98 protein-coding genes and 1 pseudogene (1 of these 99 cut by a window edge) are annotated in these 114,632 nt (G+C 53.7%); 54 read left to right on the top strand and 45 right to left on the bottom strand.

Annotated features, from left to right (window positions below):
- Positions 1–54: 54 nt before the first annotated feature.
- Both QJQ48_RS04535 and QJQ48_RS04530 read left to right on the top strand, forming a co-directional pair.
- Positions 55–531, top strand: coding sequence for a YbjN domain-containing protein (locus tag QJQ48_RS04535; protein ID WP_428843023.1), 477 nt, complete (start codon positions 55–57; stop codon positions 529–531).
- A 56-nt stretch (positions 532–587) separates the two neighbouring features.
- Complete coding sequence (locus tag QJQ48_RS04530) at positions 588–3,377, top strand: DEAD/DEAH box helicase (protein WP_346290115.1); 2,790 nt, start codon at positions 588–590, stop codon at positions 3,375–3,377.
- 238 nt (positions 3,378–3,615) lie between these two features.
- Here QJQ48_RS04530 and QJQ48_RS04525 read toward each other — a convergent pair.
- The 4 genes and pseudogenes from QJQ48_RS04525 to QJQ48_RS04510 all read right to left on the bottom strand — a co-directional run.
- Positions 3,616–4,455 (bottom strand): annotated as a pseudogene (locus tag QJQ48_RS04525) (protein kinase domain-containing protein); the annotation flags it as partial.
- 19 nt (positions 4,456–4,474) lie between these two features.
- Positions 4,475–8,767, bottom strand: coding sequence for a tetratricopeptide repeat protein (locus tag QJQ48_RS04520; RefSeq protein WP_346290006.1), 4,293 nt, complete (start codon positions 8,765–8,767; stop codon positions 4,475–4,477).
- Between the two features lie 71 nt (positions 8,768–8,838).
- Entirely contained in the window at positions 8,839–9,570 is a 732-nt protein-coding gene (locus QJQ48_RS04515; RefSeq protein ID WP_346290005.1) for an alpha/beta fold hydrolase, read from the bottom strand.
- Between the two features lie 301 nt (positions 9,571–9,871).
- A complete protein-coding gene (locus tag QJQ48_RS04510; protein ID WP_346290004.1) occupies positions 9,872–10,147 on the bottom strand; it encodes a GIY-YIG nuclease family protein in 276 nt (91 codons plus the stop codon).
- Between the two features lie 92 nt (positions 10,148–10,239).
- Between QJQ48_RS04510 and QJQ48_RS04505 the strand changes: the two genes are divergently transcribed.
- The 3 genes from QJQ48_RS04505 (at position 10,240) to QJQ48_RS04495 (ending at position 13,306) form a co-directional block, all read left to right on the top strand.
- The gene (locus QJQ48_RS04505; protein ID WP_346290003.1) at positions 10,240–11,079 is read left to right on the top strand and encodes a metal ABC transporter permease; all 840 of its coding nucleotides are present in this window, start codon (positions 10,240–10,242) and stop codon (positions 11,077–11,079) included.
- 88 nt (positions 11,080–11,167) lie between these two features.
- On the top strand, positions 11,168–11,785 hold the full coding sequence (gene lepB / locus QJQ48_RS04500) for a signal peptidase I (protein WP_346290002.1): 618 nt from the start codon (positions 11,168–11,170) through the stop codon (positions 11,783–11,785).
- Between the two features lie 6 nt (positions 11,786–11,791).
- Positions 11,792–13,306, top strand: coding sequence for a phytoene desaturase family protein (locus QJQ48_RS04495; protein ID WP_346290001.1), 1,515 nt, complete (start codon positions 11,792–11,794; stop codon positions 13,304–13,306).
- Positions 13,307–13,314: 8 nt separating this feature from the next.
- Here the strand turns inward: QJQ48_RS04495 and QJQ48_RS04490 are convergent, their stop codons facing one another.
- A complete protein-coding gene (locus QJQ48_RS04490; RefSeq protein WP_346290000.1) occupies positions 13,315–13,869 on the bottom strand; it encodes a peptidylprolyl isomerase in 555 nt (184 codons plus the stop codon).
- A 256-nt stretch (positions 13,870–14,125) separates the two neighbouring features.
- Between QJQ48_RS04490 and QJQ48_RS04485 the strand changes: the two genes are divergently transcribed.
- The 6 genes from QJQ48_RS04485 to QJQ48_RS04460 all read left to right on the top strand — a co-directional run bounded on the left by QJQ48_RS04485 (position 14,126) and on the right by QJQ48_RS04460 (position 19,400).
- A complete protein-coding gene (locus tag QJQ48_RS04485) occupies positions 14,126–15,094 on the top strand; it encodes an AEC family transporter (protein ID WP_346289999.1) in 969 nt (322 codons plus the stop codon).
- Between the two features lie 126 nt (positions 15,095–15,220).
- The gene (locus QJQ48_RS04480; protein ID WP_346289998.1) at positions 15,221–15,826 is read left to right on the top strand and encodes a DUF3038 domain-containing protein; all 606 of its coding nucleotides are present in this window, start codon (positions 15,221–15,223) and stop codon (positions 15,824–15,826) included.
- Positions 15,823–17,265, top strand: a complete 1,443-nt coding sequence (locus tag QJQ48_RS04475) for a DUF4335 domain-containing protein (RefSeq protein WP_346289997.1) — start codon at positions 15,823–15,825, stop codon at positions 17,263–17,265. Before QJQ48_RS04480 ends, QJQ48_RS04475 begins: the two co-directional genes overlap by 4 nt.
- 36 nt (positions 17,266–17,301) lie before the next feature.
- Positions 17,302–18,246, top strand: coding sequence for an OmpA family protein (locus QJQ48_RS04470; protein WP_346289996.1), 945 nt, complete (start codon positions 17,302–17,304; stop codon positions 18,244–18,246).
- 112 nt (positions 18,247–18,358) lie between these two features.
- Positions 18,359–18,601 carry a DUF6737 family protein gene (locus QJQ48_RS04465; RefSeq protein WP_346289995.1) on the top strand — a complete coding sequence of 81 codons (243 nt, stop codon included), beginning with the start codon at positions 18,359–18,361 and terminating at the stop codon, positions 18,599–18,601.
- A complete protein-coding gene (locus QJQ48_RS04460; protein WP_346289994.1) occupies positions 18,585–19,400 on the top strand; it encodes an LPS biosynthesis glycosyltransferase in 816 nt (271 codons plus the stop codon). Before QJQ48_RS04465 ends, QJQ48_RS04460 begins: the two co-directional genes overlap by 17 nt.
- Here QJQ48_RS04460 and QJQ48_RS04455 read toward each other — a convergent pair.
- Positions 19,397–20,932, bottom strand: coding sequence for a hydroxysqualene dehydroxylase (locus tag QJQ48_RS04455; RefSeq protein ID WP_346290114.1), 1,536 nt, complete (start codon positions 20,930–20,932; stop codon positions 19,397–19,399). The two genes, QJQ48_RS04460 and QJQ48_RS04455, sit on opposite strands and share 4 nt — an antisense overlap.
- Before the next feature lie 70 nt (positions 20,933–21,002).
- On the opposite strand from QJQ48_RS04455, the gene QJQ48_RS04450 reads away from it, so the two are divergent.
- The 6 genes from QJQ48_RS04450 (at position 21,003) to QJQ48_RS04425 (ending at position 26,320) form a co-directional block, all read left to right on the top strand.
- Positions 21,003–21,467 carry an aspartyl protease family protein gene (locus tag QJQ48_RS04450; RefSeq protein ID WP_346289993.1) on the top strand — a complete coding sequence of 155 codons (465 nt, stop codon included), beginning with the start codon at positions 21,003–21,005 and terminating at the stop codon, positions 21,465–21,467.
- Between the two features lie 179 nt (positions 21,468–21,646).
- Complete coding sequence (locus tag QJQ48_RS04445; RefSeq protein WP_346289992.1) at positions 21,647–23,014, top strand: serine/threonine protein kinase; 1,368 nt, start codon at positions 21,647–21,649, stop codon at positions 23,012–23,014.
- A 110-nt stretch (positions 23,015–23,124) separates the two neighbouring features.
- Positions 23,125–23,643: a DUF411 domain-containing protein gene (locus tag QJQ48_RS04440; protein ID WP_346289991.1), complete on the top strand. Its 519-nt coding sequence runs from the start codon at positions 23,125–23,127 to the stop codon at positions 23,641–23,643.
- Positions 23,644–23,659: 16 nt separating this feature from the next.
- Positions 23,660–23,887: a hypothetical protein gene (locus QJQ48_RS04435; RefSeq protein WP_428843022.1), complete on the top strand. Its 228-nt coding sequence runs from the start codon at positions 23,660–23,662 to the stop codon at positions 23,885–23,887.
- A gap of 325 nt (positions 23,888–24,212) precedes the next feature.
- Positions 24,213–25,883 (top strand): pentapeptide repeat-containing protein, encoded by a 1,671-nt coding sequence (locus QJQ48_RS04430; protein WP_346289990.1) that lies wholly within the window; start codon positions 24,213–24,215, stop codon positions 25,881–25,883.
- Positions 25,880–26,320, top strand: a complete 441-nt coding sequence (locus QJQ48_RS04425) for a hypothetical protein (RefSeq protein WP_346289989.1) — start codon at positions 25,880–25,882, stop codon at positions 26,318–26,320. The genes QJQ48_RS04430 and QJQ48_RS04425 overlap by 4 nt, the downstream gene beginning before the upstream one ends.
- A 78-nt stretch (positions 26,321–26,398) precedes the next feature.
- On the opposite strand, the gene hydA is transcribed toward QJQ48_RS04425, so the two are convergent.
- Entirely contained in the window at positions 26,399–27,811 is a 1,413-nt protein-coding gene (gene hydA / locus QJQ48_RS04420; protein WP_346289988.1) for a dihydropyrimidinase, read from the bottom strand.
- 183 nt (positions 27,812–27,994) lie between these two features.
- Between hydA and biuH the strand changes: the two genes are divergently transcribed.
- From biuH to QJQ48_RS04395, 5 genes are all read left to right on the top strand, one after another.
- The gene (gene biuH / locus QJQ48_RS04415) at positions 27,995–28,681 is read left to right on the top strand and encodes a biuret amidohydrolase (protein WP_346289987.1); all 687 of its coding nucleotides are present in this window, start codon (positions 27,995–27,997) and stop codon (positions 28,679–28,681) included.
- A gap of 109 nt (positions 28,682–28,790) precedes the next feature.
- On the top strand, positions 28,791–30,338 hold the full coding sequence (locus QJQ48_RS04410; protein WP_346289986.1) for an ABC transporter ATP-binding protein: 1,548 nt from the start codon (positions 28,791–28,793) through the stop codon (positions 30,336–30,338).
- Between the two features lie 109 nt (positions 30,339–30,447).
- The gene (locus tag QJQ48_RS04405) at positions 30,448–31,146 is read left to right on the top strand and encodes a cysteine hydrolase family protein (protein ID WP_428843021.1); all 699 of its coding nucleotides are present in this window, start codon (positions 30,448–30,450) and stop codon (positions 31,144–31,146) included.
- Positions 31,147–31,295: 149 nt separating this feature from the next.
- Positions 31,296–31,433, top strand: a complete 138-nt coding sequence (locus QJQ48_RS04400; RefSeq protein WP_346290120.1) for a hypothetical protein — start codon at positions 31,296–31,298, stop codon at positions 31,431–31,433.
- A 78-nt stretch (positions 31,434–31,511) separates the two neighbouring features.
- Complete coding sequence (locus QJQ48_RS04395; protein WP_346289985.1) at positions 31,512–31,700, top strand: hypothetical protein; 189 nt, start codon at positions 31,512–31,514, stop codon at positions 31,698–31,700.
- 65 nt (positions 31,701–31,765) lie between these two features.
- Here the strand turns inward: QJQ48_RS04395 and QJQ48_RS04390 are convergent, their stop codons facing one another.
- From QJQ48_RS04390 to QJQ48_RS04375, 4 genes are all read right to left on the bottom strand, one after another.
- Positions 31,766–33,001 carry an LL-diaminopimelate aminotransferase gene (locus QJQ48_RS04390; protein WP_346289984.1) on the bottom strand — a complete coding sequence of 412 codons (1,236 nt, stop codon included), beginning with the start codon at positions 32,999–33,001 and terminating at the stop codon, positions 31,766–31,768.
- A gap of 108 nt (positions 33,002–33,109) precedes the next feature.
- Positions 33,110–34,537, bottom strand: a complete 1,428-nt coding sequence (locus tag QJQ48_RS04385) for a dihydrolipoyl dehydrogenase family protein (protein ID WP_346289983.1) — start codon at positions 34,535–34,537, stop codon at positions 33,110–33,112.
- Positions 34,538–34,654: 117 nt separating this feature from the next.
- The gene (locus tag QJQ48_RS04380; RefSeq protein WP_346289982.1) at positions 34,655–35,398 is read right to left on the bottom strand and encodes a 2-phosphosulfolactate phosphatase family protein; all 744 of its coding nucleotides are present in this window, start codon (positions 35,396–35,398) and stop codon (positions 34,655–34,657) included.
- Positions 35,399–35,622: 224 nt separating this feature from the next.
- Positions 35,623–36,153 carry a DUF2085 domain-containing protein gene (locus tag QJQ48_RS04375; protein WP_346289981.1) on the bottom strand — a complete coding sequence of 177 codons (531 nt, stop codon included), beginning with the start codon at positions 36,151–36,153 and terminating at the stop codon, positions 35,623–35,625.
- A 201-nt stretch (positions 36,154–36,354) separates the two neighbouring features.
- Here QJQ48_RS04375 and QJQ48_RS04370 point away from each other — a divergent pair, with 201 nt between their 5' ends.
- From QJQ48_RS04370 to cysC, 3 genes are all read left to right on the top strand, one after another.
- Positions 36,355–37,248: a YihY/virulence factor BrkB family protein gene (locus QJQ48_RS04370; RefSeq protein ID WP_346289980.1), complete on the top strand. Its 894-nt coding sequence runs from the start codon at positions 36,355–36,357 to the stop codon at positions 37,246–37,248.
- A gap of 174 nt (positions 37,249–37,422) precedes the next feature.
- A complete protein-coding gene (locus tag QJQ48_RS04365; protein ID WP_346289979.1) occupies positions 37,423–39,210 on the top strand; it encodes an SLC13 family permease in 1,788 nt (595 codons plus the stop codon).
- Positions 39,211–39,334: 124 nt separating this feature from the next.
- Complete coding sequence (cysC, locus tag QJQ48_RS04360) at positions 39,335–39,889, top strand: adenylyl-sulfate kinase (RefSeq protein ID WP_346289978.1); 555 nt, start codon at positions 39,335–39,337, stop codon at positions 39,887–39,889.
- 80 nt (positions 39,890–39,969) lie between these two features.
- Here the strand turns inward: cysC and QJQ48_RS04355 are convergent, their stop codons facing one another.
- The 3 genes from QJQ48_RS04355 to QJQ48_RS04345 form a co-directional block, all read right to left on the bottom strand.
- On the bottom strand, positions 39,970–40,701 hold the full coding sequence (locus tag QJQ48_RS04355; RefSeq protein WP_346289977.1) for a PIN domain-containing protein: 732 nt from the start codon (positions 40,699–40,701) through the stop codon (positions 39,970–39,972).
- Positions 40,702–40,708: 7 nt separating this feature from the next.
- Complete coding sequence (locus tag QJQ48_RS04350; protein WP_346289976.1) at positions 40,709–42,196, bottom strand: site-2 protease family protein; 1,488 nt, start codon at positions 42,194–42,196, stop codon at positions 40,709–40,711.
- A 95-nt stretch (positions 42,197–42,291) separates the two neighbouring features.
- Entirely contained in the window at positions 42,292–43,185 is an 894-nt protein-coding gene (locus QJQ48_RS04345; RefSeq protein WP_346289975.1) for an SDR family oxidoreductase, read from the bottom strand.
- Between the two features lie 92 nt (positions 43,186–43,277).
- Between QJQ48_RS04345 and QJQ48_RS04340 the strand changes: the two genes are divergently transcribed.
- Complete coding sequence (locus QJQ48_RS04340; RefSeq protein ID WP_346289974.1) at positions 43,278–44,624, top strand: pentapeptide repeat-containing protein; 1,347 nt, start codon at positions 43,278–43,280, stop codon at positions 44,622–44,624.
- Positions 44,625–44,650: 26 nt separating this feature from the next.
- Here the strand turns inward: QJQ48_RS04340 and QJQ48_RS04335 are convergent, their stop codons facing one another.
- Both QJQ48_RS04335 and QJQ48_RS04330 read right to left on the bottom strand, forming a co-directional pair.
- Positions 44,651–45,268: a 7-carboxy-7-deazaguanine synthase QueE gene (locus QJQ48_RS04335; RefSeq protein ID WP_346289973.1), complete on the bottom strand. Its 618-nt coding sequence runs from the start codon at positions 45,266–45,268 to the stop codon at positions 44,651–44,653.
- Positions 45,255–45,644 carry a 6-pyruvoyl trahydropterin synthase family protein gene (locus QJQ48_RS04330; RefSeq protein ID WP_346289972.1) on the bottom strand — a complete coding sequence of 130 codons (390 nt, stop codon included), beginning with the start codon at positions 45,642–45,644 and terminating at the stop codon, positions 45,255–45,257. The genes QJQ48_RS04335 and QJQ48_RS04330 overlap by 14 nt, the downstream gene beginning before the upstream one ends.
- 191 nt (positions 45,645–45,835) lie before the next feature.
- On the opposite strand from QJQ48_RS04330, the gene QJQ48_RS04325 reads away from it, so the two are divergent.
- The gene (locus tag QJQ48_RS04325; RefSeq protein ID WP_346289971.1) at positions 45,836–46,537 is read left to right on the top strand and encodes a class I SAM-dependent methyltransferase; all 702 of its coding nucleotides are present in this window, start codon (positions 45,836–45,838) and stop codon (positions 46,535–46,537) included.
- Here QJQ48_RS04325 and QJQ48_RS04320 read toward each other — a convergent pair.
- Together QJQ48_RS04320 and QJQ48_RS04315 are read right to left on the bottom strand one after the other, a co-directional pair.
- Entirely contained in the window at positions 46,534–47,427 is an 894-nt protein-coding gene (locus QJQ48_RS04320) for an ATP adenylyltransferase family protein (RefSeq protein ID WP_346289970.1), read from the bottom strand. The genes QJQ48_RS04325 and QJQ48_RS04320 overlap by 4 nt on opposite strands.
- An 87-nt stretch (positions 47,428–47,514) precedes the next feature.
- Positions 47,515–49,401: a polysaccharide deacetylase family protein gene (locus QJQ48_RS04315; RefSeq protein ID WP_346289969.1), complete on the bottom strand. Its 1,887-nt coding sequence runs from the start codon at positions 49,399–49,401 to the stop codon at positions 47,515–47,517.
- Between the two features lie 200 nt (positions 49,402–49,601).
- Between QJQ48_RS04315 and QJQ48_RS04310 the strand changes: the two genes are divergently transcribed.
- Positions 49,602–50,486, top strand: a complete 885-nt coding sequence (locus tag QJQ48_RS04310; RefSeq protein WP_346289968.1) for a polysaccharide deacetylase family protein — start codon at positions 49,602–49,604, stop codon at positions 50,484–50,486.
- Positions 50,487–50,631: 145 nt separating this feature from the next.
- Positions 50,632–51,462 (top strand): hypothetical protein, encoded by an 831-nt coding sequence (locus tag QJQ48_RS04305; RefSeq protein WP_346289967.1) that lies wholly within the window; start codon positions 50,632–50,634, stop codon positions 51,460–51,462.
- A 15-nt stretch (positions 51,463–51,477) separates the two neighbouring features.
- Here QJQ48_RS04305 and QJQ48_RS04300 read toward each other — a convergent pair whose 3' ends face one another.
- The 4 genes from QJQ48_RS04300 to QJQ48_RS04285 form a co-directional block, all read right to left on the bottom strand.
- Positions 51,478–52,257 (bottom strand): amino acid ABC transporter ATP-binding protein, encoded by a 780-nt coding sequence (locus tag QJQ48_RS04300; protein ID WP_346289966.1) that lies wholly within the window; start codon positions 52,255–52,257, stop codon positions 51,478–51,480.
- Positions 52,258–52,464: 207 nt separating this feature from the next.
- On the bottom strand, positions 52,465–53,745 hold the full coding sequence (locus tag QJQ48_RS04295) for an amino acid ABC transporter permease (protein WP_346289965.1): 1,281 nt from the start codon (positions 53,743–53,745) through the stop codon (positions 52,465–52,467).
- Positions 53,746–53,748: 3 nt separating this feature from the next.
- On the bottom strand, positions 53,749–54,918 hold the full coding sequence (locus QJQ48_RS04290) for an amino acid ABC transporter permease (RefSeq protein WP_346289964.1): 1,170 nt from the start codon (positions 54,916–54,918) through the stop codon (positions 53,749–53,751).
- 337 nt (positions 54,919–55,255) lie between these two features.
- A complete protein-coding gene (locus QJQ48_RS04285) occupies positions 55,256–56,332 on the bottom strand; it encodes an amino acid ABC transporter substrate-binding protein (RefSeq protein ID WP_346289963.1) in 1,077 nt (358 codons plus the stop codon).
- A 257-nt stretch (positions 56,333–56,589) separates the two neighbouring features.
- Between QJQ48_RS04285 and rlmD the strand changes: the two genes are divergently transcribed.
- The 3 genes from rlmD (at position 56,590) to QJQ48_RS04270 (ending at position 60,816) form a co-directional block, all read left to right on the top strand.
- On the top strand, positions 56,590–57,957 hold the full coding sequence (rlmD, locus tag QJQ48_RS04280; protein WP_346289962.1) for a 23S rRNA (uracil(1939)-C(5))-methyltransferase RlmD: 1,368 nt from the start codon (positions 56,590–56,592) through the stop codon (positions 57,955–57,957).
- Positions 57,958–58,011: 54 nt separating this feature from the next.
- Positions 58,012–59,043: a UDP-3-O-(3-hydroxymyristoyl)glucosamine N-acyltransferase gene (gene lpxD / locus QJQ48_RS04275; protein WP_346289961.1), complete on the top strand. Its 1,032-nt coding sequence runs from the start codon at positions 58,012–58,014 to the stop codon at positions 59,041–59,043.
- A 159-nt stretch (positions 59,044–59,202) separates the two neighbouring features.
- Positions 59,203–60,816: a glycoside hydrolase family 57 protein gene (locus tag QJQ48_RS04270; RefSeq protein WP_346289960.1), complete on the top strand. Its 1,614-nt coding sequence runs from the start codon at positions 59,203–59,205 to the stop codon at positions 60,814–60,816.
- 89 nt (positions 60,817–60,905) lie between these two features.
- On the opposite strand, the gene QJQ48_RS04265 is transcribed toward QJQ48_RS04270, so the two are convergent.
- Positions 60,906–61,544: a DUF1176 domain-containing protein gene (locus QJQ48_RS04265; protein ID WP_346289959.1), complete on the bottom strand. Its 639-nt coding sequence runs from the start codon at positions 61,542–61,544 to the stop codon at positions 60,906–60,908.
- Between the two features lie 123 nt (positions 61,545–61,667).
- On the opposite strand from QJQ48_RS04265, the gene QJQ48_RS04260 reads away from it, so the two are divergent.
- The 4 genes from QJQ48_RS04260 (at position 61,668) to QJQ48_RS04245 (ending at position 66,902) form a co-directional block, all read left to right on the top strand.
- On the top strand, positions 61,668–62,603 hold the full coding sequence (locus QJQ48_RS04260; protein ID WP_346289958.1) for a class I SAM-dependent methyltransferase: 936 nt from the start codon (positions 61,668–61,670) through the stop codon (positions 62,601–62,603).
- 3 nt (positions 62,604–62,606) lie between these two features.
- Positions 62,607–63,227, top strand: a complete 621-nt coding sequence (locus QJQ48_RS04255) for a TenA family protein (protein ID WP_346289957.1) — start codon at positions 62,607–62,609, stop codon at positions 63,225–63,227.
- Entirely contained in the window at positions 63,227–65,008 is a 1,782-nt protein-coding gene (locus tag QJQ48_RS04250) for a hypothetical protein (RefSeq protein WP_346289956.1), read from the top strand. Before QJQ48_RS04255 ends, QJQ48_RS04250 begins: the two co-directional genes overlap by 1 nt.
- Positions 65,009–65,180: 172 nt before the next feature.
- Positions 65,181–66,902, top strand: coding sequence for a peptide ABC transporter substrate-binding protein (locus QJQ48_RS04245; RefSeq protein WP_428843020.1), 1,722 nt, complete (start codon positions 65,181–65,183; stop codon positions 66,900–66,902).
- 93 nt (positions 66,903–66,995) lie between these two features.
- Here the strand turns inward: QJQ48_RS04245 and QJQ48_RS04240 are convergent, their stop codons facing one another.
- Positions 66,996–68,633, bottom strand: a complete 1,638-nt coding sequence (locus tag QJQ48_RS04240) for a 2-isopropylmalate synthase (protein WP_346289955.1) — start codon at positions 68,631–68,633, stop codon at positions 66,996–66,998.
- 107 nt (positions 68,634–68,740) lie between these two features.
- The gene (locus tag QJQ48_RS04235; protein WP_346289954.1) at positions 68,741–69,265 is read right to left on the bottom strand and encodes a LabA-like NYN domain-containing protein; all 525 of its coding nucleotides are present in this window, start codon (positions 69,263–69,265) and stop codon (positions 68,741–68,743) included.
- Positions 69,266–69,717: 452 nt separating this feature from the next.
- On the opposite strand from QJQ48_RS04235, the gene QJQ48_RS04230 reads away from it, so the two are divergent.
- Positions 69,718–72,141: a CHASE2 domain-containing protein gene (locus QJQ48_RS04230; protein WP_346289953.1), complete on the top strand. Its 2,424-nt coding sequence runs from the start codon at positions 69,718–69,720 to the stop codon at positions 72,139–72,141.
- Between the two features lie 196 nt (positions 72,142–72,337).
- Here QJQ48_RS04230 and QJQ48_RS04225 read toward each other — a convergent pair whose 3' ends face one another.
- Positions 72,338–73,960 (bottom strand): FecR domain-containing protein, encoded by a 1,623-nt coding sequence (locus QJQ48_RS04225; protein WP_346289952.1) that lies wholly within the window; start codon positions 73,958–73,960, stop codon positions 72,338–72,340.
- Between the two features lie 486 nt (positions 73,961–74,446).
- Here QJQ48_RS04225 and QJQ48_RS04220 point away from each other — a divergent pair, with 486 nt between their 5' ends.
- Positions 74,447–75,709 carry a porin family protein gene (locus QJQ48_RS04220; protein WP_346289951.1) on the top strand — a complete coding sequence of 421 codons (1,263 nt, stop codon included), beginning with the start codon at positions 74,447–74,449 and terminating at the stop codon, positions 75,707–75,709.
- Between the two features lie 147 nt (positions 75,710–75,856).
- Here QJQ48_RS04220 and hemL read toward each other — a convergent pair whose 3' ends face one another.
- A complete protein-coding gene (gene hemL, locus QJQ48_RS04215; protein WP_346289950.1) occupies positions 75,857–77,158 on the bottom strand; it encodes a glutamate-1-semialdehyde 2,1-aminomutase in 1,302 nt (433 codons plus the stop codon).
- A gap of 448 nt (positions 77,159–77,606) precedes the next feature.
- Here hemL and QJQ48_RS04210 point away from each other — a divergent pair, with 448 nt between their 5' ends.
- On the top strand, positions 77,607–78,671 hold the full coding sequence (locus tag QJQ48_RS04210) for a pentapeptide repeat-containing protein (RefSeq protein WP_346289949.1): 1,065 nt from the start codon (positions 77,607–77,609) through the stop codon (positions 78,669–78,671).
- A gap of 29 nt (positions 78,672–78,700) precedes the next feature.
- On the opposite strand, the gene QJQ48_RS04205 is transcribed toward QJQ48_RS04210, so the two are convergent.
- Positions 78,701–78,931: a hypothetical protein gene (locus QJQ48_RS04205; RefSeq protein ID WP_346289948.1), complete on the bottom strand. Its 231-nt coding sequence runs from the start codon at positions 78,929–78,931 to the stop codon at positions 78,701–78,703.
- Positions 78,932–79,083: 152 nt separating this feature from the next.
- Between QJQ48_RS04205 and QJQ48_RS04200 the strand changes: the two genes are divergently transcribed.
- Entirely contained in the window at positions 79,084–80,067 is a 984-nt protein-coding gene (locus QJQ48_RS04200) for a site-specific integrase (protein ID WP_346289947.1), read from the top strand.
- An 811-nt stretch (positions 80,068–80,878) separates the two neighbouring features.
- Here QJQ48_RS04200 and QJQ48_RS04195 read toward each other — a convergent pair.
- Positions 80,879–82,756 (bottom strand): hypothetical protein, encoded by a 1,878-nt coding sequence (locus QJQ48_RS04195; protein ID WP_346289946.1) that lies wholly within the window; start codon positions 82,754–82,756, stop codon positions 80,879–80,881.
- A 1-nt stretch (position 82,757) separates the two neighbouring features.
- A complete protein-coding gene (locus QJQ48_RS04190) occupies positions 82,758–83,072 on the bottom strand; it encodes a hypothetical protein (RefSeq protein ID WP_346289945.1) in 315 nt (104 codons plus the stop codon).
- Positions 83,073–83,330: 258 nt separating this feature from the next.
- On the opposite strand from QJQ48_RS04190, the gene QJQ48_RS04185 reads away from it, so the two are divergent.
- The 5 genes from QJQ48_RS04185 (at position 83,331) to QJQ48_RS04165 (ending at position 87,420) form a co-directional block, all read left to right on the top strand.
- Positions 83,331–83,933 carry a hypothetical protein gene (locus QJQ48_RS04185; RefSeq protein ID WP_346289944.1) on the top strand — a complete coding sequence of 201 codons (603 nt, stop codon included), beginning with the start codon at positions 83,331–83,333 and terminating at the stop codon, positions 83,931–83,933.
- 152 nt (positions 83,934–84,085) lie between these two features.
- Positions 84,086–84,265 (top strand): hypothetical protein, encoded by a 180-nt coding sequence (locus QJQ48_RS04180; protein ID WP_346289943.1) that lies wholly within the window; start codon positions 84,086–84,088, stop codon positions 84,263–84,265.
- Positions 84,262–84,759 (top strand): hypothetical protein, encoded by a 498-nt coding sequence (locus tag QJQ48_RS04175; protein WP_346289942.1) that lies wholly within the window; start codon positions 84,262–84,264, stop codon positions 84,757–84,759. Before QJQ48_RS04180 ends, QJQ48_RS04175 begins: the two co-directional genes overlap by 4 nt.
- A complete protein-coding gene (locus tag QJQ48_RS04170; RefSeq protein WP_346289941.1) occupies positions 84,759–85,850 on the top strand; it encodes a hypothetical protein in 1,092 nt (363 codons plus the stop codon). Before QJQ48_RS04175 ends, QJQ48_RS04170 begins: the two co-directional genes overlap by 1 nt.
- Positions 85,851–86,898: 1,048 nt before the next feature.
- Positions 86,899–87,420 (top strand): hypothetical protein, encoded by a 522-nt coding sequence (locus tag QJQ48_RS04165; protein ID WP_346289940.1) that lies wholly within the window; start codon positions 86,899–86,901, stop codon positions 87,418–87,420.
- 538 nt (positions 87,421–87,958) lie between these two features.
- On the opposite strand, the gene QJQ48_RS04160 is transcribed toward QJQ48_RS04165, so the two are convergent.
- Entirely contained in the window at positions 87,959–88,243 is a 285-nt protein-coding gene (locus QJQ48_RS04160; protein ID WP_346289939.1) for a hypothetical protein, read from the bottom strand.
- 311 nt (positions 88,244–88,554) lie between these two features.
- On the opposite strand from QJQ48_RS04160, the gene QJQ48_RS04155 reads away from it, so the two are divergent.
- The 3 genes from QJQ48_RS04155 (at position 88,555) to QJQ48_RS04145 (ending at position 91,742) form a co-directional block, all read left to right on the top strand.
- Complete coding sequence (locus tag QJQ48_RS04155; RefSeq protein ID WP_346289938.1) at positions 88,555–88,866, top strand: RNA-binding regulator; 312 nt, start codon at positions 88,555–88,557, stop codon at positions 88,864–88,866.
- An 81-nt stretch (positions 88,867–88,947) separates the two neighbouring features.
- Positions 88,948–90,873 carry an ABC-F family ATP-binding cassette domain-containing protein gene (locus QJQ48_RS04150; protein WP_346289937.1) on the top strand — a complete coding sequence of 642 codons (1,926 nt, stop codon included), beginning with the start codon at positions 88,948–88,950 and terminating at the stop codon, positions 90,871–90,873.
- Between the two features lie 308 nt (positions 90,874–91,181).
- Entirely contained in the window at positions 91,182–91,742 is a 561-nt protein-coding gene (locus QJQ48_RS04145; RefSeq protein ID WP_346289936.1) for a hypothetical protein, read from the top strand.
- A gap of 432 nt (positions 91,743–92,174) precedes the next feature.
- Here QJQ48_RS04145 and QJQ48_RS04140 read toward each other — a convergent pair whose 3' ends face one another.
- The gene (locus QJQ48_RS04140) at positions 92,175–93,620 is read right to left on the bottom strand and encodes a RecQ family ATP-dependent DNA helicase (RefSeq protein WP_346289935.1); all 1,446 of its coding nucleotides are present in this window, start codon (positions 93,618–93,620) and stop codon (positions 92,175–92,177) included.
- A 204-nt stretch (positions 93,621–93,824) separates the two neighbouring features.
- Here QJQ48_RS04140 and QJQ48_RS04135 point away from each other — a divergent pair, with 204 nt between their 5' ends.
- Positions 93,825–94,949: a Vgb family protein gene (locus QJQ48_RS04135; RefSeq protein ID WP_346289934.1), complete on the top strand. Its 1,125-nt coding sequence runs from the start codon at positions 93,825–93,827 to the stop codon at positions 94,947–94,949.
- Between the two features lie 185 nt (positions 94,950–95,134).
- Here QJQ48_RS04135 and QJQ48_RS04130 read toward each other — a convergent pair whose 3' ends face one another.
- The 12 genes from QJQ48_RS04130 to QJQ48_RS04075 all read right to left on the bottom strand — a co-directional run bounded on the left by QJQ48_RS04130 (position 95,135) and on the right by QJQ48_RS04075 (position 109,081).
- Entirely contained in the window at positions 95,135–96,352 is a 1,218-nt protein-coding gene (locus tag QJQ48_RS04130) for a hypothetical protein (RefSeq protein WP_346289933.1), read from the bottom strand.
- A 53-nt stretch (positions 96,353–96,405) separates the two neighbouring features.
- A complete protein-coding gene (locus QJQ48_RS04125) occupies positions 96,406–97,323 on the bottom strand; it encodes a glycosyltransferase (protein WP_346289932.1) in 918 nt (305 codons plus the stop codon).
- Positions 97,324–97,329: 6 nt separating this feature from the next.
- The gene (locus tag QJQ48_RS04120; protein ID WP_346289931.1) at positions 97,330–97,716 is read right to left on the bottom strand and encodes a hypothetical protein; all 387 of its coding nucleotides are present in this window, start codon (positions 97,714–97,716) and stop codon (positions 97,330–97,332) included.
- 88 nt (positions 97,717–97,804) lie between these two features.
- Positions 97,805–99,412, bottom strand: coding sequence for a glycosyltransferase family 39 protein (locus QJQ48_RS04115; protein WP_346289930.1), 1,608 nt, complete (start codon positions 99,410–99,412; stop codon positions 97,805–97,807).
- Positions 99,413–99,476: 64 nt separating this feature from the next.
- Positions 99,477–100,355 (bottom strand): glycosyltransferase family 2 protein, encoded by an 879-nt coding sequence (locus tag QJQ48_RS04110; RefSeq protein ID WP_346289929.1) that lies wholly within the window; start codon positions 100,353–100,355, stop codon positions 99,477–99,479.
- Between the two features lie 103 nt (positions 100,356–100,458).
- Complete coding sequence (locus tag QJQ48_RS04105) at positions 100,459–101,925, bottom strand: lipopolysaccharide biosynthesis protein (RefSeq protein ID WP_346289928.1); 1,467 nt, start codon at positions 101,923–101,925, stop codon at positions 100,459–100,461.
- Between the two features lie 3 nt (positions 101,926–101,928).
- Positions 101,929–102,975 carry a glycosyltransferase family 2 protein gene (locus tag QJQ48_RS04100; RefSeq protein WP_346289927.1) on the bottom strand — a complete coding sequence of 349 codons (1,047 nt, stop codon included), beginning with the start codon at positions 102,973–102,975 and terminating at the stop codon, positions 101,929–101,931.
- Positions 102,976–102,992: 17 nt separating this feature from the next.
- Complete coding sequence (locus QJQ48_RS04095; RefSeq protein WP_346289926.1) at positions 102,993–104,261, bottom strand: glycosyltransferase; 1,269 nt, start codon at positions 104,259–104,261, stop codon at positions 102,993–102,995.
- Positions 104,262–104,329: 68 nt separating this feature from the next.
- Positions 104,330–105,316 carry a glycosyltransferase family 2 protein gene (locus QJQ48_RS04090; RefSeq protein ID WP_346289925.1) on the bottom strand — a complete coding sequence of 329 codons (987 nt, stop codon included), beginning with the start codon at positions 105,314–105,316 and terminating at the stop codon, positions 104,330–104,332.
- Positions 105,317–105,333: 17 nt separating this feature from the next.
- Positions 105,334–106,800, bottom strand: a complete 1,467-nt coding sequence (locus QJQ48_RS04085; protein ID WP_346289924.1) for an NAD(P)/FAD-dependent oxidoreductase — start codon at positions 106,798–106,800, stop codon at positions 105,334–105,336.
- A 23-nt stretch (positions 106,801–106,823) separates the two neighbouring features.
- A complete protein-coding gene (locus tag QJQ48_RS04080; RefSeq protein ID WP_346289923.1) occupies positions 106,824–107,864 on the bottom strand; it encodes a glycosyltransferase family 2 protein in 1,041 nt (346 codons plus the stop codon).
- 536 nt (positions 107,865–108,400) lie between these two features.
- Positions 108,401–109,081, bottom strand: coding sequence for a diacylglycerol/polyprenol kinase family protein (locus QJQ48_RS04075; RefSeq protein ID WP_346289922.1), 681 nt, complete (start codon positions 109,079–109,081; stop codon positions 108,401–108,403).
- 243 nt (positions 109,082–109,324) lie between these two features.
- On the opposite strand from QJQ48_RS04075, the gene pyrH reads away from it, so the two are divergent.
- On the top strand, positions 109,325–110,053 hold the full coding sequence (gene pyrH / locus QJQ48_RS04070; protein WP_346289921.1) for a UMP kinase: 729 nt from the start codon (positions 109,325–109,327) through the stop codon (positions 110,051–110,053).
- On the top strand, positions 110,040–110,588 hold the full coding sequence (gene frr / locus QJQ48_RS04065) for a ribosome recycling factor (RefSeq protein ID WP_346289920.1): 549 nt from the start codon (positions 110,040–110,042) through the stop codon (positions 110,586–110,588). The genes pyrH and frr overlap by 14 nt, the downstream gene beginning before the upstream one ends.
- Here frr and QJQ48_RS04060 read toward each other — a convergent pair.
- Positions 110,575–110,751 carry a family 2 glycosyl transferase gene (locus tag QJQ48_RS04060; protein WP_346289919.1) on the bottom strand — a complete coding sequence of 59 codons (177 nt, stop codon included), beginning with the start codon at positions 110,749–110,751 and terminating at the stop codon, positions 110,575–110,577. The two genes, frr and QJQ48_RS04060, sit on opposite strands and share 14 nt — an antisense overlap.
- A 583-nt stretch (positions 110,752–111,334) precedes the next feature.
- Between QJQ48_RS04060 and QJQ48_RS04055 the strand changes: the two genes are divergently transcribed.
- The 3 genes from QJQ48_RS04055 to QJQ48_RS04045 form a co-directional block, all read left to right on the top strand.
- Entirely contained in the window at positions 111,335–112,468 is a 1,134-nt protein-coding gene (locus QJQ48_RS04055) for a geranylgeranyl reductase family protein (protein ID WP_346289918.1), read from the top strand.
- Between the two features lie 135 nt (positions 112,469–112,603).
- On the top strand, positions 112,604–113,314 hold the full coding sequence (locus tag QJQ48_RS04050) for a polysaccharide deacetylase family protein (protein ID WP_346289917.1): 711 nt from the start codon (positions 112,604–112,606) through the stop codon (positions 113,312–113,314).
- 130 nt (positions 113,315–113,444) lie between these two features.
- Positions 113,445–114,632: the 5' portion of a hypothetical protein gene (locus tag QJQ48_RS04045; RefSeq protein WP_346289916.1), read on the top strand. The gene runs 858 nt beyond the window's last position; only the first 1,188 of its 2,046 coding nucleotides appear in the window; its start codon is at positions 113,445–113,447; its stop codon lies off the right edge, out of view.

Here is a 114,632-nt window from a genome sequence, read left to right as displayed (position 1 = left end):
CCGGTGCTGTGTTAGAAACGAATGAGATTAAGAGCCGCTAACGAAAGAACAACTATGGCCATGAATTCGCTCGATTTTGAAGCTTCCCCTCTGGAAAATGAGGAAGACGACGCGATCGCCCCAAATTATATAGAAACAATTGAGACGGTCATCTCCAGCCTGGAGCAAGACCAGAGCGCCATGGTCAGCCATACCGATGAGGGGCACCTGTGGAAATTTTGCTATGGCACCGTCGAAGTCTACGTGCAGCTATCTGGAACGGCTGACGATGACGTGCTGACTGTCTGGTCTCCCGTTTTAAAGCTGCCGGTTGAGCAAGAAGCCAAGCTGATGCGCCGCCTGCTGGAAATGAACTGCGGTGAGACTTTTGAATCCTGCTTCGGTATTTTGGGCAGCGACGTTGTGGTTTTAGCCAGCCGGATTTTGGAAGATATTTCGGCAGCCGAAATTTCCCGCATCATGACCATTGTGGCTACGATTGCTGACGATAACGATGAGGCGCTCAAACAGGAGTTTGGTAAGGTCGCCTGAGCTAGCTGAGCGCTATTCTAGGAGAGCGTCATCGCTGCCGTAGGCCCCCTTTTTTGGTGATTAATCAGCCGCCCGACTATGCCCAGCTAATCCAGGCTGCTCGCCTGCAGGATTCTCCCCCCAGCTGGCTGGTTAAGAATGCTCGCCTCTATTTGCCTGCTTATGGCTGGGGGACGGTTACCGCCATTTTGGGGCAGCGGCTGTTAATCAAGGTTCCACAGCAGTCAGAGCCGCTAGAGGTAGCTGACTGGGTCGCCGCGATCGCTACTGGACTGATCCGCCCGCCGACTGACCGCGATCGCTCGCCTGCTGTTGACGCAGCGGCTATCGAGGCCATTCCTCAGGCTGCCTTCCGGGCGATCGCCCAGACCTGCCAGGACTCACTCACCGCGATCGAAGTCACGCCTGCTGTTCCCGGCGATCGTTCGCCGCTACCCCCTGATTTACCTGCCGAGCTGCATCAGGCTTTGGCGCAAACAGGCGTGACTGAGCTGTACAGCCATCAAATAGAGGCGCTGCAGTCCCTCAGAGCGGGCAAAGACCTGTGCTTAGCCACCCCAACCGCTTCGGGAAAAACCCTGTGCTACACGCCCGCTATTTTGGCCTCCTGTCTTGAAGAACAGGCGCTCTCGGCTTTGTTTCTCTTTCCCCTCAAAGCACTGGCGCTTGATCAAGTCGGCAAGCTGCAGCGGCTGATCGCAGCCCTGCCCCCATCCCGCCGCCCCAAGCTAGGGGTGATGACAGGCGACACGCCCCGGACGGAGCGGCAGCAACTCTTTTTACCCCAGCCGCCTCAGATTTTAGCTGTCAGCCCCGATTTGCTGCACTACCAGCTCTACAAAGGCAAGCTGACGGCAGAGGGAGAATCCTGGCGAGAGTATTTGCGCCGGTTGAAATGGGTAGTGGTGGATGAAGCCCACACCTACATTGGTGCTTTTGGCGCTCATTTCGCCAATCTGATGCGGCGGCTGCGACTGGCTGTAGACAGCGCCGGGGGCCACAGCGAACAGCTCCAGTTTATTTTTGCCTCTGCAACCATCGGTAACCCAGCAGAAATCGCACTCCGCTTCTCCGGGCGCGAAGCAGTCCCTGAACGGCTACAGGTCATTCAGCAGAGCGGGGCCGGTACGGCTGGCCGCACCCTAATCTGCCTAGAGCCTAGCAGCGGGGCTAGCGCTGATAGCAGCCGAATTATTTTAAGCTGGCTGCAGCAGGGGCTGAGCGGTCTGGTTTTCTGCAACTCTAGAGCCGCAGTTAAAAATCTTAAATCGCTCATTCAAAAAGAATTTAGTCGGCAAGGTCTAGAAGCGTTGGTGCCACAGGTAGCAGCTTTTTATGGCTCTTTGGGAGCGAGTCAGCGACAGCGAATTATTGCCCAGTTGCGCAGCGGTGCGGTACGGGTGATTTTGACGACTTCGGCGCTAGAAGCGGGCATTGATCTACCGGAGCTTGATTGCTGCTTGATTAGAGGCTATCCGGGCAGTCTGATGTCGTTTTATCAGCGGATTGGCCGAGTAGGCCGTCAGCAACCGGGGTTAGTTATGTTTCTGCCGGTGGCTCAGAACGTACTGGACAGCTTTTACGGAGAGAACACCACAGAGCTACTGCAGGGGCAGGTTGAAAGTGCCGCTTTCAACCCCAACTATCCGACTATTTTGAGCCAACATCTCTGCTGCGGGGCCGTAGAAAGTAACTTACTGGCGGCTGAGATTGAAGATCGCTTTGGTGCAGTTGGCGGCGTGCTAGCGGGGAGTTTGCTGCAGCAAAAGCGGCTACGAGCCTATAGTTCAGGCTATCTGGGCGGGATAGGCTATCCCCACCGCAGCGTTAGTCTGCGGGGGACGCTGGGGGATGAAATTGCTCTGGTCAATCTGGCGTCTGGGCAGGAGTTTGAGTGGCTCAATCGTGACCTGGCCTACCGAGAAGTGCATCCGGGTGCTCTCTACCTGGCGCAAACTGAAGAGGGAGAACTGGCGACCTTTCTCTGTCAGGCGCTTGATTTAGAAACAAAGCAGGCCAAGCTTAAGCCTATACCGGCTGATTCAGGGCAGTTTACCCGCTCAGATACGGCCTTAAACGTGAAGCTGCTGGAGGCGATCGCCGCGCCGAAGCTGATTCAAACGGCCCTACCAGAGGCCCGGCTGCGCTTAACGCTGGCTTGGGGAGAAATCAGTTCGTTGGTGACGGGCTATACCCTGTTTGAACGCAAGCAAAGCCTGCTCTGCCTCAATAGTCGCTGCCGCCGCTACCGCCAGTCCCTGTCCGGCAGCACTTGCCCTAGCTGCCATCGTCCTCTGAGGCTGGGAGAAATGACTCAGCCGAAAGAGACGATTACCTTCGAGCAGCCCTATCAAACCCAGTATCAGGCGCCCATCGTCAGGGCTGAAATTAACGCACCGCTGGCCCAGGCTCTCACTAAACAGGTCAGGACTATTCAGGCCCAAATCAGGGCTGAAACGGATGGGACAGGCCCTGAACTAACCGATCCACTTTGGGAAAGAGTACCGGAATTTATTGCACTGCACAGCTTGGGCCATCAAATTATCTTTGCTATTCCGCTGGTGGTCTTGAGCTCTCAGCAGGATGTCAACTGGGTGGTGGCTCACGAAGGTAAACGGCAGGTAGGCTATTTTTTTGATACGACTGAGGGCGGCAATGGCGCTGCAGAGGCCATTTTTGAGCAATTTCCTTACTTTGCAGAACGGGCTGCTAGGCTGGCTCAGGCTTGCCGCTGTCAGTCTGGCTGTCCCCGCTGCCTACATCAGCACGGCTGCCCGCAAAATAATGCGGGTTTGCACAAAACGGCGGGGCTGAATCTAGCGGAGATGATTCTGAACGGCGGCTGAGCCGCAGGCAATTTTCAGTGGGGATAGCCGCAGTGGATCTGCTGACTAATGCTGAGCTAGAACGGCGGCTAGAGGACTGGCTTTGGTGCGATCGCCACCAGTACCAGCCGACAGCAAGCTGCACAACCAACAGGCTGAGATTGGCGATCGCTAAGGCTTTGCCAACCTGCTGCAGCGGAAAAGTCGGCTTTGATTCTGGGGGGGGCGACTGGAGCCGCTGCAAAATGGCCTGGGTATTGAGCGGGCGCTGGCCGGGAAAGGGGGCCATGAGCTGATCAATCAGTTCAGCTAGCCAGGGCGCTATCTGGACTTGCTGCTGCCAGAGCAGCTTGCCGTTGAGGCTGCTTTCCTTGAACGCCAGCGGCGACTGACCCGTGAGACAAAATACCAGCGATCGCCCCAAAGCATAAAAATCTGACTGGGGTACCGCCTTACCGTTGATTTGCTCCAGCGGCGTATAGCCAGGAGAGACAATGCTGGTGACTTCCCGCTGTCCGCCTATCTTGGCTAGATAGGTGTCTGTAATTTGGCGGATTGTACCAAAGTCAATTAGCGCTAGCTGACCGTTGACTCGTCGCATGACGTTGGTCGGTTTGAGATCGCGGTGAAACAGTCCCTTTTGATGCAGCAGCCCCAGAATGTCCAAAAGCTGATGTAGCCAGCTCAGCACCTGTGCCTGGCTGACCGGCCCATTTTGATTGACCCACTGCTCTATCGTTGTGCCCTCGATCTTTTCCATGACCAAGCCGTGGAGGGCAAAATTGGGCTTCAGCGGCAGGCTGAAGTAGCCATCTGGCTCAACCTGAGGAATGCCCTTGTGGGAGAGCTGCTGTAGGGCCATAAACTCTCGCTGAAACAGCGGCTGCAGGCGAGGATTTTTCAGCAGCTTCAGCACTTTATGGCTGCCGCGATCGTCAACAATGAAAACCTCAGTCGGGTTCCAGCTATCGAGTTCTCGTAGTGGCTGCAGCAGACGATAGCGCTCCTGAATCAGCAGCGGCGTCTGACAAGCCTGGCAGTGACTGGCCTGATCGGCATTATGACGCTGAGAGCATTGAGGGTTGATGCAGTAGCTCATTTCTGCATTTTAAGCGGTTCTACTGGGCTGTGCCGACCAGAACAAATCCTGACCAGTCTCGCGGATCGGGAAACTGGTCAATCATCGCCAGCATGGCCTGCCGCAGCGCCTGGGCCTTGTCGTCAGTCTGCTGTAGCTGCTGGTAAAACTCAGTCATCAGCAATGCCGTGGGGGCATCGGGTACGGCCCAAAGCGACACCAAGACGCTAGGCGTTCCGGCTGAGAGAAAGGAGCGCGACAGCCCCACTACGCCGTCGCCGGTGATGGTGCCGCGTCCGGTATCACAGGCACTCAGCACGACCAAATCAGCGCTGAGGTTTAGCTCCAGGATTTCGCCTGCCGTCAGCAGGCCATCGCTCTCGGTCGTCGGGGCTAAGGCCAGAGCACCGGGCAAATCTCGAACGCCTGAGTCACTGGGCAGGCCGTACTCTAGCAGCCCGTGGGTGGCAAGATGAATAATGCGGGCAGTCTGCATTCGCGTCGTGACGGTAGTTTCTGTCGCCTGCGGCCCGATGAGGGCGGTGGTGTCATACAGGGCGGCGATCGCCTCGGCTTCCTGCTCTGCGCCCGGCAGCGGCGGCAGCGCGGTGGTCACCTGCGGTAAGGCAGTAAGGCTGGGCATGGTGGGATTCCCCACGACTAGGACCTCTCCGGCCAGACTGCGCGATCGCCCGCCAGGTCTAGGAGCTAGGGCTAGGACCTGAACTGCCGGGGCCGTTAAAACGGTATGCTGCTGAATCAGGTAATTGTCGTCAGCATCCTGCAGGGCCGCAAAAGGCACGAGAAACAGCTCACCCTGGGGCACAAAGATGACGCGATCGCTGGGATTCCTCGGCAATAGATCGGCAATAGGTTCAATTAAAATCTGATGCAGCTGCCGCAGTGATTCCGGAGGAGCCTCAGGACCAGCCGCCGCATAGTTCACCCCAATGCTGCGGATACCCCGCACGCCGGCCCGACTGTCAGCCACCAAGGTTGCAAGCGCTCTGTCTGGCAGCTCCACCTGACGAAAGATCATCTCACCCGCTGGCTGTACCACCCAAATGTAGAGATGGGGGACTTCGTTGGGCGACACGAGCGAATATTCCACCAGAGTTGCCTGCTGCTGCGCTGCCACCTGCCGGATTTCTGCCAGGGAAGGAGCTGCGATCGCGGCGGTCTGCGGCTGCCGGGTGGCCAATAGCTCTACAAAAGCCCTAGCTCGCCCCCGCTCAGCCACCACCAAAGCCGCCTCCGGCTGCTGCTGGGCCACTAATGCCACCTGCCAGTGGCGGTAGGTCGCCGCCTGCATCTCAAACAGCGAAACCTTCTCCGCATCGGCCAGGCCGGGACGCAGCGACTCCCAGATATCGACCGCAGCGCTCAGTGGCACCACCGCGGCATCAGGATTGTTCAGAGCTAGCTGCAGCCGTCCCAGGTTGCTCAAGGAAACGCCTTGGCCGACACGATCGCCAATTTCGCGCTGAATCGCCAGGGCCTGTTCGAGCTGGGGTAGGCCCTGCTGCGGCTGATCCAGCGCCTCGTAGAGCAGGCCAATATTGTTTAACGTGCTGGCAACCGCGGCGCGATCGCCCACTGCCTGGTGCAGGGCCAGCGCTTGCTGATAGTAGTCTAGGGCCAGGTCGTACTGACTCTGGTTGTCATGGATTAAGCCAATATTGCCTAGAGTAACGGCCTCGCCTGCGCGATCGCCAATGTCGCTCTGGATCGCTAGTGCCTGCTGCAGGGCGGTTTGAGCCAAGTCGTATTGGGCCTGCTGAATGCGGGAAGCGCCAATATTGTTCAGCGTAATGGCGGCTTCCGCCCGGCTGCCAATCTCCGTCAGCGTGGCTAAAGCGTCTTCATACAGGGCGATCGCGCGCTGGGGCTGGCCTAAATTGTCATAGAGCTGGCCCATATTGTTGAGGGTAACGGCGACGCCTAGGCGATCGCCCACTTCCTGCCGCAGCGCCAGTGCCTGTTCATACTGAGCGATCGCCTGTGGGTAGTTGCCCTGAGCCAGGTAGACGGCTCCCACGTTGCTGAGGGTATTGGCCTCTCCGGCAGGCTCGCCAATACGGCTGTAGCGCTCTAGGGCCTGCTGATAATAGCTGAGTGCTCTGTCGTACTGGCTCTGGTCGTCGTAGAGATTGCCCAGATTATTTAGGGCGCTGGCTTCCAGGCTGAGGTTGCCAAGTGGCTGAATCAGCGCCAGTCCCTGCTGCAGATAGTCTAGGGCGGTAGCAAAGTCGCCTCTAGCCCCGTAAATAGTTCCGATATTGTTGAGGGTTGTCGCCTCGCCGCTGCGATCGCTGAGTTCCCGGCGAATGGTGAGCGCTTGTTGATAATAGTCTAGGGCTTGGTCATACTGGCCCAGGTCGCCATAGACCAGTCCCAGATTGCTCAAGGTAGTGCCCTCCAGCAGCCGGGAGCCGGTTGCTTGGGCAACCGCCTGCGCCTGCTCAAACATGGCCAGGGCTGGCTCATAGCGTCCCTGGGCCGTATAGGTGCTGCCGAGGTTGTTGAGGACAGTGCCTTCCCCTGCCCGATCGCCTAGCTGTCGTCGCAGCGCCAAAGACCGCTGGTAGTAGTCTTCCGCCACGGTAAACTGGTCCCGACTTTCTGCCACGTTGCCCAAGTTGTTGAGCAGGGTGGCCTCAGCCGGTAGATTGCCTGCCTCTTGCGCCAGAGCTAACGCCTGCTGAAACTGGGCGATCGCCGCGTCGTACTGGGTCTGCGCCGCCAAAACCTGTCCTAGATTGCCAAGAGCCACCTGCTCGCTGGTGCGATGGCCTAGGTCCTGCGCAATTTCCAGAGACTGCTGATAGTATTGCCGCGCCGCTGCATAGCGCCCCTGCAGACCGGCTAGATTGCCTAAGTTGTTCAGCGTTGTGGCTTCCGAGTCGCGATCGCCAATTTCGACCGCGATCGCCAGCGCTTGTTCAAAGGCCGCTGCTGCCTGAGCGTACTGCCCCAGGCCAATATGAGCGCTGCCCAAGTTGTTCCAGGCAATCCCCTGTTCTAACGGTGCCTCTACCTGCTGCAACCGCTCTAGGGCCTGCTGGTAGTAGTCGAGGGCCTGCGCATACTGCCCCTGACCGTTATAAATACCGCCTAAGTTGCTCAGGAGAATGCCTTCAGCTTGGCGATCGCCGGTTTGCTCAACTCGCGCTAGGGCCTGCTGGTAGTAGTCTAGCGCCTGTGCGTAGTTGCCCTGATTGGCATAGGCTTCACCGATGTTGTTAAACAGCGTCCCTGCTAAACTGAGCCGAAAAGTGGACGAGTCGCTGGGAGCAGACTTCAGCAGGGCGATCGCCTGCTGATACTGCTCAATGGCTTGAGGATACTGGCCCTGCTTGGCGTAGATCTGTCCAATATTGCTGGTGGCGATTATCTGAGTATCGAGATCCTGCTGGCTTTGGGCGATGGCCACAACCTGCTGATAGAGCGCGGCAGCCTGCTCATACTGGCCCTGATCGTCATAGGCGGTGCCCAGATTGTTGAGAATGATCGCTTCGGAGAGGCGATCGCCCGTTTCACGGCTAAGGGCCAGTGCCTGCTCCAAGTAGGGGATACTCCTGTCATACTGTCTGAGGGCATTATGGGTGCTGCCTAAAGCAATCAGCGCATTGGTTTGGCCGGGGAGATTGTTGGCCTGCTCTTGCCAAGCTAGAGCCTGCTCAAAGTGACTCAGGGCAGCAGTTAAATCACCCTGGGCGTAGAGCGCATAGCCCTGCTGAAATAATTCAGCAGCAGAGGTCGGCGGCGGCTCAGCCTGAGCGGCTATAGTAAACGAGTCTAGGAAAGCCTCAGCCGCGATCGGCAGGGTCGATGACGGCTCCGCGCTGACGGCAACTAGATAAAGGCGCTGATTAGCCCAAATCAGGCGCAGTTGAGCAATGCTGCCGCTGGCCTCCTGTAGAGTCAGACCTTTAGCCGGAAAGCCCTGAGCTTCAAGACTCTGCTCCTCTAGCAGTTGCCCAGCCCCCAGTAAGCTGTCGCGCACTGAGTCAAATATTTGCTGCACCTGCGACTCGCTAGCCTGGGTATGGGAGAGGGCCAAATCCTGATAGCCCACCAGGTAGCTCACGGCCCCGGCTTCTAATTCAACGGTGAAAAGCTGTAAGCCCTCTTCCTGGCTGAGGCTAGGCTCTGTCGGGAAAGCAACGCTGAATCCACCTGCGGCTGAGCTAAAGGAAAAATTCTCGTCCGGGAGCTGCTGCGCTAGCTCTGTCGGGACAGAAACTGGCGGCAGTGTCAGCGGGCTAGCGATCGCGGCTGCTCCCACAAGCCCCACCCAAAACACAGACAAAATGCTGACGCGAGCCACCATACATTCACCTCCACCGCTATCATCGCGCGATCGCAGGTGAATAAGATCTAGCCGTACATAACGACATAAACTCAGGCGGCGTCCCGATAAGCCGCCTCTAGCGCCAAGCTTTGCCAGTAGCCAAAAATCTGCTCAGCTACCCGTTGGGGATAGTCATAGTGAAAGAAATGTTTGCCTTCCGGGCAGCACCACAGGCGATCGCCCGGTTTGAGCCACTGCTGCCATTGGGCCTGCTGATGAGCGTCCACGATCACGTCATTAGCCCCTTGGCAAACTAGCAGAGGTGGTTCAATACCACCCGGCGCGATCGCCGTTTGAGAGGCGAGGGAATGGGGCGCAAAACCCCTGTCTAGCTCCTGGGCCAGCGCTTTCACCAGCGCCGTTGCCACCGTATGGCTCTGCGGCCCAAACATCAGCCGCGCCATCTGTCCCAAGATAATGGCGCGGCTACAGGGCAAGAACTGGCGCAGGGCATAGTAGTGAGCGTGCCAGCTGACAGCGGGATTAGCCCCCACTGAAAGCAAAGTCAGGGACTGAACTCGCTGGGGATAGCGGCGGGCGTAGATAAGGCCGATAGCACCGCTGACGCCATGACCGATCAGGTGCATGGGGCGTGCGCGCTGCTTGAGGTAATCATGCAGCAGGGTCACCGCTGTTTCTAGGCAGCAGGGTTCATCTTCAGATTGAACATATTCCCAGCAGCGCACCTCAGCCTGATGTATGAGCTGCCCTAGCAGCCGCTGATCAAATCGCTTGAGACTAGCGCCAACTGTTAGCCATAGGACATTAGAAATCTGAGTCATAAGTCTTGATAGAACACAGTATCAATATCAATTGAAGAAAGCCAGGAATAAACCCCTCTTGACGACATAAAGCGGCTTATTCCCAGCACCCGCTGAAGCGCAACTTGTCTCAGGCTGATAACTTAGAAAACTCCCTCTTGAGTTCAGTTCAACAGCCTGAGAAGCTGCTGGACTTATTGAGAAACGCAATCAATAAGCCTGCAAAAATAGTATATAGCCTCTTGCCACTATTGAGAAGAATATTCAATAAAGGAGGATGATAGAGAAATCGCAGCCTTAGCCGAGAGGCGAGAGATTTCTTTTAATCGGACAAGGCTCCTGCGGAATCCTCAAGATCCCGCAGGAGCTGCTTGCGGCCTAGCAGGTCTTTCTCCTGAAGCAGATCAGCCGCTGTATGAAACGTGAAGCGGCGATCGCCCTGCTGTTTTACCCATTCAGCCTGCAGGGCTTTATTCGTATAGGCCCCTTGGCTGAGCTGGGTTAGTGCTTGCTGCCAGCGATCACCGAGCTGATGGGTTTCCCCTACATACAGTCGAAATGGGCCAATATTGGCAACCGCGTAGATTCCTGATTTCATGCCCTGAAGGTCGGTATAATCGCCCAGACTTGCTACTCTCAGAGTACCCGCCGTTTACCCAATTCTGAGAACCTAGCGTTCTATCGCCTGCTATGGACTGGTTACTGGCTCCCCTCGGCTACGACTTCATGCGCTATGCCCTGGCCGCTGGCCTCTTGATTGGCATTTTGTGCCCTGTTGTGGGCACTTACTTAATCGTGCAGCGGATGGCGCTGCTGGGTGATGTGGTGGCCCACGCCCTGCTGCCGGGGTTGGCGATCGCCCACTTTCTGCAGCTGCCGCTGCTGTTGGGGGCGTTTGTATTTGGCCTGTTGGGCACGTTTATGACCGGCTGGATTCGCTCTCAGTCGCGCCTGCAGGTAGATACGGCGATGGCAATTATTTTTTCCAGCTTTTTTGCCTTGGGCATTACCCTGCTAGCAGTTTTACAGAGCCAGCTGGCGCTAGAGGAACTGCTGTTTGGCGATATTCTCAGCACAACGCTGGCGGATGTCGTCCAGATTGGCCTAATCATGCTGCTGGTGCTGGGGGCGATTCGGCTGTTTTACAAAGAGCTGCTATTTTTCACCTTTGACCGGGTGGGGGCGGAAGCGGTGGGTTTGCCTGTTGGCGTGATTAACTGGGGACTGATGGCAGCCATCACCCTGACGATTATTGCGGGGATGAAAACGGTGGGGGTAATTTTGGTGATTGCGCTGATGGTGACGCCAGCAGCGACGGCCTACCTTTTGGTTAAAGAGCTGCACTGGATGATGCTAGGCGGGGCAGGGCTGGGTATGCTGGGCAGCCTGACAGGAATTTATATCAGCTACTATGCCAACTTGCCCTCCGGCCCGGCGATCGCCCTCACGGCTTTTAGCCTGTTCCTGCTGGCGCTCTTGTTTAGTCCGAGCCAGGGAATTTTAACGCGATCGCGTTCTGGACAAAACTGAGGGGACGGCAGGGCTGGCAAACAGGCGGTATGATCAAAAAGATCCCCATATCAGAGCAGGTTTCTAGACAATCCTGCTGGCTGCAAGCATGACCGTTGACAAAGAACCCGCTGCCTCAGAAGAGGTCAATTCCGCTCCAGACACTTCTAAAGCCTCCCCGCAAAAGCCTTTTTGGACGACCCTGTGGCAGCAGCAGCGAGAGAATATCAAAGTCTTAGCGATCGCTCTGGGTATTGCGCTGATTCTGCGCCTGTTTATTGCTGAACCGCGCTATATTCCCTCCAACTCGATGGAGCCGACGCTGCATATTGGCGATCGCCTGCTGGTGGAAAAGGTGCTGTATCACTTCCAGCCGCCCCAAACAGGGGATATTGTCGTGTTTCATCCCCCATCTCAGCTCCAGAAACTGGGCTACGATGGCCGTCAGGCGTTTATTAAGCGGGTGATTGGTCAGCCAGGCCAAACGGTGGCGGTGCATCGGGGTAAGGTGGTGGTGGACGGCGTCCCCCGTTCTGAGGCTTATATTGCCGAAGCGCCGCGCTACGAAATGATTCCGGTGATGGTGCCGCCGGGGCACCTGTTTGTCATGGGCGACAACCGCAATGACAGCAACGACTCCCACGTCTGGGGCTTTTTGCCGGTGGAAAACGTGATTGGTCGCGCTCGGTTTCGCTTTTGGCCGCCTGCAGGCATCGGTCAGGTTTAGGGCACGATGACCTACGAAGCGGACGTCATCGTCATTGGCAGCGGCATTGGCGGCCTGGTCGCGGCGGGTTTGCTGGCTCGCTATGGCCGTCAGGTGATTGTCTGCGAAAGCCATACCATTGCGGGAGGAGCGGCTCACGGCTTTAGTCGCCAGGGGTTCCATTTCGACTCTGGCCCATCTTTTTACTGTGGCTTGGGGGATCCGAGCTCTCTCAATCCCGTGCAGCAGGTGCTGACCGCCCTGGGCGAGTCGCTGCCCACTGTAGCCTACGACCCCCTGGGTTACTATCACTTTCCCCAGCAGACCCTACCCATCTACGGCAATTTGGAGCGCTATCTAGCGGCGATCGCTCAGATTACCCCCCAGGGGGCCAAAGAGCTAAAGGCTCTCTCTGGGCGCTTTCTATCTTTATATGCCGGACTGCGGCATATTCCAGTGCTAGCGCTGCGGGCTGACTGGCGACTCGCCCAAGTATTGCTGAGCCAGTACCCCTGGGCTAGCCTGAGCTTGCTGCCCCAGCTAAGGGCGATTCAAAGCTCTGTGGGGGACTTGATGGCGGGCATAGTCCGCGATCCGTTTGGGCAGCGGCTGATGGATTTGGAATGCTTTTTGCTGTCGGGTTTGAAAGCGGCAGGAACCGTCGCGCCAGAAGTGGCCTTTATGTTTGGCGAGCGCGATCGCACGCCGATAGACTATCCTCTGGGCGGCAGCGGTGCGATGGTAGCGGCGCTGGTACGGGGGCTGAAGCGCTGGGGCGGTCAGGTGCGGCTAGGCGCTCATGTAGAAAAAATTGAGGTGGAGCAAAACCAGGTGCAGGGCGTGAAGCTGCGCAGCGGCGAGCTGCTGAGGGCACCGACGGTGATTTCCAACGCTACGATCTGGGATACCTATCAGCATCTGCTTGATCCGGCTGACTTGCCCGCCGCCTATCGCCAGTCGGCCCTTGCCACTCCGGCGGTCGATAGCTTTATGCATTTACACTTGGGCATTCGCGCTGCTGACCTAGACGGGCTGACCGTTCATCACGTAGTTGTCCATGATGATGAACAGGATATCACCGTCCCCGGCAACACCTGCATGATTTCTATTCCCTCGGTGCTCGATCCCCAGCTTGCCCCTGACGGCCATCACGTAGTTCATGCCTATACCCTAGAACCTTGGCAGCCCTGGCAGCGCGATGCAGCATACGCCAGCCGCAAGCGCGAACGGGCTGAATCCCTCTACCGGGCAGTGGCAAAGGTGATTCCGGATGTGCGCGATCGCGTTGAAGTCGAGCTAATCGGCACCCCTCTGACCCATCAGCGCTTTTTACGCCGCTATCAGGGGACCTATGGCCCCGCGATCGCCGCTGGCAAGGGCCTGTTCCCTAGCTGCCACACCCCGATCAAAGGGCTTTACCGCGTGGGGGACAGTACGCTGCCAGGGATTGGCGTACCCGCCGTTGCCGCTTCCGGCATTCTCTGCGCCAATACCCTGGTTTCACCCCAGCAAACCGCAGCTCTGCTGCAAGAGGCTTTCTAGCCGCGCGGCTACGCCGCCGCCTTATCGACTGCGAATGGCTCTTCTACGGGCAGGCTACCGCAGTCAGCAATCAGCACTTCTGAGGTCGGCATATCGCGGTTATTGGTGTCTACGCTTTCGATTTTACGCACCACGTCCATGCCCTCTAGCACCTTGCCAAAAATGACGTGCTTGCCATCTAGCCAGGGCGTCTGCACTAGGGTAATAAAAAACTGAGAGCCGTTAGTGTCGCGGCCCGCGTTGGCCATTGACAGCCACCCGGCCCCGTAGTGCTTCAGCTTGAAGTTTTCGTCTGCAAACCGGGGGCCATAGATGGATTTGCCGCCGGTGCCATTGCCATTGGTAAAGTCTCCCCCCTGACACATAAAGTCTTTAATCACCCGGTGGAAATGACTGCCTTTGTAGCCAAAGCCTTTTTCATGGGTGCAGAGCTGCAAAAAGTTCTCTGCCGTCTTGGGCACAGTCTCGCCAAACAGACCGATGACGATGCGACCTGCCGGTTCGCCGCCGATGGTGATATCAAAATAGGTCTTTTGGGTCACTAAGGTATCTTCGCCAGCCATATTTACTCCTGGTATGTAAGTCAGAGACGGTGCATCTAGCTGCGCCGCGCGCCGCCTCTGTGACTACCCTACATGCTCCCATAAAATCTGAGGACTCAGAGCGCGATCGCCTTGCGGCCAGCCCTAGCCAGCAGACCTCCGAATACGGGGGATTGCAGCAGCCTCTCCGTGAGCGAATAGGCAAGATCTGCGGGTTTACCGTGAAAGGGCGATAACCTGTAGGACAATTAACTATTGCAATGATTGGCAATTTTCTATGACCGCTAGCCTGCTCCAGGCTTATTTTCCACTTCTGTTTTGGCCGAGTTTGGGACTGATTCTCTTTCGGCTTTTACCCGATGCCTTTCCTCGCTTTTTGGGGCGATCGCTCTACTGGGTTGGCGTTCCCCTGGAAATTTTTAGCCTGATTCGGCGGGCTGAGATTTCTAACGACATCGGTCTAACGCCTGTCATCACTGCCGCTGCTCTAGTTTTGGGCTTGGTTTTGGCTGAACTGGGCTGGCGGCTCCTGCAGCTGCTTAGCCAGCTAGCGCCGCTAAAACCCCTGGTCGCAGACATAGACTGGAGCGATCGCGCTTTGCAGGGCAGCTTCACGCTAGCCTCTATGCTCGGCAATACCGGCTTTGTGGGCTTAGCGGTGGCGCCAGTGCTGATTGAGGATCCCTATCTAAGCTGGATCGTTTTCTACAGCGTCACTCACAATATTATAGGCAGCTATGGTTTGGGGGTATTTGTCGCCAGTGCCTATGGCCGGGCTGATTTGCCCTATTCTCGCTGGCAGCGGCTCAAAGACCTGCTGACGGTGCCTTCCCTCTGGGCCTGCGGTTTGAGCCTGGGGCTGCGCTCGGTCGCCTTTCCTGACCTGGTTGAGCAGGGGTTAGCAGGGTCAATCTGGATTGTGATTCCGGCGGCGCTGCTGCTGCTGGGAATGCGGCTGAGCCAGTTGCAAAACTGGACGTATCTGCGGTTAGCCCTGGTACCGAGTCTGATTAAGGTATTGTTAGTGCCTATTGCTATGGGCTTGCTGGCGATCGCTTTGGGATTGCCTCAGCCCGCCTGTCTGGCCCTGGTGCTGATGTCAGGCATGCCGAGTGCCTTTGCTGGCCTAATTTTGGCGGAGGAGTATAATCTCAACCGCGACCTGATCACCCTGAGCATTGCGCTCACAACTGGGCTGCTGCTGGGCACACTACCGCTGTGGATTTACTTATTTGATCATTTTTGACTGTGAAAGAAAGGGCTGGCAACGGGGCGATCGCGGTTTTCTGAGCTATCGGTTCGGCCATTTCTCCAATCCATAAGCCCCCAATCGTGTTTTGATAGAATTCTGCTGGATAGCGCCTAAAGCTGAATGCAAGTACATAGCCCACCGGAAACTTCGATGTCTTTTATTTTGGACAGCCTGCCTGATCCAAACGTGCCGGGTGAGGAATGCCCTCGCCGCACCAAAATGCAAATTGACTTTCTGCTACTAGCGCTAGAAGCTTTAGACCTGAAAGCGTCTGAAGCCATGCTGTCAACAGCTCAGGAACTAGAGCTAAACGGCGTCATTCCGGGGCGGGTCGGGCTGTGGCTGGTGCGCAGCACCAATCCCCTGCGTCGTTCTAATCAGCGCCGTGCTCTGTCTTTGGCAGAAGCCAAAGCCTTAGTGCTAATTACCTGCCACTTGGCGCGGCGGCTGACGGTTTTAATCCGGCAGCTCCTCTTGGGCTACCAGCAACTCAGCGATAAGCAGCTTGCCCTAGAACACCACTTTCGGCTAGCGGACTATCTCAGCCGATTTCGCGCCCATTTTCGCTCCCGTATGAATCCGCGCCGGGCGGCTGTGATTGCCTACAATTCTGATGAGAAGCTAGACGCCCTGGCCGTTGAGCTGCTGACTCAGCTACTGCTGTGCACAGGCACCCACGGCCCTCAGCGCCTCTGGAGTAGCTTGTTTGATGGAGAGGTGGCATGACAATTCAACGCCAGTATACGCTGCCCAACTGCAATCTAATTTTAGAAGGACTCAGCACCCAGACCGGCGGCGACTTTGCCGAGACGATGGATGTGCTGGTCAGCGCCGAATGTCACTTAGGCAACTCGGCTCAGGTACTCAAGGGCGATCGCGCCTTTTTTCAAAGCTTAGTTAGCTCAGTCAATCAGTATGGGCAGGAGCTGCTGAGCGGCCTGCCTCACCGAGCCGCCGCCAACGGCACTGCGCCCGCCGTGACGCTGCAGCAGGGTGAAGGGCCGTATCACCACCTGTTTGTGCGATCGCCAGAAGACAGCAGCGCCGCCGAAGTGGCCGGATCCGGGGGGGCTACTGAGATTAAGCTAACTACGGTGCAGCTCTTTGACCTCATTGAGGCGATCGATCAGTTTTTGGCCGACAGTCAAACTCTGCCAGAAGTGGGACTCAGCATTCCCTCACTGCCTCGGCGCTACGCCAAAGCCGATAAGCCCGTGACTCAGCGAGCCTTGCCCGCTGCCCTAGGCGCTTCTACCCTGGCAGCGGCGGCGGTAGCGCTGTTCTTCATTCCGGTGCCTGACTTTGCGCCGCCTGAGCGCCCGGTTACGGAAACAGAAGAACCGACCTCAGAAGACGAGCCGATCGCTGAAGATTCCCTGGCTGAACCTATCGAACCGGTTGAATCTGACAACGCCATTCCGGCTGACGTGGTGGCGGCAGCGGCAGCACTAGACGATCGGGTCGAAGCTTCCCCAGAGATTACCGATAGCGAGCAGGTGGCCGATCTGCAGCAGCAGCTATCCGCCTCGCTGCAGGAGCTGCTGGCTGAAAATCCGGAGTTTGAGCAAGAGCTGGTGTACCGCGTGGCGGTGTCGGAGGAAGGCGATCTGATTGGCTACAAGTACGTCAATGATGCGGCTCTGCTCAACGTGGACGCCACGCCGCTGCCGACGCTGACCTATATCGCCTTAGACGAAGAACTGGTGCAGCAAGAACCCGTTGCCCAGTTCCGGGTCACCTTTACGCCCCAGGGTGAGTTAGACGTGGAGCCTTGGCAGCAGGCGGACAGCGCCGCCGAGTCGGACGAGGTTCAGACCGCCGCAACGGCGATCGCCCCGGACGAACTGCCTGAAGGCATTGAGAATGAGATTGTCACAGGCATTCTGATTGAAGACCTCAACCAGCGGCTTTACAGGGCCTTGCGGGCTGACGATGCGCCTGAAGCAGACGGAGATCTGACCTATCGGGTGCGACTCAATGAGGCCGGTGACGTGGTGGGCTATGAAGCGCTAGACGCCGCCAGCCGCCGTAGCTCAGCGGAAACGCCGCTGCCGGAACTGGTGGCAGCCGACGAAGATCCCTCAGCGCCGCAGGCGGATTTTCGGGTCGTCTTCACGGAGTCGGGGGTCTTAGAGGTGAATCCCTGGAAGGGATGGCCTCGGTAGGGAGCAGAAAGCGGGCTGAAATCATCACGCAGGGCAATGACTGACGAGGGAAAACCGGAAACATTCAGCCATGAGCCAGTTGCCGCCAACAGGAGCTGGCTGCGATCGCTGCTGATTTTTCTGTTTCGCCTGCTGCTGTTAGGGGTCAGCAGCACTTTAGCGTGGTTAGTCGGCATCCTCATTGCTCAGTTTTACTCAGCGCCAGTCACCGCCAACCCGCCGCTGTTAGAAAGTCTGTCTCGTCGCAGCAGCCGGACTGCCCAAAAATTGCAGCAGCTACCGCAGTGGTGGCAGCAGGGAAATACGGCCTCCCAAGTCATTGTGCCAGCCGTCAGCCCAGCGCCCTCTGCCACGAATCCTACCAGCCCGCCTGCAGCGCCGCAGCTAACCCCTGCCGAGCGCCAAACCCTGGAGACTGAGCTAGCGGCTTTAGAAAATGAGCTGGAGCAGCTCAGCGATCGCGCGGCTGACCTAGAAGCACAGGTAGATAGATCCAGAGCCGGTGGAAGCCTGGAAGACCGCTTGGCAGCGATCGCTGCCGCCATCACCCCCGTCCCTGAACCTACTGCCTCAGAAACCGCTGACCCATCCCTAGCTTTACTAGAGCCGCCCCCTGTTGCAACTGCGCCACCTGCCAGCGATTTTCCCAAAATCACCCTGCCGGGAAGCGTCCTGTTTGCAGATAACAGCTCCCAGCTACGCCCTGAAGCTGAGTCTTGGCTAGAGGCTCTGCTGCCCGATCTCAGCGCCTATCCCCGCGCTACTGTGCTGATTGGCGTACATACCCAGCCTCAACCGGAGGCCGCCAGCAGCCGCCAGCTTTCTTTTCTACAGGCTAGCGCTGTTCGTCGCTACCTCTCAGCCCAGCTAGGTGAAAGCTACCGCTGGCTGCCAGTGGGCTATGGTCAAACCCAGCCTGTTCCCGGCGATCGCGCGGCCCAGAATCATCGGCTTGAGCTGGTGATCATTCCGGCTGACTAGCGCCTCTCTGTCGCACTCAAACCTTTGCTCAGGCGGGCCCTCCTATCTGTGTCTTCATCAGCGCGATCGCCCTAAAATAGGAGCGCAGAGCACCTCAACAGTTAGCTTCTCTATGTCACCCTCTCTTCCCGCTTCAATTTGGCAGCTCAAACCCTGGTGGTGTCAGCCCTGGTCAATCTTGCTAACCGGGATAGCTGTACCTACGGCCGTCTGGAGCTTGAGCCATCGCTGGTGGCTAGCTGTGCCTGTCGGTTTGGGAGTGCTGGTTTGGTGGTCAGTGTTTCTGTATTGGGTACCCAAGCAGTACGAGGCGTATGTGCAAAGGGGACAAACCTCCGATGAAGTTGCATCCTAGGCTGATAGAGAGCATCGGGCAAACGCTAATTCTGGCTTACAAGGAGCCGACCGAACCTTTAGAAACGGCGCTCACACAGGCAGGCTGTCACTGCAAAGCGCTGCGCCAAACCCATCAGCCCGGCTATACAACCTACTCCCGCAGCTTTTTGTGTTTGTTAAATCACCAGCAGGCATGGCAGCTAGCGGCCCAGTCAGCCCAGCCGACCCTGATTGTCGAGGCCGACTTTGTGCCTGTCTTGAACTTTGGTCAGCTAGCCGTCCCGTTTGACAGTCAAGATGAAAAGTTCGGCCTGGCCTGGCTGTATACCTGCGCGGCGCAGGCGTATAGCTTAACGCCAGCGGGCTACGCCCTGGGATACTCAACGTCGATGGTGGCCTATGTGCTCAGTCCCGCCGCTGCTCAGCTTTTACTGCAGCTAGCCGCAGAGGTGGCGCAAAATCCCGGCCCTACGGCCTATACGCCCTGGGACTCTGGCATCGAATACTATCTGCGCGATCGCGGCTTAAACAACTACGTGCCCTTTCGCAATTACGGCGAACACGGCGGCAAGCCCAACCCTGAACACCAGCAAAACCGCCTCAGCAAGGCCCACCGCGCCGATATTCTCTACGGGCCGTTGGCCTTTGCCCCTGTCTACACCGCTGTAGAAGCCAATGTGCGGCTGAAAGCGCGGCTGAAAGGGATAGGACGGCTATTGCTCGGCAAATATCTACGGCCACCTGTCTTCCTCAGCAGCGATCGCCCCTGGCCGCTGCTGCGCTTTGCCCTGAGCCGCCACCTCACCTGGCGGATTTAGGGCAGCCAGAAGGACGGCAGCAGCGTGTCTCCTAGCTGTCGCAGCGTCCGGTTGACCTGACGGGCAGCGGCAATGTGGGGTTCATCGGGTTCCACCGGCATGATGTTGGCAAAGGTGCCTTTTTCGAGCTGGGCGATTGCTAGGTTAGCAGCTTCTAAGCCCGTGACATAGGCTTTTTCCTGCGACCAGGAACCGTGACGGTTGACGATCCAGTCGCCGCTCATGAACAGGTTGCTGAGGCTGGTTGTGGCAGGCAGCAGGTAGCGGTAGCTGCCGGGGGCAAAGTGGCTAACGGCCTGGGGCAGACGAATGACGCTGTGATCGACAATTTGGGCCTGAGCGAACTCAGGAATGCAGGCAGCCAAATCACGCTGCACGCGCGGCAAAATCTCTTCGTCAGACAGGGAGAGAAACTGGTTGGCGTGGTAAAAGTCTACTTCTACAACTGAATCCAGCTCATTCTTATACTCGTCGTGCAGGGCGTTGAGGTCAAAAAATGTCCAGCCCGTGGTGGGCTGAAAGCCGAAACAGGCATTAGACGGCTTAGGAATGTTGATTTTGCGATCAAACCAAAGGCGAGTTGCCAGCACGTCAATCGCGCCTAAATTGCTCAAATTACGGAACTCAGGCCGCGATCGCAGGGTCGGGCTGCCCGCTACGATCTTTTTCATGCCGCTGATGCCGACTGAGAAAATCACCGCATCAGCCTCGAATACCTCATCGCCGCAGATCACAGCTTCCACGCGATCGCCCCCCGGCGACAGTCGCACATCACTCACCCGCCGATTGGCTAACACCTGACCGCCCAACCGCTCAATCGCCTGCACCCAAGGCCGGAAAATCCATTCTCCCACCGTGCCCCGGCACCAAACCACGTCAAAGTCGGGCTGGTGAGCCAGGATGAAGTAGTAGAGCATTCCCAAGGCAGCCGCGGCGGAACACTGCTCACCGGGAGCAAACAGCCCCACCAGCAGCATCGGCTCAAAGGAGTCGCGGTAGAGACGAGCCGACACGCCAAACTGCTTGAACAGTTCCCGCGCCGTCACCCCGTCATAGCGCCGCCAGGCTTCATCGGAGTTGTCAAAGTCCACGACGGCGTAGAGCAAGGGCAGGGCCGAGAGGCGATCCACCAGGGGCAGCCGCTTGAACTGGGTGTAGAGAAAGGTGCCCAGCGGACTCGGCAGAGACGGCATATCCTGAAAGATGGGAGACTCAACTTCTAAGCCCGCAGGCGAATACTGCGCAGACTTGGTAAACGGCGTAAACGGCTGAATATCTAGCTCATCCATCAGGGCGAAGATGTTGCGGTAGGGATACCAAAACCCATGAATTCCCGCTTCCACCGATCGCCCCTGCTCCGTCTGCCAGCCCGCCACCAAGCCACCCGGACGCGGCCCCGCTTCCAGCAGCGTCACCTCGTAGCCTTCTTTGGCTAAATGATAGGTCGCGCCCAAACCAGCCCAGCCTGCGCCCACCACGACCACTCGGCGGCGATCGCGCTCTTGCATATCCGTCATGCTGCCCTCCTGAATCTGCCTAACTTCAGCATGACACGCCTGTTTAAAGCTGGCATGATCAAGCTAGAAGTACGGGAACGCTGCCATGACTATGGGAAAATTGACCATACCCAAGTTTGAGCCGAACCAAGTGGGGCAAGTCACCGCGACGATTCTAGTGACCAATCATATTGATCAGATTTTGGCGGAAAGAGGCTTTATTGCAGACAGTGCCGTCCGCTCTATCAAGCTGGAGAATGTTCTGGTCGATACGGGTGCAACGCTGCTCAGTTTGCCTGCTGACATCATTGCGACTCTAGGTTTGCCCCTGAGCGGATCAACCAGCGTCAAAACTTCAGCAGGATCTATTTCCAGCCGTATTTTTCGAGAGGCCAACCTGGAAATCAATGGCCGCTGCAGCACGTTTGACTGTCTAGAACTCACTGAGATCAATATTCCCCTGCTAGGTGTTTTACCAATGGAAGCGCTGGGTATAGAGCCTGATTTACAAAACCAGCGTCTGCGCTTGCTGCCCATGTCTGGTGAAGACACTTACATTTACGCGATGTAGTTGACTGCGTTGAGTTGCGCCATGCTTAACGCCAACCTCCAAGAGTCCTATGTTAGCTGTGTCACGCCAGTCGTTCTTTTTGTTAAGAGAAATAAATTGCCTCAACCCAGCAGAAATTGGCAGCGTCTAGACTGTAGGCATTAGCAGACTCCGTTTGCCGACTCTGAGGAACAGCGTTCATGCTGGGGCAGATCATTGGCGATCGCTATCAAATTCAGCAGTCTTTAGGCCGTAGCGGTCAGCAGACTTTTCTAGCTTTAGACTTGCAGGCCCGGCAGCCAGTGGTGCTGAAGCTGCTCAAGTTTGGCGGCGATCTGAACTGGGAGCAGGTGCGGCTGTTTGAGCGGGAAGCCAGCATCCTCCAGCAGCTCTCCCATGAGGCCATTCCGCGCTACCTCGACTCTTTCGAGCTAGATTTGCCCCAGTGCCGAGGTTTTGCCCTGGTGCAGACCTATTTAGAGGCCAAGTCTCTCGAAGACCATCTCCAGGCAGGACGCAGTTTTAGCGAGGCGGAAGTCGAGCAAATTGCCGAGCAGCTTCTAGACATCCTGGCCTACCTCCACGCTCAGAAACCCGCCATCATCCACCGGGACATTAAACCCAGTAATGTGCTGCTGCGCGATCGCTCTGGGCACCGAGTCGGGCAGGTGTATCTCGTCGATTTTGGCGCGGTACAGAACCTGGTAGCGGCCAAGGGCAGCACTATCACGGTGGTCGGCACCTATGGCTATATGCCGCCAGAGCAGTTTGGCGGACGAGCCACGCCAGCCTCTGACCTGTATAGCCTGGGGGCGACGCTCATCTACCTGGTCACGGGGACTCATCCCGCTGATTTACCCCAGGAAAATCTGCGTATTCGCTTTGAGGCCAAGGCCCGTCTCAGCGGTAATCTCAAGCGCTGGCTGCGGCGGATGACTGAACCCAGCCTAGAAAAGCGGTTCAGTTCGGTCGAGCAGGCGCGACAGGCGCTCCAGCGGCCCAGCATGCTGACGGCGCAGGCCCATCGTTTTCGACCAGAGGGCAGTCGGATTCGGGTAAAAAAAGGAACTGACACCCTACGAATTCGCATTCCCTGCCCTATCGTTGGCCCGAAAATCTCGATGCCTCCGGTTAGCTCTTGGGGCTGTATTATGGCCGTGTTTTTATCCTATGGCTGGATGCTATGGCTGGCGATCGCCCTTATAGGCAAAGTCGGCTTTTCGCTGCTGAGTATTTTGCTGAGCAAGCAGATTATCATTGGCCCTCGCTACATCACGGTGGCCTATCGGCTGCTCGGACTGGTGCCGCTGCTGTCTCAGTCCCTGCCGCTGCAGCAGATTTCGCAGCTCGAACGGCGCGAAGCCAGCTATCAAAAATCAGACTGGGGCTATCTCAAGCGTCAGGCAGAGCTAATTATCTGGATTGGTAATCGCGCCTGCAAGGTAGACAAGCTCGGCGGCCTGACAACGCCAGAACTAGACTGGCTGGAGCATGAGCTAAGTACCTGGCTGGATCTGCCAGTACGCCGCCAAAAAATTCAGCTTACCCGTCCCCCATCCTCCCGCTAGACCTTTGAAGCTGCTGGGCTGAGCGGCGTTGTTGCAGTGGCGGGAGGGGGCGTAGCCCTGCCGGAAAAGAATTGGTTAAAATCTTCAGGTAGCGTTGGCAAGGACGGTTCATGCACAGCTCGGCGAGTCTTGATCTGCGGATGTGGCTAAGGGGATTGGCGATCGCGCTGATTGTCTGTGGTCTGGTGCTGCTGAGCGGCAGTGCTCAGGCGGCTCCGTTGGAACGGGGAGCGATCGCGGCAGCGCCCGGTCAATCGGCTCCAGCCGCGACGGTTTATCGCAGTCCTAACTGTAACTGCTGCGGCCACTGGATTGAGCATCTTGAGGCCGAGGGCTTTACGGTGGACGATCACCTCACCGAAGAGATGGAAACAGTTAAGCAGCGCTATGGCGTCCCGGCGGATTTAGAATCCTGCCACACGGCGCTGATCGGTGGCTACGTGATTGAGGGTCATGTGCCGGCTAGCGATATTGAGCGCCTGCTAGCGGAAAGACCGGACGTGCTAGGACTGACGGCGCCGGGAATGCCGATGAGCGCACCGGGGATGGATATGGGCGAGGAGCCTTACACGGTGTTTGCCTTCGATGAGGCCGGACAAACCACGGTGTTTGAAAACCACAGTTTTTGAGAAAGTTTGACCTGAGATGGCGATCGCGGCACCAGAACCCAAATCGGCAGCGCGGCCTGTAGGCGAACAGCGAGTTTTGCTTCACGATTTGTCTTGGCAGGGCTATTTACAGATTTTAACGGCGCTACCGCAGTCGCGCAGTTCTCGGCTGATTTACGACAATGGAGTCTTGGAAATTACGGTGCCGCTGGAAGATCATGAGTTTGCGGCGCGGCTGATTGGGCGTGGAGTGAGTTGCAGGTGATGCCGCAGAGCGATCGCCTCATGAGCATCCTGACCAAATGGATCTGCTGATATACGCGAGGAAGTGTGAGCGTCTCGCTCACGATCGACACATACCAGGTTTATCCCCTGAGGTGTGAATATAAAACGCGAGCAAGAGGCTTGCACTAACACGATCGGCAAACTGCATCCGCAATGAATTGTCATCGCCTTGATGTGGCTGTCTTGCGGCGCATGGGCTTAAATGGGACAGAAGCCAAGAACCCAGGGTTTTAGGCTAGGTTGCGAACTGCTTCCGACTCAGATGCAAGAACCCTGGGTTCTCTACAAGCGGCAACGGCGGGGCCATGACGGAACGGGGCAAATATCACGGACAGCGGCTCAACGAGAAAGAGGTTTTGCGGCTCTATGCAGCCGGAGAACGCGACTTTCGCGGAGCTATTCTGCGCGGCTGCAATTTTCGGGGAGCAGATTTGTCCGAGGCAGACTTGAGCGGTGCAGATATTCGCAGTGCCCGGTTTGTGGAGGCAACCCTGCAAAAAGCTAAGTTCTCTCAGGCTCAGGCAGGCTTGCAGAAAGTCTGGCTGGTAGGTCAGCTACTTCCCATTGTTGTCATTGCAGCTCTAGCTGGATTTTTACAAGGATTCTCAGGAGCCTGGATTGGATACTTACTTGCAATAGGCGGCTCTGACAATCTGATCGCTGCGATCGCAGGCATCGTTGTCATCGCTGTCACGCTTTTGGCAATTGCTCGTCAAGGCTTCACGCTGAAGGCATTAGGAAGCATCGCTTTCGCTTTCGCTTTCGCTGGCGCTTTCGCTGGCGCTTTCGCTGTCGCTGTCCCTGTCGCTTTCGCTGGCGCTTTCGCTGTCGCTGTCGCTGGCGCTGGCGCTTTCGCTTTCGCTTTCGCTGGCGCTTTCGCTTTCGCTTTCGCTGGCGCTGTCGCTGTCGCTGGCGCTGTCGCTGTCGCTGGCGCTGTCGTTGGCGCTGGCGCTGTCGCTGGCGCTGGCGCTGTCGCTGTCGCTAGCTTATTGCTTTCTTTCTATATCAAACGCCAAGTAAATAGAAAAGATCCCAAATTTGAGAACCTTCGGATTATTGGCCTCGCCTTTTCAGCCCTCGGCGGCACTACCTTCAGCGGCGCAGATCTCACCGGAGCAACGTTCGCTCACGCACACCTCAAAAGCACTAATTTTGCCGACTCTCGCCAGCATCCTACTATCCTCACTCACGTCCGCTGGCACCACGCTAAAGATCTTGATCGCGCTCGCCTTGGTACCAGCAACCTGCAAGATCCCCGCGTTCTGGCGCTCCTCATCTCCCTCAACGGTATTGATCAAGATCTCTCCAATACTGATTTACGCAACGTAAACCTCGCAGGTGCCAAGCTCCATCGCACCCACCTCAAAGGGGCAAACCTTAACGGCGCGATTCTACACAGCGCAGAGCTGCACGCAGTCATACTCACTGAAGCTCAATGTATCGGCACCGACTTCACCGCCGCCCACCTCACCGGAGCCTGCCTCGAAGCCTGGAACATCGACGAAACCACCCTCTTCAAAGACATCGACTGCCAGTATGTATTTTTGAAAGAGCAGGCAGATGTCTATGGCGATCGCGAACGTCGTCCCTACAATCCCGATAAGGTCTTTCAAAAAGGCGACTTTGAGAAATTTTTCAAAGAAATGCTCGACACGGTACAAATTCTGATTCGTAATGGAATCGAGCCAAGAGCTTTTCAGGCTGCCTTTGAAAAAGTAATGGCAGAAAATTCAGGGATTACTCGCGATTCGATTAAAGCGATTGAAAAGCAAGGAAACGATGCCTTAATCACCTTGCAAGTACCTGAAGGCACGGACAAAGGCAAAGTTGAGCACGACTGGGACTTAGGATATCAGGCCGGACTTGAAGCAGGCTATAACAGTGGTCTACTGGAAGGGCAAAAACAACGCGCCGATGACATCAAAGAAATTAGCTTGCTTTTCTACAAAGCAGCAGCAGACAAACACCTAATGTGACTATTCAAAACACCGCCATGAACCACAGCCAAAACCCCAACATCACCACAGGCGACGGCAGCTTCTATGCCGCAGGCGACGTTAACCTCACCGCCAGCACCCTCAACCTGGGCGAAATCAGCGGCCACGTCAGCAATCAAATCAGCCAGCTCCCCGACACATCCGACTCCGACCAGCCCAGCCTCAAAGACCTGCTCGCTCAGCTCCAAGCCGCCATCGAGCAAGACCCTGAACTGGAAGAAGTCGAAAAAGCCGAAGCCCTCAGCGAAGTCGGCAAACTGGCTCAAGCTGGAAGCAGTCCCCAAGAAAATGTCATGCAGCGCATGGCGAAACGAGCCGCTGACACCCTCAAAGCGATCGCCGAACCCCTCACCGCCGCCTCCACCCTCGCCACCGCCTGCCAAAACCTGCTCCCCCCAATTCTGGCCCTGTTCTAGAACCCCCTCAAAGCAGCGCCCTATGAATTGCCCCTATGGTCAACTATCCTACGTTTTGCTTGCTCTATGGCAAAACGTCTACAGAAATCGCCCCGATGCCCCCCGCTGCAAAAAACGGCCCATGCCCTTGCGTCCCAGCCAGCGATCGCCCTCCACAATCAGCTCTCCCCGCAAAAACACCTTTTCCACTGTCCCCGTCACCTCGCGGCCTTCAAATAGGCTGTAGTCCACGTTGGAGTGATGAGTCTGGGCGCTGAGGATTTGGTGCTTATCAGGGTCAAACAGCACCAGATCCGCATCGCTGCCAATGGCGATCGCCCCCTTGCGCGGAAACAGGCCAAACATCTTAGCCGGAGCCGTTGACGTGAGCTGGACAAAGCGGTTCAGCGAAATCTTCCCGGCCTGGACGCCGCCGTCATAGAGCAGCACCAACCGCGTCTCGACCCCCGGTGCCCCATTGGGAATTTGGTTGAAATTGTCCTGCCCCAGTTGCTTAGAAAACTTCAGCCCCATCGTCCGCTCATTGATGCAGAAAGGGCAGTGATCCGTCGCCACAATCTGCAAATCGTCAAACCGCAGCCCCCGCCACAGGGCATGGTGGCAATGATGCTCCCGCAGCGGCGGCGTCATCACGTATTTAGCCGACTCAAACCCCGGATGATCGTATTCAGTATCATCCAAAAACAAGTAGTGGGGACAGGTTTCAGCAAAGGCAAACAGGCCGCGATCGCGAGCTTCCACCACGCTCTCCAAAGCTTCTGGGGCCGACAGATGCACAATATAAACCGGCACTTCCGCCAGCTCGGCAATCCGAATCGCCCGGTGGGTGGCTTCTGCTTCCATCAGGCGAGGTCGGGTCAGCATGTGGGCCTTGGGAGCGGTATTCCCCTGCTCCAGCGCTTCCTCAATCAAGACCTGAATCACCTGACCGTTCTCGGCGTGCAGATTCACCATGCCGCCGTGATGCCCCACCGTACGCATAGTCCGAAAAATGGCGGCATCGTCCACCATCAAGATTTCCGGGTAGGCCATATACATCTTGAAGCTAGAGACGCCATCGTGATTGATGATGTCCGGCAGCTCCGCCAGCACCTCTCGGTTCACGTCCACCAAAATTAGGTGAAAGCTGTAGTCAATGCAGACCTGGGGATCAGCTAGAGCAATGCGATCGTCTAGGGTCTTTTTGGCTCCGTCTCCCTTGGCCTGATAGGCAAAGTCCACAATCGTGGTGGTGCCGCCAAAGGCTGCGGCCCTCGTGCCCGACTCGTAGGTGTCGCAGTTCATCGCTGGCCCCTGGGGGCCTTCCATGTGAGTGTGGACATCGATACCGCCGGGTAGTACGAGCAAGCCCGTCGCGTCGTGGACTGTGGCAGACTCGGCTGAGAGATCGCGGCCAATAGCCTCGATTTGACCGTTGCGGATGAGGATGTCGGCTACGTAGTCATCGACGGCGGTAACGATGCGACCGCCTTTGATTAGGGTATGGGGCATAGATTGTGGCAGTAGGGGCAGGTTGGATAGGAGCAGGTTTGGAGAAATTGTATCGCGACGCTGGTAGAGGATTAGTAAAACCGGCCCTTATGAGACACTGCCATGATTTAGTTCACGGCTAACTCTTTGGAGTTTTAGTCAAGTGGTAAGCATTCTGTACAAGTCGCTACCTGTCAGAACCCTATGGGATGCTATGTTGACGCCGATCCTTATCCCTATCCCTATAACGGCGATCTACGGCCCGAAAACACGGCGCTGATCGTCATCGACATGCAGACAGACTTCTGCGGAGCGGGGGGCTACGTGGACAAAATGGGATACGACCTCTCCCTGACGCGATCGCCCATTGAACCGATTAAGCAAGTGCTGTCCATCCTGCGATCGCAGGACTACCTGATTATCCACACCCGCGAAGGCCACCGCCCCGATCTGTCTGACCTGCCGGAAAATAAACGCTGGCGATCGCGGCGGATTGGCGCAGGCATTGGCGATCCGGGACCCTGCGGCAAGATTTTGGTGCGGGGGGAACCGGGCTGGGAAATCATTCCCGAACTGGCCCCTATTGCTGGCGAAGTGATTATTGACAAACCGGGGAAAGGCTCGTTTTACGCCACTGACCTCGACCTGATTCTCAGCCGCCGAGGAATTCAAAACGTCATCCTCACGGGCATCACTACTGATGTCTGCGTCCATACCACGATGCGCGACGCCAACGATCGCGGCTATGAATGTTTGCTGCTCTCGGACTGCACGGGCGCGACTGACTACGGCAACTACCTCGCTGCCCTCAAAATGATCAAAATGCAGGGCGGTGTCTTCGGCGCGGTGGCCGCCTCTAAAGATTTACTAACCGCGATCGGCCACTCGTAAATCCCGTAAGGGCAGGTTTTGCCAGATACCGATAGCGTTGCGATACAATCCCTCCAAACCTGCCCCTATACAACCGCCCCTCCTATATCTCCCCTATCCCATCCTCTCCATGAAAACCGCTGCCCCGTCCGCCCAGCCCCAAACTCAAACCCCACCGGAACTACAGGTTACGGGTATGACCAAACGCTTCGGCAGCTTGGTTGCTCTAGACAACGTCTCCATGACCCTGCGACCTGGTACTATTCACGCCCTGCTGGGAGAAAACGGGGCTGGCAAAAGCACCCTGGTCAAATGCATCATGGGATTCTATGCGCCGACGGCAGGCAAAATTCTAGTCGATCAGCAAGAGCGCGTCATCAAAAGCCCCAAGCAGGCCCATGAATACGGCATCGGTATGGTCTATCAGCACTTCACCTCTGTCCCAGCTATGACGGTGGCGGAAAATCTGGTGCTGTCTCGCTATGACAATACCAACCTGATCAACTGGAAAACCGAATTTGATGCGCTCAACGCCTTTATGGCTAACTCTCCCTTTCGGGTCGAGCTAGACGTTCCAGTCGGTCAGCTCGCCGCTGGGCAAAAGCAAAAGCTAGAAATTCTCAAGCAGCTCTACCTCAAAAGCCGCATCCTGATCCTAGACGAGCCAACTTCAGTGCTGACGCCGAGTGAAGCTGATGAAGTACTAGGACTGATCCGGCAGGCAGTACAGGCAGGACAGCTGAGCGTTTTGCTGATTACCCACAAGTTCCGCGAGGTGACAGCCTTTACGGACGAGGTGACGGTGCTGCGTAAAGGTAAGCTGGCGGGGAATGGCCGGGTGAAAGACTTGGCGATCGCCGATATGGCCCAAATGATGCTGGGTGAGGAGCGGCAGACCAAGGCGATCGAGAAGCAGACGCTATCGGCCAGCCAGCCAATACTACAGGTTAAAAAATTACAGGCCCACCGGGATAACGGCTTACCAGCAGTCAAGCAAATTGATTTGACCGTAAAGAGCGGCGAAATTGTCGGTATTGCTGGCGTTTCGGGGAACGGGCAGCGAGAATTAGTGGAGGTCTTGGCAGGGCAGCGATCGCCCACAGCAGGCGAAGTCTGGGTCAACGGCGAACCCTACAGCGCCACCCGGTCAGAAATGGATCGCCACCGGGTTTTCGCCCTGCCGGAGGAGCCACTGCGCAATGCCTGCGTGCCCCACATGAGCGTGGCTGAAAATATGGCGCTGCGCACGTTTGACAAGCCGCCCCAGTCTAAGTGGAGCCTATTTTTAGTACTGCGGCAAATTCGTCAGATGGCCCAGGGACTGATCGAAACTTTTTCAGTCAAAACCCCTTCGCCGGATGTACCCGTGAGTAATCTGTCTGGCGGCAACGTGCAGCGCACCGTCCTGGCGCGGGAACTCTCTTCAGAGCAGATCAACCTGCTGATTGCGGCTAATCCCTGCTTCGGCCTGGATTTCTCCGCCGTTGACTTCATTCACAGCGAAATTGTGGCGGCTCGCAACCGGGGAGTGGCGGTGCTGCTGGTGAGCGAAGACTTAGATGAGCTGCTGAGCCTAGCCGATCGCGTACTGGTGATTAGCGAAGGAGAGCTGGTGTATGAAAGCGCGATCGCGGACGCGGATTTAGTCACGATCGGCCAAAAAATGGCCGGACATTAGGGCGATCGCAGATGAGGTTGGGTACTCTCAAAAAAATCCCCCGTACAGGCGGGTTCAGCTATAGCTTGGCTGCCAAGTTCAATGATGAATCATAAAACCTGCATCTACTATGTCTATCTCCACAATCACCGCCTGTCCCTATGACTACAGGCTACCTGCTGCTGCCAGCGTCGCCCTGTTAATTATTGACATGCAGCGCGACTTTTTAGAACCCGGTGGTTTTGGCGCCGCTTTGGGCAATGACGTGCAGCGGCTGCAGGCAATTGTGCCTACGGTGAAGCGGTTGCAGACGGCCTTTCGGGAGCTGCACCTACCCATTTTTCAAACCGTAGAAGGGCACCGACCTGACCTCAGCGACTGTCCGCCGGCCAAGCGCGATCGCGGTCAAGGGGCGTTAAAAATTGGCGATCGCGGGCCGATGGGTCGCATTCTGGTACTGGGGGAGCCGGGGAACGGCATCATTGACGAACTCGCACCGCTGCCGGGTGAAACCGTCATTTCCAAGCCGGGCAAAGGCGCTTTCTACAATACCAACCTAGAATTTTTGCTCAAGACCCACCAGATTTCTCATCTCATCCTCACCGGCGTCACCACCGAAGTTTGCGTGCAGACCACCATGCGAGAGGCCAACGATCGCGGCTATGAGTGTCTGCTGGTGGAAGACGCCACTGAGAGCTACTTTCCGGCCTTCAAACAGGCCACGTTGGAAATGATTTGCGCTCAGGGCGGCATTGTGGGCTGGTGTGCCAACTCCGAGCAGGTGCTAGCGGGCCTCAAAAACTGGCAGATGGCAGCGAGTAAGCCATGAATTATTCGAGGATTGCATAGATTGAGTGCAGTTTTAGGGTTGAATGATTGCTCCTGTTAGCAAAGCGTCATACCCGATACAGAATCAGCTTATCCAGGCTTGAGAAACTCCTGACAACGTTTGCTTTTCTTAACCATTCCATGAACAGCTTGGCGTCTTTAGTGTTACCTGCTCTCGTTGGTTTGCTGGCCGGTGTTGGTCATGGGGTGATGTCCCATCAGGCCGATTTGCCCCTGTCGCTGAGCCAGCAAATGGTCAGTATTTTGCAGCCGCCAGAACTGCCATAAGGCTAAATTTTATCAAGCGTATCTGGTGATACCAAAATATCTGGGATGATGAGGATGAAGTGAATTAGGACTTCATCTATGCGTTCCTATACCTCTACTCAGGCTACTAGCGGCGATCGCGCGATCGCTGGTTTTCTGGCTGCTTTTTCCATGTTCGTAGTGGGCTACACGGCCACACGGGTTTATCTAGCCCAGCCCGCTGAATCCGGTGCGATTGAAACCGTCACTCCCCATCAGGCTACCCTTTGGGACGGATTAGGGCGGTAGGCCACGATTTTTCGGCAGGGGCATGACATGTCGTGCCCCTACTGCTAAATTCCGCTCTTAAATTTTTACGCCTTGAAGGTTTGGGTGATGCGCTGCATCGCTTCATTGACGTTTTCGCGGCTGTTGAAGGCCGAAATACGAAAATAGCCTTCCCCCGCAGCCCCAAAGCCAGAACCCGGCGTGCCGACGACATGGCAAGCATTCAGCAGCTTATCAAAGAAGTCCCAGCTCGAAAGGCCGTTGGGCGTTTTCACCCACACATAGGGCGCATTCACGCCGCCGTACACGTCGATGCCTGCCTGGGTCAGCTTTTCTCGCACGATGCGGGCGTTTTCTAAGTAGAAATCAATCAGCGCCTTGATTTGCCGCTGGCCTTCTGGAGAATAAACCGCCTCAGCGCCTCGCTGCACGATGTAGGAAACGCCGTTAAATTTAGTGGACTGCCGCCGATTCCATAGCTTGTGTAGCTCCACCTCTGAGCCATCGCTGGCCTTGGCGGTAAGTCCCTTGGGCACTACCGTATAGGCGCAGCGGGTGCCGGTAAAGCCGGCGTTCTTAGAGAATGAGCGAAATTCGATGGCGCAGTCTTTGGCCCCGGCAATTTCATAAATGGAGTGGGGCAAATCTGGATCGGTAATGTACGCCTCATAGGCGGCATCGAAGAAAATAATCGAGCCGTGGGCGCGGGCGTAGTCTACCCATTTTTGCAGTTCGGCTTTAGTGGCAGTAGCGCCAGTGGGGTTGTTGGGGAAACAGAGATAGACCAAATCCACCTTCTCAGACGGCACCTCTGGGGAGAAGTGATTGTCTGCGGTCATGGAGAGATAGACCAGACCGTCGTACTCACCGCTGCCGTTGGCTGCTCCGGTATGACCGGCCATGACGTTGGTATCGACGTAGACCGGATAGACCGGATCGGTGACGGCAATCTTGTTGTCTTTGCCAAAAATGTCGAGAATATTGCCCGTATCGCACTTGGCCCCGTCCGAAACAAACACTTCCGAGGCGTCTACGTCGCAGCCGCGAGATTGGAAATCATGCATGGCAATGTTTTCTCGCAGCCAGAGATAGCCCTGTTCCGGGCCATAACCCTTGAAAGACTCGCGATCGCCCATGTCTTCTACCGCCTGAATCATGGCGGCGCGGCAGGCTTCTGGTAAAGGCTCTGTCACGTCACCGATTCCCAGCTTGATGATTTGCGCCTCTGGGTTTGCCTCGGCAAAAGTGTTGACCCGCCGCGCAATCTCCGGAAACAGGTAGCCAGCCTTGAGCTTTAGATAGTTGTCGTTAACGGTTGCCATACGTCCAATTGAGTCACAAAACGCCCTCAATCAGCTTATCAGGTGTATGAGAGGGTGGGGACGGCCTGATCCGGTCTATCCCCATTTCCCCAGGGAGCAGGCCAGAGATCAGGCAATCGATCGCCGGAAATTAAAGAACTTGCGCAGGAAATTCTGCAAGAAGTCATTCTCGGCGTACTTGCGCTTTTTCAACTGCAGGGCCGCTTTACTGGTCACTTCCGCCAGGGTGGGATAGACGTGAATCCCCGTGAGCGCTCCCACCTTGAGATTGTGGCTCATGGCCAAGACGACTTCGTGAATGAGCTCGCCGGCGGCAGGGCCGACGATATGCGCTCCCAAAATTTCGCCGCTGCTGCGGGTGATGATTTTGGCAAAGCCGATGCCTGCGGCTTCAGCTAGCGCCCGGTCAACGCCAGAGAACTCCTGTTTCAGCACGTAGACATCATCATGGCGCGATCGCGCCTGCTCCTCAGTCAGACCCACCCGCGCCAGTTCCGGCTCGGTGAAGGTGGCCCAGGGAATTACCCGGTAGTCCGCCTTTTTCGTGGGTAAAAACAGGGCATTTTGCAGAACCACCGCTGCCTCATAGCCAGCTACATGGGTAAACTGATAGCCGCCAATTACGTCTCCTGCCGCGTAGATCTTGGGATTAGTGGTCTGCAGCTTTTCGTTGACCTTGATCCCCTCTTTGCCCACCTCTACCCCGGCTGCCTGCAGATTGAGGGCGTTGACGTTAGGCACCTGCCCGGTAGATAGCAAAATCTCATCCACCACAATCTTTTCGCCTGTATCTGTCCAGACATGCTTGCGGCCCTCAATGACCTCAACCTTCTGTGCCCGCTGGCCGTAGAGAATCCGAATTCCTTCTGCTTCTAGCTGCTGCTGCACCACCGCCGCCGCTTCTGGATCTTCCTTCGGCATAATCTGGTCGCGGCTGGAAATCATCGTCACTTCAGTGCCCAACCGATGAAAAGACTGCCCCAGCTCGCAGCCAATTGGCCCCGCTCCGATTACGGCCAGCGCCGCTGGCTGCGTCTGCAGCTTGAAGACGTTCATGTTGGTCAAGTAGCCTGCTTCCCTCAGTCCCTCGATTGGCGGTAGAGCCGGGTGAGAACCTGTGGCAATGACAAAATTTCTGGCCCTGAGCTGGCGGCCATTGACCTCCAGCGTTTGAGGGTCGGTAAACTGGCCGCTGCCAAAGATCACCTCTACTCCCAGAGACTCAAACCGCTCCGGTGAGTCATGGTGCTGAATGGTCTCAATTACCCGATGGACATGCCCCAGGGCTTCGTTGAGCTTAATTTCGTTGAGCTGAGTGTAAATACCAAAGCGCCCGGCATGTTTGACCTCATAGGCAACGCGAGCGGCGTGAATTAAGGACTTACTCGGCACGCAGCCGTAGTGCAGGCAATCTCCACCTAGTTTTGGTTCTTTTTCAATCAGGGCTACTTTGGCGTTGAGCTGAGCACCGGCGCTAGCTACCACTAACCCTGCTGACCCCCCACCAATCACCACCAAGTCATAATCAACTGCCACTGTTTTTCTCCCGCTGCTAAACGTCAATGTTCTGAGCCTAGGGGGAATAGCTGAATTCTAGCTGAGAAGCCGGGGAGAAAAAGCAGGTTTTTAGCAGATCTAAGACTCAGCGGGGTCTCATTGAACGGTTTGGGGAACTAGCACGCCTGCCTCTTGCTGAATCGGCACGATCGGCAGGATATCAAGCTGAGCGCAGTATTCTAAATCGGCGGTGTTATCGAGCCGCAGCAGCCGCTGGCCGTGAGTGGCCTGCTGCATCAGGGGCAAGAGCTGATCTTGCCAGTGGAGATAGAGCGCTACTGCGGCTACTAAAGCATCGTTGCCCGCCAGGGTGGCAAAGGTTTCGCCCGTGGCGGCAATCAGACCGTGGGCGATCGCCCCGGCGCAGACCGTATCTTCTAGAGAGTAGGTGCCTTCCCAGCCAGAACCCACCAGCCAAACCGTTTCTGGCTGCTTCTTGAGTAGAAATTCCACGGTGGCCTGCCGGGTGGTCAGGGCTGAGGTAATTACGGTTGGGGCCTGCTGAATTCGCTGCAGACAGCGGGTGCCGTTGGTGGTGCTCATAAATAGCCGCCGCCCTTGGGTCTGTTCAGGATTGTGATCCAGGGGGGAATTGCCCAAGTCACAGCCGTCTACCCGCGCACCGCCCCTTTCCCCAGCTCGAATCCGCTTTTCCGTGGGCCATTGTTCACTGACCTGCAGCAGCTCATCAATGTCGCTGAAAACTTGGATGGCTTCTGCTCCGGCGGCAAAGGCGGCTGCCATCGTGGAGGTAGCGCGTAAGACATCAATAGCGATCGCGCAGTCAGGAGCAGCGTCTGCAGGAACCTCTTCGGGCGTGTGATAAACAAATAGCTTCACGGATAATTATGTTAAAGAATATTGAATTGCCAATTTTCCATTCTAGGCCCAAGGCTTACCCTAAAACGAAAAATTAGTCCGCCGCCGCTCCTAGCGCTCCAGAATTCAGCCGGGAGCTCAGCACTCATGCGCGATCGCCTTGAGCAGGAAAAATGTCCAAGCTCAGTAGGTTCTCTGCTAAGCCGCTATGCGCTCAAATTTGCGCGGCCTCTTTGCCAGCAGCCTCAGCGACCCGGCTTTTGAGCCAGCGGCCCCAGCCGCACCACGCCGGGATACAGCATAGGCATGATGTAGGCACCCAATCCCAATCCGGCAATCAGGCCAAACAGGGCCATCACGCCGTTATTCACCTCCCAGGCGCTGAAGTTTTGCAGCGCTAGCTCCAGCGGATAAAACAGGCAGATCGCAAAGGCAATCACGAAGCCCCACAGTCCATACTGCTCCAGCCAGTAACGGCTGCGTCCCCGATCTTGAGCATAGAGCCAGCGCATTAAGACCAGCCCCAAAACAGTACCATAACAGCGGGTGCAAACAGCCATGATGTAGGGCGACCACAGCATTGGTCCCAGCTCTGGCTGCGGACAGACATGCTGGCCCATTGTGTAGATAATATCGGCAATCTGCGGCAAAATGGGCAGCGGCGCAGCGGCTAAGAGGGGAGCTGCAATTGGGCCAGAGACTAAACCTGCCAGCACAATATCTGCCAGCAGGCTAGGCCAGCCATAACGCCAAGAAGCCACAGAGGAAGAAGCCATAGCACGTCCGTTTCACAGCAATGATTTAAGCTGTACTTAATTGTAGTTGTTAGCCGCCCAGGCTGTTTAGGGGCGACTCCTCCAAGATCAAGGCTCCCTACCTCGCTTGTGCCAATGCCGAAACGAAGTCACCTGCCAGTATTTATCCGAGAGCCTGCCAAAACAAAGGAGATCTATCGTTCAAAATTTGTACAGCTTTTTGTGCGCACCTTCTTTAAATGGCAGCAAGATGGCTGTTTGGATATGGGGGCGTCGTTAGCGTACTATGCCTTATTTTCGCTTTTTCCGATTCTGCTGGTCATGCTCAGCGTTATGGGCTTTTTGCTAGGCCCTGAGACTGATATCTACGGGCAGATTCTAGTCTTAGCCCAAGAGCTGCTGCCACCTAGCGCCTTCAACGTTGTTGAAACCACCCTGTTACAACTACATGAGGGCAGCGTCGAGGCCAGCATTGTCGGTTTTGCAGTTTTGCTCTTTACCGCCAGCGGCTTTTTCAACGCCCTCGATCGCTCGTTTGAGAAAATTTGGCGCGCTCATGAACCCATTGAGCAAAATCTCAGCTGGCAGAGAATTGTGCTGCGGTTTTTGCGCCGACGTGTTTTTGCCTTCCTGCTGGTATTGGGGTCTGCCGCTATTTTGTTAGCTTCCATGCTGTCCAAAATTGCGATCGATATTTTTCTCAAAGTGGTTAATACGGTCAGCAGCCAGGTGGGCCTAATTGTGCTGGACGGCGTGAAGCTGCTGCCTTATTTGCAGCTCATTGTCTCATTCTTGCTGCTGACCCTGGTGCTGATGCTGCTGTTTAAGGTGTTGCCGCCGCGCCGGATCCAGTGGCGAGATGTGCGCTTGAGCGGACTGTTAACTGCTTTGCTATTGGTTATTTTGCAGCAGCTCATTAGTAACAGCGTCATCAGCCTGGGCAGTCGCTTCAAGTCCTACGGCGTCGTGGGCGGGGTGATGGTGCTGATGTTTTGGATTTATCTCACCAGCCAGATTTTCTTTTTAGGTGGCGAATTTACCTATGTCTATGCCCGCATGTTTGGTAGCCGTCAAAATGCAACTTCGAGCCTTTTTAATACGTCCTTTCCTTCCTGATAGGATGTTTAACTCGTTAACGGCCCAGAAAGGTCGGGCTTAATGTAAATTAGGCATCAAGTTTTGGTAAAGCTTTAGGCATTTACCGACTGAATTTCTCGGAGGCCCGTCTATCAGTACTAAGTTTGAAGTTAGATTAAGCGGCTCTGGCAATGGGGCTAGTTTTGCAACGCCATGCCAATGATTTTGACCCTCGGCATTACGATCGCGGCTTTAGCCTGTTTTGTGTTTGAGTGGCTGCCAGCGGATATTACCGCTCTATCCGTGATGGTACTCTTGATGCTGCTAGGTTTGGTGACGCCCGAAGAAGGTATTGCTGGCTTTAGCAATTCTGCCACCATCACCGTTATGGCCATGTTTGTTCTCAGCGCCGGCATCTCCCGCACGGGTGCCCTGCAGCAGGCCAGTAGCTGGATTATTCGCTGGGGCGGCAAGCAGCCTAGTCAGCAAATTTTAGCGATGGGGGCGATCGCCGGGCCGATTTCTGGCGTCATCAACAACACCGCCGTGGTTTCCGTCTTTTTGCCTATTATTGAAGATCTATGCCGCCAGCAGCGGATCTCGGTTTCCAAGCTGCTGATGCCCCTGTCTTTTGCCACTATTCTCGGCGGCATGATGACCGTAGTGGGCACCTCCACCAGCGTTCTGGCCAGCGGCCTTTCCGATAAGCTGGGCTACGGCGAATTCAGCCTGTTTCAATTCACAGCGATGGGGGCCATTATCTTTGTTGTGGGGCTGGCCTATTTGGTCTGCGTCGCGCCCGCCCTGCTGCCCGATCGCAAAGCGCCCTACGACGGCCTCGGTGAAGACTACGCCCTCAAGGACTACGTCAGCGAAGTGGTGATTACGCCTCGCTCTAGCCTAGTTGGCCACAGCCTCAAAGAAAGCCAGCTTCAACGCCGCTTTGACGTAGACGTGCTAGAGGTGATTCGCAACGGCAACCGCTTTCCCCAGCCTCTGGCCGATAAGACCCTCGCTGCCGGAGATATTCTGCTGGTGCGGGGCGGACGGCAAGACCTGCTCAAAATCCGCGACAGCGAAGGGATTGAGATTTTGCCGGACGTGCAGTTTGGCCAAAAGTCCTGGCAGGCTGACCTCAGCTCCGACGTAGAGGGGGTGGCTGAGGTGCTGGTGCTGTCCAACTCCAACCTGATTGGCTCTACCCTTAAAGAAATTCGCTTCCGGCAGCGCCATAACGCTACGGTGCTGGCAATGCGGCGGGGGGAGGAACTGGTGCGCGATCGCCTGGGTAAAGTGCCCCTGAGATTTGGCGATCTGCTGCTGGTGCAGGGGCCAAAGCAGAGCTTTGTCGGTTTACAAACCAGCCGCGATTTGCTGGTGCTAGAGCAGCGCGACTTAGAAACGCTGCGCTCAGATCGGGCCAATATTGCCATTGGCATTGGGGTGGGCGTGGTGGTGCTGGCGGCAGTGACCCAAATACCGATTTTGGTATCGGCTCTGGCCGGAGTGATGCTGATGATTCTGACTGGCTGTCTGAAGCCAGGTGAACTCTACCAGGCAGTGCGCTGGGACGTCATTTTTTTACTGGCCTGCCTAATTCCCCTGGGAACGGCAATGGAAAAGTCCGGCACGACCCAGATTATTGCAGAACAGCTAGTCAACCTGGGCGGAGGACTTTCTAGCTACTGGCTGCTGCTGTTTGTTTTTACCATGACATCCTTGCTCACAGGCATTTTGTCCAACAGCGCAGCGGTGATTTTGCTGCTGCCCGTCGGGGTACAGGTAGCCCAAACCCTAGATCTAAACCCCTTCACCATGATGTTTGTGATTACCTTTGCCGCCTCCAACAGCTTCATGACCCCGATTGGCTATCAGACCAATACGATGATCTACGGGGTGGGCGGCTATCGGTTTTTAGATTTTGTCAGAGTCGGGGGGCCACTGAGCCTGATTATGGCGGTGATTACCCCGGCCCTGGCACTCTGGCTGTATGGGCTTTAGCCCCGGTCAGAGCTGTGAGAGCGGCTGATGGCCCTCTCAGGTCAAACTGTCGAGCAGTCCTAGACAGGAATTTGGCTCAGGCAGATGTTTACGTCCACGATGTTAGGAGATAGAAAAAGCAGTTATGGGTTCACAACAACGCGGAGTTACAGTTTGGTTTACGGGTTTGAGCGGTTCCGGCAAGTCCACGATTGCGCGGGCTTTGGAACAGGAACTACGCGCCCGGAGCTGCAAGCTAGAGGTGCTAGACGGCGATATTGTTCGCACCAATTTGACCAAGGGCTTAGGCTTCAGCAAAGAAGACCGGGATGAAAACATTCGCCGGATTGGCTTTGTTTCCCACCTGCTTACCCGCAACGGCGTCATTGTGCTGGTGTCGGCCATTTCTCCCTACCAGGCAGTACGCGAAGAGGTGCGCGATCGCATAGAAGATTTCGTTGAGATCTATGTCAACGCGCCGGTAGAAGTCTGCGAGGAGCGGGATGTCAAAGGGCTTTATAAAAAGGCCAGAGCCGGAGAAATCAAGGGCTTTACGGGGATCGACGATCCTTACGAAGCGCCTACTAACCCTGAAGTTGAGTGCCGCACCGACAAAGAGAGTCTCGAAGAGAGCGTCAACAAGGTGCTGGCAAAGCTAGAGGAAATGGGCTATCTCCAGCCAGTAGCGGCTGCGGTCTAGCGGTATTTTCTTTTATAGGGTGCGTTGTGACATCACAACGCACCGCCACGAGAAGGTTTGTGGCCTATTGTCAATTCAAATTATTCAATATTCAGCCTTTGCCAAATCTGGTCGAAGCGCTGCGGCTGGGTCACCTTGAGCAAAAATAATCCCGCCGCCGCGATCGCTATCAAAGCCAGTCCCAAAGAAACAAGCTGCGAAGCTGATGAGCGGCGAGTCGATTTAGGCCGAGTCATGGCAGGCGGCGATCGCCGCTGGGGGGTCGCCACGGAGGGACGGGGGTTAACCGAAGTAGGGCGATTGTTCGCCTCTGTTTGCAACCGGGCCAAACCCTGCAGCAGCGGTAGCGGCACCTGCTCGGTGCGACCCCAATTTTTAAGCGCCGTTTCGGTGAGGCCGCAGAGGTTTGGCTGCTGCATTTTAGCAAGTTGCTGCAGCAGCGGCTGGCTGCTCGTCACGAGTACCACGAGCTGATCGCGGTGATTCTGAGCCAAAGCATGGGCGCACTCCAGCACCGCGATCGCCTGTCTGGCCCGCTTGCTGAGGGTTTGGCCGTCTGGCTGCGTCAAAGCCGGGTGGGGCTGACGCTCGGTACTGACCTGCCAGCCGCTGGTGGGATAAAACCGGAAAAATTCTCTGGCCTTGGGTTCTAAGGCCGGATCAGGCGCGCGATCGCAGAGAAATTTTACCTCTTCTAGCACTCCCTGGGGCAGGCAGCACTGCCCTAACTGGCCGTAGCGCTGCCACTCTCGCAAATTACCCGCCAGCAGCGCCGGGGTATCAAACAGCAGGCGATAGACGGCAGTTTCCATAGAGCTTCTAGACCCCAATGCCTAAGCGGCCTGCCAGTCCGGGCGACAGCGGTAGCAGCGTTGCCAGCATCAAGAACAAGACCAACAGCCCCAGCGCGGCTCGCGCATCGTCCGGTTCACTCAGGTCATTCAGGCAGGGCCGCTCCAGGTTCCGCTGCAAGAACAGAATCAACACGGCCCAGTAGAGCGCTAATGGATTGACGAACGAAACCAGCGCCAGCACGATTAGAGTAATGATTGTGGCGCGTCCGGCCACCTTGCGACCATAGACTGCCTGCACGATGCGACCGCCATCGAGCTGGCCGGCTGGCATTAAATTGATGGCGTTGATTACCAATCCCAGCCAGCCCAGCAGCACCAGCGGATGCACGTCTATCAGGTTTTGCTGCACATCTGCGCCCAGCATCACCCGCGCCAGAGAACCGACTAAAATCGAGCTTTGAAAGAAGCCTGCCGGAATTTGGAACAAGCTGCCTGAATGGGAAAGTCCCAGCCCAATTAGCAGCATTACTAAGGACACGACGCCCCCCGCCGCTGGCCCCGCAAAGGCAATGTCAAACAGGACGGTGCGGTTCGGCAGCAGCGACTCGAAGCGGGTCAGACTGCCGAAAGAGCCAATTTGCCAAGCAGGCAGAAAAAACGGCGGGCTGGTCTTGATACCATAGCCTTGGGCCTGGAAGAAATGGCCGAATTCGTGCACAACTAAAATCAAGAAAATGCCCAAGGCCAGCGGCAGAATTTCCGGCCAGCGGCCCGTTTCTTGAAAAAAGTCGAAGCCCATGAGAATACCGCTGGTTTCCAGACAGGTGGCCAGAGTGGCGATCGCCAGAGCAACGCACAAAACCTTTTGAGCCGTCGTCGTCGGCTTGGGGTCGGCGCTGCCGGGCAGCACAATTACCACGGGCCGATCTTCTGGTCCCTCCAGCAGGAATAGGCGATAGCGATCGCCTAACCGCGCCGCTAACATTTCTCCCAGCTTAACGGCCGTCTCTTCCGGCTCCCCGCGCAGGTTTCCCTTAAAGATGGCCCCTTCCTGATAGGGAATGGTTTCAGTCCTAAAAAAGGTATCAACGCCGAAAATACCTTCAATCTGGCTCAGCTCTTCAGTGGGAATCGTGGTCACGGCTGGCTCGCCGTCAGCAGCAGGCTCGGCTTCATCGGTTTCAGTCGGCGATGCAGAACCCTCCCCCATCTCTTTTTCGGTGACAGCGGCAAAGCTAGAAGCTCGCTTTGCCGCTAGCTCATCAGCCCCCAAGCTCCGCAGTTGCCTGCCTAAATAAATATATAAACCAGCCGATATCAGCACTAGCGCTAGCACCCCGGCCAGATTCAGAAAAACACCTGCGGCGAATAGGCCAAAGAAGATCAGCCAGGGCACCATCAGCACCAGTGACTGTAGCCAGGCTAAAATTCCCAGTTTGCCAAAGGGTCGCGCTCGGAGAAATCCCCAGACCAAAATGGCGATCGCCGCCAGCAAAATCAAAAACGTGATCATTTAACTCGTTTTAGTTAAAAACAACTCATAGAGATAGGCTAAGTATTTGTCTATACTCACTCGCAACGCCCAGGGATGCAACTGTCTACCGGCTGTCATTCTGCCGGCTGCGCGGCAGCAGGCTCTGCCAAAATTGCCGCCAATGCCGATCGAACCGGCTGGGGATCGTATCCCAGGGCAAAGGCGCGGTTGCTCTCGAGGGAAACATCGTGCGGCCGGGGAGCAGGCATGGCCACCTGCGATCGCAACCTGGCCGTCAGCCGCGACTCCGGCAGGCCCAGCAACGCGACCAGTAGCTGCCCGAACCGATAGCGAGAGAGCCGTTCCCTGCCGCCCAGATGCAAAATGCCCTCGGTCTGTAAGGCCAACAAAAGTCCTTTGGCAGCACATTCAGCCCGCACTGGCGTCCGAAACTCATCGGTAAACAAAGCTAAAGGCTCGGCTTCCTGTAGCTGATCGATGAAGCCCTGCAGGAAACAGCCCGCCGTTGGCGTAGCCCGGTCGTACATCAGCGGCAGACGGCAAACGGTTGCCTGCGGATAAACGGTTAGAATTTCGGCCTCTGCGATCGCTTTTTGCTGACCATAGTAGCTCAGCGGTGTGGGCTGGTCACTTTCGCTGTAGGGGGCTGCTTCGCCATTGAAAACTAGGTCCGTTGATGTGAACACGTAGGGAATTTGCGCCTGGGCACAAAGCTGAGCTAATTGGAGAGAAGCTGTAACGTTAATCGGATAGGTCGCGGCCGGATGGAGCTGACAAAAGTTGGGTTTGGACTGGGCGGCGGTGTGAATCACAGCATCAGGCTGAACCGACTGAAACAGCGCCGCGATCGCATTTGAATCGGCCAAATCGAGCGCATGCAGCGAACTGTCCGGTAGCTGAGGCCGCTGCTGGTAATACGTTCCCCAAACCTGCCAGTCTGTCTGAGCCAGCCGACAGACATAGCCGCCGAGAAAACCGCTGGCCCCCGTCACTAAGAGTTTTGCCATTCGTCTATGGGTAATTGACTCTATTCCCTCTACGATAGGGCAAGGATTTGCCGCGCCAGCAGGCCGTCACGATTTCAGCCTTTGCAACGACTATGACCCACAACTCTTCTCAACCAGAGACGCCCGAATCTCTAACCGCCGATACCCACAACGGCGAGGCTGAGGCGATCGCAGCAGAGGCTTCTCAGCCTGCGGAATCAGTCACTCCTGAAGAGGCTGACCTAGCCGAGGCCTCCCCCGATACGGCTGACGCGCTAGCAACGGCTTCTGAGGCAACAGCCACCGCTGAAGAAAGCTCGGTTCGCGTCGTCACGGTCACCCCCTCCGGCACGCGGCAACCCAGCCCGGCTTCGGCTAACGTCGTGGCTTTGGTGGCCGTTGCGATCCTGCTGACTGGCTTGGCTTTAGATGACTTTTGGCTAACGCTGGCCGGATCGCTGGTCACGATGACGATTTCGTTTCGTCTGATCTGGCCTTCTCTCAGCGCCTTTTTGGCTGAAATTTCTAGCCAGCAGCAGGCTCTCCTCGTTGCCCTCCCCAGCTCTGTTCTTGGCATTATTGGGCTGATGCAGATTAGCGGCATCAATGCCCGCATTTTAGCTTGGGGGCGGGGTATTCGCTGGGACGTGGTAGGAGCAATTGGGGACTTCTTCGGCGCCTTTGGCCAGATTTTTATCGCGGTGCTGGCGGTTTACGTAGCGTGGCGGCAGTACATCATCTCCCGCGATCTGACGGTGCAGCAAAACCGTATCACCCAGCAGCAAACGATTGACGCTTATTTTCAAGGTATCTCTGATCTGGTCCTAGATGATGAAGGGCTGCTAGAAGATTGGCCGCAGGAGCGAGCGATCGCCGAAGCCCGGACAGCCGTTATTCTCAGCAGCATTGATGCCTCCGGCAAGGCTAAGGTGATTCGCTTTTTGTCGCGATCGCGCTTGCTGACGCCGCTGAAGCGAGATACCCGTCTGGGCCGTCCGATTTTAGACGGCAGCGGCGGCTACGCTGAGGATCGCCAGCAGGGCACCCGCGTGATTGACTTGGGGGTCATGCTGGCGGCTACCGACCTGTCGGCCAGTGACCTGCGCTGGAGCGACCTCAGCGATGCCAACTTGGTCAGGGTCAATCTGTATAAAGGTGATTTGGTGCGGGCCAACCTGGCGCGGGCCATTCTCTACGAGGCCAACCTCACCGGCGCCGACCTCATGGGATCCCGGTTTTTCTACGGCTCTTTAGAAACCGCCTCTCCCCGCAGCCGCACCGATCCGCCTAACTACATCACGGGTGCCTATACGGGAGCGGTGGTAGAGGGAGCCAATTTCACCAACGTGCAGCGACTTTCTGAAATTCAGCGCCACTACTGCTGTGCCTGGTGCGGCAGTCGCAGCCGTGCCACCATTCCCGGCGGCTGTGAAGATGTGCCCAATTTGCTAGGCCGTTAGCGGGCGATCGCTGACAGCATGCAGAACTACCTCAGGCCCAAAAACTTGTGAGTTTGCAAACTCAGGCGCCAGTTAGGCTGCTGTCGCACATAGTCAAAGACAAGCTGCGTACTCTCTGGCGTGTTCCACTCTGGCTGCAGCAGCTTAACGGCAGTCGCGGGTACCAGAGCCGCCTGCTGTTCGGCCCAAATAAAATCTTCAGGCTGAGCAATTACCACCTTTAACTCATCAACGTGAGGATAAACGCTGGCATGGGGCGGCTTGAAGCGCTTTGGTGAGCAAGTAACCCAGTCAAAGGTACCGCTGAAGGGATGAGATCCAGAGGTCTCGAGGTGAACTTTTAGATTTTGGGCCTGTAATGCGGCTGTCAGCCGTCCTAAGTCGTGCATTAACGGTTCGCCGCCCGTAATCACCACAATTCGGGGCTGCGCGGCTGCCGCTGCCTCAACAATTTGAGGCACCGTTTGCTGTGGATGCCGCTGAAGATTCCAAGACTCCTTCGTATCGCAAAACCAGCAGCCTACATCACAGCCACCCAAGCGAATAAACCAGGCGCTGGTACCGCTCCAGGTGCCCTCGCCTTGCACAGAGTGAAAAGTCTCAACGATAGGATAAGTGAGTGGCGCAGCTTCAATCGTCTTCATAAGTGGCCCAGCTATTGGCAGTTTCCGAGACAGCTACTTTCAGCTTGATGCCTTCTGGGAGCTGCTTTTTAGTCTTGTCGTAAATATACTGAGCAATCATTTCAGCGGTTGTTGCATAAGCTTCTGGCAGTACTTCATTCAAAACACAGTGATCCAGTCCGCCCTTAAGCACGTCGCGCTTAGCCCAGCGTAAGCTACGAAAATCAGCTACCATCACCGGATTAGGGCAGTATTCAGAGGCGTGAAGCTGCCGCGCGATCGCCTCTATCCGTACCCGGTAGCTATGGCCGTGGAGTCGCCCGCAGGGGCCATTGTAGTCTTTTATGTAGTGCGCGGCTTCAAAGCTAAACTCGGTAGTCAGCGTCCACTTGGGCATGAACTTTTGTAGCGAAAAGGACATTTTTCAGCCTAACGCATTCTTCAGGGGAGAAGCGATCGCGCTAAAAACTTGAGTGCCCATAGCTGCTAGCCGCTGAGAAAAGCGATGATGTGACCGAACCCTATGCCGAATGCTGAGGGAGAATAGGGAGATATCCCGTTTTTCCTAATCCAAGATTATTGACAGTTTTGACAAACTCTAGGCAAATTCCCTTTCTCTACGAAACGCCGGCGGAAGTACTGCGATCGCGGCAGCAGCGAGTCGTGGCAGTGGGCGATCGTCGGTTTTACCTGACGCTGCCGCAGGACACCGACGACCTGCTGGATCATCCAGCAATTCATTCAGCCTTCGAGGCAGATGAGTATTTGCCCTACTGGGCAGAGATTTGGCCCTCGGCGCTGATGCTGGGGGAGGCTTTGCTGACGGAACCCTGGCCGCAGGGGAGCTTAGCCCTGGAAATTGGCTGCGGCTTGGGACTAGCTGGACTCACGGCCCTGTCTTTAGGGATGCGGGTAATTTTTAGCGACTATGACGCGGCGGCACTGCAGTTTGCGGCAGAAAATGCGGCGATGAATGGGTTTGACCAGTTTGACCTCTGCCAGATTGACTGGCGGCATCCACCGCCAGATTTGCAGGTACCGCTGATCTTGGCGGCGGACGTGATTTATGAGGCGCGAAACGTGGAGCCGCTGGTGGCGCTGATGACAAAGCTGCTGCTGCCGGGGGGAGCGTGCTGGCTGGTAGATCCCAATCGCTCCTATGCGGAGGATTTTCGGGCGGCGCTGACGCAAAGCAGGCTGGCGTTTGAGACAACGGCGCGGCAGGTGACGCCACCGGGGCAGAAAACGGTTCACGGGACGCTGTATCGAATCCGGCAGGAGCGATCCTAGGCAGGACACCCGACTTTGCTCAGCAGATTGAGCGCCCCTAGCTGCTTAAGCTGCTCTAGCTGCGACTGATTTCTCACCAGCAGCGAGCCCGCATATCCCAGGGAGTTTACCGGGATAGCCTCATAGCTCTCCTGCGATCGCGGCACAACCATCATCCACCGCCGCGTTGCCAGCCAGTTATAGGCAGCCGTTTGCCGGTCGCCCTGATAGGCAATTCCAGTGGCGGCTAAAAGCTGCTGGTAGAGGCTGAGGGCGTAGTCGGCCATGCGAGCGGGCTGGTCAAGCAGGGCCAGATCAAGGCGACCAATAGCGTGAACAAAGGGGAGCAGCGGCGATCGCCCAATGTTGCTTTGCCACTCCGTCGCGGCGATCGCAGTTTCAATCGGCAGACTCGCCATGCCGTCAACTAGCGGCAAAGGCACTATCTGTAAATGCTTGTGGGGCTGACTAGCCCCCGCCGCTCTGCCGCCATTGTAAAAAGCGAAACCGTCAATCTCAGCCATACAGGCCCACAGCGCCAGCATATCTAGCGGATTGAGCCAGCACTCCTGCGACTCAAAAGCGCGAGTCACGATCAAAATATGGTGATCGACCACGTTGAACTTGTTGAGCAGGCACAGATGGGTGTGGGAGAGATCCGTTACAAATAGATCTTTCTCATACGGCAAAAACGGGTTGAAATCCTGAGGCTGTCGCTTTTTCGCCTTTTCTTTGCGCACCAGATTTGCCAAAATGCGCACCACAAAGTCAACGCCCTGCTGCTCCAGCCGCTCATACTCAGTCGGAATTGATTGTAAAGCGCCAGAGGTAAGTGCCCGCTGGGTACGGGTTGTAATTTTTTGCCACAGTGTGCCTGCCTCAAAACAGAGCGAGGATGAATCAGAAGCCATAACCCAAGCCTACCGCCTATCCTCGTGCAATCTAGCAGAAAAGTGATCCCCGCTGTTCATAGCTGCGCTGAGGAATTGCCCTGTCTTTTATCTGTCCGATACCTCAGCCTCAGCCGATTCCCTATCGGCCACTGCCGGAGAACAGGCTGTCTGAGGCGGCATTAGGGCAACCACATGGGGTACCGGACGGGGCGTATAGCGCATTAGAGGTTCCCCTTCATAGGTTAAGGAGGTGCTGGCCCCAGAATCGAGCATCACAGCATCCCGCAGCCCCAGTTGGCTCAGGAGTTTTCCTAGCTGCACGGAGTTGACCCGGTCATTGGAGACGCCAATCACCGGGCGACCGGCCCGGTCAATGCCCCAAAAGGCGCGGTGACGCTCCGCGTCATAGTCAAACAGGTTGCCAAACAGTTGAGCTTCGCGGGGCTGACCCTCCTTGACTAGCCAAGCCGCAGCGACGAAGGCATCGGTCACGTCGGCGGCTTCTGCCTGCACCCCGGCTAGGGTATTGTGCTGCGCGGGATCAAAGGGCACAAATTCTACTTTTTGGGGGCTAATGAGTACTAAGGGACGCCCAGCCAGGAGAGGATTTTCACCAGCATTGCCCGGCACAAATTCGCCGGTTGACTGGCTGTAAATGGGGCCAATCATGGTGTTGGAATCCAGATATTTCAGGGAGAAGAAGGCCCCATCGACAGCGGCGACAGCATCAGTATCCGCGATAATCTCAGAAACCTGATAGCGGCTGTCGGCGTGAATCGTGACGGGCTTGCCGCCGGTAACCAGAAAGAGAGGAATATCTTCTAGGGTAAAACGGCGCAGACTGACCTCGGTGCCAAAGTCAAAGTGCCCCGGCTGGGTGGCTGCCGGAGGACCACCCCAGGCGTCTTCAATCACGTCTTCTAAGCGGGACTGACCAAAACGGGCGATCGCTAGCAAGCTTTCAGACTCCCCGGCAAAGCGCTCGTCAATATCATCCATGGTCAGAGCCGCTGAGTATCCGGCCTCAGCCACCACGTCTGCCACCCGCTCATCGTATTTGCCTTCGGGATAGGTGAAATAGCGTATGGGCTGATCGAGCTTGGCTTCAATCAGGCGCTTAGAGTCAAAAATTTCCTGGCGTAGCTCCGCGTCAGTCAAGGGCCGCAGATCACGGGGATGGGTGACGCTGTGGGCAGCGATGGTGATTAGGGGATCTTTAGACATCTGCTGCACCTGATCCCAGGTGAGAGTGGAGCGTCCGACAATATCGCCCTCTAGCTTGCCAGTGAAAACTGAGAAAGTCGCCGGATAGCCATAGCGCTTTAGCAGCGGATAGACATAGGTGTAGTGTCCGGCATAGCCATCGTCAAAGGTGAGCAAAATGGGCTTATCGGGCAGGGGAGTGCCCGTACTCAGGTGATAGACGAGCTGGTCTAAACTGATGGGAGTCAGGCCGTTGGCTTTGATCAGCTCAAAATCGGCCTCTAGCTCCTCTGGCGTCACGTCGAAGAACACCTCTTTCTCAGCCAAAATATCGTGATACATCATCACCGGGACTTTGGCGAGCTGAGCCTGCTGGTGAACTTGTGGCCAGTCAATCGGCACTGCCTGAAGCGCCAAGGATAAGTTGAGGTGGCTGATGGTGCGACCGATGCCTGCGGTCGGGGCGATCGCCTCTGTGGGCAAGGCCGTGGCGCTGGCAGCGGCCTGGGCTAGATTAGCGACTGGGGCGCAGAGCTGAGCGGCGGCGGCTTCTAGGTCAGGCGGTTCAGACTCGGAGGCAAGCAGGGCAATGGGTAAAGCTGTCACCAAGGCTGACATCATTTGTTGACTGACAGGCTGCATGGCCGCTAGCGGTTCCTCTGCCTGAGATTCGCGGTAATCCAACCACAAAACAGCTAGTGCCGCCAGACTGAGGCCACCGGCGGCGCTGATACCAAAAATAAGCAATCGCTGCCATCTGCGAGCAGCCGACGTCTGAGAATTCTGCATTACCGAATCCTTGTCTTGAATTTAAACACGGCAACTGGGAGGATAGTGACTTAAATCACAGGGATGCTTTGACTGAGACTGTATGGAAACCCGCCGAAACTTTCACGAGCTGATTAAACATCAGTCCGCAATGTGCTGGGTTAGATCCGGAAACGATATTCTTTCAGCCCTATTATTTCAGACTTAGGTGCTTTTCTATCATGCTTCCGACACATGGACGCTATCGGTATTCCTCCATTGTTCAACGGGCTGACTATAGCTGGCCGCAAGATCGCCGCCTAGCTGTTTATATTGGTCTAAATCTAGAACATTTTGCTTTTGGTGAAGGACTAGGGGCCACTCTCGCTCCCGGTGGACCGCAGCCCGACGTGCTGAACTATGCCTGGCGAGACTATGGTAACCGAGTCGGCGTTTGGCGACTGCTGGATTTGTTTGAAGAACTCAGCCTGCCGGTAGCAGCGCTGGTTAATGCGAGTCTCTACGATTACTGCCCGGAAGTCATGGCCGCGTTCCGCGATCGCGGCGATGAAATTGTGGCGCATGGGCGTACCAATTCTGAGCGCCAGAGCCTCCTCTCAGAGGAGGAGGAGACTCAGCTCATTGCCGAGACGACCAAAACAATTGCCCACCACGAGGGCCAGCCGCCTCGGGGTTGGCTAGGACCTTGGATCGCTCAGAGCCCCATCACGCCGGATCTACTGCAGGAGGCCAACTATACGTACTGTCTAGACTGGTGCTGCGACGACCAGCCCATCTGGTTCCAGACCCGGCAGGGCAGGCTGCTAGCCATTCCCTATCCCCAAGAGGTGAATGACATTCCGGCGATCGCGGTCCGTCGGGCCAGCGCTGCCGAATTTGCCGCCATGATTGTGGATAACTTTGATGAAATGCAGGCGCAGTCGCAGCAGCAGCCCCTGGTTTTTGGCATCTCGCTGCATCCCTATATTGTGGGCCAGCCCTTTCGGCTGCGGCACCTGCGCCGGGCACTGCAGCACATCCGACAGCACAGCGACGCTGTTTGGTTTACCCATCCCGGCGCGATCGCAGAGTACGTCATGACCCTGCCAGAAGGCAGTATTCCTTAAGCAACCCTAAGCTTTGCCCGATTTGCTAAGTGTTGTCTTCCAAATGGCAGATTCAATCGGGCTTTGCTAATTTTGAGGACTCTGCGGAATTAAACCCGTCAAACGTGGAAGTATCTGCAAGGCAGCGTGCAAGGAGCGATGGCGGATGACAACCGATCCCGGATTGACCAAAATGCTGGCGTTTATCGGCAGCTATCAGCAGCAGCGTCCCCAGCAGACGGCAGCAGCGATTGTACGAGAACTGCGAGCCTATACAAAGCCCGGATACACCTCAACTTTTTGGGAACTGGTAGCGGGCTACAATCCCGATTTCGTTAAAGGGGAACTGGATGATGAAACGGTAATAATGGCGGGGCAAGCGGTTGATTTCGCCCACCTGATTGCGGCTCTTTCAGACCAGTTCGTCGGCGGCAACCTGGTTTCTCGCCTCGCCGATCGCTTTTTCTACCTGCGATCGCACCTCTTCAGCAATATTCCCTACGATACCCGCGAGTTTACCGCCGCCATTGGCGATACGGCCCAGCCAATTGAGATGTACTTGGCCAAGTATGGCAGCGACACCTACGACCGGGCGAAACTGCAGCAGATGCTGCGCAGCTTTGCTTCTGACAAAGACTATGCCGCCGATATTCTGGCTTTTGTCATCGGGCGATCGCTGCGGGATAAGCCGCAGCAGTCCATTACAGAGGTGATGGGGCAAATTGACAAAACTCCTTTTGCCGAGAGCGTTCGTCTCTATCTCAGCACAACCTTGGGCGCTAAAATCAGTCAGCCGTCCTCATCCCTAGAAAACTTAGCAGCCGTCAAGCACGAAATTCAGCGTCGCATCCGCGCCTATTTGATTTACAAGCGCGACACGCTGAAAGAAAGCCTGCTGAACTTCAACTACCGCCTGAAAGTGCGGCCAGCGCTGATCAGCGACGCTGCCGATCACTTTCTCACCTATCTGCTGCACAAAGCGCAGCTCAGCGGTTAGACCGCCGCGATCGCCCTACAAAATTTGGGACAGGAACTGCTTGCTGCGCTCCTCTTGAGGATTCTTGAAGAACGCCTCTGGCGTGCCCTCTTCCACCAGCATGCCGTCAGCCATTAGTACGACCCGGTCGGCCACCTCGCGGGCAAACCCCACTTCGTGGGTGACGCAAACCATCGTCATGCCTTCACCTGCTAGCTCTCGCATCACGTCTAGGACTTCCCGCACCATTTCCGGGTCAAGGGCAGACGTGGGTTCGTCAAACAGCATCGCTTTGGGCTGCATGGCGAGAGAACGAGCGATCGCCACCCGCTGCTGCTGCCCCCCAGAAAGCTGTCCGGGATATTTCTTAGCCTGCTCGGCAATGCCAACCCGCTCTAAGAGCTGCATCGCCACTTCATTGGCTTTGCGCTTGGGCCAGCGGCGCACCCAGATGGGGGCTAGGGTCACGTTCTGCAACACGGTCAGGTGAGGAAACAGGTTGAACTGCTGAAACACCATGCCCACTTCTTTGCGGACTTTTTCAATGTCTTTCAAGTCATGGGAAATTAAGATACCGTCAATTTCTACGCTGCCTTTTTGATAAGGCTCTAGCGCATTAAACGTCCGAATAAACGTAGACTTACCGGAACCCGAAGGTCCCATAATCACCACCACTTCACCTCGATTGACCGTTAAGCTAACGCCCTTGAGTACGTGAAAGCCATTGTCGTACCACTTCTCCACATCTTTCGCCACAATGACAGGCTCAGCCCCGGTAGCAGGTCGGGCATCGGTTTCGGTTTGAAACTGGGTCATGATCAATTTTCCTTTCTAAAATAGCCGCCAGCGGCCAAGTAAGCTTTGCTGGATTTTAGAGCTGCATCCTCTTTGTTCCCTATCAGCCAGACTCGCTAGCACTTTAGCCTTACAGTCAGCCCGCAGCCTCAAAGCTGTAGCCCTATTCTGGCATTAACTTAAGCCTGATTGAGCTTGGAATCTGTCAACTGTTACACGCAGAGATATTTAGTGGCCCGTATTGAGCTTTTCCTCAATCTTGCGACTGCCCAGAGACATGGCGTAGCAGAAAAACCAGTAGATGGCCCCAATGAACAAATAGACTTCGGCATAGCGACCTAAATAGGTCGGGTTTGCCAAAATAGAGCGACTAATGCCGAGCAACTCGGCCAGCCCCACAATCGACAGCAGCGTGGTGTCTTGAAACAAGCTGATGAACTGACCCACAATCGCCGGAATGGCGATTTTCAGCGCCTGGGGCAGGACAATGAACAGCATCGTCAGCGGCTTGTTCAGGCCCATTGAAGCTGCCGCCTCGCTCTGACCGCGCGGAATCGCCTGTAAGCCCGCCCGTACGTTTTCCGCCAGGTAGGCAGCGCTAAACAGGGTTAAACCAATCACGGCTCTAGCAATTCGCTCCGGTCGCATGCCGTCCGGCAGAAATAGGGGAATCATCACCTGTCCCATGAACAGGATAGAAATTAGCGGTACGCCTCTGACCAGTTCGATGTAAGCGGTTGATAGCCACTTGACGGCAGGTAGCTGGCTGCGTCTACCTAAAGCCAAAAGCAGGCCCAGCGGAAAGCACAGCAGAATACCTGAAACCGCGACCAGCAGCGTCAGCAGCAAGCCGCCCCAGTCATTGATGGGTGAGGCCGGGCGAGCCGCGCCAAAGAAGAAGTAGCCTAGGCCGCCCAGAATCGAACCAGGCACCAGCGGCACGTAGGGGATGGGATTGAAGATCAGCGGATAAAGCGGCAGCAGGCTAATCAGCCAGATGGCAGAAATCCAGAGGCCCAGCTTGGGCACCTTTTTGGCGATCGCCCGGCCCACCCAAGCCATACCGACGACCAAGGCCACCATCAGCAGCAGTTTTGGGCTGGCCGGACGGGTCAGCGGAAACAGCACGATGGCAGCGCAGATAACGCCAATGCCAATCAAGACGTTGCGGCTAAATAGGGTAGAAATATTGCGTCCCAAAACGCCCCAGGAAAGGCCCCCCAAAGCGCAAATCAGTCCCAGCAGTGTCCAGACCCGCCAGTAGAGATCAGCGGGATATAGCCCGGTCATAAACAGCCCCAGGTTGCTGGGAATGACCTGCCACTGCGCCGCCGTAAAGGCCCAGGTCAGGAGTCCATAAGCCGCGTAGGCCAAAATCAGCACTACGACCACCGTGAGCAGGCTGTTGAACCAGTCGCTAAAAAGGTGCTTGCGCATCCAGGTGATAGGGCCGGGCTGAGTGCCGACTGGAGGCTGCGCCGTGGTATCGCTAGGGGTAATGCTGGTCATGGCTTAGCGCTCCTTAAACTGAACGGCTTGGTTAAGCTGGTTCATGCCCAGCGAGATGATCAAGTTGATCACAAGGTAGGTGCCCATCAGCACCAGAAAGACTTCTACAGGGCGTCCGGTTTGGTTGTAGGTGGTATTAGCCACGGCGTAGATTTCGGGATAGGCAACGGCGAAAGCCAGACTGGAGTTTTTCGCCAGGTTCATAAATTCGCTATTGAGCGGGGGAATAATTACCCGCATTGCCTGAGGAAACACCACTAGCCGCATCACCAGGTTGTTGACTAACCCCACCGATCGCGCGGCTTCCCACTGGCCCTTGGAAACCGACTGGATGCCTGCTCTGACAATTTCAGCAATAAAAGCCCCGGTATAGAACACTAACGCTGAGAGTGAAGCCACATACTCCCGCGACAGGCGCATACCGCCGACAACACCGCCGCCTTCCACAGCCTCTGGCAGCCGCCAGCCCAGGCCCAGAAAGATAATTAGCATTGCTACCAGAATCGCCCACAGAATATAGAGCTGCGTCTTACCCGGCTCTCCCTGCTCCACCATGACGTGGGTGCGCTGCCGCCAAACCCCAAAAGCCGCGATCGCCCCAATCACCAGCGTAGCTAGGCCAAGCCAGAGCCGTAGCCCCACCTCTGGCCAGAGAATATAGACTCCCCGGTTGTTTAAAAAAGCCAGTCCCAGAAAGTTTATCTGGTCGGCTGGCTGGGGCAGTCCGCCGTAAATGGCGAAATACCAAAAGAATAGCTGCAGCAGTAGCGGAATGTTTCTCACCAGGCCCACATAGGCGCGGCTAATTTTGTAAACCAGCCAGTTAGTAGAAAAGCTGGCAATGCCGGCTGCGGTACCCACTAGGGTGGCTAGAACAATACCTGCCACGACCAAAACAAGGGTATTTAGCAGACCAACGAACAGCGCTTTACCGTAGGCGTCTTGAGGTCGATATTCAACCACGCTTTCCCCGATGCTGAAGCCCGCCGGATTGGAAAGAAACTCAAAGCCAAAGACCGTTCCCTGGGCTTCTAAATTGCTGCTGAGATTGCCAATCAAGAAGGTCAAAATGCCGACAACAAAGGCAACTACAATGACCTGAAAGGCGATTTTCCAGAAGCGTTCATCTCGCAGCAGCGCTGCCGGATTGAAACTATTACTACCGCTTGTCATGAGCTAATCCTGAGAAAGCCAATATCAATGCTCAGTGGGGGCCATCTGTAGAGACAGCCATGAGGTTGAGGCACAGGGTATGCAGTGACGCAGCTAAACGCCCCTTTTACGGAAGGATGCAGCAGGCTAATGCAATGAGATATCCCGCCCTTAACCAATCAGTCACATCCAGGACCCGTTGCCTCCCAGCGAGAGGGTGCCTCAAGTTGATAGAACCATAGTCTAAAAAGGGCGTTTGGAAAAGTTGTATTTGTTACATGCTTTACAAATGAGAAAAGAGACCCGACCTGCGGATCTCTTTGTGCCTTTGAACCCTAAGTTTTACGAGCGATCGCCCTTAGCGGAACGGCGGCGAGTACAGCAGGCCGCCCTCTGTCCAGAGAGAGTTCTCAGCCCGAGGCAGCTCAAACTGAGAACCTTCCCCTAGGTTGCGCTCGTAGATTTCACCGTAGTTACCCACGTGGGTAATCGCCCGGGCCATGAAGTCATTGGGCAAGCCCATGTCAGAGCCGAGGGTGCCTTCTTGACCCAGGAAACGGGCAATATTGGGATCCTCGCTATTCTCAAACTCGCTGATGTTCTCTGAGGTAATGCCAAACTCTTCTGCCTGAATGAGACCGAAGGTGACCCACTTCACCGCGTCAAACCAGCCAGAATCATTGTTGACTGTGACCGGGCCGAGGGGTTCTTTAGACATGGTGACATCGAGCAGCTCGTGGGCATCTGGCTCTGGCAAGGTACTGCGCCGAGCAATGAGCTGCGATTTATCAGAAGTCATCCCTTCACAGCGGCCTTCAGAATAAGCCGCATAGGCCGCGTCTGCATCCTGGAAAACGACCGGCTCAAACTCAACGCCGAGACTACGCATCTGGTCAGTCAGGTTTAGCTCAGTAGTGGTACCCGTTTCCACGCAAACCGCTCTACCGGCAAAGTCTTCTAGGGAAGTGATGTCGCTGTCGGTGCGCACCATCATGCCCTGACCGTCATAGAAAGTCGTGGGCGCGAACTCTAGACCGACAGAGGTATCGCGGCTAATTGTCCAGGTTGTGTTGCGTGAGAGCATATCCACTTCGCCGCCGGAGAGGGCCGTAAAGCGCTCAGTTGAATCTAAGCGGCGATACTCAACTGCATCTGGATCGTCAAACAGCGCAGCAGCGACAGCCCGGCAGACATCTACATCTAGCCCGGAATAGGTGCCACTCTCATCGACAAAGCTAAATCCTGGAATACCGCCATCGACGCCGCAGACAAGCTGACCGCGATCGAGCACTGTTTGCAGGGTGCTGCCACCCGAGACACCCGCCGCTTCATCACCAGGGGCAGATCCGTTCGAGGCCGTATCGCCGCCGCCGCAGGCACTTAGCGTGACCGTGACTGCTAGCGCTGCTGCCGAAAGTCCCCATTTGCGTTTCATTTCACACCTCACTCACTTCTTAAAACAGAATCACACACTCGTCTCATAGACTCTTAATCCAGGGATTGAGCTTGCTAGCTCAACATTCCAATGGATCAACGTTTATTTTTGCATCAGAGATCACATTTTAGAGGAAGCCCTCGCTATTGCTTAAGGGTTTGAGACAGAGCGCAAGCAAAGGGGCAGGCGCAAATCCTAACCGAGGGTTAGGATCGATAGAATGGGGAGTGCGGTAATTTAGCTAAGAGCAGAGAATCATGGGCGATCGCTGGCAGCAAGGAGCGGTGCTGGATCTGGAGATTACGGGTCTGAACAGCACTGGAGAAGGGGTCGGACGCTGGCAGGATCGGGTCGTGTTCGTGCCCGACACGGTGCCGGGCGATCGCGTCCAGACACGGCTACTGCGCATCAAGCCAACCTACGGCTGGGGCAAACTGCTGCAGGTAGAAACGGCCTCTCCAGAGCGAATTAAGCCCGCCTGCATCGTGGCGGATAAGTGCGGCGGCTGTCAGTGGCAAACGGTGGCCTATACTGAGCAGCTAGCCGCAAAGCAGCAGCAGGTAGCCGATGCTTTGAGCCGCATTGGCGGTTTTGAATCAGTCCGCATTGACCCAATTTTGCCGTCAGCGCCGCTGGCCTATCGCAACAAGGCAACCTATCCGTTGGGGCTGTCTGAAACCCAGCAGGTACAGGCAGGCTACTACCGCAAAGGTACCCATAAGCTGATCAATCTCAACCGCTGCCCGGTGCAGGATGACCGGCTCGATCCCTTTTTAGCGGAGATTAAGCAGGACATTGCCGAACAGGGCTGGCCTATCTACGATGAAACCACCTATCGCGGCGCTTTGCGGCATCTCTCGCTGCGGATTGGCCGCCGGACGAGGCAGGTGCTGCTAACGCTGGTGAGTACCCGCCCGCAACTGCCACAGCTAGAGGTGATGGCCGCAGACTGGCTAGAGCGCTATCCCAATTTGGTTGGGGTCACGCTGAACCACAACACCAAGCAAACCAACGCTATTTTTGGCGGCACCACCTACTGCGTGGCCGGTCAGCCCTACGTTGAGGAACAGTTTGCTGGCGTACAGCTCCGCATTGGCCCGACAGATTTCTTTCAGGTGAACACGGAGCAGGCGGAAAAGCTGCTGGCAGAAATTTTAGCCGAGCTGAATCTCCAGGGTCACGAGCGGGTGGTGGATGCCTACTGCGGTATTGGTACCTTGACCTTGCCCCTGGCAGAGCAGGCCAAGCACTGTCTGGGCCTAGAGGTCAGCAAAGACTCAGTGCAGCAGGCCCAGACCAATGCAGCAATCAATGGCCTGTCTAACGCTGATTTTCAGGTCGGTGCCGTAGAAGAATTACTGCCCCAGGTCAGCGAGTCCCTGGGAGCATCGCCGGATGTGGTGGTACTAGATCCGCCGCGCAAGGGCTGTACCGCAGCCGTTTTGCAGGCGCTGCAGGAACTAGCCCCGGCTCGCATTGTCTACATGAGCTGCAACCCGGCCACCCTGGCCCGCGACCTGAAGACGCTCTGCCAGCAGGGGGGCTATCGCCTGGTTCGGGTGCAGCCAGCAGACTTCTTTCCCCAGACAGCTCATGTGGAGTGTGTAGCGTTTCTGATACGGTAGAGGGCGATCAATTCGCAGCCTCGCTCACGGCTGGCTCCCTATTTTTGCAGCGCTATGAAATTTAGTGAAATCGTCCAAAAACTCAAGATCGAGCAGAGCAGTCTGGTCAACTTTAGCGATCGCAATCCTGAGATCAAGGGCGTTGCGGCCATTGATACAGCGACCGCCGGGGAGCTGAGCTATGTCGAAGGCGGCAAGTTTGCTCGCTACTTAGAGACGACTAAGGCTAGCGGCCTAATTTTGCCGATCGACGCGGCCCTGCAGGCTGAGGCCAACGAGCGAGAAATTGCCTGGATGAGTGTCTCTGAGCCGAGACTGTTCTTTGCCAGGGCGATCGCTCTGTTCTATCGTCCTTTTCAACCCGCACCCGGTATCCACCCCAGCGCCGTAATTGATCCGTCGGCTCAGCTAGGCGAAAACGTTTCAATCGGGGCCAATGTGGTAATTCAGGCGGGGGTGAAGCTGGGCAATGGCGTCTGCGTCCATCCCAACGTGGTGATTTATCCAGAAGCGTGTGTGGGCGATCGCAGCGTCTTACACGCCAACTGCGTGATTCATGAGCGCAGCCAAATCGGGACAGACTGCGTGATTCACAGCGGAGCGGCCATTGGCTCGGAAGGCTTTGGCTTTGTGCCCACGGCGGCGGGTTGGGAAAAAATGGAGCAGTCCGGTCGCACGGTTTTAGAAGACGGGGTTGAAATCGGCTGCAACTCTACGGTTGATCGGCCTGCCGTGGGCGAAACCCGGGTGGGACGCAGCACTAAAATAGACAATTTGGTCCACATTGCCCACGGCTGTCAGGTGGGGGCAGCGGTCGCTATGGCAGCCCAAGTTGGCCTAGCAGGCGGGGTAACGGTGGGCGATCGCGCTATTCTGGCCGGACAGGTGGGCGTTTCCAATCAGGCCAACGTGGGTCAGGGCGCGGTTGTGGGGGCGCAGGCCGGGGTGCATAGCAATATTGCCCCTGGCACGATCGTATCGGGGAGTCCGGCTGTGCCCCAGCGGATTTATCTCCGCGCCTCTGCGGTCTACAGACGCCTGCCTGAAATCTACCAGACCCTCAAAGATTTGCAGCGCAAACGGTAGGGGCATCGCCTGCCGTGTCTCGACCGACCTCCCAGGCTGTCCATTACCAGCCATAGGCTCCTCACTTAAATTTGCAATCTTAGCCTTTACTTTTGCTTTACAATTTTGGCAATGCCGCTAGCGCCGTCTTAGACATCTGTTGTCTTCTAGTAATTACCTATGAGTATTGGATATTTAGCCTTAGTCCTCCACGCCCATTTGCCGTTCGTACGACATCCGGAGAGCGACTATGTGCTGGAGGAAGAGTGGCTATTTGAGGCAATTACAGAGACCTATGTGCCGCTGTTGCAGATGTTTGAGGGCCTCAAGCGCGACGGTATTGATTTTAAGCTGACGATGAGCCTGACACCGCCCTTGGTGTCCATGCTGCAAGATAACCTGCTGCAGGAGCGCTATGACCACCATTTAGCTCAGCTAGAAGAGCTGGCTGAGATGGAAATTGAGCGCAACTTACACAACGGCCATCTCAAGTATTTGGCAGAATACTATGCCAAAGAATTTAATCAGGTGCGCCAGGTTTGGGAGCAGTATGACGGCAATTTGATCCAGGCTTTCAAGCAGTATCAGGATAGCAACAACCTAGATATCATCACCTGCGGCGCTACCCACGGATACTTTCCGCTGATGAAAATGTATCCGGAAGCGGTCTGGGCGCAGATTCAGGTGGCCTGCGAACACTATCAGGATACTTTCGGCCAGATGCCCGCTGGCATGTGGCTGCCGGAATGTGCCTACTACGAAGGGGTGGAGCGGATGCTGGCTGATGCCGGGATCCGCTATTTCATTACTGACGGCCACGGCATCCTCTACGCCCGCCCCCGGCCTCGCTTTGGTTCCTACGCCCCCATCTTTACGGAAACCGGCGTAGCTGTCTTTGGCCGTGACCATGAATCTTCGCAGCAGGTATGGTCTTCCCAAGTGGGCTATCCGGGCGCACCGGAATACCGGGAGTTTTATCGGGATTTGGGCTGGGACGCTGAGTATGAGTACATCAAGCCTTACATCATGCCCAACGGCCAGCGTAAAAATGTCGGCATCAAGTACCACAAGATTACCGGCAAAGGCATGGGCCTATCGGAAAAAGAGCTATACGACCCCTACTGGGCCAGAGAAAAGACGGCGGAACATGCAGCCAACTTCATGTTTAACCGGGAGCGCCAGAGCGAATATCTCTACAGCCTGATGCAGCGCCCGCCTATTGTGCTCTCGCCCTATGACGCCGAGCTGTTTGGGCACTGGTGGTATGAGGGGCCTTGGTTTATTGACTCTCTCTTCCGTAAGTCCTGGTACGACCAGCAAACTTACGAAATGACCCATCTATCAGATTATTTGCGGGCACAGCCGACCCAGCAGGTCTGTCGTCCGTCCCAGTCGAGCTGGGGCTATAAGGGCTTTCACGAATACTGGCTGAACGAAACCAACGCCTGGATCTATCCCCATCTGCATAAAGCCGCCGAGCGCATGATTGAACTGGCTAACCGCGAGCCCGCCGATGAGCTAGAATGGCGCGCCCTCAATCAGGCAGCCCGTGAGCTACTGCTGGCGCAGTCTTCTGACTGGGCCTTCATCATGCGCACTGGCACAATGGTGCCCTATGCCGTCCGACGGACGCGATCGCACCTGCAGCGTTTCAATAAGCTTTGGGAAGATATTCGCGTCGGTAAGATTGACGCAGGCTGGGTGGAAAAAGTTGAGGCGATCGACAACGTCTTCCCCAATATTAACTACCGAGTCTATCGTTCCCTCAGCTCGTCCATGCCAGCCGTTTCATAGAACTGCTGCCTGTCGCTGACACCCTGAGCTGCAAGCGATCGCTACGCTGGTTGATCTTTCACTCAGCGATCGAATTTGCACCTGCTCTATTAGGGATAAACCTGAGGATAATCTTCTGGCTCGATAAACGGTGCCCCTTCACTGTCGCACTCCCGATAGCGATACTCAATCAGCTCCAAAAGCTCACCGTTCCACTCATAGCGAGCGAAAGAGCCACAGTCTCCAATGCCCCGACCCTTGGTGAAATTGGTCAGCACCTGCTCCTCTGTATCAAAAAAGGGCAGCCCGGCGACCAGGCGATCGCTCATCGGCGTGAACTGACCGGTTTCATCGGGCACATAAACGGTTAGCTCTAGCGGCGTAACTACAGCGTCTGCGCCATCATCGGTGTAGATCAGAAACTCATAAACTCCCTGGTAGGCGGCAAAATTGCACAGGAACTGTACCAGGTACTGATCTGCAGACAGGACATAGACTTCAGAATCATCCAAAGTCTCTGCTTCTAGGTAGCCATCACACAGATTCAGCTCATCGGCGCTGTCATAAACAGCCTGAACAATGAGATCACGTTGAGCCAGGGAATCATCAGCCTCTTCTGCGTCCTCAGGAGCCACTAGCGGCGGTGTTTCTGTCACCTCTAAATCAGGGGACTCTTCAACAACGGTGTTGGTCTGTCCGCAACCAGCTAACAGCAACCCGACGCAAAACATTAGCTTCAGCGATCGCATTCTTTTCTCCTGTGTGCTTAGAATGTCCCACTTGTTATAACTATTGAGTCACAGCGCCGCCCGTTTGTCTTCGCTCGGAACACAGATTCCTCGTACAATAGGCTTCAGCATAAGGAAACGATGATGCAGGCAAAAGCAAAACCTGACTGGGCAGGGGATGACTGGCTATCGCGAGTGGTGAATCGGCTGATTCAGACTAAGCCGATCTATGCCCTGATGAAGCAGCAGGCGCGGCAGGTGCTGATCAAAACGGCTGAAAAAAAGGGCATTCCTTGGCGACAGACCTATGAAGCATTAGAGCAGTCAGGGATTCAAGAAAACTTGGCTGCGATCGCCAATCCTGATATCACCTATCCTGACTACTACCAGGTGCCGTTTCACGCCTACAGTCAGGGAAATCTCTGCTGGCAGGCAGCTTTTGAAGCCGAGTCTGCCACCTACTCAATGGCGATGCGGGTATGGCCGGACACGGCGTTGACCTATGAAGCCGCTCAGGCCAAGCTGAGAGACAGCTTTCACACCATCCTGGCAGAACACGGCCCCACTCAAGTCCGCGATATTCTCGATATTGGCTGCTCGGTTGGCATTTCGACGCGATCGCTACATCGCTACTACAGCCAGATTCAGCCCGTCCGCACGGTTGGCCTTGATCTCTCGCCCTACATGCTCGCTGTGGCCCAGGCCCGCGATCCTCAAAGAGAAATTACGTGGCGACACGGCCTCGCCGAGCAGACAGGTCTGCCCAATGCCGCTTTTGACTTAGTGACGCTTCAGTTTGTCATCCACGAACTGCCCCGCTCAGCCACCCAGGCTATCCTGCAGGAAGCCTATCGCCTGCTGCGACCCGGCGGCGGCCTTGCCATCGTTGATAACAACCCCCAGTCTGAGGTCATTCAAAACCTGCCGCCAGTGCTGTTCACCCTGATGAAAAGCACTGAACCCTGGAGCGATGACTATTACACCTTTGATGTTGCAGCCGCGATCGCCGCTGCCGGTTTTACCCCACCCGTAACCGTCGCTAGCGATCCCAGACATCGAACCCTTGTGGCGCAGAAGTAACCTATGTCTCTCACCTGTCAGCAACTCCTCCAACGTCATCACGACGCTTGGCAATCAGCAACGGTTCATCCCTTTTTGGTGCAGTGTCAGCGTGGCACAATCCAGGCCCGTCAGTTTAATACCTGGCTAGTGCAGGACTTTTTGTTTGTGACCGAGTTTACGCGGATGGCGGCGCGGCTGCTGGCGGCAGCCCCCTACCCCCACTTTGCGGTGCTTTTAAGCGGCCTGGGAGCACTGCAGGCTGAGCTGAGCTGGTTTGAGGCCAAGGCATCAGAGCGATCGCTCATTCTCAATACCGCCAGACAAGCAACCTGCACCGAGTACTGTCAGTTTATGGCAAGCATGGCAGATTATCCCTACGCCGTTCAGGCAACGGCTTTCTGGGCCATCGAGCTGGCCTACAATCAGGGCTGGCAGCGACATACCCCCATGCCGGCACCCTACGCTGAGTTTGCCGATCGCTGGGGAAATCCAGAATTTACGCAGTACGTCAAGCTGCTGGAACAGCAGGCCGATGAGGGACTAGCAGAAGCCCCACCCGGCGTGCAGCAGCAGGCAGAAGCCGCGTTTTCCCAGGTAGCGCAGCTAGAGCAGGCGTTTTGGCAAATGGCCTTTGAGGGCTAGTGACACCTGTTAAGCAAGCAAGGGGCTTCAGGTTAAAGAGTTTTCTGCGCTCAAAAGGCTGTCAGCGTCAGCGATGGATTTGGCTCAGCTTCAGCTTAGCGATCGCGGTTCTCTATAGCCTACCGGCGCTGCAGCAGGCGTTTGCGGCTGAGTATGTTGTGCAAGATGATGCCCGGCAGCACGTGTTTTGGCTGCAGCGGTTTGTCGATCCGGCCTTGTTTGCCGATGACTTATTAGCAGATTATTTCCAGTCGGTCGCCCCCTGGGGCTATCAGGCCCTTTATTGGCTGGCGGCTCAGATAGGGCTGGCACCGCTGCTGTTCAATCGGCTGCTGCCCGTAGCGCTGAATCTAATTGTGACGGGCTACTGCTTTGGCCTCACGCTGCAGCTAGTTCCCGTGCCGCTGGCGGGCTTTGTCGCCGCCCTATTCCTCAATCAAAATCTGCTGCTGCGGGACGACGTGGTTTCAGCCACCCCCGCCGCGTTTATCTATCCGCTGCTGCTGGCGTTCTTGTACTACCTGCAGCGGCGATCGCTCGTCCCCTATGGGCTGACAATTCTCTTGCTGGGGCTGTTTTATCCTCAAGGAGTCTTGATTGTGGCAGGGGTACTGCTGCTGCGCCTGCTGCCCTGGCCGCAAAGCAGGCCAAACAGCTCGCAGGCAGACGCTCTATTTCATGGCAGCGGCTTGGCGATCGCCATTCTCGTTTTGTTGCCCTATGCCCTCAGTCCATCAGCCTATGGCCCCGTCTTAACAGCAGCTCAGGCTCAAGCCATGCCGGCCCTTTCAGCAGCGGGCTGGTCAGAGTTTTTTAATCCCAACTTCATGGAGTACTGGCTCTGCGGCAAGCGCAGCGGCCTGCTGCCCGTAGACTGGTGCGATGCCAAGCTATTGCTGCCGCAAATTTGGCTGGCGCTTCTATTGCCGCTGGTTCTCTGGCAGCGGCGATCGCGCTCAAACTCTGCAGCAGCCATCTTAGGCCAGGTGCTGATAGCCTCAGGGGGACTGTTTGCGATCGCCCACGGGCTACTGTTTAAGCTACACCTGCCCAGCCGCTATAGCGAACACAGCCTGCGGCTGGTGGCGGCGATCGCGGCAGGCATAACGGTGGCAGAGCTGCTGCAGCGATCGCAACCGCTGCGGCAACGCACCTGGCAACTGTTGGCGGCTGGACTCAGCTTTTGGGCGATCGCGCCGCTGGTAGCCTATTTTGCTTTTCTAATTCCGATTGCGCCAGTGGGCAACTACATCCAAGGGGAATATCCCCAGCTCTATCAGTTTTTACAGGCCCAGCCCCAAGACAGCCTGATTGTCTCCCTCTCGCCAGAGGTAAATAATTTGCCTAGCTTTACCCAGCGCTCCATCCTGGTAGGGGGCGAGGGCTACGCGCTGCCCTATCACCTGGGCTATTACGCCCAGATTCGTCAGCGTACGGTTGACTTAATTCAGGCTCAGTACACGACGGACAGCACTGAGCTAAATCGCTTCATTGAGCAATACAACATTGACTTTTGGCTATTAGAGCCAGACACTTTCACCCTAGATTGGGTGCAGCGGAGCCGCTGGCTGCGACAGTATGCCGAGGTGACGACGCCCCAACAGGTTTTACAGTCTGGGAAAATACCCGCGCTGGCTCAGCACCGCGATCGCTGCACTGTTTTTCAAACTCAGGACTGGGCTGTAGTGGCGGCTGAGTGCATCAGGCAAAATTTGGGCTCAGCTCACTTGCGCCTCGGCCAGCGGGTACCCATTTCAGTGGCAGCAGAAAAGATCAGGTAGGCAACGAGCAAGCCGACGCCGATTAAAAAAGGAACGATATCTTCTGGCATTGACCTCTTGGGTTTAATCCACGCTAGAGCGATCGCCAGAGCAGCTAGAACCTGAGGTTAGCTGCTAAGCTAATAGCCATCTACAACCGGGCTATCTGGCCCTAATCGTTTTAATTTTAGCGATGATGCGACTGCGTGCGTTTTTAGGATTGAGTCTGTTGCTGTTAGCGGGCTGTGGCGGCGGCGATCGCCCTGCTTCTGAATCAGCTGTCTTCTCTCAGACGGCGGCAGATAGCACTCTCAGACTGCTCTACTGGCAAGCCCCCACCATCTTGAATCCCCACCTTTCCAGCGGCTTCAAGGATGCTGAGGCCAGCCGCATCACGTTAGAACCGCTCGCCAGCTTTGACCCCGAAGGGAACTTAGTCCCCTTCCTAGCGGCAGAAGCTCCCACATTGGAAAATGGCGGCGTCGCCGCAGACGGGAGATCGGTTACCTGGAAGCTGAAAGAAGACGTCACCTGGTCAGACGGCGAGCCTTTTACCGCTGAAGACGTAGTTTTCACCTACGAATTCATTACCGATCCGGAAACCGGTAGCACCACAGCCGGTACCTATGAGGTGATTGAGAGCGTCGAGGCACTAGATGACTATACGGTGCAGATCAACTTCACAGAAACGAATCCGGCCTGGTTTCTGGTTTTCACCGGGACTGAGGGCATGATCCTGCCCCAGCATTTATATCAAGATTATTTAGGCACTCAGGCCCGGGAAGCCCCGGCCAATCTAATGCCCGTCGGCACTGGCCCCTATCAGGTGACCGAGTTCAGGCCGGGGGACATGGTGATCTATGAACCCAACCCCAACTACCGGGAAGCCGACCAGCTTGCGTTTGAGCAGGTAGAGCTAAAAGGCGGCGGCGATGCCACCTCAGCGGCGCGGGCGGTGCTGCAAACCGGGGATGCTGATTTTGCCTACAACATTCAGGTGGAAGCCCCGATTCTCAAACAGCTTGAAGCCGCCGGCGCGGGAGAAGTGGTGGCCGGGTATGGCGCTTTGGCCGAGCGGATTGAGCTGAACTTCACCGATCCGAACCAGGCTACCGCCGATGGGGAGCGATCCAGCGTTGAGTTTCCTCACCCGTTTTTTACCGATCCGCAGGTGCGGCAGGCGTTTAATTTGGCGATCGATCGCGAAACCATTGCCGAACAGCTTTACGGGCCAACGGGCCGACCCACAGCTAATTTCCTCGTCGCGCCAGAGCAGTTTAATTCTGACAGTACCGACTACGTGTATGACTTAGAAGCGGCGGCTGAGCTATTGGACAGGGCGGGCTGGCAGGACACCAACGGCGACGGCATCCGCGACAAAGACGGCGTGGAAATGTCAGTGCTGTTTCAGACTTCAGTGAATCCGGTACGACAGAAGACGCAGGAAATTATCAAGCAGTCTCTAGAGTCTATTGGCGTAGAAGTAGAGCTGAAAAGCGTTGATCCCACCATTTTCTTTTCCGGCGATCCGGCCAGCACGGAGACTATTGAGCATTTCTACGCTGACATGCAAATGTTCACCACCGGCAACACCAACCCTGACCCCGGTGCCTACATGAAGACCTACACCTGCGGCGAGATTGCCCAAAAAGAGAACAACTGGTCAAAGCAAAACTATCCCCGCTACTGCAATCCGGCCTACGACGACCTGTGGCAGCAGTCTACTGCAGAGCTAGACCCAGAAACCCGCCGCGAGCTGTTCATGCAAATGAACGATCTGCTAGTGAATGAAGCGGTCGTGCTGCCCATTGTGCATCGGGCCGATGCCGATGCGGTGGGCGGCCAGCTAGAGGGGGTAGAGATCACTCCCTGGGATTTACATACCTGGAATATCGCCGACTGGCGACGCCCTTAAGGCTGCGCAGCGACCTCGTTAGCTACCGTCAGGGCGGTTCGCAAACCGCCCAAATCTGCAGGGTCGATACAGGCTCCCAACTGGCTGAAACCGCTAAACTGCAGTCCGTTCGGCGCTGGCTGCTAACATTTCCTCTCGTTGAGGATGGAGGCTAGCCCCCTGCTGCATCGCTGCGTAAAGCCGATTGAGCGCATTGATATAGGCCTGGGTTGAGGCCACCACAATATCGGTATTGGCGGCATGACCAGAGAACAGGCGATCGCCGTACCGCAGCCGAATTGTCACCTCACCAATGGCGTCAATACCAGCGGTAACAGACTGCACCGAGTATTCAATTAGCTCATTGGGAATATCCACCACGCGGTTAACCGCTTTATAGACCGCATCGACTGGGCCAGTGCCGATGGCGGCATCGGTCAGTTCGGTACCATCCGGCGTTCTCAGCGTGACGGTAGCCGTGGGTTTAGCATGATCGCCGCAGGAAACCTGCACCAGCTCTAGATGAAAATGCTCTGGGGCCTGGAGGGTTTCATCATTGACAATCGCTTCAATGTCGCGATCGCTGATTTCTTTTTTCTTATCGGCCACCTCTTTAAAGCGGATAAAAGCGCGGTTAAGCTCCTGATCCGCTAGCTCGTAGCCCAGTTCCCGCAGCCGCGAGCGGAAGGCATTGCGCCCAGAGTGCTTGCCCAACACAATCAGGTTGTCGTTGAGGCCGATGGACTGGGCGTCCATAATTTCGTAGGTGAGGCGGTTCTTCAGCACGCCGTCCTGGTGAATGCCCGATTCATGCGCAAAGGCGTTCGCTCCCACGATGGCCTTGTTGGGCTGCACCAGCATTCCGGTCAGGTTAGAGACGAGGCGAGAGGTTTTGTAGATCTGCTGGGAGTCAATGTTGGTCAGCGGTTCTTCGGAATCAGCGGAGCGGCCCAGGAACGGGTTATAAAACTGGCGGCGCACGTACAGCGCCATCACCAGTTCTTCCAGAGCCGCATTCCCCGCCCGTTCGCCAATGCCGTTGATCGTGCATTCGAGCTGCCGCGCCCCGTTCTTGACCGCTTCTAGAAAATTAGCCACGGCTAAACCTAAGTCATTGTGACCGTGGACTGAAATGATGGCCTGATCAATATTGGGTACATTTTCCTTGATGCCGCGAATCAGGCCGCCAAACTCGCTGGGCGTCAAGTAGCCCACCGTATCAGGAATGTTGACCGTAGTTGCGCCAGCCGCGATCGCCCGTTCTAGCACCTGGTAGAGAAACTCTGGCTCAGAACGTCCGGCATCTTCCGGCGAAAATTCCACATCGGGGGTGAAAGACTTGGCATAGGCTACCATTTCCGCCGCGATCGCCAGTACGTCCTGCCGTGACTTGCGCAGCTTGTGCTGCATGTGAATATCGGAGGTGGCAATGAAGGTATGGATGCGACCTTTGGCCGCCGGGGCGATCGCCTTAGCCGCCGCCTCAATATCTTGCTGAGTAGCTCTGGCCAGACCGCAGATGGTAGGTCCTGTCTCCGTACCGACCGCTGCTGCAATTTTTTGCACCGCTTCAAAATCACCGGGGCTAGCAAAAGGAAAGCCCGCCTCAATAATGTCAACGCCGAGTCGAGCTAGTTGCCGCGCGATTGTCAGCTTCTCATCAACGTTTAGCGTAGCGCCTGGTGACTGTTCACCGTCTCGCAGGGTAGTATCAAAGATTAAAATCCGCTCAGGACTCGGTTGTTGACTCATAGGATCTTCAGCTCTCAATAGACAGGAAGCAACTCTGTTTATTTTAGACCCTGGCTTTTGGTTATTTATCAACTAATCTTGACAGCTCCTTTTCGTTTTGGAGCCTGTCAGCTATCAGACTTCTCTATGTAGAGTCGGATATCGTTTAGGTCAATGTAGCGATCGGTGGCATTGCGTAGTTCTCTCGCAATCATGCCTTCAGTGGAAACGACGGTAATGTGCGTGTTCTTAGATCGCAGCAGCTCAATGGCCCGCTCAAAGTCGCCATCGCCGCTGAACAATACCACTCGGTCGTACTGCTCAACTGTATTGAACATATCCACCACAATTTCAATGTCCAGATTCGCTTTTTGGGAATAGCGGCCTGAATTGTCGTCGTAATATTCTTTGAGGATTTTAGTGCGAACCGTGTAGCCTAGACTAATCAAGGCGTCTCGAAAGCCTCGCTGATCCTGCGGATCTTTCAGTCCGGTATACCAAAAGGCATTGACCAAAGTAGTGCCTTCTAGCTCGGTCACAAAATACTCTAAAACCTTTTTAGGGTCAAAAAACCAGCCATTCTTCTGCTGGGCATAGAACATATTGTTGCCATCGACAAATATGGAAAGACGATCTAAAGAATGACTAGCCATAAATAAAGAAATAATTTTAATTTAGGTGACAGATTAATTATTTTTAATACGGGCTTACTAATGACTTAAATCCCGCCAGTTAACAAGAAGTTAGTAACCCAGCATCTTGAAAAAATGCCATCCTTAAGAAAACAATTAAGTTTTCTACTGTAAGCTGAGCGACCCTGCGGTCAGCCTAGAGCCAAAAGGTTAGAATTTTTGCTTAGACAGTTAGATACCCCAGCAGCTAGAGCAGGCTGCTAGTTGTCAAGCTGTTAATCAAGATGAAGCTATTATTTAGAGAGAATTTTTCAATAAGCTGACTGAATTAAAGACGTAAGTTTTACGATATGACGGTCAAATGTGAATAGTTTTAAACATATCTTTAACTATTATAGGCACTTTTACTCGGAATCTCAGGAATATATTGGCTTTCAAAAATTAATCCTATTCAGGGGGACGCTCAGCCGCCGATGACAGTTTCTTCCAAACCAAAGCCAGCCTCTACTCCCAAAAACAGTCGCTCAACTCGCTCTGGGCTTAGCTTAGAGCTATCGCGCTGGACTTATTGGTTTACCGGTTTTTGGCTGCTCTTGGTGGCGGCAGCAGCCTTTTTCGATGCGCCGCTGATCAAGCTGTTGGAGTATCAAAGTCAAACCCTGTTCTTTGAACTGAGAGGCCCCGTTGCCCCACCGCCGGATATTGTGCTGCTAACGATTGACGATGAATCCCTGAGTCAGGGTGAACACTATCTCAGCGATCCGGCAGCCTATGATGACTTAGAACCGATTCAGCAATGGCCTTGGCAGCGCCGGGCCTATGCGATCGCGCTGGAAAAACTTTTATCTGCCGGAGCCAGGGCGGTAGCCCTAGATATTGTGATATCGCTACCGAGCAGCTATGGCCCTGCTGATGATCAGGCTTTGGCCTCGGTACTCCAGCGCTACGGCGATCGCGTTGTGCTAGCTGCCACCTATGGCGAAATCGACATGGCCCAGGGACAGGTAACTAAGCCAACTCTGCCCCTACCCGAACTTCTAGACACGCCTATTCAGGTCGGTGCGATTCACTTTCCGCTGGAAACAGACAGCCGCATTCATCGCCAAGGACGGCAGTTTATTCAGGAGCAAGCTCAGCGCAACGCGGATTTAGATCAGATGAGCGAACTCACTGACGCTATCACCTCGGCGCTTAGCTTTGCCGAAGCTACCTTGAAAGCGGCCCAGATTGACTATCCGCCTATTAAGGGCGAACACATTTACTTTCACGGCCCGGCTAAAACCTTTGAGCAAATTCCCTTTTGGTATGTCATAGACGAAGACCCTTGGCGCAATAAGCTAGACTCTGGCGCTTACTTTAAGAACAAAATTGTCCTAATTGGCTCAACGGCCCAGCTACATCAGGACTTTCATGCGGCTCCTTTCTCTAAAAGTCTGTTCTATCCAGAACCGATGTCAGGACTGGAGATTTTGGCGAATGATTTAGCCACCCTGCAGCAGGGTAAAAGTGTTTGGGTGCTATCCGATCAGCCCTGGCAGCGAGGCAGCAGTGTCCTCATTGTTGGCGCCGTTTTTGGTATTTTGCTCAGCCGCTGCCGCCGCCCGCTCATCCGTGTCTTGTGTACTGGTGGTGCCATCTTGGTATGGATTACGCTGGGATTTGGCTGCTTCGTAGCCTTTAATCTATTTATCCCGATCACGTCTCCGGCTCTAGCGATCGCCGTCATTGGCAGTTCCAGCCTTTTTGCCAGCCTGGTGGGCGATCAGTTCAAGAAGCAAAAGCTCCGCAGCACCCTGGCCCAGTATGTCACCTCACCCATCGTGCAGGAGATTATCAGCCAGCAGGATGAGTTTCAAGACCTGCTAGAAGTGCGAGAAGCTCAGGTAATTGGCAAGGTTTTGGGCGATCGCTACCAGGTGATGAAGCTTTTAGGCTCTGGTGGCTTTGGTGAAACCTACGTGGCTCATGACCTACAGCGACCTCACTACCCTACCTGCGTGGTCAAACAGCTCAAGATTGTCAGCGACAACCCCAAGATGCATCACCTAGCCCAGCGGCTCTTCACAGGTGAAGCTGAAACCCTGGAAAAACTAGGTCAACACGATCAGATTCCTCGACTACTGGCCTACTTTGAGGCCAATCAGTCTTTTTATCTCGTGCAGGAAATGATCGAAGGAACGGTGCTGCGCCGCGAACTCGACCAGCGCAAAGTGCTCTCACAGGCTGAGGTCTATGCCATGCTCATGGACTTGCTGCCAGTTATTGCCTTCGTACACAGCGAAGGGGTCATTCACAGAGATATCAAACCCTCTAATATCATTCGCCGTCACCACGATAATCGCTTAGTTCTGATTGATTTCGGCGCTGTCAAACAAATTTCTAATCGGCTAACTAATACCAGTGCCCGCGTCACATCTACCATCGGCATTGGGACTCAGGGATACATGCCCAGCGAACAATCTGCCGGAATTCCTAACTTCGGCAGTGACATCTATGCCCTTGGCATTACGGCTATTGAAGCGCTAACCGGAACGCTGCCGCAAATCCTCCAGCGAGATCAGCTAGGAGAAATAGTCTGGACCCACAAAGTAGAAAATCTCAACTCCCAGCTAGCCAAGGTTCTGCAGCAGATGACGCGCTACGACTTTAGCCAGCGCTATCGCATAGTTCAAGACATTCTCCAAGACCTAGCAGAAATTCAGCCAGAGCAGCTCCCCCAGGCAGAACTTGTCACGCCCCAACTGGCACCGCCGCCTCAAAGTCAGGTCGTGATCGAAGCCTATTCCTCTAGCCTCAATTCCGGCAGACTGGACGAGCCATCTACAGAAATGCTGCCCTCCGACTGGATTCACCAATATGGAGACGGCCAGACGGCTGATACTGATGAGACTGCCTGAAGCTTTTGACTCACACCGACCTGGCACTGACCTTGGCGTGTAAGTAGATAGGCGCAGTTAAACAGGAGTAGATCTAGGTTGCGGTTGAAGAACGAAGCCAACACCCGCATGGGTTACGCTGTCGCTTTAGCGCCGCCATGCCTGGAGGGCTTTACCTATTCTACGAATAGTTTGATCCGCCTACTTCACAGGAAAACTAAGGCATCACGGTAGGCTGCTGAACGGCTGGGTTAGGAGACAGCGGCGTTGGGGGGACGGGCGTAGAGGTGGGGGGAGGCGCGACGATCACAGGCTCAGGTGCTGGCGTCACCACAGGGGTAGGAGCGGGAACCGGAGTCGTCACGGGCGGCTGAGCCGGTACGCTAACGGGTGGAACTGGAACGCTGGTAGGAGGCTGTACCGGGTTAGGTGTAGGTATTGGTGTTGGCGTGACAGGCGTAGGGGTACCTACAGGAGTTGAAGGGGACGGCGACGGCGAGGCTATGGGAGTTGAAGGGGGCGGCGTTGGGGAGATGACAGGGGTTGAAGGGGGCGGCGTTGGCGAAGTAACAGGGGTTGTGGGGGGCGGCGTTGGCGAAACAGGCGTCGAAGGCGACGGCATTGGTGAAGCGACAGGGGTGGAGGGGGACGGCGTCGGCGTTGGCGTAGGAACGCTGGTGGGGGGCTGAACAGGCGTCGAGGGATTGGAATCAGGTCGGGGCGATACAACTACCGGATTGGCCGGCACGTTAGGATTAACCGGATTAGTCGGTGCGTTAGGGCTAATAGGCGTTGTCGGCGAGCTAGGGGAACTGACAATATTCCCCTCACGCCTAGGCTGCTTGCGGCCAATAAGACCCGAAGGAACATCAACTCGAACTTCGGGCTGGGCGGTTTGATCAGTGGCTAGACCTTCTGAAGCGATCGCCATAACACCCAGTTGAGCAGTGGCTCCGCCACCATAGGCACTGAATGGATCTGTAGGGATTGTGGCAAACTCACCTATGGCATCAATCCTATTAAAGGAAGCACTGTCGGCACTGGCGGTTAAATTGGCTGAAGTTTCGGCTGACTCAGCTATGCTTAAATCGATGAAATCAGGGTTTTCCACAACTGAAACATCTTCACTGAAGTTCTGCTCCGCTAAGGCTTCAGCCGTTTCTGATTGCACTGCAGCCAGCGGTGACTCCTCTGCGCCGGTAGGTGTTTGAGTCAGATTTAATCCAGCAATTAGGCTACTGGTTTGATAAAAAGTATCTAGATCAAACTGGTAGCGGCGAATAGGCTGATTGCCTTGAATTACCGCCATCTGGCCGGCGTTGAGCGGCACAAATTCAGACGCATCTCGGTTGGAAGCTACCATCGGCCCCAAAGGATTTTGAGTCAGAGCTCCAATAATAGTCGTATCGGTTTCAGGATCGTAGCGAACGAACAAAGCTGAACCCTGAATTCCGGTGACGGCATTTGGGGTTTGGATATTGGTGCGGCCTCGTCCGGGTGGAATCAGTAATAAAACGGTTCCGTTTGACAGGCGAAAGTTGCGAGTATTGGGAACAAAGCGAAAGGTAGCCCGCTCGCCAATCCGTGCTAGAGAGCCATCATTGAACCGCAGTTCTGCCCGCGCGGCGATCGCAGTCCTTAAGGCATCGCCAACTCCTAAAATGTCAGTCACCCGCGCGGGGCGAGCCGAACGCCCCTGAGGCACAAGCTCCACTCGATTGCGAATCGCTTCAACCTGAGCTTGCGTTAGGGGGATCTGAGCCAATGCCCGCTTAGGGACTCCCCAAAAACTCAGACTCCAGGCTGCACTCATAAGCAGTAGCATCGGAATGCGAAACATTGGAATTAACCCCTGGACAAAACGGTACGTCGGTAGATGAGTAAAGAGAGAAAACTTGTAAAAAGATAGCCCAGCTAACAATATTTGTCTGTAGTTAAAGCATTCATCTATCTAGAGGCTTAGCAACCAATTTCTCCCCTTGTGTAGATGCCGAAGATGGGTCTCCGGCCTTAACTGGTACGAGGCAAAAGGTTCAGAACCCACTGCTTTCTCAACAATTCTTTACAAAAAGAATGGATCTCGTTAGCTAAATATAGCAATTTTTAGAAAGTTGACTCCGTATAGATACGTATCGATAAGCTTTTCACCCTAAACGGGCATATTAGAAAACTGCCTAGTGACTTCGCTCATTTCTTACGGGATGGAGATAGGCCAAACTGTTGTAGATCCCAGTCGTCACCTATTTCCTGATGGGAGTACTGAGTGCTCAAGACGTTATGTGCATTTACCATCTGTTATCTATTAACTCCGCGCTCTACAGTATCGATGCTTAGGCTGGCAGTCGGTACAGGAATTTTTTTGGCAGCGGGCAGTAGCTGGGCTTTGCCCACATCTGCGATCGCACTTAACTCAGGTTGCTCTGCAGAAACTTTCCCCCTAACAGATGAGCCGAATCGATCCACCGGGCCAGAGCCGGTTCGGGTCGTAGCCGATGTATTCCCCTGGTCCGACCAGGCATGGCATTCACTCAGTAATTCCCAAAAGACTGCTATCCACTCGGCTAAAGCGGCCTGTTTCCTTGAGAGCAGCGCAATAGAGCAGGCTGAGCCTGAGCGCGATCAGCCTGAGCTGCCTGACACAGATGGGTTGCCCACTGCGATCGCAGAGAATGTGTTAGAAATCAGCGTTGAAAGCAGCAGCGCTCACTTTGAGATTTCCAGCCAGCTAGCTGATCCTGAGCCGCTAGAACCGCCGCTACCAGGCTTAACATCCGAGCAGTTTTCTAAACCTGAAACTGAGGATCCTCCAATCGGAGATGAAGAATTGGGTATCCTGCGGCTGCGCGAAGATCCAGTGCCAACGCCCCCGGCTACCCCCTCAGCGCCTATCCTGTACCTGTTCGGACGAGTTGACTATCTCAGCAGCGACAACATTTTTCTCAATGAAGTTGATCCGGTCGGAGATGCCTTTATCCGGCCTGGTCTAACCCTGCTGGCAGTCCCCCCTATCGGCCCCCGAACTAACTTTGTTGCTTCCGCTGACGTGAAGTTGCTGCGCTATCGTCAGGTAGAACCCGCCAGCTACGACGAGCTACAGCTACAAGCTGGCTTTCGCCACGCCTTTTCGCCTCGTGCTTATGGCCAAATCAACTGGACAAATCAGCAGCTCTATCGGGCCGGTTTCGCCGACCAGTTTTTCAACAGCCATTCCCTAGATCTAGCGCTTTGGCGTTCCGATCAGCTATCCTCCAAGCTGTCACTCAATAGCTATTACCAGGCCCGTTTTAGCTTCAGCGACCCGGATGAATTCAGCCGCATTACGCAGTTTGTAGGGGCCGCTCTGTTCTATCAGATCAATCCCCAACTACAGGCCGGGCTGAACTATCAGCTCACTCTCTCAGATTTCATCCAGCGGGTTCGCTTTGACACCTATCATCAGCTTACGGCCCAGGCCGTTTACAGCCTGTCTCCCTCTACCCGGCTCCGCCTGTTTGGTGGATTCAGTTTTGGTGAGTCGTCAGATAGCGCCGTCAACTTTAACGACACCTTGTTTGGTGTCACCTTTGATTTTGACCTGCCGCTGTTTTGAATTTAGCGGCTGTACCTGTCGCCCAAAGAGCGGAGATATAGGGAGACTGTTGGCTTCAGGTGCAAAATATTTCAGCCCTCTGAATTCTAAGGTAGCGTTCCTTAAATTCAGAGGGCTATCAAGGCTGGCTGAACCAGGCTCTATCTTTTATAGATCAGCCATTACTTCACGGGCAGCCGTAATGGTTTTGGCAATATCTTCTTCGGTGTGAGCCAGGGAAGTAAAACCTGCTTCAAACTGAGAAGGAGCTAAATAGACACCGCGCTCTAACATACCGCGATGGAAGCGACCAAACTTTTTCAAGTCAGACTGCTTGGCATCATCGTAGTTATGCACCGGGCCTGCTGTGAAAAATAGGCCAAACATAGCGCTGAGGCTACCCCCGCAGACAGCATGGCCCGTTTCCTGAGCCGCTTTGATCAAGCCTGCGCTGAGCTGCCGTGTTCGCTGATCGAGCTGCTCGTAGGTACCCGGACGCTGCAGCAGCTCTAAGGTTTTGATGCCCGCTGTCATCGCTAGCGGATTGCCTGAAAGGGTTCCGGCCTGATACATCGGGCCAGCGGGCGCTACCATTTCCATGATGTCGCGCCGTCCGCCATAGGCTCCGACGGGCAGACCTCCACCAATAATTTTGCCTAAAGTTGTCAGATCGGGAGTAACGTTGAATTTTTCCTGAGCGCCGCCATAGGCAATGCGAAAGCCGGTCATGACTTCGTCAAAAACCAGCAGCGCTCCATCTTCACGGGTGATTTCTCGCAGTCCCTCTAAAAATCCAGCATCCGGCACGATGAAGCCAGAGTTACCGACGACTGGCTCTAAAATGACGCCAGCAATTTCACCCTTGTTCTCAGCAAATACCTGCTTAACAGCTTCTAAATCGTTATAAGGCGCTGTTAGCGTGCTGGTGGTGGCTGCTTTGGGCACCCCAGGTGAATCGGGCAGACCTAGCGTGGCGACACCCGATCCCGCTTTGACCAAAAACATATCGGCGTGGCCGTGATAGCAGCCCTCAAACTTGAGTACCTTGTCACGTCCGGTAAAGGCTCGCATTAGGCGCAGTACGGCCATGCAGGCTTCAGTACCTGAGTTGACAAAGCGCACCATTTCAATGCTGGGCACAGCATCAATAACCATCTCAGCTAAGACATTTTCCAGATAGCAAGGCGCGCCGAAACTGGTGCCGTTATCTAAAGCGGTGGAAAGCGCCTGTAGAACTTCGGGATGGGCATGTCCGCAGATAGCAGGCCCCCAGGTGCCTACGTAGTCAATGTACTGGTTGCCATCGACATCCCAGATATGAGCCCCTTTGACGCGATCAAATACGATGGGCTGTCCACCGACTGACTTAAAAGCCCTCACCGGCGAATTGACGCCGCCGGGCATCAAATTTTGAGCGGCGGCAAAGATTTCTTCTGATTTGGTGGTTCTTAAAGGCGTTGTACTAACCAAGATCGTCTCCTTAATGTGTGACCTAAATATCTGTTGACCAAAAGCTGAATAGCTGGCTTGTCCGGTAAAGAGTCTCAGCAAGCTTCAACTGCGTCGCAGCGGCAGACGCAGCGATCGCTGAAGGAAGGTGAGTCAGGCTGTCCCCCAATCCTGCTGCTGCAGCCTCATTCGATTATGGGCTATCCACTTAGTCGAAAACCGGATCTAGATCCTAACGAGATAAGTGGCGATCAATATAGTATCGAGTGTTTGAGTTTAGATTTAAAGATGTTAAGGAATGTGGCGGGAATGCGGCTGTCTGATTGGTGGCGATCTCTGTTGCCGTATCTTAAGCTTTACGTGCAAACGGGGCGATCGCAGGCGCTTCTACTAAAATCACTTCTAGAATGATCAAAGATTACCCCAGTGCTGCGAGCCTCAGCAGATCGATGGAGCTTATTTCGACTTGATGCACGAACTAGAGCGATCTTACCGAGTGCTGGACTTAGAGCCGGGAGCCTCAATTGAGGCTGTCAATCAGGCCTATAAAGATCTCGTCTTTATCTGGCACCCCGATCGCATTCCGCAAGAAAACCAGCGTCTGCAGGAAAAAGCCCAGGAGAAGCTGAAGCAGCTTAACGAAGCGCGAGACTACCTGCGGCGATATCACCGCGATCACCGCCAAAAGAGCAAGCAGCCTGCAGCCTCAGCCGCTCAGGCAGCACGCACTAGCGAGCCGAGATATTCGTCGTCGGCCTACCGTTCCCCCTACGGCTATTCTTCCGGCTATAGCCAGCCTCGTTATAGCTATCGATCGCCCTATTCCCCACCCTACGGAACTTATCAGTCGGGCTATCAAAGCTACTATCAGCGCTATCAGCAGGCGCAAGCCTCCCGTCAGACTTATCAAAACAATCACGCCGCTCAGGACAGCGATCGCTCAGCAACTAAGCCCCCCGCTGAGCCAGAACCCTCCACAGCGACGAATGGCACCAGTCAGTCTGCTAACGGCAGCAGTCGGCGCAGCGCTGCTGCTAGCGATCGCAGTCATCATCAGTCTCACAAGCATCAGCCTCAGAACGGCCAGAATAGCCGCACCGCTAGCGCTTACGCTAGCAGTCAGTCCCAACCGTCTCAGGCCTATAACGCTTACCGAGCACGCCAGCAAAACCCTGACCTCAGTGGTGCCAAGCTCAGCGGTGCCGATTTGAAAGAAAAAGACTTTTCCGGCAGAAATCTGAGTCAAGCTGACCTCAGCGGCGCTGACCTTAGCGATGCTTTTTTACATAAGGTGATTCTCAACCGGGCCAACTTACAGCGAGCTAAATTATTCCGGGCCAATCTATTACAGGCCGATCTGAGCCACGCCAATCTGCGCGAAGCCGATCTAATTGGCGCGGACTTGAGCGGTGCTGACCTCAGCGGCGCGGACCTCAGCGGTGCCAGAGTCGGCTTTGGCAACAAAATCATGGTGAAGCTCACGGGTACCAAACTGAACGGTGCCATCATGCCCGACGGCACCATTCACGATTAATCCAGGCTAGGCAAGAGCTAGTCAGCCTGTTACATGCTGCCGTTTTGCATGACGCTCATAAGATGCTGCCGAATCTGCTGCACCTGCTCCTTGTCAGTTTCGCGCAGCTTTTTAAACATCTCAACGCAGGGCTGGGAATTGGCAGCCTCAGCATCTTCAATAAACTTGTCGTAGGCCTGCAGGGCTTCTGCTTTACTTTGCAATACCGTCAGCCAGTCGTATTCTAAGTCGCCCACAATTTCAGTAATAGGAGTTGTCATAGCCTTTCTAAAAATTTCAACTCCTTTAGCCTGACAGGTCTATTCTGAGGCTTCTTCTCTCTCAGGGAGGATTGGCTAGTCAGAGAGAGATTCAGCCCCAGAACAGCCCTATCGGCTAAGGCGTTACTCGCACAGAAAGCGAGCGACTTCTAATGCGAAAAATGTCGGTAAAGACACGCGGCGGTTCCTACTTCTTGAGAAAAACTTTTAACGGTGAGGACTACTCTAAGTCCTGGGGGGAAGTAGGTAACGATGAGGACTACGCCTACATGCTATCGGTGGCTGCTCAGGCCAACAGAGAATGCTCCAGAGGCACCTTTGAAGGCTTCGACAAGTGGTTCAAGCAGGCTGACAGGGTGAATAAGGATGACCTAATCAAGCTGCTTACACCTCCTAGAAACGATGTAGAGAAGACCATGCTACGACGGCTGGAGGCTTACCGCAGGAACATAAACAGTCCTAGCAGTGCTGAGACATTCTTTGACACCATAGAAGCCTCTGAACCTAGTAGAAGGCGCTATCTATCGGTACTAAAACGAATAGCTCCTACCCTCTTCGGTCACATAACGGCACCTAAAGGCTCTAAAGGTAGTCCCGACCCGTTTAGAATCCACGAGACAAAGAAACTACTAGAAGCTGCCTACGACACAAAAAGCCCTGTACCGGGTACCGTTCTAGAGTTCTGGTTAACTACAGGACTTCGTAACGGAGAACTTCAGGCCCTCACCAAAGAAGACCTAGACATAGACGGTGAAGTAGTGACCGTCTTCAAGTCGATGCGTAGGGATGGGGTAGTCAAGTGCACAAAGACAGGGACTAAAAGAATGGTGCGATGCCCCGGCTTTCTGCTCGCTAAGCTAGCTATGTGCATGTCATTAAATGAATCATTAAATAATCAGGAATACTACCCCTTACGTTCCTTCGGTACCTGCGAATGGTTACGAAGCAAGTGGAAACCTCTACTCAAAAAAGCAGGGTTAAGGTACAGGAAGCCTTACTGTATTCGTCACACCGCGATAAGCAGGAAGCTAGTCGAGTACAAAGGTGACATAGCTAGAGTCGGTAGAGAGATGGGTAACAGTCCAGCGGTGATAGCCGCTCACTATGCAGGGGTGCTAGATTCCCTAAAAGACTGAGACTACGGGGTTAGCTCTAGTCCCTGAGAGGTCTATAAGCGTTCTAGGGCTAGGTAAACCATGAATGAGAATAGAGGCGTAACGGAACCGAACATATCCTACGGGTCTGCTACGTCTTTTCTTTCTGCTTTTACCTAGGATTAACTGATTCCCAGGGATAGTAGGGTATCTGTTGGTAGGTTGTTCAGGCTCATGAGAGGTCAAATACTCCCAATTGGGAGTATCGTTTTGAATTTGAAGAACCGCTGTAATCAACTGCTGTGCTTCTACCTTGCTGAACGCTAAGATTCTGAGGTCATACCCCTCACTTAAGTCCTTATAGGTGTATTTATACTTCCCTTTATGCCACCGATAGGCGGGTGTAGCGAAGTGAGTTTTGACGCGATTAGCGTAAGTGACTAGATTCGCCTCGGTAAGCGTACTCGTGGTCTCATTCTTGAGCCTGATAGTCACCTCACCCTCGATAGGGGAATAGCCTACTTCAGCATCTTGAGGGTCCTCCAGGAAGTAGAGTTTAATCTGAGGTTTGTAGCGCACATTGGACTCGAATGAGTCTACAGGTATCCCAAATATAGGAGCTTGCAGAGTTTGAGCGTGTCGCAGTGGTATCTCAAACAGCAGCATCCTAGCCACAGTCACAATAAGGCTGTCTCTATCCTCATGCAAGCAAGCCTGCTTAAGGGATGACCTAGCTACGTTGATATCATCATCGGGAACGTCTGAGAAATGTTCTCTGACCTCCTTGTTATAGACACGTCTAATCGTGTCTTGCAAGTGTTCAACGCCGTTGAAATTATCAGGTAGAGGCATATTACTCAGCGGGTTCTGTGTTTACGTCGGTTAAGTCAGGAGACTCACTAGCTACCTTACTGTCGTTAAAGTCATCCTGAATTGGTGTGTTATCAGGAATCTCTTTAGGAATAGCGTCAGCTATGTTTTGAGCGAAGTCTGCTCTAGCGTCCCCTAAGTAGTCGAATTCTTCCTGAATCTCCCTTACATTGGAGGTCACGCCGTACAGAGTGCTAAACCTGTCCTCTACTCCCTCTATCCCCTCATACCAGCGATTCACCTTAGCTCTGTATTGGTCCCTCACCTGAACGTTCTCTGACATCCACTGATAAGAGAGAGCATCGACTACACCTGAACGCTTAAGGGCATTACCTATCTTGCCTGTGTTGTTAGCGCTCATCTCGATAGCATCAGCGGTTGTGTCTTGAATGTTTCGGAGCGTCCACATTATGTTAGCTCCTGATTGATAAATCCTATTTGCTCTAGTGAGAGTGTTAGAGATGTCAGTTACTAGCTGTTCTCCTAGCGCATTGTTCAGCATGTTGCTGATAGCATTCCCTACAGCTTGATTAACATCAATAGGGCTACCATCCTCCTTTTCAATGCCTACTACATCTAACCCTAAGGACACAAACTCCCCGAAGGTTAGCGCTACATCCTGTGAGAGATAGTAGGCATTGTGTAGAGCTGATAGAAGGGTAAGAACGTTCACCGCTTTTTGTAAGCCTGTGGTTTCCCACGCCTTTTTCGCGAATGAATCCATCTGTTGCAGTTTAGCGAGAATACCCGCATCTCCTACCGCAGGGACGATACCGTTGTCACCCAGCCTCCCCAGGATGTCATCCAGTTTCGCGTTAGTCCCTTTAGAGCAGGGGCACTTGCTATCGGGTGGGGCACCATAGCGCTTCTCTTTAATTTTCTCCGGCTGAAACTGCTGGGTAGGCACTGCAGGCCGCTTAGGACTCCTTACCCCTGCAGAGTTAGGGCTTAAATCGGGGGGTAAGCTCCTACCCCTATTAGGAGGTCTCTGGGGGACATTACCTATACTGTTGGGACTGTTCGCTTTACCCGGTACAGGAAGGAAAGGAATCCCAGGGGCGCTAGGTGAGTCCACAGGCGTCTCTACAGGTGACTCTGCAGGTAATGTCCTCTGAGGAGGTCTAACGATAGTAGGGGAGGATGCTCCGTAGGGTGAGAGACCTGGGAAACCGTTGCTCTGCCTGCCTTTCTGAGGAGCATTGATAGGAGCATTCTCAGGGGTAGGATTGCCGCCAGTGTCAGGCTGTCCGTCAGCCCTAACCATGTTTCGTATCTCAATCCTGAGAGAGTTCCCTGCCGATGTAGAGCTTGAGGTTAGGTTTCTCTCTCCTATCAGCCCCGTCTCTTCTACGATTGCAGCTCCTGGATTTCCTCCTGATAGGGTGAAATATCTGATAGATATAGGCCCATCACCGCTTAGGTTACCCCAGTTGCTTACCTGCCCAAAGCTGAACACGGTTCTGAACTGAAAGTTATACCTTACGTTAGGCGACTGACCTCCTGTGAAAGGTGCTTTCGGTATATCAGGAGCAGGTTCAAAAACACCTGTGTTAGCTGGGTTCCTGTCTTCCTCCTTACCCCTGTTTAGGTAGTCCATTAGACCACCGCCACCGGGATACTCAATCCCCAGAGCAGGTCTTACGGCGGCTTCACCTATAGCGAACCCAGCGCCTGCAGCGGCTACTACAGCGGCTCCTTTAGCTGCTACACCTAGCCCCGCCGCTTTGCCTGCGGCTGCTCCGGTAGCAGCGCTCGTAGTGGGCAACGGTGGCCTAGGAGCAGTCTTGAGGTCTCTGAGAATCCGTGAGGCGTCAACCCTAGACGCCGCTTCAATGAATGAGGAGGAAGTAGAGACAGGCATACTAGACCTCTAGGTAGCTAGCAGGAGCAGCTCCAGACTTCATAACCAAAGCATAGTCCCACATGGGAAGCGTCCCCGCTAGGGCTTCAGCACTGAGAGGCACAGATACCCGCGATAGCCAACGACGTTGCCCCCTGTCGTCTACGAAGGACTCACCCAGCGCAATCTTACGAATACCTGTATCCGAAGGAGAGGGAGGGATTTCACCGTATGTCTCGCCGCCGTGTACCTCTGTAAGGATAGCTGAAGCCCATACATAAAGCTTCTCTACCGTGTTGATTGAGGCTGGGATATTTGCTTGATTTAGGTCTACCATCGGTCATCCGTCCTTTGTGAGGTGATTTATAAGTCGTTATCAGTCTTTAGGGTTCTCCCTATAACGCTGGATTCTATCTAGTTACTCAGGGGTATATGTAGTCATTAAATAAATCATTAATTGATTTAGATTACAGCCCTGCGGATAAACGAGAAAATATAAAACTTTGCTGGAAAAGTGCAGTAATCCGGTTAGGAAAATAGGTGTTTTTTGGTGCTACACCTAGAACTGTAATCAACTATCTGAGGCTTTAATCAAATGGGTGGAAGACGTGTTCCTAGCTATATTCTTGAACGCCGTGCAGCGCGTGCTAAAGCACGTGAGGAGTATTACAACACCAAGAATCAAGGTGCTGCGACCTTCAAAGCTACCGTCGATGACCGTCCTATGACGCGGGTCGGTTATCGGTCACTTAATACCAAAACTGGGGCTACTCCAGACCACGCTAAGCTGTCTATCATTGCTTCCCAGAAAGCCGTCAATTTTTTCGAGGGGCTAGCACCTACCGCTCAGCCAGGAGTAGGCAACACTAATTTAGGATTGGAATACGTTGACCTCGCTGATTATTTCGGCGTTACCAAGTTTAGCGCTTCCAAGATTCACGCCGTACAGGGTGGGGTAAAGCAGGCAGTATCTACTCCCTGGGGTTCTCGGTACACCAAAACGTATGGTGCCACCGATGGAAACGCTCAAGCGTTTTACACGGCACCAATCTCAGAGAAAACTGGCGCTTTCACTGCACAGACCCTACGAGATAACGCTGAGATTATCAGTGAGATTGCTGGAATTCAGCAGGCTCTAGGGGACAACGGTCGCATGTGGATTGAGCCGGAGTCAGAGAGCTATATTGTGTATAGCTAGAGTCCTAGTTAGGGTCATTAATTGAATTATTAAATGACCCTTTTCTTTACCCCTTGATAGCCATGATTGCTGATAAAGAACTACTTACTGGGAGACCAGACCCAACAGACTGCAAAAACCATTTAGCCGTACCGCTTATCTTCAGGCCGAATATGACGAAGGGTGAGCTTAGACGTGAGTTTGACTATATGATTGAGCGCCAGATAGTACTAGGAAAAGTGCTTTCAGGTGAATATGTTTGGGAAGACTACCTAGACGTACTGAATGACCAGGCTTACGACGTAGACTTCTACGACAAGTGCGCTCAGAATCTCATCCTGCCTAACAGATGAAAACTATCGATGTAGGGTCATTAAACAGTTGGCAGCAGGTTTATGCCGACGTTTTTGAAGCGAGTCCTGATAGGCTAAACAGCCGTTTCGGGAATCAGAGGTTAATAGACCCTTTCGATATTCCCTTCACCATCGATAGCTTTGTTGTAGCGGTTAGTTGTATTTACCTGGGAGCGCCTACTACGTGGTACAACGCTGGACAGCTCGTTCAGGTTGGTCAAGCAAATTGGTTTAACGACCCGTTGCTTCCTGACACTGGGAATACCCAGGAAGTAGCTATCATTCAGAAGCACAACGTTAATTTGAATCAGTCAGCTCAAATCCTCTTTTTTACGCCTACAACGGATGAGCTTAGGTTAGGGTTTACCCCTAGACCTTGGTTGCCGAAGTTCACTTTCGTTCTCTGGAAGTACACAGGCGCTGTAGAGGATGAATACCTGTCTCAATTCGAGGCGATACGTGCCCAGCTAGCAGCTATGCAGAGTCAGCCGTAATGGAACCATTCGTCAGATACATCCAGATAGCGAAGTCTCTAGAACCCGTTCTAGGTTTAAGTGAGGTAACGCTGTACTCACCGGGTACTCAGGACGCCTTGGATTTACCTCCTGGGTTGAACTGGTTAGGTGAGATAGAGAGGCTAGGCGTCTCCCACAAGATTCGCGGCTTGCAGCCCATTAGCTTGGTTCTGGTAGACGACATAGGGACTCGATACACCCTAGCGAAAGATATCCGGCTACTAGCTGACCCCACGTATATCGACTTATTAAATGAATTATTTAATGGTAGCAACCTCGTTCTGACTGAGGGCTACCAACTTAAGTTGGTGCTGCAGCGTCCTGAAACGTTCACAGGCGACCAGCACGTAACCGTCACAGGCTACGTTAAAGAGTCTTCCTATCAGGTACCCATAGGTCAGACCTTAGAGGTGTCTCAGGGGGGCACAGGTAAAACCTCCCTGCTTACTAACAGCATCCTGGTAGGTAACGGCATATCACCTATTAAGTACCTGTCTCCCAGCGAGGATAACAAGATACTCGTATCTCAGGCGGGTGTATGGGCATTGAGTGACCTCCCAGCAGGAGGGGGAGCGATAGAGAGCGATGTAGACCCAGGGGTAGCTAATGAGCCTGAGTGGATAGAGATTGATGCTCAGGGGAACTACGTTAACCACTGGGTATCTGACCCTACCGATACGTTCTGGATGAGTAAGCAGGTGTTTATCACTTCAGGAGAGTCTCCTGCTCTCAATCAAGATAGAGCGATTGACGTCGTATCAACCATCTCATCTACAGCTATTTACTTAGATGAACTGATAATCGTAGGAGACGCTTTAGGGCAGTCCTTCGATACCGCTAACCACTGGTCACTAGAGATTTACCTTAGGTATGATGATGACTTCTTGACCGTCTCTACCGACAATAAAATACTGCCTGCGGGTACAGGCTTCTATAGGGTGAAGTTCTCAAAGAAAATGCTAGTGACTCCAGAGAGGCGACGCAAGCTACGGTTCTATCTGAGAAAAGTAGGCTCAGCCGCGAATATGGGTCTAGTGACGTGTTTTGCTAAGTTTAGGGAAGTGAGATGATAACTACTGCTACAGCCGTATTAGGTCTAACGGGAACTATCGCAGGGGGGCTGATATGGGTCATCACTGTAACGAGCAAGGTTACAGGTCACCTAGGGCAGATAAACTACGAGCTGAAGTCATTGAACTCTAACGTCACTGAATTGAAGCAAGTAGACACCCGACTACTTGAGCAGATTGATAAAAACGGGAAACGCATAGACAACTTAGAAGCGTCTATGCATCGCAAGGGGTGTATTCGCAGGCTTATCTCGTAGCATTTAATGAATCATTAAATAAAGGGGGATATGCCTTAGCACGTCCCCCTTTTTTGCCGCCTACCCTATCTCAGATTGTAGGTGACATTGTTCTAGCAAAGCTTCTGAGGCAAGGGAATAAGCGCCTAACGAGCAGCTTTAACCCTACTTAATCAAGGCTCTCTATGTTATTAAATAATTCATTAAATAATTGAATATACGCCTAAGCTTAAAGGCGACTGAGTGGATTACCCGCGAATCTAACTAGCTAGTTAGATTCTTTCTATATATATACTTACTAAAAATTTTTTATATCCCAACATACTCCCCTTAAAGGGGGGAGTGAAGTAAAAAATTGATTTATAGAATTTAGAGATTAATTAGAAAGGTTTTAGACAGTCATCAAATCAAAAACAGTCTTTATTGAATTCCCTTCAGGATAGCTGATTATTGCAAGCTATCGAGTAAGCCTAGACGGAATTCAACCCTTAGCTTTAGCTGTCGTCTCCTTTCCCATCTCTTAGCCTCTGGATTAAGTCCCATTCATCGTCAGTAATTCTCCTAGGTGTCTTAGGCTCAGCTTTGTCACCTCTACGGTTCCCTCCCCAGTTAGGCGAGTATTCTTTATCGGGTTTCTTCTTTTTTCCTGTCATAAGCATAAGCACCTATTGACATCTTGACGCTGTGTGGTCTAGGTTGTCCTTATCTTGACATGTAACATTCAAGATGGTCAAGCGCTCCAGATAGGTGCTACGAACACCCATCCAGAGCTACCCCTTACCTGATACACCCAAGCAAGAGGATGATTAATCATGGCATTTGTTAACCGCCAGCAGCAAACAACAGTCAAGCAGATTGACGACAACGCCACCGCAAACATGCAGCAACCGACATCTGCAATCGATTTTACTCCGGAGGAGCTACAGCTTTTGAGTAGGGCAGTCAATCTGTTAAGCATTCATTTTGGGAACGAAAAGGATGACGACTCTCATCAAAAAACCTATGAGTTATGGATAAAGCTCCATGATGCGTCTAAACTTCCTCCTCTCACTGATGTTGAATGGCGTAACAAGAATCTAGCTACCCTGCCTTCATGGCATCCTCACTTCCGTATGGTTGCTAAGGAGGCTGACCAGCTTCTATGCATGTTTACCCTGCTAATGAGCCGATATACCAGGATGCTTACAGCGATGTCTAGTGAGCCGCTAGAGCAGTTAAAAAACCATATTGACTATGAAGTAGTCGATTATATGGGAGAGCGTATGCAAGCTATTGTGGATGAGGTTTGGGGGTACAGGGAAACTGAGGAGAAGTCTAGCAAGGGTAGGGGATAGGGGCGTATATCTAATCATTTAATAAATCATTAAATGACTGAGCATAAGGGCTGGAGGGCAACTTCTAGCCCTTTCGGTTTGCTCTACATCACGTATCCCCTATCAATTAATGAATTATTAAATGAACCAATACACGTCCCTAACACCTAGAGAATGAGCTGAATGCCTATATTGCCCATCGACTAGGCGCTGTGAGCGATTTTTCCCTATCGGGAACTATTCAGCGCTGTATTCCTATAGCTGGTTTCGTGGAAATTGCAGAAGTAGACAGGGACTATAAAGGGCATAAAAGGGCCTCAAGTCACGAACGGTTAACTAGGGCTCTCAGGGGCTTAACGGCTCTATCGGTCGCTACTATCTCAGCCTAAGTCTCTAATGCAGATACACAAATGGGAAGATGCGGTCTTAGGAACCGTTCCTACCGCCTCTAGGAGCCTAAATGCACAGGGTATGCACTACAATAGACCGTGTAAACCTGTAACGCTCTACCTGCAAGGGATAGAGGCTATTATCTCTCTTCTCTCTCAGGGAGGATTGGCTAATCAGGCTCAGAGAGCTGATCAACTTCGGGAGCCTGCCACTTGAGCACTGAAGCATCAACGCCTTGTTCCCGTTTAATCTTGGCGTCTTTTTCAAACCAGCTAATGATTTGGGCATTGGTGAGCTGACCAACCGGAGTCTTGAGATCTGCAGCAATGTACTTCAGCAGCTTGGCGGTTGAAAGGGTTAGCCGGGTTAAAAATTTTTCTGGAGACGTGAGCAGAGCCTTATCGACTTCTGCAGACTCTTCGGGCGTTAGGAACTGTAAGCTTTGATCGAGCATTGGGGTGAGGGAATGGGGCAAACGGTTTTGATCGTAACATTCCGCTTCATAACTTAAATTAGACGAGGTGCTAAAGCTTTTCCATTACACTCAACGCTTAGAAAACTCTAGCTCATAGCCGCTACAGCAATGACGCCATATTGAGTTGGCAACTTTTGCAAATAAGTTTGAAGATAAACTTGCACTTACCCATAAACTTCGTGCTACCTTAACGGATGGGAACTATTTTCGGTTTACATTACGTTTTTCGAGTTTTTCGAACGTTTCTCCGAATCTAAGTCTCTGCACCCTTTTGGTTCTGGAGATAATCAGTGTCAATTTACATAGGTAACCTGTCGTACGATGCCACCCAGGAAGATCTTTCTGAGGTTTTTTCAGAGTACGGCACCGTTAAGCGAGTACAAATTCCGACTGACCGGGAAACTGGGCGTGTCCGTGGATTTGCTTTCGTTGAAATGAGTAGCGATGAAGAAGAGGCTGCAGCCATCGATGCGCTAGACGGGGCGGAATGGATGGGCCGAGACTTGAAAGTTAATAAAGCCAAACCGCGTGAGCCTAGAAGTGGCGGCGGCGGTGGCGGCGGCTGGGGCGGTAATCGGGGCGGCGGTAATCGGCGCTACTAATCGCTTAACGTCATAGTTTTGCAGCTCGCATTCAAGGGTAGGCGTCTCGTCTGCCCTTTTTGAGTTGAGTTATCTGTTTACATGAGTATCCTGACATTTCAATCGGTTCACAAAGACTTTGGCATTAAAGAGATTCTGCGGGAGGCCAGCTTTAGCATTGGCGATCGCGAAAAAGTTGGACTCATTGGCACTAACGGCTCTGGCAAATCCACGCTGCTGAAGATGATTGCCGGCAGCGAGCCGATTGACAGCGGCGATCGCTGGGTCAATCCCGGTGCCAGAGTAGTCTATCTGCCGCAGCAGCCAGATTTAGACGATGACAAAACTGTTTTAGAACAGGTCTTTGCTGACAGCACTGAGCAAATGTCTCTGGTGCGCGAATATGAAACCTTGTCCCATCAGCTAGCTCAGGCTCAGGGTGAGGAGCTTGAGCGACTGATGAATCAGATGGCGCGGCTGAATGAAGCAATGGAAACCGCCAACGCCTGGGATTTAGAAACCAATGCCAAGATTATCCTCACGAAGCTAGGCATTGAAGACTTTGAGGTTAAAGTCGGCACGCTTTCGGGCGGCTATCGCAAGCGAATTGCCCTGGCAACAGCGCTTCTGTCAAATCCTGATTTACTGCTGATGGATGAGCCGACCAACCACCTAGATGCCGAGTCGGTTGAGTGGCTGCAAACTTATTTGCAAGGCCATCAGGGGTCGATTTTGCTGGTGACGCACGATCGCTATTTTCTCGATCAGGTCACCAACCGGATTCTGGAAATCGATCGCGGCGATTTTTATACCTACGAAGGCAACTACGCCTACTACCTAGAGAAAAAAGCGGAAGCGGAAGCGGTTGAGGTAGGGCGTCAGCGCAAGCACGCTAACGTGCTGCGGCGCGAGCTGGAATGGCTCAAACGCGGCCCCAAAGCTCGCAGCACCAAGCAAAAGGCGCGGATCGATCGCATCCAGGATATGCAGGAAACCGAGTTCAAACAGTCTCAGGGCAAGGTCGAGATTGCTACGGCGGGTCGGCGGATTGGCAAAAAGGTGATTGAGCTGGAGGGGGTGTCAAAGTCCTACGGCGATCGCACTCTAATCTCAGACTTTACCTATGAATTTTCCCCCAGCGATCGTGTTGGCATTATTGGTGGCAACGGCGCAGGTAAGTCAACGCTGATGAACATCATCACGGGCCGCACTGAACCGGATGCGGGCCGAGTTGAAATTGGCGGCACGATTCACATTGGCTACTTTGATCAGCACTCAGAAGATCTCATTGCCGCTGTCAACCAGGAACAGCGCGTCATCGACTATATCAAAGACATTGCTGCCTACGTGACGACGGCAGATGGTTCTCTAATCAGCGCCTCGCAAATGCTAGAGCGCTTTCTGTTTGCCCCCAATCAGCAGTATGCGCCCATTCACAAGCTTTCTGGAGGTGAAAAGCGACGCCTGTTTTTGCTACAGGTGCTGATGACTGCGCCCAACGTGCTGATTCTAGATGAGCCGACCAATGACTTGGACGTGCAAACCCTCTCTATTCTGGAAGACTATCTAGAAAACTTTAACGGCTGCGTCATCGCCGTCTCCCACGATCGCTACTTTCTCGATCGCACCGTCAATATGCTGTTTGCCTTCGAGGGCGATGGCTTGATCCGCCAGTATCCCGGCAACTACTCTCTGTACTTAGACTATAAGCAGCGCCAGGCTGAAGCCGCGATCGCCTCTCCCACCGCACCTGCTAAAACCCAAAACGCTTCTCCATCCGCTTCATCTCCGCCATCTCCCAACCGCGCTCGCAAACTTTCCTACAAAGAGAAGCGGGAGCTAGAGCAGCTCGAAACTCAAATTCCAGAATGGGAAGCAGAAAAAGCCGATTTGGAAAAGACACTTTACCGAGAGCCGCCCGATGGCTACAGCCAGCTCCAAACAATGACTGAGCGTTTGGCCCATCTCAACACCGAGATCGATCGCGCCACCGAGCGCTGGTTAGAACTGGCTGAGATTGGGGCTTAGCTTAGGTTATAGTCAGCATTTGCGATATGGCTGCAGTTCAGCGAGCTAGTACCCAAAAGCGTCCTCAGGACTGTCTTAAGGATGTGTTCATTCTTTGGCTTTAGTGGACACGCTTTGCTTTGCCCACCCTACGGGAGGAATGTCCTCAGGATTATCTAGCAAGACTATTGCTGAACTATCTGGAGGATAGCCATAGGGAGTGTTTATTGCAGTCAACTTTACGAAAGAATATCCTGCGGACTGTCCGGAGGACATAGAATATAGGGGGTGAGGAGACTATCCTCAGGACAGTCTGGAGGAGGTAACGGATGGCAAATGGCGAGATCGATAGAATACCTGTCAATGAGCTGTCAGAGCGCTATCAGCTAGCGAGAAGCGCCGTTTATAAACGAATTAAGGACTTAGGCATCGATACGATCAAAATTGGCAATCGGGCCTATGTCAACGCTCAGCAAATTGCGCTCCTTGATGAGGTGGATGACTTTATCAAAGGCGGCGGCTCGATGGCCGAATTTTTAGAAATGCGAGGACCACAGCCGGGCGCTGATATCCCAACGAACACGTCCTCAGGACTGTCCACAATGCCGCCAAACGACATGATGAACTTCATGGCTCAGATGATGGCAGAGTTTGCATCCCGTTTTGGCGCGGCATCAACCGAGAATCCAATGGACTGCTACAGGGATTTGGAAGATGCTGCCAAAAACGGTTGGAAAATCCGCACTTCTGACGTGGCTCGATTATTGCAGCTCGATCCGGCTGAAGTAGAGAGCTACGGTAATCAGTTCTTTGATGCCGGGTTTATGTTCACCCGCGCTGGCTTTCGTTCGGGGCGAGAGGGAGCCTGGCGGGTTTCTAAGCAGCGATAGCTGGGGTATAGCCTAAAACTGCCATCATCCTTTAAAATGAAAAGACCAGCACCCCCATGCTGGTCTGTTTGCATATTCAGTGTTTGAGTATCTCTTTTGAGATCGGTTTTTCTTTTGCGGGTGATGTTGGTGTTAGCACTGGCATCACCTAACTTTTAGGTGACGGACTGTTAGCTGTTCTGGCTTTTGTCCGCCAGGGAGAGTTCTACCCACCAGTGGAGGCACCGCTCTCTCAGCCCTTCAATCTTTCCTCTATACTGTAGCATGTCCTGAGGACAATCCGCAGGACAGTCTCAACAAAATCCACAGGACTGTCCTGCGGACAACGCGATCGCGGGTAGAGCAAATTTAGCTCGGTTGACGCGATCGCTCAAATACGAGAATTTTGCTGAATGCAGAAACTCTTTCTGCATGTGAGTCGCGTTTTATCTCTTACCGCTTCAAACACCGATCGCAGTGCCCACACTGCCCCATTCGCTCCGCCTCGCCCCGAAAGCCAAACGCCGCGAGCAAAAGCTGCCAGCGACAGCCGCGACTGTGGAGATACTGGTGCATTTGCGCATGGCCTGAGTCGTTCTGATTATTAACCAATCGCCCCGATCGCAGCCGATAGTGAAACGGATCCACCCAGTCCAAACGCCCTAAACTGTGCAGATAAGACAGCGCGATCGCTCCATCCTTAAATTGCTCGGTGATTTTCTCTAGCGAACCTTCTGGTGGAATCTGCTGGCTCAGCCTTTGCGCCTTTTGCTGTAGCTTTTGGGCCTGAGCCGCAAAAAACTGCGATCGCTGCTTGTCTGAAGGATCCAGCCAGCCCGTCGGCTCACTCACCAGCGTCAGCGCCGTTGCCGGTTTGCCATCTCGTCCAGCTCGCCCCACTTCTTGAATATATTCCGACAGCAAACAGGGGGCGTGAAAATGCACCACCCAGCGCACATTCGGCTTATTGATCCCCATGCCAAAGGCATTGGTACAGACCACAAACTGGAGGCGATCGCCAATCCAGTCCGCCTCAATTTGGCGGCGATCGCGGGGGCTGAGGCCAGCATGATACGCCTGAGTCGCATAGCCCACCTGCCGCAGCCAGTCGGCCAGTTCCTCGCTGTCGCGCCGAGTGCGCACGTAAACTAAACCTGCCTGCCGCGATCGCTTTTGAAGATAAGTTTTCAAAGCTTGGCGTCGGCCTCTAGGTGTCCAAACTGACTGAACTGAAAGATGCAAATTAGAGCGATAGGGACTGAGGCGGACGACCTTGGGCTGCTCTAGCTGCAAGACCTCCTGGAGAGTGCGCTGAGCAGTGGGATCAGCGGTGGCGGTGAAAGCGGCGATCGCTATTTGAGTACCGGGCGGTTTGTGCTGTAGGAGTGCTGGGCGGACTGCTCCCAGCCGCCGGTAGGCCGGACGAAACGTGTCGCCCCACTGGACTAGACAGTGAGCTTCGTCCAAAATCAGGCCGTTAATTTTCAAACCTGGCTGGCAGAGTCGCGGCCAAACTGCGGGGCTGAGCAGGGTTTCGGGGGAAAGGTAGAGCAGTCGTAGGCGCTCTAGAGAATTCAAAATTTGACGTCGCTGATAGGAAGAGAGTTCACCATGAAGGGCAGCAGCCGGAAGCGATCGCTGTCGCAGTTCCGTCACCTGATTTTCCATCAGCGCTACTAGGGGCGAGATTACCAGCGTTAGCCCGGTCTGCAATAAGGCAGGCAGTTGAAAGCAGACAGACTTGCCGCCACCCGTTGGCATGATGACCAGCGCATCTTGCTGATGCAGCAAGGCTGCAACAATTTCTCCCTGAGGCGGACGAAACTGGGAATAGCCCCAAATTTTTGCAAAAGCCGCCTGAACCTGCTGCCATTCACTGACCTGCGCTGAAGCTACCATGCTGCCCCCTCAAATCCTTCAGCCTCAAAATGCCCAAAAGTAAAAGAGGCTCCCCAGGCGTTGTCGGGCAGGGGCTAGCCATACTCATCAAGCCCTCTACGCTGGCAGCAATCTGTGAAAATTACGTAAAGTGTCAGTGTAAATACAGGGCGACGCTCCCCGGATCTCTACAGTACGGCTAATGTATCAAGTGGCAGCAAAATGATGACAAGCCGTTGGGGAATATTGCGATCGCTGACAGTTTTGGGCATGTTTGCAGGATTCAGCCTAGCCACTGAGGCCAGTGCGGCCATTTTAGTCGGTAATACTGCTCTGACCGATGATGGACGCGGCTACAACATCCTTCGCTTCGATGAACAGACAGGTGATTTTCTAGGAGAATTTATTTCTACTGGCAGCGGCGGCTTAGTTTCCCCTGATGATCTCACCTTTGGGCCAGACGGCAACCTCTATGTCAGCAGCGGCAATGATGGGGCTACGCCTGCAGTAGAACCCTCTGCCATTTTGCGCTTCAATGGCCTCACCGGAGAGTTCATTGACATATTCGCTACCAGTCCGACGCTGAATCGTCCCTATGGCAATGCTTTTGGACCAGATGGTAATCTCTACGTCGCCAGCTTTCTCTCCGACGAAATATTGCGTTTTGATGGCGTCACCGGGGCGTTTATTGACGTCTTTGCTACCGGAAATGGCCTACCAGGGGGGCTTAATGGGCCTAATGACTTACTGTTTTTACCAGATGGCAGCCTGCTCGTAACCACCCAGGGCAGCGTAGCAGTCAACGGTCAGCCGGATTTTAGCTTTAGCCTGCCCAGCCAAATTTTAAAATTTGATATTGCGACCGGAGCCTCTACCGTCTTTGCCGATCAGCCAATACCGACCCCTGATAGCTTTGGCTTCGTCAGCTTTTTGGGACTGGCAATTGGACCAGATGGCAACCTGTTTACCAGCGACTTTGCTAATGGCCTGCGCGTTTATGACTTAGAAACAGGCAACCTACTGCAAGCGATCTCAACTAACTACACAGGGACATCCCCCAGCAATAATTTCATTGGCAGTTTAGCTTTTACTCCCGACGGTGCCCTCTTTTCGACAGGCTTTGATTTTAGCCAAGCTAACTTAGGCGCAATCCTGCGCTACGACGGCGCGACGGGTGAGCCGCTGCCCTCAGCAGGAAATTCTGGTCCGATTTTTGTGCCAACTAATCCAAACTTGATTCGGCCAATTGGGGTAACCTATGCAGACTTGCCGCCCGTGCCGGAACCGGGATTAGCGCTGAGCCTGCTACCACTGGCGGCGCTAGGATTGAGGCTGCGGCGCATAGCTTAATCATTCACGGCAGGGAGAGCGATCGCCATACGTCTCAGGTTAGTTTGAGGAAGATCTTGAAGCAGTGAGTAACGAGAGGGACAAGCTAGTCGCGTTTGAAGTGCCAGCGAGCGAAGAAGCTGAGGCATGTGTCCGGCAGGCTGGGAAACAGCCTTTTGAAAGGATCGCCCTAAGCTATTAAAACGCTAGGTTTCGGGGCTTTCTGTAGCGGTAGTTAGCTGTTCGGAGAATTGCGGCGAGGGATCGAGCTGCTCAATTGACTTCATGTACCAGAGGATAACAATCAGCGGTAGCGCGTAGCGATCCCACTGCCAGGCTTTCATCATGATGAGGCAGTTGAAAATAATGGCCCAGCTAGCCAGATTGAGTTTAGCAAAGCGCCAACAGGCTAGCAGCGCTAATAGATAAAACAGGGCGTATTTAAGAATATCTAGGGGCAGCAATTCAGCCACTTTTATCAGATTACCGCTGGCTTCTAGAGCAGGCGGAAAGACAATAAAAAAGATCAGTAAGGCAGCCGCGATCGCGCTGTAAAACAGTTTGCGTGATTGAAACTGCTGTAACGGTAGGCGTCGGTAAAATAGAAAAAATTCAGGAATAACAAAGTACAGTCCAATAAAAGATAAGAAGTAGAGCGCCCCCCCCGGCTGTAGCGAAAACAGCGATAGCTGAACATCTGGCACCAAACGAGCTTCTAAACTTCTAGAGGGCGCAATACCGCCAAACAAAATAAACCAGCCAACTATAGTCGCTGCCGCTACCAGCGGCATCAAGATACGAAAATTAAGCGGCTCGCGCTTTCTAATCGCTGTAACAAACTCATAGGTACCCACAGCCAAAGGAAAAGCCAGCATATACTGCCGCGAGGCAATTCCTAAAATGAACATCACGCCGCTCCAGAAATGAGCGCTGCGAAAATAAAAAAAGAAGCCCCAGAAAACAAAGAAAGTAGCAATAATATCCGTATAGAATCGGCCACTTAGCCATAGATAGTAGGGAAATAGCAAAAGCCCCACAGCGGACAAAATAGATACCCAGCGGTGGGGCCGCCGAGGCCAGCCGATACACACAACAATGATGATAGATAGGCAAAAATTCAGTAACCGCCCGGCAAAAAGCCCGCCCTGAAACAAATATTCTAGAGCGCCATAAATAATGAAGGGGAGAGGCGTGTTTAACTCCGGATAAGATTTCAGCGTTTCTAAACTGGGTAAAAGACTATCACTAAAATACCGCTGAGTGGTTAGCCAAAAAGTGCGCTCGTCCCACCAAACTGGAGCCTGAAGACTCTGTAACCCGACGAACAAAGCGGTATAAATGAGGGCGATCGCGAAAATAAAGCCGAACTTGAGCTTGCTGGAGCGGCTCATTTCGGCAAAAATTTCAGAGGGAAAATATTTCATGACCTACCGTAACTCGTTGGCAAAAATTCACTTAAAACGGTATTGACAGTCAGCTAGGCTCTTGAAGTTTTAACAGTCCGCTGCTGAGTCATTTCCCAAAAGAAACCAGCCGCATTCGCCACCTGAGACACCAGCAAAACAGCAGTCAACGCTAGCCCATGCCGGGTCTGACCGTGGGTAAACGGATACTGCAAGAGGCTAATGTAGTAGCCGCCTTCAATCTCAAAGTTGCCCCAGCCTTTCTCTGCGCGAGTTTGGTGGAAGCGAAAAGCGCCGCGACCGTAGTTAAAGTGCTGCTTCCAGAAGCTTTTTAGGGTCATAGGATGGGCATGGTAAATGATCACTTCTGGAGCATACGTCATCGTGTAGCCTTTATGAATCCAGCGATCGCAGAGTTCACGATCCTCTGATGTTGTAAAACTTTCATCAAAGCCGCCCATTTCTAAAAACTGCTGCTTTGGCACCACCATGTTGTTAGAAGCAAAGAAACGAGCCTGCTCTCGATCTGAGTTGTAGTGGTCGTAGCCCATACTGATAATGTTTTGGCTGGTCATGGAAAAAGGATTGTCAGGCAAGGCGTTCACCGTCCGTCCCCCCACAATGCAAATCGGCTTTTTTTCAAAACAGGCTGCTAGTGCCTGAAGCCAGTCAGTTGCAGGCTGACAGTCATCGTCCGTAAAAGCAAGATAGCGCCCCTGAGCCTTGTGGGCCGCCTGGTTGCGGGCGGCGGCTGGCCCTGCATTGGCCTGGCGGATAAAAACGAGGTTAAGTCTGTCCTTAAACGGTTTCACCGCGTCAGTTAGCGGCACATCGCTGCCGTCATCCACCACAATCACCTCAAAGCGATCGCGCGGATAGTCCAGCCGGGTTAGACATTCCAAACAGGCCACAATCTGACGGGGACGATTGTAGGTAGGAATAATGATGGAGAAGACAAGTTTTTGGGCGGATTCCATAGCAAATAATGACATAGAGCTTTAAACAAGTATTTGCTGTCGCCTCTGCCGGGCTGCTTGTAAGGCTAACCAGCTCGGCATCAGGATCCAGCTTAGGGTAACGCCGACGTTGAAAATTGGGTCAGGCGGTGCAGGGACCAGTCTCAGGCTAGTAGGGAGAAGGTTGATCAAAATCGCGATCGCAGGCAGTAATTCGTTGTAAGACTGAGCCGTTAAATCCGGCAGTCCCTGTTTTTGCAGCCCCAACAGGACAACAATAGGTAACAGAATGAGCATGTCGTCATAGACTAAATAATAAGCCCAAAGCCGAGCGACAATAGCGCTCACTCCCAGCAAGAGCCAGGAATCTATCTGCTGATAGAAATAAATCCCTTTCCTGAGTAATAAAAACAAGATTAAAGCAGTCATTAGGTTAAACTGGCTAAGGTGCGAAGCGCCCAGATAGCTGTGGGATTTGTTGCCTGGTTTGGAGCCTTTTCATACTCCCAGCTTGCTCCTATCTTTCATCCATTTCAAACAGATAAACAGAAGCTTCTAAGCGCTGAAATTCGTCTACCTGCTGACCGACCTGAGCCAGCAACCTTAAGAGGACTGTCTCCTCATCAATAGAGGAGCGGCGATCATGGACGTGGGCAAAAAGCGTCCAGACCCGGCGGTACTGGCTAATTTGTCGCAGATCTGGCTCAAAAGCGTCCGGTTCGTAGCGCGTTACCGAGCCGACAATCAGGTGAGGGGGATCTGAAACCAGCGCCGGCTCAAACCAGTCTCCCTGGTAGGTCGCTGACGGCGGTGGTAGCTTGATATCAAAGCCGTATCGTTCGGCGTAATAACGAAAAGCATACTGAGCAGCATAATATAGGTAGAGCGTATCGCCCTTTTGCCAGTGATCCTGCAGGTAACCTAAAACGGGTTTGATGTCTTCTCGAACGCGCTGATACTCAAATCTGGGCGGTGAGCTAGGATCCTTTAAATTGAGGGCGGCGTAGTAAAGCGGATGGCTAAAAAGCAACAGCACTAACAGCAGCGCGATTAGCTGTGAGCCTGAGCGAATTTTGTTGAAAATTTCTTCGCCACCTGCGCCAATAATTAGTAAGACGAACGGAACAATAAACAGCAAAAGCTGTCCCTTGAAAGGATATTTCTGTAACCCAGAGGCCAACAGCACTAACGCTAAAGGCAGCACGAGCATTGAAAAAGTAAATCTACGAGTCTTAAATAAAACGACACAGCCCAGTAAAAAATAAAGCGCAGCAATACCCTGCAGAGCAATCCCCACCGGGTAGTCAAAAAAGGTGAAAAAGGTATCAAAAAACCACTTTAGCTCCGTCAAACTGGTGGGAGGTAGAGGCATAAACGCATTGTGGCTGCCGCCCCAAGATTCCTGAAGCTGAGAGTTGCTTACCAAGCCCTTCAGAGAAATCTGGTAAAACAGGATAAAGCTGACAGCGCCAAAACCGTAAGCAACTGCGTATTTGATTAGCTGACGCGATCGCTCTAGGATGGCAGGCACCATTAGACAAAGCCCCGTCCCGGCCAGAATAAATACAGAGGGATGAGAGATCCAGACCGATAGCGCTGCCACCACGGCAAAGCCAGCGGTAGTTGTCCAGGAAAGCCGCTCAGATTTTAGGCGAAAAGCTAGCAAACAAATCAGCACGGCAATGGCAACATCGGTAGAATACTGCTTAACTTCGGCTGAATAGTAAATTAGGCGATCGCAAAGCACAAACAAGCCCAAAGCTATTGGAATTGCTAAAGAACGGCGATGAAAAAGTATTCTAGCCAGCTTGAAAAATAAAAAGAGCGCCAGTAGACTAGACAAAAAAGGAAGCAGCCTTAAAGCATATTCGCCGTTATTAAATATCTGAGTCAAAAACTTTTCAACCACTAAAAAGCCAACGGGAGTAGCCTGGTTGTAAGTCAGCGGCTGAAATAACTCGCTGTAAGTTCTTTCAGTGATATTGAGCGCTAAAAAAGCTTCGTCAATCCAGAGCGATCGATCGAGTAAATACTGGTGCAGTCGCAGCAAGCAACCGATTGCCAAAAGACTGTAGAGCCAATAGTCAAAACTTAAAGCAGCATCAACTTGCTTTAGCTTCGGCATTTTACTTGGCAAACTAATTTTTTTCACAATGGCTCAGCCCAAAATCTATCAACTGTTCTTCAAGTCAAGACTGAATTAAATATTTGAACGAACTCATCAGCCGATTAAAGGCGACTCCCGGATGAATATAGAAAGCGCGAAACAAGCTGGAAAAAGCAGCTACCTTTTGACCCAAGCGATAGGAAAGTTGAGCATGATCATAGACAAAATCAGCATACATCTTGCGCCTTGATCGGAACGCATTTTTATATTTTTGAATTAAACGCTGAAAACTCTCCTGCCTTAAGCTTTTGTTTTTAGAGATTCGCGGTTCATGCTGGGTTCGTAGCAGGCGGTAGGTGATGTCAGGAATACCTACAATCGAGCAGGCAGGATTTAGCCGCAGAAATAGCTCTGAGTGAACTCGCGAACGAAAATTTTCGTCCCAACCGCCAATAGCCTGAATCAAGTTCCGTTCAACGACCAAGGTTTGTTTGGTGTTGTAGGAATATTCTGGCTCTATGTCCTCTAAGAAAAAATAGCAGCCTTTGGGCCGCTGCGGCGGCGGGACTCGTTTATGCTGACACCGCCCCTTTTCGTCAATAACTTCAATGCCTGAAATGACAGCTACCGGAGAAGGCAAATCGGACTGGGCCAGCGCCGCTAAAGAAACTTCGGCCATGTGCGGTAAAAGCTGATCGTCGTCATCTAAGTATGTAACCCAGCGCCCCTGAGCGGCCTCAGTGCCTATATTGCGGGCAGCAGCCCCACCCTGACTGGACGAGAGATGAATTATTTTTAGCTTGGGATGGCTAATGACCTGGCTAGGCGGCGTTGAGGCATCATCAACCACAATAATCTCAATCGACTCCAGCGTTTGCTGCAATGCGCTTTGAATAGCTTTTTCTAGCAGATGAGGTCGATTGTGAGTTGGAATAATAATACTCAGCAGAGGTTCATTCATTGAGGTAAATGCCAAACTGGTCCGGTAATGACTTTCTGAATTAATATCTATCTTTTAGAGAAAATAAGCGTTTTGTTTAAGAAAGTTTCTGTTCTAAGAATTATTAAATGTTTTTGTAGTTGGGTTTGGGCAAGAGCGAGAGTGCCGTATCCAGCAACTGCTTGAATAGCTTGGGGGCCAATAGCTTTAGTAACACTAGGTAGGTCACTGAGCCAATCGCAATTAGTACTATAAGCTGTGCTACGGGAAAGGCTGTTAAGTTAATAGTCTGCTGAGCGATGAAAATAGCTACTGCCATCAATATGGCGCTAGCCAAAGGAGCTAAAAGCTGACGTAAGTAATCTTGCATCGGCGCTTTAATCAACCGGCCAACAGCGCTTTGCTCGATGGGAAACATGATGGCTGTACGAACTAGGTAAGCCAAGCCGACAGCAGCAACTCCCCAGCGCACAGCCAGAGCGAACAAGCTGAGGTTTAAGATTGAACTCATTAGGCCAATCCATACTCGCCATGAAGGTTTGCCCATTGCCATGAAGATAGCTCCTTTGAAGCGGGAAACAGTGCGAAAGATGCCAGCTAAAGCCAGGAACTGTAAAACAGGCGCTGAAGGCAGCCACTGTTCACCAAACAGTAAAGACAAAATTTCTGGGGCTAAAATCGCAACTGCCAGAAAACAGGGAAAAGAAACTGTGCTGGTTAGCTGAGTTGCCTGATAAAAAGCCTTACGAAAAACAGATAAGTCCGAGGCTAGGCGTGAAAAAGTTGGCAGCGCTACCCGATTGAACGTATCGATCAGGAGCTGAACCATAATCTGTAAAATGCGGTAGGCGACGCTGTAGTAGCCTAAGGCTGTTGGCCCTAAAAAATAGCCGATGAGCAGGTCATCTGAGCGGGTATTAATAAATCCCAAAAAATTGAAAGCTAAAATATTAATGCCGAAGCTGAAAAGCTCTTTAAAGTGCCGCCAGGAAAACTGTAGTTTGGGCCGCCAGCTACTGGCTCGCCAAAGCACAATGGCACCGACTAATTCGTAAACCAGTTGCTGAACAACTAAACTCCAGACGCCCCATCCTAAGAGAGCGGCGCTAATGCCCAAAATACCGCTAATCAGTAAACCCAGCAGCGATCGCAAAGCGACAAACTTAAATTTAAACTGACGCTCTAATAGCGCTTCTTGCACACCTGTAAAAGAGCCGATCAGCAACAGCAGCGAAAAGCAGCGCAGAATGGGGGTTAGCTGGGCTTCGTCAAACCGGCTCGCAACAAAAGGCGCTAACAGAATACAGAGGCCCGTCAGCACCGAGCCGCAGACAATATTTGTCCAGAAAGCTGTGTGAGCGTGCTGAGGCTCAAGCTGCTGATGCTGAATCAGAGCTTTGGGAAAACCCTGATCTAAAAACACTTGGACAAACGCCAGAAAGACATTGGCTAAGGCCACTAAGCCAAAATCTTCAGGCTCTAATAGCCGCGCCAAGACAAAAAAGACTGACAGAGAGCCTAGCTGTCCCCCCCAATTTTGGAGAGTTGTCCACAGAACACCCTGTAAGACCTTTTGCCGAAAGTCTTTCATATCCTAGGCCGGAGGGTCCAAACGCTTTTGGCTTCTTTGATGCTGATAGGTCAAATAGCGATTGAGGCCATGTTCTAGCTTGGCGATCGCTCTAGCGACAAAACTGCTGCCGACGTTAAAGGTCAGACGACGGGCCAAAGGCTCAATCAGCGACATATAGCGCCGCCAGCCCAGCTTTTTATACTTGTTTTTGAAGTAGCCATCTTCTGCCAGTTGCCACTTATCGCGGAAGCGGTGCAGGCTCGATAGCGTCCAGGCATCGCTCCAGCGCAGCATATAGTAGTGCACATCGGACCAGTCTTGAGGCGCACCGGGCAGGTATGTGACCAATGAGTCAGGTTCAAAATAGACCGTTTCGCCGGTTTCGCGTACGCTCATGCAGAAATCTAGGTGCTCTTTGGTATTTAGCATGGTTTCATCTAGCTGACCCAGCTGATCAAAAACAGAGCGGCGGACTAGAACGCAGTGAAATTCTGCCAGTTCTGTGGGCGATCGCTTGAGTCGATGACGAATCGCCTCTACGGTTTTGCCCTGGTCGTACATTTTTTCGCGGACGCGGCGACGTCCGGTTTTATCGGTCCAGACATGAGCCTCGCCGCCAGCAAAATGGACTTCCTGATGAATCGGTTCATATTGGCACATCAGCGGCCCCACAATGGCGGCCTCCGTTTCTTGAGCACAGTTCAGCAGCGCTTCTAGCCAGCCGGGCGAGACAATCACGTCGTTGTCAATAAAGACTAGATAGGGCGTAGTGACCTGCTTTAGGCCCAGGTTACGGGCCTGGTTGGGGTACAAATAGTAGTCAGTGCTGACGATTTGGAAGCCGTGCTGCTGTGACTGCTGCTGCAGGTAGTGCCGTAAAGAACTAGGGGAGTTGCCGTCTACGTAAACCAGTTTGAAGGGTATTTGGGTATGGGCATAAATACTCTCCAAAGACTGACGGGCGCAGCTAAAGCGCTCTCGCGGCACCACCACCAGAGTGACAATAGGCTCGTGAGCCTTGGGCGTAGCAGCGGCTGAAGCTGCAGTTTCGGTCGTCGCTAAACTCATAAATCCTCCAAAATGAACTAAAAAGTGGTCTGTAAGACTGGCTTAGACGCAGGGGGAGTTGAAATTAGTAGCTGCTGATAAAGCTCCACAAGCTGGTCGTTGAGGCGAGTTAAGCTGTAATGCTTTTCCACAAAGGCGCGTCCGGCCTGTCCCATTTGCGGCCAAGCTTCGGCATGCTCAATCAGATACAGCAGCTTTTGAGCGATCGCGGCGGCATCTCGCTCTGGCACCAAGAAGCCTGAAATTCCTTCTTCCACCAGTTCCGGGATGCCGCCGTGCAGGGTACTCACCACGGGCAGCCCCATCGCCATCGCTTCTTTCAACACGTTGACAGGAGCATCCTGATCGCCATCGGCTGCCGTGATGCTCGGCGCGACAAAAAGGTGAACCTCTTTGAGCAAAGCAATCAGTTCAGCCTGAGATTTTCGCCCCAGCAGCTTGATAGTCTGGCTCATCCCCAGCGACTCAATTAGCTGCTCAAGCGAGCTTCTTAGTGGGCCTTCGCCTATGATCCAGTATTCAATGTTGCGGTAGGTTTGGTGGCACTGGGCGATCGCTCGAATCGCGTATTCAATTCCTTTTTTGTCTACTAGCCGACCGACCGTGGCGATCCGCACCGGCCCGGCGAGAGGAAAAGATCGCGCTTGAAAGGGAAAGCGGCTGCAGTCCAGTCCCGATCCGTGGACGCGAATTTTGTCTGGCGGACAGCCCAACTCAACGGCTCGCTGCTGAAAAAATTTGCAGTTAGCTAAAAAGTAATCTCCAACCTGAAACAGGCGATCGTAAACGTGGGGGCCTTTAAGCTGAATAAACCGGCTAATATCCTGCCCCCGAAACATGGTGAGCAGTTTAGCGCTAGGCGCATTCATGGCTTGGAAAGCCATAGCGCGAAAGCAAGAGGTGCCAAACTGGCAGTGAATGATGTCGTAGCGTTTTTTAAAGTTGGGAATTAGGCTGTAGAGAAGCCAAAGCGAAACAGCAGGCTCACCGCGCTTGAGAAAGTTAAGCGATCGCCAGGTATCGGTAGGCGACTGCAAAAAATGAGAGGCAGCAATGCCAATTCCCTCAATCACGCGCTCAAGCAGATTGACAGGAACTGCCGGAAAATAATGGGTTCGACTACGCAGGTCGTAGTCAATGACATCGCCATGCAGTTTGCTCCAGTCACCCGCAGCATCTGCATAAATGTCAACGCTATGACCTCGATCAATCAGTCCTGTAATCTGATTTAAAATGAACGTTTCAGATAGAACAGGAAACTCCCCAACGATAAATGCTATCTTCACACTCTTCTCCGGAACTTGCGCTGCAGAATATCTGAATGTACGGCTAGCTCAGTCTTTGCCCCGTCGGTTTAAACCCTAGCGGGTGAGGCTCCTAGCCTGAGCCGAATTTTGGCCCAAGCGCTGCTGTAGCGAACAAAGAAAATGACGAGTGAAACCTTGACCTTTTCGCTGATTCGACTCAGCTTAGAGCTTCTAAATACGCTCATCACATACATCACAGGCGGAATTAAATCCTGACCTAAGATGACGCCAAAAATCAGGTGATTCAGTAGCCTAGGGGGTATCCATTTCTGCTGGGTCAGCGTATAGGGCAGCGTGCCCTGGTGAAAGAAATGGTAGAGATTTCGGTTCAACAAGTCATAGTGTCCGCCTGCCAGCCGAATTGTTTTTTGATGAATTTGGGCGAGCGAAACTCTAGCCGGATGGGCCACTCGCACCTCTGCCCCATAAACTTGCTGATAGCCAGCGCGGTAAACCCGCTGTCCCCAGTCCAGATCACCGCCTGACTTCAGCGTTTCATTAAAAGGCCCAACGGCCTCAATCACCGCTTTCCAGGTGAACAAGTTTGCCGTAGCGCCATACTTCATGTCTCTAAGATGCTGCTCTTGCGGAAAAGCAGTGGCAATCTCAAATAGCTCAACGGCGGTGGGATGCTCGGCATCCTGAGGAAAAATTTCAATGTTGCCTGAAACTAAGCCACAGTGAGGATGCGCTAGCAGTTTCTGCACGCCTTTTTCTAGCCAGTCAGCCGCCGGAATGCAGTCAGCATCGGTAAAAGCGATCGCCTCTCCCTGAGCTAGCTGAATGCCGCGATTGCGGGCGGCATAGGAACCTGGCGTGGTTTCAACAGCGGCGATCGCCTGAGAAAATTGCTCAACTAAAGACAATATCTCAGCCTGGTTATCTGAATCGTTGTCAACAACAATCACCTGATAGTCAGACTGAGGATACGTCTGTTGCTCAAGTGCCTTCAGGCAGCGCTGTAGCCGGGCCGCATCATTGAAAACCGGCACAATTACTGAAACCTGGGGTAGCGCTTGAGAAAGTAGAGCCATCTTGCCTTGTCCCTGTTCTAAGCCACAACTGCCTGTTTGGGCTGATCGGCTGACTTCTCGGCAGGCTCTTTCATGAAGTCTTCGTGGTAAGACCGTTCGGTGTTGACTTCCCACAAGTCATGATTTTCACCCAGGATATTTCTAGCGGCTAGAATTCCAGTCAGCATTGAGTGATCCTGGTTGTTGTAGCGGTGCATGCCATTACGGCCCACCGTTTGCAGATTTTCAAACGTAGACAGGTAATCCTGCAGAACTTTGAGATGTTGACGATACTCACCGTCATAAACCGGATAGGCTTTGTACTGCCGAATGACGACCCCATCTTTAATCCGGTCAATGCCATCTACTAGGCCCAAATTGACCACTTCTTGACTGGCTAGCTTAATTAAGCCCTCATCTGCCATTTCCCACAGGTCGTCTCCTTCACTGCAGAAATATTCCATACCCAAGCAGGTTTTATCAGCATCTGGCACCATAGCCGGACTCCAGTTCTTGAAGTTCTGAATGCGACCAACCTTAAACGCGGGGCTATGAATGTAAATCCAGTTGTCTGGGAAAAGCTTGGGTTGATCAATCACCAGAGAGACAATCATGAAATCTCGGTACTTGAGGCCGTTAGCTGCCGCGAGCACCTCCGGCGGCGGCGGCGGATCTAGGCGCTTCAGCAAAGCCGAAACCGGCATACTAGAAATGAACTGGTCACCCGTAAACTCTTGAGTCTCACCCCCCTGCTCAGCCACGATATGGGTGATGCGCTTACCTGAGCGCTTCACCTGAGTCACATTCGTCTTGAGATGCACGGGCGATCCTTTCTGATCTAGGCGCTCTTGAAAGCGCTCCCACATCATGCCCGGACCTAAAATCGGGTAGTCAAACTCCTTGATTAGGGTTTTGGTGTTGTTAACCTTAAAGAGGGCATTGAGGACAGCTTTTTTCAAAGAGAGTCCCTTGATGCGCTGAGCGGCCCAGTCAGCCTGAATTTGCGTACAGGGAATGCCCCAAACTTTTTCCGTGTAGGTTTTAAAGAAAGTTTCGTATAGCTGCTTGCCAAAACGATTGGTCACCCATTCTTCTAAGTTGTTTTCAGTGGGCAAGGGCTTGACCTTGATCTTTAGATAGCTGGTTAGAATCTGAAAGCTATTTAAAATTCCCAGCTTTGAAAGGGCATCGAAAGGCTCCAGCGGATAGTTGAAAAACTTGCCATCGTAATAAATGCGAGAGAGCCGAGGCACACGAATAAATTCTTTGTCGAGAACCTCGTGCCAAAGTTTCTTGACCACCTCGACCTTGGTGAAAAAGCGGTGCCCGCCAATATCAAACCGATAGCCTTTGTAAGTTTCAGTTCTAGAGATGCCGCCTACTCTATCGGCCTTTTCAAGGACAACCGAGCTTTTGTTCTCCTTACTGAGAACGTAGGCAGCTGTTAGCCCAGCAGGGCCGCCGCCAATGACAACGGTTGGATAATGGTGCCTGACATTGGACATAGCTAATAAGATAGGTGCTTGAATTAGTTTGCTGAGGTTCCGATTAAGCGACGACGGGTCGCCAGCTTAATCTGTGAGAGATGGTGACGTGCTAGGCCAATTGCAAAGGCTAAGCCACTATAGAGAAAATAGAGCCAATGCCAGGGGATGACGCACGCTGTAAAACGCCAGCCTCGCTTATGCCGAAAGAAGCGGTAGACAGGCGCATTGATAAGAACTAGAAGCAGGGCGATCGCTAGAGAAAGTCCGAGAGCACTAGGCCAGAAGCCAGTTGTCAGCAGCGTTAGGAGCAGAGTGAAAGCCAAAATGACGCTGAGACGACTTGACCAATCTAGGTTCAAATCATTATTTAATTGTTGATGCCGTAAAATCAAGGCCGTCCAGGGCAGTGCCCGGTAGAAAAAATCTGCTTTGAGCATTGATAAGGGTTCCCATCGCTTCAAATGCTTCACCTGAATGTGTTTGCATAAGCGAATAGCGTAGCCATACTGCTTGAGGCGATATCCCAGTTCAATATCCTCAACGCAAGCCGCCCGGTAGCGCTGATCAAACCCCCCTACTTGCAAAAAGACTTCCCGCCGCACTGCGCCACAGGCACCCCAAAACGTAGAGGCTGCCTCATTAGAAATCTGGTGAGTGTAATGATGAAACAGGTTGCGATATTGCGACAAGAAATTGGCTGAACCTGGGGCATCATCATAAGAGCCAATCAAAGCGGCTACTTCAGGGTTAGTCTGAAACACTTCCATTACCCGGTGAACGGTTTCAGGATGGAGCGTCACGTCTGCATCGACGAAAAAAACAATATCGCCCTGGGCTGCCTTAGCCCCAATGTTGCGCGCCGTGGCTGGCCCACGACTGACAGGGCAGCGAATAACCTTTGCCCCAAACTGCTCCGCTATCCGCCACGAACCGTCAGTATCTCCATCAGAAACCACAATAACTTCATCGGGAATCAGACCTGTATGCAGACTGCGCAGACATTTTCGGAAAGACTCACCGCCGTTGTAGACGGGAATGACGACAGAAATTGTTGAAGGGATTCTGGAGGGTGGGTTAGGCATAAGAGGCTAAGGAGTAAGACTGACTAGGAGATGTGACAAGCTGGCCTGCAGCCGAAAAAACACGCCTGCAAGCGTCTAAAGTTTCAGGCAGGAACAATTTGCTGGTTAATACTGAGAGAAGTACGTACGTAAAACTTGAGCTGAATCAACAAGTAATACTTTTGACGCCAGACGAAGTTTGTGCGTAGCTCTTATTGCGATTGACCCCTATCAGTTTTTTAACGAACGTAACGAACATAGCGGATTGAAAGTTTCGGTAATTTACAATTCCTTCACAAAACAAGCTAGTTACGTAAAGTCCGCTAAAATGACTCATGAGAGGCTTTATCTATTTATTGACATAAATGTTTTCCTAAAAAATCCGTCTCAAGAGTGGTCTTAAATTCTTGAGACGGATGCATCAGAGACAATGTTTCTGGGCAACTTGAATCAAGTTGAAAGCTTTAATTAAGAGCCATTAAAGCTAAGTATTGATAAAGAAAACACTTACACTTAGTTCTTCGATTGTAGCAAAAGATACTTTTACCCGGCTGTTGTTAGAGCGACAGCAAAGCTTGGTTCAGCCAAAAAGCGATCGCTGCTGCGCCAATGGGTACCGTCAGGTTATCAATGCCAAATTTAGAAAATGCTTCTAGCCCGGTGGCAATAAGCCCGACTGCGATCGCAGTTATCCACGTTGGCCCAGAGACTCCTTGGACGCTCAGCAGCACCAGTAAGCAGACCAAGCTGCTAGCGATCGCCATTGCCAGAGAGCCTTCCCAGCTTTTCTGCATCCCTCCTACCTCGTAGGGATGCGCTCCAAAGTTTTGCCCGACCAGTGCCGCCAGTCCATCCCCCCAGGTCATAATCAAAATGCCGATAACGCCGTAGTGAGGTAGCTGCAGCGGCCAGAACCAGGCTATCAAGATGCCGATGCTAGCGGCATAGAAGAAAGTTCCTAAGCTGTCTCGACCGACGCTATCGAGTCCAGGAATTAGGGGTAGACGGTAAGAGATGAGAGCCACACAGCTAAACAGTACGGAGGCGGCAATGCCTAACCAGGCTGGAATAGCCAGCCACCAGGCAATGAGAATAACGTTGCCAACGCCAATATGAACCACTTTGCGGATAACTTCAGGCCCAGCGGTTGTGAACTGCTTCAGAGCAGTGGCCGTAATGCCGACTAAGCCAATCCAGAGGAGGACGGTGCCAGATTGGGTCAGCAGCGGAGCGTTCATTGGCAGGCAGGAGATAGCTAAAGACGGTTGAGACTCTGCAATTATCTCAGACTTCCTGGCGGTTCACCTCTGCCCGACTCTGTCCTGTCTGTACTGGCAGGGCAAAAATTTAGGCTGATTTGAATATCGGCTTGGGGGCAACTGACCCGTTAGACGATAAAATTTATGGCCTAATGATTGCATCGGCTGCTATCTTGAGGGACAGATTGACCTGTAGCCTAATACAAGCTTATTTTTTGATTCATGGGAAATACCTATCAGCGGGTCTTGCTAAAACTGAGCGGCGAAGCCCTGATGGGCGATCTTTCCTATGGTATTGATCCAAGTGTTGTTCAATACATCGCCCAGGAAATTGCAGAAGTTGTCGGCAACGGCGTTCAGATTGCGATTGTGGTGGGCGGCGGCAATATTTTTCGCGGGATTAAGGGCGCAGCAGCGGGAATGGACCGGGCGACAGCTGACTACATTGGCATGATTGCAACGGTCATGAACGCGATGACGCTGCAGGATGCTCTAGAGCAGGCTGAGATTCCTACCCGCGTCCAAACCGCGATCGCCATGCAGGAAGTGGCTGAGCCTTATATTCGCAGGCGGGCCATTCGCCATTTAGAGAAAGGCCGGGTGGTCATTTTTGGGGCGGGTTCCGGCAATCCTTTTTTCACCACGGATACAACGGCGGCTCTCAGGGCAGCTGAGATCAATGCCGAAGTTGTCTTTAAGGCCACCAAGGTAGACGGGGTTTACGACTCTGACCCCAAAGAGAACCCAGACGCTAAGCGGTTTCATACACTAACTTACAGTCATGTGTTAGCACATGATCTGAAGGTGATGGATAGTACCGCGATCGCCTTGTGCAAAGATAACAACATCCCCATTACGGTTTTTGACCTTTCGGTTCGCGGTAATATTTGCCGGGCTGTGATGGGAGAACCCATTGGCACGATAGTAGGGGAATCTTGTGAAGTTAGCTGAAGTTGAACAAACCATGAAAAAGGCGGTTGAAGCCACCCAGCGGGCCTTCAACACGATTCGCACTGGGCGAGCCAACGCCTCGCTGCTCGATAGAGTCATGGTGGACTATTATGGTTCACCTACACCGCTAAAGTCTCTGGCCAATATCAGTATTCCAGATGCTTCAACGCTGCTGGTTCAGCCTTTCGACCCCAGCAGTCTGAGCCAAATTGAGCGAGCAATTTCGCTGTCGGATGTCGGGCTAGTTCCTAACAACGACGGTAAGGTCGTACGGCTGAATATTCCGGCCCTCACCAGCGAGCGGCGTAAAGAGTTCGTCAAGCTGGCGGCTAAGTATGCAGAAGAAGGCAAAGTTTCGGTGCGCAATGTGCGCCGAGACGGCATCGATAGTATTCGCAAGCAAGAAAAAAACAGCGATATCTCTGAGGACGAGTCGCGAGATCTGCAAGATCAGGTGCAGTCGCTCACAGATAAGTACACCGCCAAAATCGATCAGTACCTAGCTGAGAAAGAAAAAGACATTATGACGGTATAGCCTGACCGTCATAACCAGGGCGGACACAATAGGCCAAATGTAGGGGGTAGCCTTTAACTGCGTAGATTCGATCGACGCAGTTGAGGGCAACTTCCAGGTTTTGATAGGTTCGCAGCACTTGTTCTTTGCCGTTAGCATACTGAATACAGACTTCCCAAGACATAAGCTTTATCCAAAAACCTAAGGGTGAACAGCAAACTCATAGTCTTTGAAGCTGTCAGAGCTGAGCGCTTATAGTTGAACTTCATCGCAGCTTCATCAACCTGGCTATAGTCATCCTATGGCTTTGCTCAGACTTTGTACTCCGCAAGACTCATGAACTACGTTGGCGAAAATTTACCTGAACCGATGCGGCCACAGCAACAGAGCTGCGGTTTTTACAGACGTTTTGTTCTCAATGTTTTTCAGTAGCTGTAGCAGAATTGGCAAAAACTTAGCAAATTGGTATGCCCTACGACAGTTGACTTTCACACTGAGGCTAGCTAGCAAATACTGTCTCCCATAAATCACTGAGCTCGACTACTTAAGTAGAAAAATCAAGTTTTATAAAACTGATTTGAAATCTCTTTGAAGAGTCCCGCTTGAATCTATGGCGATCGCTTAAATGTAGTTAGGCTATCACTGGTACTGCAACAGAAGAATGCCGTCTATCAGTATTTACGCTGTTTCTTAAACAAATCTGTGGGGACTAAAACTTTAGACAAGCCCACGAACAATTTCAATCATTGGGAGTTTTGTTTTCACCTATGTTCGACTGCATTATTGTCGGAGCCGGGCCTGCAGGCACAACAGTCGCCTATCACCTAGCTAAGCGGGGACGGTCAGTTTTAGTCCTAGAAAAAGCTAATTTACCCCGCTATAAGCCCTGTAGCGGCGCAGTGTCTCCCAGCGTGGCCCAGTGGTTTGACTTTGACTTCGCTCCGGCAATCGATCGCAAAGTAAACCAGGTTCGCTATACCTGGAAGCTGGGCGATCCGATTGACGCCAAGCTCGAAACTTCCGAGCCGATTTGGATGGTAAAGCGGGACGTTTTTGATCACTTCTTGGTGAAGCAGGCGCAGGCACAAGGGGCAGAAGTCCGGGATGGCGTAGCGGTAATGGGCGTAGAGTTCAAGGGCGATCGCTGGGTTGTCCAAACCTCTGAAGGAATTCAAGAAGCTAAGTTTTTAGTCGGTGCTGACGGCGCTAAGGGTAAGATGGCTGAGTGGCTAGGGTTCAAAGAGCCGAAGCTAAGACAGGTTGGCATTCTAGAAGTCAAAGCGCCCGCCGCCGTCAGTGAGAATGACGCGATCAACTTCGAGTTTGGCCTAGTTAAAAACGGCTGTCTGTGGAATTTTCCCAAATCAGACGGTTTTTCCATCGGAGCGGGCACTTTTCTAGGCAGCAGCTTAAAAGAATTTCGCTCCTCCATTGAAAAATATCTACCTGAGTTTGGGGTGACTTATGACCAGGGCACTGAATATGTAGATTCGCTGAAGCTCTGGGACGGCAATCGCCCGCTGCATACCCTCAACGCCGTGATTGTGGGAGAAGCCGCCGCCGTTGTCGATCCGCTCACAGCGGAGGGCATTCGCCCTTCTATCTATAGCGGCGTGAAGGCAGCAGAGGCGCTGGATCAGGCGATCGCGGGCAGTCCAGATGCCCTACAGGGTTATACCGATGTCATGCATCAGGAATGGGGCGCAGACATGCAGTGGGCCCAGCGGATTGCCGGAATTTTCTACCGGATGCCGGGGGTTGGCTATCGCGTCGGCATTAAGCGCCCTACTGCCACCAAGCGGCTAGGTCAGCTCCTAGCGGGGGATATTCACTATGCCGATATTGCCGGTCGCGTGCTCAAGCGGCTCAGCGGCAGCTTGATTCCTGGAATGCGCGGTTAATTTCCCACCTGTCTTAAGCCCAGGCATCTCGCGTTTTAAGTCAGCTACGATAAAGATAAGGGCGTCGGCAGTCGACGTCCTTAAATCGGTTGGTGCAGCATGGGATAAGATGACTGCTGCAGAGTTTGATTGTTCATGAAGCCTCAGTATCGGCTGGTTCAGCAGGTTGCCAGATTCTTTCCTGATGCCGTTTTCTACAAGCCCACCGCCGCGCGGGCTGTAGCGCTGACAATTGACGATGTCCCCACTCCAGATGAGCCTGGAGATGCTTCAACCCGGCAAATCTTAGCGGCGATCGCCGATCACAATCAGCACCTCGGCCCCCTAGATACGCCTGCCCAGGCTACTTTTTTCATTATTAGCAGCCATCTCAACGACGATGGCGAAATTTTGCAGCAAATGCGGCAGCAGGGGCACGAAATTGCCAACCACGGTGCGGTAGATGACCTAGCCGCCTCTTTGGCTCCTGATTTATTTCACCGTCATATCCAAACCGCTCACCATCGCATCTTTACCTTTGCCGATCAGCCTTTGCGCTGGTATCGGCCCGGCCGGGGCCTCTACACCCCCAGCATGTTGCAGGTACTGAAACAGATGGAAGGCTATGAGCCGCGCTTTGCCTTGGCCTCTATGATTCCGTTTGACACTTTTCGCTTCGCCAATGAGCCGCAGTTTACGGCTTGGTACGTCTCTCAGTTTGTCTTTCCGGGTGCGATCTTGGTGCTGCACGGTGGTTCAGTAGAACGAGCTCAAAACACGGCGCGAGTACTCAAGAATCTGCTACCTGCCTTAACGCAACAGGGCTATCAGATTGTGACGCTCTCGCAGCTTTGGGATCTGACGTAAAAATTCAAAGTAAAGTTATGACGATCTTGTGGGGCTTTGAAGTGTAAATCACCTTCTGGGCTAGCCGTTTGGCTTATAACTAGACAAGCTGCATCTGTCTTAATTGCTCTTTAGAACTTCTGATCTAGCAATGACAGCCCTCCACTCAATTCTTCAGTTTTTGCTTCAGCCGCTTGAGGTGGCTATTGCGCCGCTGGACGTTTCAGCATTAGCAGACGACGCGCCCAATCCAGATTTACTGCAAAATCTCAATTCAGCTTTTCTAATTTTGCTGGCAGGCGATCGCCATCCTCAGTTCAGACAGGCTCAAGCCTGTTTAGAGCAGCTAGCTCAGGCCCCTCAGTGGCGAGAATGGGCTGAATTTTATCGCCGTAGCGCTGAGCAAATTCAAGCAGAACTGGAGCAACGCATCCAACAGGATGCCACTTTTGCCGCCAAGCTGAAGCAAGTCCAGACTGCACTAACGGAAGAACCAGACGATCCGGCGATCGCGGAAATGGTTTGGTCAGTCTTTTTCCCAGAGGGTACCGGCGTTCTCGGTCAGGAAGCCGATCGGGTCGAAGCGCTCCGGCAGCAGCGGACAGTTAAGATTAGCCAGCTCAATCCGGAGCCGATTCAAGATCCGGCTAAACAAATTCTCTTCACCTCTAATGCACTGCTGACGGTACCCCTCAGCAGCGCCGATCTCTCCAACTTTGACACCGACTTTGAAGCCCAGATTACCCAAACGCTAGAAGAACCTCAGCTTTACTGGTATGACCATCCGATTCCCATCGGGACCCGCCCGGAAAATAACGAAATTCTCTACGGCCTCAAGCACCTGAATCAGGCGATCGCGGCAGAGCATCAGTCCCAGGCTTCGGCCAAAGTCAACTGCGTGCTGTCAGTATCTGTGACCCACAAGCGACTCCAAACATTGGGCAAGCTCTATCTGCACAACGTGTTGGCCGCCCATGAACCGCTCGACTATCTCAACATCTTTGCGTTCACTGAAGCCGACACCCAGGCGCTGATTGAGCAGGTTTTGCTGCCGATTGTCGATCGCTGCTGCCCTGATCAGCACGCGGCTGAGCTGCTGCTGGTATTTGGCGTCGATGGCCGCTACGGGCGGCACTACAGCTTCTTGAAGGCGATCGCGGCGCTGTGGCACGTTCTAATTAACCCGGAAATCAAAGCCACCTTCAAGATTGACTTGGATCAGGTCTTTCCGCAGCCAGAACTGATTGAGCAAACTGGCGCTTCGGCTTTCGAGCATTTCCAGACGCCGCTGTGGGGCGCGGTGGGTGAAGACGCAACCGGTCGCCCGATTGAGCTAGGC

It is taken from the genome of Sphaerothrix gracilis Ecp01, from assembly GCF_030405905.1.
GTDB lineage: Bacteria > Cyanobacteriota > Cyanobacteriia > Phormidesmidales > Phormidesmidaceae > Sphaerothrix > Sphaerothrix gracilis.
The sequence above is the reverse complement of the archived record's forward strand: the minus strand, read 5'-3'. Positions and strand labels throughout refer to the sequence as shown.

Excerpts from the sequence above, each read along its gene's own strand:
- QJQ48_RS04535 (WP_428843023.1), top strand. The coding sequence starts at position 55 with ATGGCCATGAATTCGCTCGATTTTGAAGCTTCCCCTCTGGAAAATGAG.
- QJQ48_RS04520 (WP_346290006.1), bottom strand. The coding sequence starts at position 8,767 with ATGGTGGCTCGCGTCAGCATTTTGTCTGTGTTTTGGGTGGGGCTTGTG.
- QJQ48_RS04515 (WP_346290005.1), bottom strand. The coding sequence starts at position 9,570 with ATGACTCAGATTTCTAATGTCCTATGGCTAACAGTTGGCGCTAGTCTC.
- QJQ48_RS04510 (WP_346290004.1), bottom strand. The coding sequence starts at position 10,147 with ATGAAATCAGGAATCTACGCGGTTGCCAATATTGGCCCATTTCGACTG.
- QJQ48_RS04505 (WP_346290003.1), top strand. The coding sequence starts at position 10,240 with ATGGACTGGTTACTGGCTCCCCTCGGCTACGACTTCATGCGCTATGCC.
- lepB (WP_346290002.1), top strand. The coding sequence starts at position 11,168 with ATGACCGTTGACAAAGAACCCGCTGCCTCAGAAGAGGTCAATTCCGCT.
- QJQ48_RS04495 (WP_346290001.1), top strand. The coding sequence starts at position 11,792 with ATGACCTACGAAGCGGACGTCATCGTCATTGGCAGCGGCATTGGCGGC.
- QJQ48_RS04490 (WP_346290000.1), bottom strand. The coding sequence starts at position 13,869 with ATGGCTGGCGAAGATACCTTAGTGACCCAAAAGACCTATTTTGATATC.
- QJQ48_RS04485 (WP_346289999.1), top strand. The coding sequence starts at position 14,126 with ATGACCGCTAGCCTGCTCCAGGCTTATTTTCCACTTCTGTTTTGGCCG.
- QJQ48_RS04480 (WP_346289998.1), top strand. The coding sequence starts at position 15,221 with ATGCAAGTACATAGCCCACCGGAAACTTCGATGTCTTTTATTTTGGAC.
- QJQ48_RS04475 (WP_346289997.1), top strand. The coding sequence starts at position 15,823 with ATGACAATTCAACGCCAGTATACGCTGCCCAACTGCAATCTAATTTTA.
- QJQ48_RS04470 (WP_346289996.1), top strand. The coding sequence starts at position 17,302 with ATGACTGACGAGGGAAAACCGGAAACATTCAGCCATGAGCCAGTTGCC.
- QJQ48_RS04465 (WP_346289995.1), top strand. The coding sequence starts at position 18,359 with ATGTCACCCTCTCTTCCCGCTTCAATTTGGCAGCTCAAACCCTGGTGG.
- QJQ48_RS04460 (WP_346289994.1), top strand. The coding sequence starts at position 18,585 with ATGAAGTTGCATCCTAGGCTGATAGAGAGCATCGGGCAAACGCTAATT.
- QJQ48_RS04450 (WP_346289993.1), top strand. The coding sequence starts at position 21,003 with ATGACTATGGGAAAATTGACCATACCCAAGTTTGAGCCGAACCAAGTG.
- QJQ48_RS04445 (WP_346289992.1), top strand. The coding sequence starts at position 21,647 with ATGCTGGGGCAGATCATTGGCGATCGCTATCAAATTCAGCAGTCTTTA.
- QJQ48_RS04440 (WP_346289991.1), top strand. The coding sequence starts at position 23,125 with ATGCACAGCTCGGCGAGTCTTGATCTGCGGATGTGGCTAAGGGGATTG.
- QJQ48_RS04435 (WP_428843022.1), top strand. The coding sequence starts at position 23,660 with ATGGCGATCGCGGCACCAGAACCCAAATCGGCAGCGCGGCCTGTAGGC.
- QJQ48_RS04430 (WP_346289990.1), top strand. The coding sequence starts at position 24,213 with ATGACGGAACGGGGCAAATATCACGGACAGCGGCTCAACGAGAAAGAG.
- hydA (WP_346289988.1), bottom strand. The coding sequence starts at position 27,811 with ATGCCCCATACCCTAATCAAAGGCGGTCGCATCGTTACCGCCGTCGAT.
- biuH (WP_346289987.1), top strand. The coding sequence starts at position 27,995 with ATGGGATGCTATGTTGACGCCGATCCTTATCCCTATCCCTATAACGGC.
- QJQ48_RS04410 (WP_346289986.1), top strand. The coding sequence starts at position 28,791 with ATGAAAACCGCTGCCCCGTCCGCCCAGCCCCAAACTCAAACCCCACCG.
- QJQ48_RS04405 (WP_428843021.1), top strand. The coding sequence starts at position 30,448 with ATGTCTATCTCCACAATCACCGCCTGTCCCTATGACTACAGGCTACCT.
- QJQ48_RS04395 (WP_346289985.1), top strand. The coding sequence starts at position 31,512 with ATGCGTTCCTATACCTCTACTCAGGCTACTAGCGGCGATCGCGCGATC.
- QJQ48_RS04390 (WP_346289984.1), bottom strand. The coding sequence starts at position 33,001 with ATGGCAACCGTTAACGACAACTATCTAAAGCTCAAGGCTGGCTACCTG.
- QJQ48_RS04375 (WP_346289981.1), bottom strand. The coding sequence starts at position 36,153 with ATGGCTTCTTCCTCTGTGGCTTCTTGGCGTTATGGCTGGCCTAGCCTG.
- QJQ48_RS04365 (WP_346289979.1), top strand. The coding sequence starts at position 37,423 with ATGCCAATGATTTTGACCCTCGGCATTACGATCGCGGCTTTAGCCTGT.
- cysC (WP_346289978.1), top strand. The coding sequence starts at position 39,335 with ATGGGTTCACAACAACGCGGAGTTACAGTTTGGTTTACGGGTTTGAGC.
- QJQ48_RS04355 (WP_346289977.1), bottom strand. The coding sequence starts at position 40,701 with ATGGAAACTGCCGTCTATCGCCTGCTGTTTGATACCCCGGCGCTGCTG.
- QJQ48_RS04350 (WP_346289976.1), bottom strand. The coding sequence starts at position 42,196 with ATGATCACGTTTTTGATTTTGCTGGCGGCGATCGCCATTTTGGTCTGG.
- QJQ48_RS04345 (WP_346289975.1), bottom strand. The coding sequence starts at position 43,185 with ATGGCAAAACTCTTAGTGACGGGGGCCAGCGGTTTTCTCGGCGGCTAT.
- QJQ48_RS04340 (WP_346289974.1), top strand. The coding sequence starts at position 43,278 with ATGACCCACAACTCTTCTCAACCAGAGACGCCCGAATCTCTAACCGCC.
- QJQ48_RS04335 (WP_346289973.1), bottom strand. The coding sequence starts at position 45,268 with ATGAAGACGATTGAAGCTGCGCCACTCACTTATCCTATCGTTGAGACT.
- QJQ48_RS04330 (WP_346289972.1), bottom strand. The coding sequence starts at position 45,644 with ATGCCCAAGTGGACGCTGACTACCGAGTTTAGCTTTGAAGCCGCGCAC.
- QJQ48_RS04320 (WP_346289970.1), bottom strand. The coding sequence starts at position 47,427 with ATGGCTTCTGATTCATCCTCGCTCTGTTTTGAGGCAGGCACACTGTGG.
- QJQ48_RS04315 (WP_346289969.1), bottom strand. The coding sequence starts at position 49,401 with ATGCAGAATTCTCAGACGTCGGCTGCTCGCAGATGGCAGCGATTGCTT.
- QJQ48_RS04310 (WP_346289968.1), top strand. The coding sequence starts at position 49,602 with ATGCTTCCGACACATGGACGCTATCGGTATTCCTCCATTGTTCAACGG.
- QJQ48_RS04305 (WP_346289967.1), top strand. The coding sequence starts at position 50,632 with ATGACAACCGATCCCGGATTGACCAAAATGCTGGCGTTTATCGGCAGC.
- QJQ48_RS04300 (WP_346289966.1), bottom strand. The coding sequence starts at position 52,257 with ATGACCCAGTTTCAAACCGAAACCGATGCCCGACCTGCTACCGGGGCT.
- QJQ48_RS04295 (WP_346289965.1), bottom strand. The coding sequence starts at position 53,745 with ATGACCAGCATTACCCCTAGCGATACCACGGCGCAGCCTCCAGTCGGC.
- QJQ48_RS04290 (WP_346289964.1), bottom strand. The coding sequence starts at position 54,918 with ATGACAAGCGGTAGTAATAGTTTCAATCCGGCAGCGCTGCTGCGAGAT.
- QJQ48_RS04285 (WP_346289963.1), bottom strand. The coding sequence starts at position 56,332 with ATGAAACGCAAATGGGGACTTTCGGCAGCAGCGCTAGCAGTCACGGTC.
- rlmD (WP_346289962.1), top strand. The coding sequence starts at position 56,590 with ATGGGCGATCGCTGGCAGCAAGGAGCGGTGCTGGATCTGGAGATTACG.
- lpxD (WP_346289961.1), top strand. The coding sequence starts at position 58,012 with ATGAAATTTAGTGAAATCGTCCAAAAACTCAAGATCGAGCAGAGCAGT.
- QJQ48_RS04270 (WP_346289960.1), top strand. The coding sequence starts at position 59,203 with ATGAGTATTGGATATTTAGCCTTAGTCCTCCACGCCCATTTGCCGTTC.
- QJQ48_RS04265 (WP_346289959.1), bottom strand. The coding sequence starts at position 61,544 with ATGCGATCGCTGAAGCTAATGTTTTGCGTCGGGTTGCTGTTAGCTGGT.
- QJQ48_RS04260 (WP_346289958.1), top strand. The coding sequence starts at position 61,668 with ATGCAGGCAAAAGCAAAACCTGACTGGGCAGGGGATGACTGGCTATCG.
- QJQ48_RS04255 (WP_346289957.1), top strand. The coding sequence starts at position 62,607 with ATGTCTCTCACCTGTCAGCAACTCCTCCAACGTCATCACGACGCTTGG.
- QJQ48_RS04245 (WP_428843020.1), top strand. The coding sequence starts at position 65,181 with ATGATGCGACTGCGTGCGTTTTTAGGATTGAGTCTGTTGCTGTTAGCG.
- QJQ48_RS04240 (WP_346289955.1), bottom strand. The coding sequence starts at position 68,633 with ATGAGTCAACAACCGAGTCCTGAGCGGATTTTAATCTTTGATACTACC.
- QJQ48_RS04235 (WP_346289954.1), bottom strand. The coding sequence starts at position 69,265 with ATGGCTAGTCATTCTTTAGATCGTCTTTCCATATTTGTCGATGGCAAC.
- QJQ48_RS04230 (WP_346289953.1), top strand. The coding sequence starts at position 69,718 with ATGACAGTTTCTTCCAAACCAAAGCCAGCCTCTACTCCCAAAAACAGT.
- QJQ48_RS04225 (WP_346289952.1), bottom strand. The coding sequence starts at position 73,960 with ATGTTTCGCATTCCGATGCTACTGCTTATGAGTGCAGCCTGGAGTCTG.
- QJQ48_RS04220 (WP_346289951.1), top strand. The coding sequence starts at position 74,447 with ATGCTTAGGCTGGCAGTCGGTACAGGAATTTTTTTGGCAGCGGGCAGT.
- QJQ48_RS04210 (WP_346289949.1), top strand. The coding sequence starts at position 77,607 with ATGCACGAACTAGAGCGATCTTACCGAGTGCTGGACTTAGAGCCGGGA.
- QJQ48_RS04205 (WP_346289948.1), bottom strand. The coding sequence starts at position 78,931 with ATGACAACTCCTATTACTGAAATTGTGGGCGACTTAGAATACGACTGG.
- QJQ48_RS04200 (WP_346289947.1), top strand. The coding sequence starts at position 79,084 with ATGCGAAAAATGTCGGTAAAGACACGCGGCGGTTCCTACTTCTTGAGA.
- QJQ48_RS04195 (WP_346289946.1), bottom strand. The coding sequence starts at position 82,756 with ATGCCTGTCTCTACTTCCTCCTCATTCATTGAAGCGGCGTCTAGGGTT.
- QJQ48_RS04190 (WP_346289945.1), bottom strand. The coding sequence starts at position 83,072 with ATGGTAGACCTAAATCAAGCAAATATCCCAGCCTCAATCAACACGGTA.
- QJQ48_RS04185 (WP_346289944.1), top strand. The coding sequence starts at position 83,331 with ATGGGTGGAAGACGTGTTCCTAGCTATATTCTTGAACGCCGTGCAGCG.
- QJQ48_RS04180 (WP_346289943.1), top strand. The coding sequence starts at position 84,086 with ATGACGAAGGGTGAGCTTAGACGTGAGTTTGACTATATGATTGAGCGC.
- QJQ48_RS04175 (WP_346289942.1), top strand. The coding sequence starts at position 84,262 with ATGAAAACTATCGATGTAGGGTCATTAAACAGTTGGCAGCAGGTTTAT.
- QJQ48_RS04170 (WP_346289941.1), top strand. The coding sequence starts at position 84,759 with ATGGAACCATTCGTCAGATACATCCAGATAGCGAAGTCTCTAGAACCC.
- QJQ48_RS04165 (WP_346289940.1), top strand. The coding sequence starts at position 86,899 with ATGGCATTTGTTAACCGCCAGCAGCAAACAACAGTCAAGCAGATTGAC.
- QJQ48_RS04160 (WP_346289939.1), bottom strand. The coding sequence starts at position 88,243 with ATGCTCGATCAAAGCTTACAGTTCCTAACGCCCGAAGAGTCTGCAGAA.
- QJQ48_RS04150 (WP_346289937.1), top strand. The coding sequence starts at position 88,948 with ATGAGTATCCTGACATTTCAATCGGTTCACAAAGACTTTGGCATTAAA.
- QJQ48_RS04145 (WP_346289936.1), top strand. The coding sequence starts at position 91,182 with ATGGCAAATGGCGAGATCGATAGAATACCTGTCAATGAGCTGTCAGAG.
- QJQ48_RS04140 (WP_346289935.1), bottom strand. The coding sequence starts at position 93,620 with ATGGTAGCTTCAGCGCAGGTCAGTGAATGGCAGCAGGTTCAGGCGGCT.
- QJQ48_RS04135 (WP_346289934.1), top strand. The coding sequence starts at position 93,825 with ATGACAAGCCGTTGGGGAATATTGCGATCGCTGACAGTTTTGGGCATG.
- QJQ48_RS04130 (WP_346289933.1), bottom strand. The coding sequence starts at position 96,352 with ATGAAATATTTTCCCTCTGAAATTTTTGCCGAAATGAGCCGCTCCAGC.
- QJQ48_RS04125 (WP_346289932.1), bottom strand. The coding sequence starts at position 97,323 with ATGTCATTATTTGCTATGGAATCCGCCCAAAAACTTGTCTTCTCCATC.
- QJQ48_RS04120 (WP_346289931.1), bottom strand. The coding sequence starts at position 97,716 with ATGACTGCTTTAATCTTGTTTTTATTACTCAGGAAAGGGATTTATTTC.
- QJQ48_RS04115 (WP_346289930.1), bottom strand. The coding sequence starts at position 99,412 with ATGCCGAAGCTAAAGCAAGTTGATGCTGCTTTAAGTTTTGACTATTGG.
- QJQ48_RS04110 (WP_346289929.1), bottom strand. The coding sequence starts at position 100,355 with ATGAATGAACCTCTGCTGAGTATTATTATTCCAACTCACAATCGACCT.
- QJQ48_RS04105 (WP_346289928.1), bottom strand. The coding sequence starts at position 101,925 with ATGAAAGACTTTCGGCAAAAGGTCTTACAGGGTGTTCTGTGGACAACT.
- QJQ48_RS04100 (WP_346289927.1), bottom strand. The coding sequence starts at position 102,975 with ATGAGTTTAGCGACGACCGAAACTGCAGCTTCAGCCGCTGCTACGCCC.
- QJQ48_RS04090 (WP_346289925.1), bottom strand. The coding sequence starts at position 105,316 with ATGGCTCTACTTTCTCAAGCGCTACCCCAGGTTTCAGTAATTGTGCCG.
- QJQ48_RS04085 (WP_346289924.1), bottom strand. The coding sequence starts at position 106,800 with ATGTCCAATGTCAGGCACCATTATCCAACCGTTGTCATTGGCGGCGGC.
- QJQ48_RS04080 (WP_346289923.1), bottom strand. The coding sequence starts at position 107,864 with ATGCCTAACCCACCCTCCAGAATCCCTTCAACAATTTCTGTCGTCATT.
- QJQ48_RS04075 (WP_346289922.1), bottom strand. The coding sequence starts at position 109,081 with ATGAACGCTCCGCTGCTGACCCAATCTGGCACCGTCCTCCTCTGGATT.
- pyrH (WP_346289921.1), top strand. The coding sequence starts at position 109,325 with ATGGGAAATACCTATCAGCGGGTCTTGCTAAAACTGAGCGGCGAAGCC.
- QJQ48_RS04060 (WP_346289919.1), bottom strand. The coding sequence starts at position 110,751 with ATGTCTTGGGAAGTCTGTATTCAGTATGCTAACGGCAAAGAACAAGTG.
- QJQ48_RS04055 (WP_346289918.1), top strand. The coding sequence starts at position 111,335 with ATGTTCGACTGCATTATTGTCGGAGCCGGGCCTGCAGGCACAACAGTC.
- QJQ48_RS04050 (WP_346289917.1), top strand. The coding sequence starts at position 112,604 with ATGAAGCCTCAGTATCGGCTGGTTCAGCAGGTTGCCAGATTCTTTCCT.